This is a genomic window from Fervidobacterium sp., assembly GCF_059913585.1.
This window is the reverse complement of sequence record NZ_DBOLZL010000023.1, coordinates 173,014-288,356: the sequence shown is the minus strand read 5'-3', so window position 1 is coordinate 288,356 and position 115,343 is coordinate 173,014. Positions and strand designations below refer to the sequence as shown.

The window sequence follows — 115,343 nt, the reverse complement described above, 5'->3', positions numbered from 1 at the left end:
TTCAGTTCGACTATACGGTTCTTTGTCTTTTTGCAATATTCAACAATATTTGTTTCTCCAACTACGTGTGTTCCATCTTCGAAGACAGCCAACAATCTCGCCATTTGCAGAGATACAGGAAGAACCCGCCCTTTTATTGCAAGAATATCAGAAGCCCTTGCTACGGCTTCTGCAAAACTTCCCGTAATTTTTGTTAATGCCGCCAGAATGATATTACCAACACTGTGCCCTTTCAAAGAACCATTTTGAAATCTATAGTTAAACAGTGCACTCAAAATGCTTTCAGAATTTGCAAGTGCTACTAAGTTGTTCCTTATATCGCCTGGAGGTGGAACGTTCAATTCTTCCCTGAGTATACCAGAACTTCCACCTTCATCGGTTATTGTAACCACAGCGGTTATCTCATATGGATAATTTTTTAATCCTCTTAGTAGCGTTGAGAGACCTGTGCCACCACCAACAGCAACAACTTTCATCCAAGAGCCACATCCCTGTGCTCAATTGTTGTTTTGAAGTTTTCTTTTTCAAGTTGGGAAGCTAATTCCTCAGCAAAATAAACAGACCGGTGTTTGCCACCGGTGCATCCTATTGCAACCACCAACTCTCGTCTACCTTCTGAACAGTATCGGCTAATAGCAAAGGAAACAACGGATTTAATTTGGCATAGATAATCGTTTACTCCATCGACATTTTTCAAAAATTCTTTTACTTCTTTGTCTCGTCCATCTTTTTGGCGAAGTTCAGGGATGTAGAAAGGATTAGGGAAGAAGCGAACATCAAAAACGAAATCTGCATCAAGTGGTATCCCATACTTAAATCCAAAGCTGATGATGTGTACGGTAAAATCTTTGCTTTCGCTACTTCCAAGAAGCTTAGTTAGTTTTTCTCTCAATTGATGAGGGTTTAGTTGAGAGGTGTCAATGACAATATCTGCCATTTCAAGAACATCTTTCATCATTTCTATTTCCAGGTCTATGGCTTCCGTCACGGATGTCGTTTGTTTTGAAAGTGGGTGAGCTCTTCTAGTGTGTGCAAATCGCTGGACCAAAGTTTGCTTTGTAGCTGTTAAAAAGACCACCTTTGTGAAAGGAAATCTCTCTTTGACGTCTGCAATTGTCTTTTTAACATTGCCAAACATATAGCCTCGAATGTCTATGACTATTGCTAACTTATCAACGCTCGGTAATACAAGACTTGCTACCTGATATGTAACTTCCGGTGGAAGGTTATCTATGCAAAAGAAACCCAAATCCTCGAGCAAGCCAGCTGCTGTAGACTTACCCGCTCCCGAGTACCCTGTCAATATCACAAGCTCTTTCAAAGTATACCACCTTCTGTTCTAACTCTGTGACTTCAAGATGTTTCACTTGATAAGGATGTCTAAACCCAATCTTTTTAATCTTTTTCTCAAACTCTTCTGGATTGCCAGTTACATAAAACTCAACAAACGGCTTTCCACTACCAACAAGGTGCGATATTTCCCTAACCATTTCATCAGCAGGGTCGATGATTCTAACGTTTTCCATAACTCGTGCTATTATGTCCTTAAGGAATGGGAAATGTGTACATCCAAGAATCAGTTCGTCGGGTTTAAACTTTCTAAACGGTTCAAGGTAGAATTTAACAACAGCCTCAACCATGTTGCCATAGAATATGCCTTCTTCAACCAATGAAACGAAAAGTTGAGCGGGCCTTTGAGCAACTTTTTTCCCTCTTTCTTCAAGAGCATGTTTATAGATACCGCTCTGAACGGTTGTATGAGTGCCTATAACCGCAACTCTCTCATATTTCGAGGCGTTAACACCTGCTTGTATGATGCTGTGATATGGAATTTTGAAAGCATGGCGATATTTCGCTATTGTTGAATCTGAAGTGTTACATGCTGCAAATATTCGCTCAACTTTTCGTTCCATCAGAAAACCAATGATTTCCCTACTGAAAGTTTCTATTGTATCACGTGGTTTCGTGCCGTATGGAGCACGCATAGTGTCTGCAACATAAATATAATGAGCTGGTAGGGTTTCAATCAATTTTTTTAGGACCGAAAGTCCCCCTATTCCTGAATCGAATAGTCCAATTCTCATTTGCTCTTATACCCCTCCATGGTAAGATTTTTTTAGTTATGAGTTTTTAACCCAACGTTCTAATCTTCTCTTTCACTCGGTTATAAAGTTGGTCAATTTCTTTTTGAGTATTGTACTCATTTTCGAGTAAGTCACAAAGCATGAGAACTAAGAGCTCATCAAATGGAATTTCGTCGTAGAGGCTTCTGTAAGATATTTGAAGTTCTTTAAGCCTTCTGAGTACGTAATCTATGAGTTCGTCAGAGCCATCAGTAGCAAATTCGTAATCTTTACCAAAAACAGATATTTTAACCTTCCTCATGTTCGCTCACTTCCAATATGCGCATTAAGTCTTTGACTCTGACAACAAGCTTGTTTATGATTTCTTCGTTGTTTCTAAGCAGGTTCTCTAAATGGTTCTTTTCTCTTTCCAATTGACTAATTCTCTCAATTGCTTGATTGAGCTCATTCCATAGTTTTTCGTTTTCTTTTTTCAGTTCCACGTAACTTGTTACTATACCCTCTACCAAACGTTCCAATTCCTGCACCTTTTCATTCATTATACCACGCTCCCCTGCGTTTTACCAGTTTCCGAAAGCGATAAAGTTTGTTACGTTTGTAATAAAAATAACTAACGGGTGCATTATCATTGGTAAAATCCATAAGACAAGAAGTCCCAGCATGAATAGGATACCATAAAAATTAAATTTTATGTACCATTCGTATGACTTGTCTGGCAAAAACGCCAAGACTATCCTTGAACCGTCAAGTGGGGGGAGAGGTATCAAAGAAACTATGGATAAAGTAAAGCTCCATTTTGAAGCAGTGTAGAAAAGGTTAAAGAGTATTGGGGAGTTTGAAAATCTACTCAATATCCCGTAGATTACTCCTATCAAAGAGCTAGCAACAATACCATAAATTGAGAAAAGCAACAACCTTCTTTTTCTGATTTTGAGGTAATCAATCAAAGGAGCTCTAGTCCAACCAAAGTCGAAGAACAGAAAAGTTATTAATCCAACGGGGTCGACATATCCGATGGGTGATTTTTTCAGAAGTGGGAAAAATCCACTCGGTGGGTCATACAACCCCACACTTATTCTATAAAATAGGCATCTGAAAAACTCACGTGGCCAGCTAATTAAAACGTAAGCAGCAAAACCATATAACACATTTTTCAAAGCAGAGATAACAAGCTGGTTCAAACAAGTCCCCCTCCCCTGCGCTTAGAACAAGATGAACGCAGTAACTTTTTACTTTTGTGGAGTCAAACTTCTGTCTTACTCCACCCAAGTTCGAGTTTCTTTTGTTTGGCGTATTCTTTCACTTCATGTATCTGTTCGTAAGTCATATTGTTCCACCAATACGGTAACACAGTATTGTTAAGCAATAATGGATCTTCAAGACCTGTAAGCTTTCCTTTGTTTACCAAGTCTATCCATATGTCCGTTCCTACAATAGGAGTAAATTCGTTAATGGAAAAGTCTATATCTATAGCTGCACAAACATCTACTGCGTTTTTGACATCTTCAACGCTTTGCTCAGGCAGATTAACCATAATATATGCACTAACTTCTTTATGTGTAAAACCTGCGTTGTGTAGGATTTCAGATGCACGAACAATGTCTTCGTCTCTAACTTTACCACCTGTTTTAATTTGAAGCTCACCGGATGTTTCGTATCCAAGTTTGATTGTTTTGAAATTGGCTTCGAAAAGTAAATCCGCAGTTTCTTGGTCTAACAACCGTGCATGTATGCCATTTGGTAAGTGAAACCTGATTCTTTTATGGAGATTTTTTTCTAAGATTTTTCTTAAAATGCGTTTAAAGTGTTTTTCTTTATTGATAAGTATCGCATCGTCGAAAAAGACTATATCTTTGATATTCAGTATCTCAGAGAACTTTTCTATTTCCTCTATTACTTTCTCAGGACTTTTGAATTTCATAGTTTCCCAATTTCTATGGGCGATACAATATGTGCATCGATAAGGACAACCAAGTGTTGTTAACAAAACAACGTATCCTACACTATTATACAACTCATAAGCAGGTGATAGGTCTGTGAACCAATCAATATCTGTGCTAGGAATGTCCCATCCAAGTAAATCGTTAAGAAAGTGAGGTAAGTACCTCAAGTCTGTTTTTGTAAAAACATAAGCACCAGATTTCTTGGCTACGTGAGGCTGGTTTCTTGCAAAGAACCCCCCAATCACAACAGGAACGGAAAGTTCCTCTTTCAAAACACGTATAGTATCAAAATAACCAGGATACCAATAAGTCAGGGTAGACGTTACGAAAACTACACTTATATCATTTTTAACTTCTTTCAATCTTTTCCTAAAAAGTTCTTCAGGCATTCCGTATCTTTTGTATTTTCTTGGCATGAAATGTAGTATTTCTGGTTTTTTTATCTCGATGTGTGGGAACTTCCCTGTGCCGTAAAATTTGTCTTTTGGAACTTTTGTATACAGTGGCAATTCGGGGTCGTATCTATTCATCAAATCGATTAGTTCGACTTCTATGCCAAGACTTTTCAAAAAGCTCCCCACATATAGCAAGCCAACAGGTTTCAACCAAAAGTCGTAAGCAGCGAAATCTTCAATCCAAGGATTTACGAGTAATATTTTTCTTTTCTTCATAGAAATAGTACATCCCTCGCAGTGTCAAATCTTTGTCGATTATTCCATCAACTATATCCTTTACAAAAACAGATTGACCACCGGTATGTATTATCTTTGGAGTTTCTTTGAATTCTTTGATTATATTCTCCACAACATATTTTACTGCACCGACTGTTGCATTAATAGCACCAATTTGTATATTCGATTCAGTGTCTTTGCCTATGAACGTTGGGTGTGGTTTAAGCTCAACTAATGGTAACTTCGCGGTGCCTTTGAACAGCGCGTTTACCATCATTGCAAAACCAGGCATTATAGCTCCGCCTTCGTAGACACCGTCTCGAAGCACCTCAATTGTTATCGCCGTTCCGTAATCTACAACAATACAGTTATTCCCGTAATCCTTTTTGGCAGCTATAACATCGCAAACTCTATCTGCACCGATTTCTTTAGGATAATGCACGTTCCATATTATTTTATCATAATCCTGTGCTCTGACAAAATATACTTCTCCATTTCCATATTTTTGAGCAAAATATTCAAAGACAACATTTACTGAAGGAACAACAGAAGAAACAACTATCGGCAAATTTTCAACGTAGTCTTTGAAAAAGCTCTTCAAAAATGCATATAGTTCATCCTCGGTTTCATACTTTGAGGTTGAAATTCGATATTTTTCGAATTCTTTACCTTCTCTTGTTAGAGCGACTGTTGTATGTGTATTTCCAACATCGAACAACAAAACCATAATTTAGAAGACCTCCTCGCGTGTTACCGAGTTACAATCTTTACCATCGCGTGGTTACTTCCACAGCAGTTTCAGGAAGTATCTTGTATTTCTCCAGAATCTCGCGTATATCTTTTGTGACGTATATCCTTACGATTTGTATCAGATTGCTTTTCATGAAGTTATAAGCCGGGTATTGCCTAACGTATTCTTCAAATGTCATCAGGCTGTGCTTTTTAAGTATGTATATATTACTTCTCAGAAACTCTTCAGGATGAACGATTGTAAGCTTGTAAGGAGTATCTATTTTGAAAATTTCGTCAAAGTTGCTGAGAATGTGCTTGATTGTTTTCATGTCTTCTTCATCGGCGATTTCCAAGCATCTTTCAAGTCTCAGACGAATTTTTTGTAGCAAGTCTCCGGCGATGCCTTGGCTCACAAGTGTTGGGTCGACTCCTTCAATAGAGAATGGAGTTTCCAGAACTACTTTCCACAGATTTCTTGACTTTAATCTCTCGACAATTTCGTAAGCCATTACTATGTCAAGCTCGAGCGGTTGAAGGTCTATTTCGTATTTCAAAAGCGCTTGCTTTGTATCTTCTCCACCACCGTATTGTTCAACAAGGTTGTAAAAATTGAATATAACTTCGTTAATGATTGTTTGGTCAGTAAGGTCCAAGAACTTTTCAATATCCAAAACGCGTTCGTCTAATTTAAGTGCCTTGTACGAAAGGTCCAAGAGCTCTTGTATCATCATGTCTGCTGCCCTTGAAGTTTTGTGGAAATAGACGTTCTTGTACATCATAAACCTACCAAACAATATTGTGTAAATCTCATCGACGACTTTTGAATCGTAAGCAAGTATGGCTTTCCCATCTTTTTCAACTATTTTCGAGTTCCTTATCAATCTGTCTATAGAACCTGTACCGAACCCTCTTGTTCCTGCATAGTATGAATCTCTCAGAACAAAGTCGAGACGGTCCGCACCAAGTGGACCTTGGACAACCGCAAATTCAATCGTTCCTTTTTCTTCACCTTCGTAAACCTTTATCACTTCTTCCATCAACTGTGCAAAGTTCTCTTCCATATTAGTTGAGAGTTCACCAAGTGTTATCTCCAAATCTTCTAACACAGCCTTTTTTAGAGCTGATGGAGCTTCTTCATACTTCTTTTTTAATTCTTTTGGAAAGTATTCTCTCAACAATCTAGTTCGATATTCATCGTGTCCATCATTAAACCCAAGCCTTTTGTAAACAACATCGTCAAATTGATGACTAAATGGTCCATGACCGATATCGTGGAGGAGTCCTGCGAGGCGTAAAATACGGACTTTATCTGGAGTATCGTAAAGATGTTCAGCGTAGATTCCGGAAAGATGCATCACGCCAAGCGAATGTGCAAAACGTGTATGAGTTGCCCCTGGATATACGTATTCAGCACCTACCAATTGGCTAAGGTATCTAAGCCTTTGCATTGCTTTGGTATCGATAATTAATATCTCGATTGGATAAAGCATAATTTCAGAATAAATTGGGTCTCTTGAAACCTTGTGATACACAATTATCGCCTCCTGTTAAAATCTGGTTGTACTGTTATTTTACCATATAACAACGAAAATTGCATATATTATTGCAGCAATTGCAAAAAATGTTTTTGTTTGTTTGGTATTTGTCGTTTTCACCTACTTGCAATGAATGGCAAAAATGTTGTATAATTAATACGAAAATTGTAAGACGTTCGGCTTTTGTGTTTTAACTTTACTTATTCAACTGTGTCAATTCATTCAAAAATGGGGGGATTTCCCACACCACAATAAAAGGAGGGGTTGGCTGTGAAAAAGGTTCTTGTGGGACTTTTGGTGCTTGTTGCACTGTCCATTTTCGCTGTACAGGTTAACTACGGTATCTTCTCTGATATTACGACAACGAACATCTGGAACTTGCTGGGCTCAGGTTCGTCTACTTGGAACTTCGTCGTTCAAATTTGGAAATATCCTTCTCTGCTTGGTATGAACAAAGATGGTGCTCTCATACCATCCGCGGCTGTTGAAATTCCCAAACTTGTCAAAGAAGGAAACATGTATACAGTTACGGTTAAACTCAGAAAAGACATGCGCTGGTCAAACGGTGCTCCATTCACAGCAGATGACGTTGTTTTCACTTACACAACAGTAAAAGAGATGGAAATTCCAGGCGGTAACTGGGGTGGAGCTTACGAACCAGAAAAAGTCGAAAAGATAGATACTTGGACAGTGAAATTCTACTTCAAAGAAAAGAAAACGATGACGATTTACTACGACACACTTATGACAGCTATTGTTTGCAGCAACTACTGGAAACCGATAGTAGAAAAAGCAAAGAAACAAAAAGACCCAGTAAAATGGCTACTTTCACAAGAAGTTATTGACCCAGGTATAACTGCATTGAACCTTGGAAAGATTGAAAAAGGTGCGTTTGTGCAAGTTGTAAAACAAGTTCCAAATGACAAATACTGGGCATACGGTGAAAAGAACATTTACTACAAAGGTGGCGGATTCTCAATCGTTAACCCAAAAACAGGGTTCAAATGGTCAACAGGCGATACGAAGCAACCTGTTACACTTGAAGTTGTTAACGGACCGTTCGTAGATACCATTGTTTACAAAATCTTCGGTAACAAACAAGTTGCTATCCAAGCTCTCATTGCTGGCGACATTGACTACATTTACAACCCAGTCGGACTTACAGCAGGTGAAGCTGAACAACTCAGAGGTCAAAAGGATATAAAGATTGTTTCCAACCCACAACTTGGATTCAGGTACCTTGCATTCAATATGAGAAAGTTCCCAATGAATGTAAAAGAGTTCAGACAAGCTCTTGCAGCACTTATCGACCGCGATTTCATTTGTAACCAAGTGCTCCAGGGTAGGGCAATCCCACTTGCAACACCAGTACCACCAGCAAACAGCTTCTGGTATAACTCTGCTGTCAAGACCATCGGAGAAGGACTCAGCATGGGTGAGAGATATCAACTTGCAGTCAGTCTGCTCAAGAAAGCAGGATTCAAATGGGATACAGAGCCAGTTATCGATCCAAAAGACGCAAAGAACCCAGTTAAGACACCTGGTAAAGGTTTGAAAGGTCCAGACGGAAAACCAGTACCAACACTCACACTCCTTTCACCGGGTATGGACTACGACCCAATGAGAGCACAGACAGCTATGTACATCGAACAGTGGGCAAAGAACATAGGCATACCTCTCAACTTGAAGCTCACAGACTTCAATGAAATCGTTACGAAAGCATTTGATGATGTCGACTTCGATATGTACATACTTGGTTGGGGTATTGGAAGAGTTCCAACATACTTCAAGTCATTCTGGCACAGCTCTGAAATGGCACCAGACGGATTCAACACACCAGGTTACGCTAACCCAGAATTCGATGCACTTGTTGAAGAATTCGAATACGCAGATACGTTCGAACAAGCAAGAAAAGCTATTTTCGAAGCGCAGAAGATACTTGCAGAAGATTTGCCATATATAATCCTCTTCACAAACCCATTGATTGAAGCTTACAGAACATCCATCCAATTCCCGTTTGATCAGGTGCTCGATGGTATCCAGGGTTACTCTGGATTCCCAGAAGGTGTGAGAAGAGTTCAATAAAACAAAATAAGTAGCACTTAACTCCGAAAACTCATTTTTGAGGTCCCCCCGCAAGGGGGGACTATTAAATGAGGTGCTTGAGAGATTCCGAATTAGAAATACAAAAAACTTCCCAAAGCATATAAACGTGTCCAAACTGATTAAAGGGAGAGGTGAAGATGAGAGGCTGGGAGCTGATAGTGTTTGCAGTCGTTATACCTTTGATAGGAGTATATTACTCTCTGAAAAAAGGGAAAAAACCTATGAATTACATATTCCTTGCAATCTCACTTGCACTATACTACGGAGCTCTTTTTAATGTTAAGTATCTTTATCTATTTAGTCCAAGATTCAACTTCATCATTGCTCCGATAATATACTTTTATGGCTTCGACCTTCCTGGACTTGCTAAGTTTATCAGAAACAGGACTGCACAGATTGTTCTGTTACTTGTTATATATGTCACCGTTGTATTCTTCATCTTCTTAGCGATGCCGGGTGATTACACTACGAAATTTTTGGATCCAAAGTTGATGAGAAATCCTGAAATGTATGAAAAAATAAGAAAAATGTTTGGTGTAGACGACCCGTGGTATGTTAAGTATTACAAACACATGAGGAATTTCTTTAACTTGGAGATGGGTATATCGTTCAGTGAATATCCTAGGAGAGTTGAAGAAATCATCGCCGAAAGGTTACCGAGGACTCTGTTTCTGTTCCTTGCAAGTTCTGTTCTTTCGTTCCTGCTTGGTTTTGACCTTGGGAAGAGAATTGCATGGAGAAGAGGAGGGTTAATAGATAAGGCAGCCACGTTCGTGGGAATTGTCTTTTGGACGATTTTCACTCCATTCTACATGCTTATCCTTATATGGTTCTTCGCGGTTACACTGAAATGGTTCCCACTTTCTGGATTTATTACCCCTGCAAAGTGGTTTGATGCCCCGTTTGGTGCACAAGATGTGTTTATAAGGTTACTGTGGACTGAATTCTTTTTGCTCGTTATGTGGATAGCTGGTGTGATTGTTGCTTCGAAGTTGAAAACAATCAAATCAAAACGAATTGCTGTATGGTCCTTTATAGTTGTTGGTATAATACTGGCAGTGATTTACTGGACTACGAATAAAATGGGAACGTATGCGCTCGATATAATCTACCACCTTGCACTCCCTGTAATTGCACTTGTGACATTGCACTTTGCAGGAGATATGCTTGTTATGCGTGATACTATGCTTGAAGTCATTAAAGAAGACTATATTACAACCGCCCGAGCAAAGGGACTTCCAGATAAGGTTATACGAGATAAACATGCCGCAAGAACTGCTTTGCTACCTTTAATGACAAGTTTTGTTATAGGTCTTGCTTCTACAGTGAGTGGAGGAGTTATCACAGAAACGATGTTCTCGTGGAAAGGTATGGGACTAACCCTTCTTGAGGCAACAACTTCTCAAGATACACCGTTAGCTATTGGGTGTCTTGTCTTTACAGGTGTTTTGGTACTTATCGCCCACCTGGTTGCTGATATACTTTACGCATTCTTAGACCCAAGAATCAGATACTAAGTGAGGTGATAGCAGATGGCACAAACTAAAAACGCTGAACTTAAAGAATCAATACTGAAGATAAAATTCAAGCTTTTTATTAAAAATTTCAAAAAGAACTGGGCACTCTTCAAAGAGAGCAAAATGGGAATGTTTGGGCTTTGGGTTATCATAGCCTTTGGTATATTTGGGGCACTATCTCCCATTGCCCTTAACATACTTGACCCGAATATCTATGACCCTGTCACGGGTCTCGATCCAAGGATACTTTCCAGCAAGTACATCACCGATTATCTATCAACTCAAAACTTAGTCAAAGGAATCGAAATTCCAACAGCTCAAATATGGGTTTATTCGTTTATGGATAAAGGCGAAGCCTTTAAAGAGACTATGGAGAACCTTGTGAGAAACTCCCAATACGAAATTATGACCACTTACGCTCCAGACGCTCTAAGGCATTTGCTTGATACGATATCCGACAGTTACATCCCTGCCAAAGAGAGAATGTACTTCCAAAATAGCATTTCAGAGCTTGTTGAAAAAGGTATAATTAGGTTCTCGGCGTTAGTTAGTGTTAAAGATATAGGAAACAGGGATAAATTCTCTTTCCAGAATTTTTCCGAGTTGCTCCAAAAAGTTGATTACACAACTTTGGCGATTGCTTTATCGCCTTACAAAGATTCAGATGAAGTCTCAAGAGTAATGCTTTGGTTCAGAAGTTTGAACAGAGATAAGCCGGAAGTTGTTGATGATTTCAATACAAAATTATCCGCCGAGTATCCTCAAGAGCAAGTTGAGGAAGCCGAAGATAAAGTGTTAGAAGTTGCAAGGTCTTTGGTTTCTGAAAGTGCTGGGCAACAGCTATTTGTAAGTTCGGATTCACAATTTTCAGAAGTAGTAAATAACGATATTGTTAGTGTTTCCGATTTGGTTAATGCAGCCGTGTTTCCGTTGATTCAGGAACTATTAGTAATAGGATACAAGGATGAAGAAATAACTGAAAAACTAAACGCATCCAGATTCAATCATCTTGTAGAGATTGCAAAGAGTAAGCTTTCTGATCTTTCAAAGAAGGAAATCCTCGAACCTGCTTTGAAAAAAGCCAAAGCAACGCTTACAACAATTGAAGAAGAAATGAAAGAAGCTGGCGTTGAAGTTTCTTACAAGGATGTAGAAAAATTCCTGCAAGCATACGCAGGTTTTGAACTGGCAAAGGTTTCTATTGATATTGGTCCAGAAACAAGAGCTAAACTTGAGAATGAGATAAGAAAATACTCGGAAGAAACCTATAAATCATATGTGTATGAGATGAACAAGATATTCAAAGATATAGCTATGGCACGGTCAATGATGGCAATGCTTTTGAATGATACTAATGTTCCTGACAGTTACGAGATACTTGGTAGTCAGGTCGTAAAAGTGTTATCTGACCCCGTAACATCTCTTATGGCTTATGCTTTTGGAGGAACAAATAAACTACAAAAAGTTATTTCCAACATAGAAGATTCACAGTTGGATGATTTCAAACGACTAGATATCGTTGAAAAACTGAAATCGCATGAAAATAAGGAACCAATCGAAGCGGTGAACTTCTTGATTGGTCAAGGAGATATCAACGAGGAAATATACCAAAAAATGATAGATGAACACAAGACCTATTTGGAAGACACTGGAATCTGGAAGAAGATCTCTTCGGAAACTATTGCGCAAATGAATCCAAAAACCGTAGAGTGGAACAAAAAGTTTGCCGAGGAAAAACTTGTTGAGTTATTCAATAGCCTATCTCTTACCAATAAAATCGGAGTTGCTCATCCGCTTCCACCAAGTAGATGGCATTGGCTTGGAACAGATCCTATTGGAAGGGATATATTAGTACAACTAATGGTTAGTACACCAAGTGAGTTCGTATTGGGTGTACTTGCCGCACTCATTACGGTTGTTATAGGTACGATAATTGGGACTGCATCGGCATATTACGGCGGAGTAGTTGATGTTATATTCATGCGTATAGCTGACTTAATGATGCTCTTCCCATCTATAGCATTCTTGATAGTCCTCTCAGGCTTCATGACGATGAATTTGTTCAAACTCGCCGTTATTCTTGGTTTACTTGGTGGTTTTGGCGGTATCACGCTTGTTTTGAAAGCCCAAGCACTTACAATTAAGGTAAAACCCTACATCGATGCTGCAAGAGTGTCTGGCGGTAGCCATGGGTACATAATCTTTAACCACATAATTCCAAACGTCATGCCACTCTCATTCCTTTACATGATGTTTAACGTAACTGGTGCTATCTTTTCTGAGGCCGTTCTTAGCTTCTTCGGACTTATGAAAGTTAGAATGTCTTGGGGATTGATGATAAATACCGTTTGGAGTTCAGGATACCTTGGTTCTGGTAATATTGGTGCTTACTGGTGGATGTGGGTCCCAGCTGGTGGAGCTATCACACTCCTTTGTTCTGCGTTCTACTTCCTCGGTAGGGGACTTGAAGAAATAGTCAACCCAAGACTTAGAAAGAGGTGATTGTTGTGGCAGTGTTGAAAGTTGAAGACTTAAAGATGCACTACAAAACAAAAATGGGCTATGTAAAAGCCGTTGATGGGATATCGTTTGAATTGGAAGCTGGGGAAAGTCTTGGTATAGTCGGAGAATCTGGTTGTGGTAAAACATCTGTCTCTATGACGTTACTAAGAATACTGCCCGAAAACGCAGAATTCAAAGGTGGGCATGTATGGTTTAACGATAATGGTAAGATGGTCGACCTCGTTAGTTTGTCGGAAGAAGAAATGCGTCACTATAGATGGAAAGGTATTTCAATGGTCTTCCAAGCTGCAATGAATTCGCTAAACCCAGTGTACAGAGTCGGTGACCAAATCGTCGAAGCTATACTCAACCACTATCCAGATACACCTATCGACGAAGCAAGGGCAAAGGTTGCGAAACTTTTTGAATTAGTTACACTTGACCCAAAACGTATGGACCAATACCCTCACCAATACAGTGGCGGTATGAAACAAAGAGCAGTGATTGCACTTTCACTTTCTTGTGACCCAAGAGTTATAATTGCGGACGAGCCTACAACTGCATTGGATGTTATTGTGCAAGACAAGATATTGAGAGAATTAAAGAAAATACAAAAAGAACTCAACATGGCGATGATTTACATCTCTCATGATATTGCTGTTATTGCAGAAGTAAGTGATAAAATAGCTGTAATGTACGCAGGGAAGTTTGTTGAACAAGCGGATGCAACAACTGTCTTCAAACGTCCGATGCATCCGTACACGTTCTTGCTCATGAATGCATTCCCGAGCCACGTTGGTGAGAAGAAAAAGCTGTTTACAATACCTGGAGAGCCACCAAACTTGCTTAATCCGCCTACAGGATGTCGATTTGCACCAAGATGTCCATGGGCAACAGATAAGTGCCGTACCGAAGAGCCGGAATACAAAGAGGTTGAAAAGGGACATTACGTAGCCTGCTGGCACCCACTGACGGAAGAGGTGAGAAGAGATGCGTTCAGAAAATAAGAATGTACTACTTGAAATAAAGAATTTGAAAAAATACTTTCCGGCTGAAAGAGCACTCTTTTCCAGGGCAAAACACTTTGTACACGCAGTAGATGACGTATCGTTCGAAATTTTGGAAGGCGAGTCGCTGGGACTTGTTGGTGAATCTGGTTGTGGAAAAACAACGACGGGTAGGATGGTAGTAAGATTGGAAACACCAACGGATGGAACGATAAAAGTGCTTGGAAAAAATATCGATGAATATGAACGGATGGAATATCATGCGATGGTTCAAATGATATTCCAAGATCCATACGAATCACTGAACCCAAGGATGACGATATTTGATATAATCGCAGAGCCACTAAATATACACAACATCGGAACACTTGAGGATAGAGAAGAGAAAGTTTCACAACTACTCCAGGAAGTTGGTCTTACGCCACCTGACAGCTTTTTGTGGAGATATCCTCATGAACTTTCCGGAGGACAAAGACAAAGAGTTGCCATAGCAAGGGCACTCGTTTTGAATCCAAAGCTCATTGTTGCAGACGAACCGACATCGATGTTGGACGTTTCTGTGAGAACGGCAGTTATGGAACTGATGATGGAATTACAACAAATCCATGGGATGAGTTATCTATACATAACGCACGACCTTGCTGTTGCAAGGTATATGGTTAACAGGATAGCAGTTATGTATCTTGGAAAGATTGTAGAACTTGCCGAGACAGAAGAATTGTTACACCATCCAATGCACCCATACACAAGAGCACTCATGGATGCTGTCCCTGTGCCAGACCCAGAATACAAAAGAAACGAACCAAACATCATCGGTAACATCAGTGCACCAATCGACCCACCACCGATATGTAGATTCTACGACAGATGTCCATTTAAAGTGGACAGGTGTAAAACAGACCCGCATCCAGAACTAAAGGAAGTTGCACCAGGTCACTATGTTGCCTGTTATTTGGTGCATGAAGGTAAGATAAAGTAAATCAAGATTAGATAATAAGATAATATTCCCCTTGTTGTCAGAAATGGCAACAAGGGGTTTTTCTTTTTTGGAAAAAGTTCCAAGACCGTGAAATAATTGGTTCTCAGAATGATAAAATAATAAGATAGTAAAACCAATAAACTGTCAAGGAGGTAGAGCTAGCGTGCACAAAATCAACAAGCTCTCCTTTTTATCTCTTGCACTGTTAGTTCTCTTACTTATCTTTCTGACTCTTTCCGCATGTTATCCTTTGAAAACAGTATCTGCTGGCAAGATACAAGTTTCGATAAACGTTAATACCCCCAAACCAGTAGAAACAAAGGACACGAAACATAAGATTAATGCATACATCGATGAAGTATCGAGTGTCGAGTTGGTTGTTTACAATTCAGCGAACGCAGAAGTCCTTAGGCAAAGTGTGAACAAAAACAACGATATATCTTTTTCATTTGAATTACCAAGCGGTGGTACCTACAAGTTCGTTGTAAATGGGAAACGAGAGGACAACAGCTTAGTCTTCACTGGTGAGAAGGTTCAAACACTCCAATCAGGACAAAGTTACACAATTACCATCGATACAAAATTTGTAAATGGTTATCTCACAGTCTTTGTAGACTTAGATGATGAGTTGTTGGTTATGTATGATGTTCAGGAATTAAGAGCTCTTCTAAAAGACAGTTCGGGTACCGTTATCAAAGATGAGAGCTTCCAGATAACACCACAAGCTACGAGGTTAAGCCTCTCTATCGAATGCTATCCGAAGGTATATTCTGTTGGTATTTCTGCAAGGCTGAAGAATAAGGCAACTTCAGAAGAATGGAGTAACAATTTTGACGAAACAGCTGTAAGTGTTGAAATAAAACCAGGGCTTCCAAGTGTTTTAGATGGCTTTAGGATTTTCTTTGACCCAGCAGAGGGTTATCCACAGGTTACGTTCAAATTCGGAGCACTTTCCCCAACAATTACTGGTGCTATTTACAATGTTGATACGAACGAATTAACGATAAATTGGTCTTATCCTTCGACAATAGCTAACGCGAAATTTTACGTTTATCTTTTGGATAAAAACAACACCCTTTCTATTTTTGACATAACGACCGCACAATCAATTACAAAAGAGTTCTATGGCGTGGATTTTTGGGATTTGCAAAAAATTGGTGTTCGTGCAGTTGTCAATGGAAAGGAAAGTAGGATAGAGTATATCGATAAATCAAACATCAATATCACATCAATTAATGTACCACTAACATCTTCAACGATGTACACGCTCTTTTTACGTTCGTTCTACGATTCAAATGGTGATGGAATAGGTGATTTTTGGGGCGTCTCTCAAAAGACAGGATATCTGAAATCGCTTGGAGTTGACACAGTCTGGTTCCTTCCTTTCAACAAAGCCAAATCATACCATGGCTACGATGTTGAGGACTATTACGATGTGGAACCGGATTACGGTAGTTTCCTGGACCTTGAAAATATGATAAAAGAGCTCAACCAAAACGGCATCAGGGTGGTCATGGACTTGGTTGTAAATCATACTTCCGATACGCATCCTTGGTTCCTCGATGCAGTCGAAAATACGACGAATTCAAAGTATTGGAATTATTACATCATGACATTAGAAAATAGAGATGGGTGGAACCATTGGCACTGGAAGATAAACTCTAAAGGTCAAAAAGTTTATTACTTTGGTTTATTTGACTCATCGATGCCGGATTTGAATTTTGATAACCCAGCGGTGATGGAGGAGATAAAAAGAATTATCGATTTCTGGATTATCGTTGGTGTTGATGGATTTAGACTCGATGCACCGAAACACTACAAAGGTTGGGACTGGAATGATGATATAGCAGGTTCAGCATACTATGCAGGGCAGATAGAAAATTATATCAGAAGCAAGCTTGGGAACGACGCGATAGTGGTTGGTGAGGTATACGATGGAAATCCGTCAGTGCTCTCTCAGTTTGCTCCGATGCCAGCATTCAATTTCACGTTCATGTATGGAATCACAGGAAATCACGAAGGGAAAGACAATTTGCTCGGAGAGACAATCTCTTGGGTTGACGGACCAGCGTATTATCTCAATGTAAAACACTTTCCGTTTATTGATAACCATGATTTAGACAGATGGATTTCCGTATTGATTGACCGAAAATACGAAGGTAACACGCAAGCAGGTATAAGGCAATATTTGTTGACAAATGCGTTACTACTCTCACTTAATGGAATGCCAGTGATTTACTATGGTAACGAGATAGGCTTGAGGGGATGGAAATGGAATAGTGACCCTTGGGATTTACCAGTGAGGGAGCCGATGCAATGGTATGCAAGTCAGCAAGGTGCAGGACAAACGTGGTGGACTAAGCCAATATATCAACAGAAAAACATAACCTTTGGTAATGCGAATGAAGATGGTGCGATGTATGATGACCCAAACGATGGAGTATCGGTGGAAGAACAACAAGCAGGCTACAGTATATTCAATTTCTTCAAACAATACATTTCCTTGAGAGCGAATTATCCGGCACTGTCGAAAGGTTCATTGACAATAGAAAGAGATTGGAAGAACCTATATGTGATAAAACGGGTGTATGGAACCCAAGAAGTGCTTGTTCTTATCAATCTTGACCCAACATGGTCCAACAACTACACCGTGCCAGCAGGTTACAGATGGGTGTGGTATGCATTCTTTAATAACGAACTTTTTGAATTCGGACCAAAGAACGAAAGTCCATTAGCCAACGATGCGAATTGGACAATTAACCCAAGACAAGTATATGTGTTTGTGAAAAACTAATGAAAGGTTGTGCAATATTCCTTGGAAATGTTCCAAATTGGAACTTTTTTCATAGGAAAGGTGTATAATACAATTTTGGGAGAGATTTGTGGTGTTCGATTCATTCAAAAGTAACATCTTTGGTAACTTTAAGGGTTTTTAAAACCACTTTTGAAAAGGGAGGTATGGAGTATGAGAAAGGTTCTTTGGGTATTTATGGCGGTTTTAGTTGGATTACTTATCACAAGCTGTGCACTCTTTGAAAAACCACCATTGCTAAAAACAGTAACAGTTGACGGCAACCTTTCTGACTGGGGAGAGTATGTCTACGCAGATGGCAACGCAACAGATTCCCAATGGGGAGATAGCAACGAGATTTACAAAGCAGGTATACTATTCGATGCAACAAACCTCTACATTGCCGGTGAGTTTACAAAGGCTGATATGAACAACTTCGCAGTTATAGTTGACCTTTCCGGAGTAAATGGTGCTGCTGATACTTCAAAACATCCATGGGGTAGGAAATACAAATTCGAAAAAGGCGACGTAGACTTCATGCTTGAAACGTGGGGCGATGGTTATGGTGCTTGGAGATTCCCATCCACTGGAGCAACTCCAACCGATGTAGAAGTAACGCTTGCTGCAACAACGACAGAAAGTGGACGAAAAGTAGTTGAAATCGCTGTGCCACTTGCAACACTTGGTGTTACCGATGCTAACAAACTTTCAGTGAAAGCGGTCTTTGTTCTCACAGGTGGAACAGGCGGTGGAAAACAATGGGCTGGAGACTTCTACCCGAACCAAGGATTTGAAACAGGAGATGGCGGTTATCCAGAACCTCTCGTAATCAAAAAGACAATTTCTAATCCGACAAAATAATCCTTCCTGTTTTTAAGACTCAGAAGGGGCACAAGCCCCTTCTTTTATGAAATTTCAATTTTTTTGGAGGTGATTTTTTTGAAAAATCTATCAAAATTCAAAACAACGCTTTCGATTACTGTCCCATTTTTAGTTTTATTTATCATTGGAACCGTTTCAAGTTGTATGAAAGTCTTAAATTTGCAAATTCCCGATGGTGTTTACGTTGTCGGCGATTGGAACGAGTGGGTTCCAACGGAGAATGACAAAATGACATTCAGCACTTCAGAGGATGCATATGTATTTGAATTGCCAGTTGCTTCAATCACGTTTAATCCAAGTAGGAGTGGCAATGATTTTTCGATTGGTTACTATAAAGTAATCTACAAACAAGGAGGAGTTACAAAGGTTTCTTCCGCAATACCTGTTTGGAAAGAAAACCTTGACAGTGATACAAAGTTAACCATTTACGCAACACCAACAATCATGACAAATGGATTAGCCGTCGGGGTTGGTGATAGTGAGAAGATGAAAACGGCTCAGAAGAGTTGGTCAATTGGTAGTGAAATCAACAATTGGAATTTGGCTCAAGGAGTAATGACTTGGGATGATACGAACAAGGTCTTTGTTTACGAAAAAACAAACTTCACGGGTCAAAAAAAAGAGTACAAATACAAGCTTTCAAGAACAGACAATGATTGGAAACCTTGGGAAATGAATTTCGATGGCAAGAAATACGATGCAGGTCCGGAACAAGATGCTTCCTTTTCGTTGCCAGAGGCTGGAACATACGATTTGAAGTTTACGTATAATCCTAAATTTTCCATCCTTACGGTAACTTACACGAAAAAGTAACTGTAAATGATTAAACGAATTACCTTTGTGAGGTGATGATAGCGTGAGAAATCAAAGATGTCAGTTACTCCTTATCTTGATTATACTAACGTTTGTTTTATCAAGTCTCTTTGCTCTTCAGACAAATTTTTCCGTGAATTTCTCACTCCAGTACGACCTCTCGGATGAGAAACCTAAAGGGTCAATTTCCACTGAATTCAGGATGAATCCGTCTGCGTTGGGTAGGGAATATGACCTGTCGGTTAGTTTGAAAGACGCAGACCTTGAATCCGCTAGGTTGTCTCTAAAAATGGAAGGTTTCAAGGTTGAGCTGTATAAAAACATTTCGTTCGTGAAGACCTCTGACCCTGTGATTTTATACAAGATTGACAGCGGCAGGGATGGGCTAAATATAATGACTTCCGATGCAAAGTTTGTCCTCTCTGGTGATGTAATGTATGCAGAGGTAAAAATTCCCTACATACAGGGACTGAACTTGATAGTTGGAAAAAGGAACGATAAATTTGACGTTGCATTACACGGATTTCAGAAGCTTGTAGGACTGAACGTTAACTACGAACTCATTCAGCAAGATTTGAAAGATTTCAACACTAAAAACGCTGTTGCGTTGCTTTCTGTTGCTGAAAGTAATTACAACTGGGGGATAAGGTATTTGTTAGCAGGTGCTACCAACACAAGTCTCGCACTAAGCTCCCAATACATTGGCAATCAAAATACATTCAGCGCATGGTATAAATTCGGTTCACAACCAGCGTTCAACACATACATGAATACGAATTTCAGCTTTGAGAAGTTTTCCGATGACGTGTTAAAAAACACTGAAGTTTGTATGGATGTAAATTACGGTGGTGCATTCGTTAGCCTTAAAAAGACAGGTTTTGCAGATGTTACAGGAGCAATGCCAACGGAGTGGGGGAAATTCAATATAAGCCTTGGAACTACGTTCAGCTTCATGAACTTCTCAGGGAAATTTGCCTATTCTTTCGGAAAACCTGCACATAATGTAGTTAATACAATCGGAGAAGTTTACTACGTAGAACTTGGCCGTTCGTTTGGAAATATAAACTTATTTGCCAAGTATCAAAAAATAATTGGCTACTACGAAGAAAAGGACTTTTTCTTTGGAGAACTTAAGTTCACTGGTTTCCAAAACGCAGATTTTGCAATTCAACTTGGGAATGGAGATTTTGCAGGGGATAATCCATTCAAACCCATAGTTGCGTTTAAAATCAACGCTTGGTGGTAATTTTGGAAAGAAATAAAAAGTGAGGATTAGGAGGTGCGGTTGATGAAGCTTTCGATATTTTCAAACTTGAAAAAGGCATTTTTTGTTGTTACTTTAATTGTTTTAATTTCAACATTGACATTTGCAGGTGTTACCTACAAAGACGGAAAGGTTATATTCACATTCAAAGCACAAGCTAACGTTGTTTACCTGGCAGGTACATTTAACAACTGGAGTCCAACAGCATGGGCGATGAAGTTAGTTGATGGGGTTTGGGTATATGAGGTTGAACTGAAACCAGGAACATATCAATACAAGTTTGTTATAGATGGCAAGACCTGGAAAGAAGACCCGGAAGCCCCCGCATATGTGGATGATGGGTTTGGTGGCAAAAACGGAATCTTTACACTCACGGATGATGGCAAGATAACAGCTCCGGAAGGAACGACTCAAGCACAAACTCAGCAAGGCGGAAAAAAGTATATACTTAATGAAAAAAGAGAGAACACGATATTCGTCGACGCAGATGGTTACGTAATTATCCGTTACTACAACAAAGATGCAAAACAACCTTACATTGCCGGTTCTTTCAACAATTGGAAAGCAGATGATACTCCACTGTATTTTATTGAAGATGGATGGTGGGAGGCTGTATTGGAGCTTCAACCTGGTGTATACGAATACAAGTTCGTTGTCGATGGTAATTGGATACCAGACCCAAATGCGTTCGCATATACCGATGATGGCTTTGGTGGGTTGAATGCAGTTATCGAAGTTGCACGAGAAGGTGGAAAGCTTGTTGTGAGGGCACCAGCAACAGCTGTTAAGGAAGGAAAGCAAGAGGAGACTAAAGTGGAAGAAAAGAAGGCAGTTGTAGAGACAGGAAAAATTACGCCTGGATTGTCTGTCGTTGATGGTAAGGTTATGTTCGCAGTTAAGAAGGAAAACGCTCAGGAAGCGTACTTGGCGGGCTCGTTCAATGGATGGAATCCAAGGGCACAAAAGATGCAACTTGTCGACGGCTATTGGGTTGCAACACTCGCTCTCCAGCCAGGTGTGCATAAGTATAAATTCGTTTTTGTGATTGGTGGGAACGATGTTTGGGAGGAAGACCCACTTGCCCCAGCGTATGAACCTGATGGATTTGGAGGCAAGAACGGTGTATTCAAACTCGTTGAAAAAGATGGCAAGCTTGCTATTGAGGGAGTAGAATCGCAAGCAGGGGGACTACCGGTAAAAGGTATATACGAGTTCACGTATTCGTTCAGCACGGACGAAAATAAAATTCTGGTATTTAGCGGTGCGACAAACAAACTGACACTGACATTCAACCCTAATCCAGACCTTACTTTGACAATTGCTTATGGTGGAGCAAGTATAGACAGTGCACTCTTTAAATTGGCAAATGACAAACTCACCGTCGGTTTCCATTACAAAACTGCGTGGAACTTCCCAGTGATAGGTAAGGATACCGGAATTGTCTTTTCCTACGACATCTCAAAGGACACGAAATTGGTCTTCGGTTTGGGATATGAAAATTCTGAACTTCCATTAATCGCAGGTGTCCAGTTCGGTGGAATAAGTGTATACGGTGCTAAGGGATATTTCACAAACAATTACTCTGTCCTTGCCCAATATTCACTCGAAGTGCCATTTACACTCACGCTTACTGGAATGTACAGCCTTGATAATACATACTACTTCGGATTTGATTTTGGAACAGAACAATTCGCACTCGGAGCAGGATTTGATGGCACACTCATGAATTTCTATGCATCTTCCAAAATTTCATCTTACGATGTTCTTTTACAAGGAGAGCTGGACATTTCCACGCCTGATTTGGTTTTTGAAATTGTTGCAAAAGATAATGTTTACAAACTTGGTCTAAGTTACACACTTTCAACACAAGCAATTTCGCTCTTAGCTGGGACATTTGATAAAGAGAAGGAGCTTAATTTGAAGATTTCCTTTAACGATTTGTCTAATGTCCTTGCCTCAACGACATTGACGCTTAGCGGGGCTGTCAAATTCTAAGAGAATTGAATATTTTTAGGAACAACAACCCCGGGCTGGAATCTTGGAAATCGCCCGGGGTTTTTGTTTTGCTTTCAAACTTTTGTGGTAAAATATCGGTAAGTGTATTCAATGAATAAGGAATAAGCAAGGATTGGAGGGGTAGCTTATGAAGGCACTTTACGCACAGTCCGGAGGTGTTACAAGCGTTATTAACGCAAGTGCTTATGGTGTTATCGATGAAGCAAGAAAGAACGGGCTGGAAGTATACGTTGGAATCAACGGTGTTACGGGTATTTTGAGGGAGAAGTTTTTGGATGCAACGGAGCTTGATATAGAATTTTTGAAGTACACACCGGCCGGCGCATTTGGTTCTTGTAGAAAGAAGTTGAAAAGCGATGCTGATATAGAGAAGCTTTTTGAGATTTTTAGGAAAAATGATATTAGATACTTCTTCTACAACGGTGGCAACGATTCTATGGACACCGCTTGGAGATTGCAGGTCGAAGCACAAAAAAGAGGTTACGAACTGAAAGTTGTTGGAGTTCCCAAGACTATTGATAACGACCTTCCACATACAGACCATTGTCCCGGCTATGGTTCCGCTGCGAAATACATCGCAACAGCTATGATGGAAGCTGCACTTGATTTAAGAAGCATGTATGTTGACTCCACTCAGGTCTTCGTCATGGAAATCATGGGAAGACACGCGGGTTGGTTAGCAGCTGCCGCTGCGTTGGGTTGGGTAAACGGTATCGGAGCAGATATTGTGTTGTTACCAGAAGAGCCGTTTAATAAAGATGAATTTATTTCTGCTGTTGATAATATCGTTTCCAAGAAAGGTTACTGTGCTATCGCTGTTGCCGAGGGTTTGAAATATCCGGACGGGTTCTTTGTCTCCGATATGGGATACACCGATAGTTTTGGTAATCGCCAACTTGGAGGTGTCGGATTCACGATTGCTGGTATGGTTAGGTCTGAGTTAGGACTAAAAACCCACGTTGCAATCCCTGATTATCTACAAAGAAGTGGAAGACATATTGCAAGTGCGACAGATGTCCAAGAAGCTGAGATGTGTGGAAGAATGGCAGTTAAGTATGCACTGGAAGATAACTACGGTGTTATGGTTACTATGGAGCGCGTTTCAGATGAACCGTATGAAATTAGATACTCTTCCGTTCCACTAAATTTGGTTGCGGAACAGACGAGGATGCTTCCCAAAGACTATTTCGACAAGTTCATGGTGACAGAAAAGTTCTTCAAATACGCACTACCATTGATACAAGGAGAGCCATATCCACCGTTCAGAAACGGACTGCCGGATTACAAGCTGTTGGATTTAAAATAATTCCCCAAGAAGAGAGGGAAAACAAATGTGGATATTCACACTCATAGGTATTTTGGTTGTTGCGCTATTAGTGATTTCGTTACTTCCATTTTTGACACCGTTGCTGGTTTGGATAATAGGTATCATTATTTTTCTAATAATGCTTGTTCTCGCATCCCTTTTCTTGGCTGCACTTGTGCCTATCATAGCCATAGGTTTTTTGGTTTGGATAATCTACAGTGCAGTTAAAGGATGGAAGAAAAAATAAATAAACAGAGTATATGCAAAAGCCCAGGGATTAACAAACCTGGGCTTTTTGTTTGTAAATTTCATGTTAACAGCCCATCTGGCGTAGATACATCTCATTGCCTGCGCAGGCAAGAACGTTGATGCAACTTTTAGTAAGCGGAGGTGTATTTATGAAGAGGTTGGTTTTGAGATGGGTAGTAGGGTTTGATGAAAACAACGAACCTATCTATAGAAGGCAAAACATAACAGTTTCGGATGCTTTTAGTCCAGAAAATGCGCAAACGGTTGTTTCGATACTTGACAAATATTCAAAATACATGTGCGAAAGCGCTCAAATTGTCACGACCGAAAGTGTGGGTGATGAGTTATGAAAAGACTCACGTTAATGTTTAGGAAAAGTGAAGGAACTCGTACGAGAACTTACAGGCTGAATATCCCAGAACCTATTGACAATATTAATCCTGCAGAACTTGAACAAGACATGCAACAACTTAAGCAACTCGGCGTGATACCTGAGGGATTTGAACCAGACGAAGCAAGACTAACGGAAACCAATGTGCAGATTTTGGTTAATTTGATTCTCTAAGAGTTTGAAAATAGTGGGTGAGCGGGATGAAGTGGATATGGGATATTCTCAAACTCTTCATGTATCTTGTTGAAAGACCTGGTGAAGGAGATAAGAAGAAAGCTGAAGTCATGGAACTTATGGATGAGCTTTACGATGAACTGAACATCCAAATTCCAAGGGAAGTCTACCACTTAATCGTTTCTTCTGCAATAGATTACTTGGCGTTGGTGTTATTCTGATTGATTTATAGTGTTTGTATTTGTTTGAATTAAACCAAATATTGGTTAAAAAAGCCCTGAGGGTGATGAATCCTCAGGGCTTTTTTCATTGGATTATTAAAATGTCTGTTTCCATTTTTCTGTTTCGTTGATGTGTATAAATTTGATTCCTACCTTTTCGCAAGCCATGTCAAATTCTGTATCACCTATCATCACACATTCGTCTGGTGAGAGACTTAGCTTTGCCATTATCTCTTTGAAAAACATGGGATTTGGTTTAGCATACGTACTATTTTCCATATGAGCGACATATAAAAACATTTCTGGTTCTAAACCTGCAAATTTTATACGTTTGTAAGTTGCAGTCTTTGGAAAGAGTGGGTTAGATGCAAATATCAACTTTTTGTCGGTCTTTCTCATCAGTTCAATTAGTTCTTTCTTAGGTTTAACAATTTTTGAGAGCTGGTCGAATTCAGTTTCATAGAAATCGTAGAAGAGTTTTACCCAATACTCTCGAGGTTTTCCTGAATTTTGAGAAATCGCTATGCTGAACTTTTCAAAAAGCTTCTTATCATTTGCGGTATTTTTAATAGTTTCTTCAACAGAGAACATGACCAGTTGCAAGAGTTGGTTAAATTCAGTGCCTGATTTTTTCGAAAGCAAAGTGAAATATTCTTTCAAAAACTCAGATTCCGCGTTTTCTATGATAGTTCCGTCGTAGTCCAAGAATATGTATTTTATGTAATCGATAGATTTATTCTCCATTCTTTTACCTCCTTAATTAAACAACAGCTTTCTTCCAATTTGAGAACCTGAAAAAGGCGTAAGTTACGAAAAAGACTATCAAATTGCTTATTATCATACCAACAAAAATCCCCTTGAATCCCATGGTTGTTGCAAGCAAAGCAATTATTGGAATTCTAATACCCCACAGCCTTAGTATATCACCTATCATTGTTAACACGGTCTTGCCAGCACCTACAAGTGCGTTGTTGTATATCATGTAGGATGTGAATATCGGCATTGAGAATGAGATGTATTTAAAAAATATGTCTCCCATCTTTATAACTTCAGGGTCGTTGATAAAGAACTTCGTGACTTGCTTTGCGTAAGCAAATGTGAGGACAGAAAGGAAACCTATAATGATAACATTCCAAAAGAAGGCAGTCCTGACCGTTCTTTCAGCATCTTCAAATCTTCTTGCTCCTATGAATTGTCCAACCATGGTTGATACCGCACCAGCTAAACCAAAGGAAATCATTGATACAAGGTTAATAACCCTGTTCCCTATGCCGTATGCACTTATCACTGCAGGTCCAAACATCGCTACGTATTTCATGATAACCGCAAAACCGGCAGATGTAACTGACATGCCTATTGCACTGGGAAGCCCAAGTTTCAAAATTAGGGATATCATCCTCCAGTCGGGTTTGAAATCCTTCCTCTCGATTCTTACAACAGCCCTTTCTGAAAAAACGTGATTAATGCTAATTATTGCTGCCACGAGTCTGCCTATATTCGATGCCCATGCTGCTCCAACAACACCAAGCCTTGGGAATGGACCTATTCCGAAAATCAAAAGAGGGTCGAAAATCATATTGATAACGTTCATGTAGAGTATCATACGCATTCCGAATTGTGAGTCTCCTATTGCACGCATAACGGAAGTAGTCGTGTTGAGTATGAATACAAGGGGCAGACCTATCATATCAACAACATAATAGCTAATCGCATACGGGATAACTTGCGGGTTTTTAGAACCAACAATGCCGTAAATAATGGGTTTTGTGAAGGAAAGTCCTAAGATTGTAGAAAGAAGGCCTGTTATAAGCGTTACTAAATACAATTGACCGGATGATTTCCTTACACCTAAGGTATCTTTTTTTCCAGCATATTGGGACACAATCGCTACGCCTGCATGTGAAAAACCCATCGCAAGGGAAATGAATGTGAAAATAACGGGCCAAGTGACGGTTGATGCGGAGAACTGGATTGGTCCAAGTTTTCCAAGAAAGTAAGAATCTACAATGTTGTAGATAGTTTGAAGTGAATTTGAGATTATCAATGGCCAAGCTAAATGAAAGATGGAGTATTCTATTCGTTGGTTTAGCACATCAACACGAGCCACTTAAAGAACACGCCCCTTTTATTAAAAATTTTAGATAATTCGTATTACGAACAATACGTTTTTATTCTAACATAAGTTATGGGGGATGGTAAAGTCCATTTGATATAGAGAAGCCAACAATCACGAAAAATATACGCAAAAAAATACTATTAAAGCATTCTAAGAAGCGTTTTTCTTGAATTATTGATGAGGACGATATATAATTATTCGGGTTTGAAGAAATGGGTATAATAAAAAGTGCCGAGGGGAGCGGACAGGCGCGGGCAGCCGCACAAGGCTGACCTGAGGAAAGTCCGGACTCCGTGGGCAGGATGCTGGCTAACGGCCAGGTGGCGCGAGCCACGGATAGGGCCATAGAAACGGAAACCGCCCTCTTGTAGGGCAAGGGTGGAAAGGTGAGGTAAGAGCTCACCAGCGGTGCAGTGATGCACCGGCTTGGCAACCCCCATCCGGAGCAAGGCCAAGCAGGGGGTCGGGTGGCTCCGCCCATATTCCCCCGGGTAGGCCGCATAGACAGATGCCTGTCGAAACAGAATCCGGCTTACAGCTCCCCTCGGTTAGGTTGATAATTGTTGGGTATATAAAATAAAAAAGGGTGCCGCACACCCCGCTTCGACTTGTCCAGACCCGGCCGTACACACCCTGCATGGCTCCAGCCGGGCACCCCCACGGCACACACTTACCTACTTAGGGCTGCTTCCTTCCGGACCTGACCCGGTTCGTAGGCAGTTGTTGCGTGGGACCCAACCTTCGTTGCCACCGGGTGTGCCGGAACCGAACCCGGACAGCCTCAGTCGGGGAATTCGGCCCCGCTAAGGTGGGTTTCGGGTTACAGGGGACCACCAACCCCCCGCCTAGTACGGCACCCTAATGAATTGTATCACGTTTTTTAGATTTTTCAATTGTACTTTTTGTGGTATAATGTTTTTGTATGAAGGTAGAGTTTTTACATTCACTATCAAAAAGGAGGGGGCAAGCCTATGGATATTGATATCAGAAAATTAACAGTTGAGGAACTTTGTAATAAAGTAAAGGAAAAAACCCCTGTTCCTGGTGGCGGAGCAGTTGGTGCTGTTGTTGCTGCACTCGGAGCCGCACTTAATTCAATGGTTGCTAATCTTACACTCGGAAAGAAAAAATACGAAAATTATGAGGGACTTATGCAAGAAGTATTGGAGAATATGGAACTCGTTCTTGAAAGAGCCCTCAGATTAGCTTCTGAGGATGTTAAAGCTTTTGATAAAGTTATGGAAGCTTACAAGTTACCGAAAGAAGACCCAGAAAGAGAGACAAAACTTCAAGAAGCACTAAAGAAAGCTGTTGAAACACCTTTTGAACTTGTTGAGTGTGCAAGGGATATTCTAAAATACAGTGAAATTGTTGCAAAATGGGGTAACCAAAATGCTGTATCCGATGCGTACAGTGCTGCGGAATTAGCAAGGGCTGCTTGTAAAATCGGTGAGTACAATGTAATGATAAATCTCAAGTCAATAACAGATGAAGAATTTAAAAACAAAGTCCTCGATGAAATGTACGAGGTTATGGGAGAGGCAAAAGTTTACTACGAAAGAATACAGGAGTTGATAAAAGAAAATGGGTTCACTAAGATTTGAAGTTTTGAAAACTGTTGGTAATGCGAGACGTGGGAGGATGTACCTCCCACATGGTATTGTTGAAACACCTACATTCATGCCGGTTGGTACGAACGCAAATGTTAAGTTGGTAACCCCGCACATTCTAAAGGAAAATAACGTTCAAATAATTCTTTCAAACGCATTTCACCTGTATTTGAAACCGGGATTAGATGTTATCCGAGAATTTGGCGGGCTTCACAACTTCATGAACTGGGACAGACCGATTTTAACCGATAGTGGTGGTTTTCAAGTGTTTAGTCTCAAGAAGGGTCAGAAGATTACTGACGATGGTGTATGGATTATGTCTCCAATAGACGGTTCAAAGCATTACATAACCCCGGAGTTGTCGATGGAGATACAAGCAACCCTTGGTTCAGATATCGTTATGGCATTTGATTATTGTGCCGACCCAAAAGATGGATACGATGAGGCGAAAAGGTCTGTTAAGCTTACAACGAAGTGGGCTAAACGGAGTTTAGAACATTTGAGAAGGATTTCTCATCAAGCGATTTTTGGGATAATCCAAGGCGCTATTTACGAAGACCTCAGAGAGATAAGTTTGAAAGAGATTACTGAATTTGATTTTGATGGATTTGCTATAGGTGGGTTAAGTGTTGGTGAACCTCGCGAAGTAACGTTAAAGATGGTTGAGTTTATAGGTCCAAAAATGCCTCCAGATAAGCCCAGGTATTTCATGGGTGGTGGTTCACCAGATTTGTTAGTTGACTTAGTAGCGAGTGGTGTTGATATCTTCGACAGTGTCTTCCCAACACGAGTTGCTCGGCATGGACTAGCAGTTACCTGGAATGGAAAGTTCAATATCCGCTCAGCTAGATACAAATACGACAAAACACCCATAGATGAAAACTGCACATGTTACACATGTCGTAATTTTTCAAAAGGATACATAAGGCATCTCTTTGACAGAGAAGAAGTATTGGGCCAGATACTTTTAACAATTCACGATATACATTTCATGATGGAATTTGGAGAAAAGATGCGTGAAAGCATAGAAAATGAAACGTTTTACGAATTTCGAGAGAAGGTGAAGAAGACGTATGAAAAGCCAGCTTCGGAGGGGTAAGTTTTACCAAAATGTGATTATTTTGTTCTTACTAATTTTAGCCTCTACTGGATACTCGTTCTTTAACGAAAACCCGGTTTATTTCTTATCTGGCAATAATTCGTTTGCGTTTTCACTCACAGCCCAAGAACGTACGGGTTGGAATTTAGGAATATACTGGAGACAAATAGAAGAGAAACTCTTTGGAGAACTTGGCTATACTACAGATTCAACCTATGCGACTGGTGTTGTCAATTACAGACTGGTGGACATATCAAAATTCTATGCACTTAATATTAAGTTCAAAATACTTCCACTCGATTCTAAAATGTTGAGTTTGGACGCAGGTGGATTAATAAAGGTGTCGGATTCTTCAATTCTAAGTTTTGCACTATACAACCTAGTCCTTTATTCTGAAAAACAAGAGAACTCTTTGCCTAGTTTAGAGGCGATTTTCAACTGGTCTGTGACAAACCAAGCTGGTGTAAAGATTGGTGTCAGGAACATCGGAATTGATTATCTGAGATTCACATTGGGCATAGCCATATCTAAAATAGCACCTTTCAACGAGATAGTTTTTTCATATGTGCCAGTGTATTCATTGTCAGGTGGTATGTTATACCACAGTATCTATGGTAAGACCAATTTGATAGTTGACAGCTATATATTCGAAATAAGTGGTTTTTACAACCTCAGCGAGAGTGTTTCGAGTTACGAAGAGCTGAAATCAAAATATGGACTGAAAATGACCTTTGCGTTCAACATGTAAGACATGTTCATACTAAATATGGGAAGTGAGAAAGCATGGTGAAGATACTCGGCGAAGATGATATAAGAAGGTCGTTGATGCGTATATCACACGAGATTTTAGAAAAGAACAAAGGTGCCGAAGATTTGGTTATTATAGGTATCATTACACGTGGATGGTATCTTGCTAAGAGGATAGCTAGAAATATATCGATGATAGAAGGTGTGGAATTACCTGTTGGAGCATTAGACGTGGCACCTTTTAGGGACGACGAAAAAAGAACTTCAAAGGAAGAAGATAAGAGTATTATAGATTTCAGTTTGCAAGGCAAAAAGGTGGTTCTTGTTGACGATGTTCTCTTCACAGGTAGAACGGTTAGGGCGGCAATGGATGCCATTATCTCACGTGGTAGACCAAAATCCATTCAACTTGCTGTGCTTATCGATAGGGGGCATAGGGAGTTTCCAATACGACCAGACTACGTAGGTAAGAATATCCCGAGTTCAAAAGAACTGGAAATTGTCAAGGTCAGATTGAAAGAGGTTGACGGTGAGGACGGTGTTTACATATTGAAAGTGGGGGAAGATTTATGAGAGGGGAGATAGAATTTAGAGGAAGTTATGCACTTTTGAAAGTATATCTTGGAGCTGGTGAACGAGTAAAGGTAGAACCCGGTGCCATGGTTTATATGAAGGGTCCTGTTAATGTCGAAACGTCGACAGGTGGTGTTTGGAAAGCATTGAAACGAGCAGTGCTTGGGGGGGAAAGCTTTTTCATGAACACATATTATTCCTCCGGTAACGGAGAAATCGGTATAGCTCCAGAACTGCCCGGTGATATAGAGATTGTTCAAGTGAACGGAACGCTATTTGTTCAGTCAACATCATTTTTGGCATGTGATGCTCAAGTGGATTTAGATGTTTCATTCGGAGGTTTTAAATCCTTCTTTGCTGGTGAGGGAATATTCTTGCTTAAACTTCAAGGATACGGTGATGCTGCCATTTCTTCCTTTGGGGCTATTAAGATGATAGAATTACAAGTTGGAGAAAGGATAACAATTGACACAGGACATGTCGTGGCTTTTGACGGGAGTGTTAATTACAACGTTAGGACTTTTGGTGGGATAAAGTCTACACTTTTTGGTGGAGAAGGTCTTGTTTGCGATTTCACAGGACCAGGAAGGGTATATGTTCAAACGAGAAATTATCCGGCGTTTGTAGAATGGATAAAGTCATTAGTTCCTCGTGAGACTGGAAGTAGGTAATGCTGTCAATGAAAGTATAAAAGAAGTGAAAACGAACCAAAGGAGGATTTTTTATGAAGCTGTTTGGGACTGATGGTATAAGGGGTGTTGTTAACGAGGAACTAACTCCCGAAATAGCGTTTAGGTTGGGCAATGCTCTTGGAAAATACGTTAGCAACAGAATATTTATAGCCAAAGATACAAGAGCAAGCGGGGATATGTTGGAGGCCGCTATCATAGCCGGTGCAACGGCTGCAGGAGCAACAGTCTATCGATGTGGTGTGCTTCCAACTCCTGCACTGGCGATTATAACCAAACTTGAGGATGCAGTTGGAGTAATGATTTCCGCTTCACACAATCCTCCTGAATTCAACGGGTTAAAGGTTATCTCGAAAGGTTTTAAGTTGCCAGATGAGATAGAGGACAATCTGGAAAAACGGATGAAAGAGCTCCATTATGTCCCTTACAATGAGATAGGCTGTGTCGTTGATTACAAGCTTGCTTTTGAGGAATATACAAACTACGTTATTCAACAATTCCCAGATTTAGATTTGTCGGGTTTAAAGATATTGGTTGACGCTGGAAATGGAGCAGCGTATGAAACCACACCTTATGTTTTAAAACAACTCGGAGCAAAAGTAGAAGTGATTAATAATAACCCGGATGGCTATAATATAAACGTAAATTGCGGTTCTACAAACCCAGAACATGCCATGGAAAAGATGACTAGTCACAATCTCGCGATACTTCACGATGGGGATGCTGACAGGTGTATCTTGTTAGATGAGAGAAAACGAGAAGTCCATGGCGATAAGATAATGGGAATGTGCGCAGTTCAAATGAAGAATGAAGGACGATTGAAAAACGACATCGTTGTAGGGACTGTACTCTCCAATATGGGACTTGAGGTCTTCCTTAGGAAACATGGTATCAAGCTTTTGAGAGCAAAAGTTGGGGACAGATACGTTCTTGAGCAAATGCTTGAGCACGGAGCAAATCTTGGTGGTGAAAGGAGCGGGCATATTATCTTCTTGGATAAATCTACAACCGGTGATGGATTAATAACTGCGCTGGAGACAATAAGAACGATGGTTTTAAGTGGCAAAAAACTTTCTGAATTGGCTGATGCAGTACCAGACTACCCACAAGTTATGCTTAATATCAAATGCAAAAACAAACTCATCGTGGAACACAAGGATGTAAAAGAACTTATTGAAAAATACAAGCGGGAGGATACTGATATAGTTGTCAGACCTTCCGGAACTGAACCACTTGTAAGGGTCTTTGTCCAAGGACCAGACGAAGAATATATCAACAATGTTGCATATGAGATAGCTGGAAAGATAGAAGAACTTGTGAAAGGAGAGGAAAACGCATGACAAAAGAAGAATTGAAAACAGCAGTGTGGAACAAGCTTAAAGAGGTCATCGATTGGGAAATAGGACTTGACGTAGTAACACTTGGCCTTATTTACGATATCCAGGTCGATGACCAAAACAACGTCAAAGTACTTATGACAATGACCACCCCCATGTGTCCACTTGCTGGTGGAATTATGAGCGATGCTGAGATGAAAATAAGGTCAATCGAAGGTGTGAACAATGTCGAAGTAGAATTAACATTTGACCCACCATGGACACCAGATAGGATAGACCCTATCATACGAAAACAACTCGGGATTTAGTAAAAGTACCGTAAACCTGTATTCGAATTCATAAGTTTGGGTGACGTGAATGCTCTATGAAGTTTTCTGAAATTGTGCAGGCTTACAAAAATAAAGGGCTTCCCGAGCGGGAGGCTCTTCTTTTGATTGGGAAAGTGATAGGAAAGAAAAAAGAATACGTAATTGCACATTTATATGACGAATGTCCTGAGAAATTCCTTGACTCTATAATAACACTATTTGAGAAGCGACTTACAGGATACCCACTCCAATATATAATAGGAGAAGTAGAGTTTTACGGTAGGATGTTCTACATAGAAGAAGGCGTGCTTATTCCCAGGTGGGAAACCGAAGGGCTCGTTGATTTGAGCTTGGAATACATAAGAAAATACAAGTTGAGAAGGGTTCTGGATATCGGAGTTGGCAGTGGAGTTATTGCTATATCAATTGCATTAGAATGTGCCAACGACAAAGAACTTTCCACATTAGGGGTGGAAGTTTTTGGAACAGATGTAAGTGAAAAGGCAATAACGTTGGCAAGAAAGAACGCAAGGCGATACTCAGTAAATTGCGATTTCAGGTTAGGAGAATTTGCAGAACCTTTTAAAAATGAGTGGGACAGTATAGATATCATAGTTTCAAATCCGCCATATGTGAGAAAAGATGTAACACTTCAAAAAGAACTTGAATTTGAGCCACAGGAAGCACTTTTTGGTGGTGAGGATGGATTGGAGTTTTACAAAGAATTCTTCAAACGTTACGATACCTCAGGTAAAATTGTTATAATGGAAATAGGGGAAGACCAAGGCGAGAAGTTAAAAGCGCTGACAGATGGCGAAGTGTTAAAAGACCTCGCAGGGAAAGATAGGTATTTGATTGTGAACAAGAGGGGTTAAACAAGGTAAGTGACAAGATTGGAAAAAAGGAGGTAAATCGTGTATGAAAATTGTCCTGATGCAAGATGTTCCCAAACTTGGCAAGAAAGGGCAAATTGTCAACGTCTCTGATGGATATGCAAGAAACTTCCTTATCCCAAAAGGTTTAGCCAAAGAAGCTACACCAGAAGTTATTAAAGAGTTGGAAAGGCAAAAGGAAGAGGAAAGAAAAAGACAAGAAGAACAAAGAAAGGCAAGTGAAGAACTCCTTTCCGAACTTCAGAAACATGTTTTCAAAATCAAAGCAAAAGCTGGAGAAGGTGGTAAATTATTCGGCTCACTGACCAATTCAAACATTGCAGAAGAGATAGAAAGGGTGTTAGGGAAGGAATTTGATAAAAGATGGATATCTCTTGATTCTCACATAAAAAGTGTGGGGCTTTATGACGTGGTTGTTAAACTACCAGGTGGTGTTTCTGGAAAGATAAAGGTGGAGGTAGTAAAGAGCGAAGATTAAAAAATAAAAAATAAAATAGCTCATGCAAAAAGGAGTTGAAGAGTCTAAATATGAATATAATAGCGTTTTCCAAGGCACTCTATTCCACATGGATTTATTATTCGCCGGAACGCATTCTTTTCGATGCTGGTGAAGGCGTTGCGACAATGCTAACAAACAAAATTTACGCGGTTCGACACGTGTTTTTAACACATGGACATGTTGACCATATAGCAGGTTTATGGTCAATAATCAATACTAGAAATAACGCAATGGGAGATAGAGAAAAACCTCTGACTGTTTATTATCCTTCGGGTAACAGGGGAATTGAATTATATGCTGACTTCCTTAGGAGAGCAAATAGCGAGCTACGGTTCAAACTTGATTTTGTCCCATTGAAAGATGGAGAAAGGGTCCTTTTGAGAAATTCGACAACAACGAATCGTTACATAAAACCATTCAGTGTCGTTCATACCTACAGCGAAACGGCTTTTGGATATCACCTAATCGAAGTTCGCAGGAGATTGAAGGAAGAATACAGAAACCTTCCGAAAGAAGAGATAACAAGGCTCGTGAAATCATATGGGAGCGAGAGTGTAACGGAAACGTACGAAAAGAAGATTCTCACCGTATCTGGCGACACCATTTTACTAAAAAAGGAAGATGTAGCAGATACGGAGATTCTCTTTCATGAGTGTACGTTTTTGAAAAAAGAAGATAGAAAATTCAACAACCACGCTTCTTTGGACGAAGTGATAGAACTTGTTAAGGATGCAAACGTTCAAACACTTATTTTGTATCATATATCATCAAGGTACATAAGGAGCATAGAAAAGGTCATCAGGAAAATGCAGATTCCTGGCACAAAGATTTTGTATGTTCATCCCGAAAGGGTGTTCGAGTTTTGAAAAATTCACGTGGTGAGTCTTCAAGTGCAAAAGGAGTTGAGGCTGAGCGTTGAGAAATATAATATTCATAAGTGACCTACACATCGGTGATGGGAATAGCAAAGATGATTTCAGCCAAGATGAACTTTTCAACAATTTCATAAACGAGTGGAATAATTTGGAAAACCCAGAGCTTGTAATCGTAGGTGACGGATTTGAAATACTCGAATCCGAAATAGTTCGCCATACGGGTTTAAAACCGTTCTGGGAGACTGTTCATTCACTCGATGGGAAGCTTATAAGACTTATAGAACGTGCTCATCCAAAGGTATTCGAAGCTCTTTCAAAATTCAAGGGGAAAATTAAATACGTGATTGGCAATCATGATTACTATATTTTGAAAAATAAAAAATTGCAAGAAAGCTTGAAAGAACGAATAGAGAATTTGGAAATCGTTCCGTATTACTACGACGAACAAACGCACATCCTCGCAGTTCACGGTAACCAATTCGATGCTATCAACAGGTTTTTGGAAGTGAACGGCGAGATAATTCCACCGCTTGGAGATTTTATATCAAGGTATATGATGGTAAACTTCGACGATGTCTTGAAAGAATACTTACCTGACGAAGTGGTTAGTGATTACGATAATGTTAGACCTACCCTTGACGTCTTTCAATGGCTCGAACAAATCTCCAAGGTGTATGAGACGAGTGTCGATTTGCTTAAATTGTGGATAGACAATTTTATAACAATGATGCGTGAGGAAGAAGCTAAATACTGGATGAAAAAGAATTATCCATTATTGAGTAAATTATCGATACTCTTTTTGAACAAAATTGGTGGTATAAAACTGGGAGAACTATTAGTACGTGTTGTTATGAAAACCAGAAACTTAAAGAAAACCGATTACCTAAAAAAAGCGGCAATTAAGATATTTGAAGAGCCGGGATGGCTTTTCAAGAATATGGATGGGTATTTGGATAAAGTTGACACGACTGAAATTCAACACTTCAAAGAGATACAAGGAATTGTGATGGGGCATAATCATAAGCCGGGTTTTGAACTGATTAAGATAAGAAACGACGTGAAATTCTATGTTAACTGTGGTTCTTGGAAGCCAGTTGTTGAGAGAAAATCAAGGAATATCTTTCAAAGATACTTTGAAATATTTTACGCCATAGCGCGCGTAGAAAATTCCGGGGAAATAGAGATTATTACAGGCTCTGTTAATAAACTCAGAAAAAGGGAAGTGATTAGTTGAAGGTTATAACCACCCACAATAATCCCGATTTCGATGGTTTTGCTTCTTGTGTAGGAATGAAAAAACTTCACCCAGATTTTGAAATTGTCATTTCAGGGGTTCCAATGCAAAACCTCAAAGAATACCTCCGATTATACGAGGATGCGTTCCCTTATTTAACAAGCGAACAAATTGCAAAAGTTGAAGAGGGGATAGAAGAGTTAATTATCGTTGATACTCCAGGTCTAGAGAGGATTGGCGATGAGATTAAAAGAAAACTAAAGCCTGATGCCAAGATAACAGTGGTTGACCATCACCCTGATATTAGAAATGATGAAGATTCGAAAATCCCAGTCAGTAACACTACTTATAGTTTCACTAAAATTATCCGGCAAACCGGTGCGGCTGCAAGTATAGTTACAAAAATGATGAAGGAACATGGAATCAAACCAAATAAACTGGAGGCAACGTTACTTGGAATCGGTATATACGAAGACACTGGTAGCTTGTTATTTTCAAGCACTACTTTGGATGATATTGATGCAATAAGGTATTTATTCGAACATGGGTTGGAAGTAGAGATAGTAGCCGAATACATAAAATTCGACCTGACAATTGACCAGAAGTTACTACTCCAAAATCTTCTTCAAAACACTCATACTTATACAATTGACAATCATGTGATCACAGTTACCTATGCTGAAACAGAAAAATTCATTGGCGGACTTTCGGCAGTGGTTGCGAAATACTGGTATGCACAAGAACCAGAAACGCTTATCGCTGTGGTGAGGATGGGTAAGAAAGTCTTTATTGTAGGAAGGACGAAATCACCCGACGTGGACATAAGAGGATTGGTAAGTGAGTTTGGAGGCGGTGGGCACAGGCAAGCAGCTTCCGCTACCCTTTCGATGGTAGCCGTTGAAGAGGTTATACACAAAGTGTTGAGTTTACTTCCAAAGTATATTTCCTCGGGTCTCAAGGCAAAAGACATAATGTCTTCACCTGTTAGAACAGCTTTGGCTTTTGAGACTATAGAACAGGTAAACAAAATAATGGAAGTAACCGGCCATAACGGTATACCTATTGTTGAAGGAGACCGACTTGTTGGAATCGTAACTAAAAAAACAATAGAAAAGGCAATTAACCATGGTTTAGGTAAAAGACCCGTAAAATCGGTGATGACATCGAAACTCATCACAGCAAAAACAGATACACCCGTGAGCACTCTAAAAAAACTCATGATTGAACACGATGTTGGAAGGATTCCGATTTTGGATGAAAACAATATACTCGTTGGAATAGTTACAAGGTCCGATATCATAAGGGCAAGTCAAAAACAGCTCGTGCAAACGTCTCAAGAGCATGAACCTAGCTTTAATTTCAAAAACATTACCGAGATTATCTATGAAAGACTCGATAGAAGAATTATCAACTTATTAAGACTCATCGGCGTGTACGGAAATGAAATGAAAATGCCTGTTTACGTAGTTGGAGGATTTGTTAGGGATTTGCTTTTGAATATCCCAAACTACGACGTCGACGTAGTGGTGGAAGGGAACGGAATAGAATTTGCAAAATACGTTGCAAAACAGCTCGATGCAATTGTAGTTCCGTATGAAAAATTCTATACGGCAACGCTTGTCTTTAAAGATGGGTTTAAAATAGACGTAGCTACAGCTCGAACAGAATATTACGAAAAACCAGGAGAACTTCCCCAAGTTGATGTGAGTACGATAAAGAAAGACCTTTACAGAAGAGATTTCACGATAAATGCAATGGCTATAAAATTAAACCCTAATGAGTTTGGAGTTCTTTATGACTTCTTCAATTGTCAGAAGGATTTAGAAGAGGGTATCATAAGAATTTTGCACAACCTTAGCTTTATCGAAGACCCAACGCGAATGATTCGAGCGGTTAGATTTGAAACAAGGTACAACTTCAAAATAGAAGAGCATACGCTCGAGATTCTGAAAAGAAACTTAGAAGCGAATTACTTAGAAAGAGTATCCGGTGCGAGGATAAGACAGGAGATAGAGAAAATATTGGAAGAAAAACAACCTTTGATTGCAATAAGGCGCTTAGCAGAACTTGGCATTTTGAAACATATTTTTCCAAAAACTTATTACACACCAACGATGGACGAGAAGTTGGAAAGAGTTTTCAGATTTTTGCCGTTGATTAAGCAAAGGTATCAGAATATAAGCGATTTCTATGCTATATCAACGGTGATTTTGGAGTTTTACGACAAGGAAACGTTAGAGTTTATGAGAAATCGTTATGGATATCCTAAGAAGTTCATCGAGAGTTTGAAATTTACTGAGAATATGATGTTACCACTGAAATCGATGGTTGAATCACAACTGGCTTTTTCAGATATTTACAAAGTGCTTGGCAAGGGAAATCCGTATATATTTATACATCTTTCCGCATACTTAGACGACGAGGGGCAGCAGTATCTTCTTAGATACATCGATGCTATTCTTAGTACAAAACTCGAAAAAGTCACTGGAAAATACATTATGGAGAAATTCAACCTTAAATCAGGTCCGTTGATAAACGAAATTCTTGAAAAGTTATATGCAATGAAATTGGACAACCCAAGTCTTGATGAAATTTCGACTGCTGAGAAGATATTCGAAGAAACTCAAAATAAAATAAAACAAGCGGAAGTTTCTGAAAATACGAATCGATAAGGGTTACCTTAACTGATGTGGGTGATTGCCAGTGGCTGAGAGTTCGATGAGGAGATACATGCCATTCTTCATGTTCTTTGGCATGTTTTTCTATTTAATTTTTGGACTAGTAAAAGTTCAGATAATAGACCGACCGAAACACGTAGCACTATTGAACTCCCTACTTGCCCGAAGCTTTTACAACAGAGGACTTCGCGGGACGATATATTCATCAGATGGAGTCAAACTTGCTTGGAGTGAAAGGATACCAACACTCGTTTTGAGGAAATACACAGCAGAAGATGAGAAACAACTGAGAAAGTACATCGACGACTCTCAAATTGCTGTTTTGAAAAACAGCGGTAGTGTAGAAGTTACATGGGAACAGGCGTTTGTTTTGCAAAGCAAGGGCTATCAAATAATTCCCATTGAAAAGCGCAAATCGTATGGTTTTCTTTATCACATTGTTGGTAGTGTGAATAAAGATGGCGAAGGTATTGCAGGACTTGAGTATGTTTATAATGAGGTGCTCAAGGGCAAATTGTCAGTGTCATACGGTATTAGGTCGCCGGGTGGAAAATATAGTCAAGACATCTTAGAGAATCTTGGAGAAAATGGTATGGACCTCCAGACTACAATCAATTTTAAGCTCCAGAAGTTTGCATACGATTTACTTACAGAACTTGCTACACCTTCTGTTATCATAGTAAGTGATGTCCGAACAGGCGATATCCTTGCAATGGCTTCTTATCCTACACCGGATGTGGACTTAAACGAAATTGATACGCTTACATGGGAGAAGTTGGTTAATGACCCGCTCAAACCATTGCTTAACAGAGCCATATCAAACGTTTATCCACCTGGTTCTACTTTTAAGGTAATTACGGCTATCGCTCAGATGCTCTACGGTCATCCATCTACACTTTCTTGCAGTGGAGTGTTTCACTACAGAGATTCAAAAGGAAGGATTACAGCAACTTACAAAGATTGGCTTATTACTGGACATGGAGTTGTAGATTTAAAAAAAGCGATACGTGTATCATGTAATGTATATTTCTACAACGCGGCTTTGGATGTTGGAATCGATAAGCTTGTGAGTGTTTCAAAGGCATTTTACCTTGACCAGAAAACTGGTATCAGTTTACCAGGGGAAGTTGCCGGGACTCTACCATCACCAGAGTGGAAATTAAAAAGATTCGGCGAAAAGTGGTACCCTGGTGACACAGTTCTTTTTGGGATTGGCCAAGGCTTTCTTGATTTTACACCCATTCAAATTCTCAGCCTTTATAACACGATAGCTAACAAAGGCATATTTGTCAAACCAAGACTTGTTTTGAACGAGGAAGTTTTAACCAAAAAAGTAGCGCTAAACATTCCTGAACCCGTATGGGATACCATAATAGACGGACTGGAACAAGTGACAACTGTCCAAGGACCCGCTTCCAGTGGTGGAACGGCTGCGAAAAGTTTCAAAGGTTTCAAAATCACCGTTGCAGGTAAAACAGGTACAGCTCAAACGCACAGTGGTCCTCCCCATGCATGGTTTGTTGGGTTTGCACCTTCCAAGAATCCAAAGTATTCTGTTGCTGTGTTGATAGAAAACGGAGAAAGCGGTGGACATAACGCTGCACCGGTTGCTCGTAAGGTATTCGATTTTATGCTGGAAAATGGTTTCTTTAGTGAAAAAGAAAACGAAAAATAGGAAAATAGGAGGGAAATCGAGAGGTTATGGAAATAAAAGCACTGTATTTCAAAAACGATAATTGTGGTGTATGTGTTGCATTTCTACCAAAAATGAAGCGAATAGCCGAGGACTACAATCTTAACCTGGAAGTTGTGGATGTGATTGAAAAACCTGAGATAGCTGGTCAGAACATGGTTTTCACAGTGCCAACAATAATATTCGTGGACAGTGAGGGAAATGAACTAAAAAGATTTGCAAGAAACTTTTCTGAATTTGAAATAAGAGAATACATTCAAAGAATGTATGATATACTTGGTATAGAATAGACAGAAAGTAAAACTCGCTTTTTCACTTTTCACAAGGGGGTGTGGTTTATGGAGAAAGTGATAGGTATCTTAAGATTTGCATTGATGCGAGAAATTGAAGGAAGGGAATTTTACAAAGAGAAGGCAAAGAAGGTATCAAGTAAAGAAATCAAAGACCTTCTGGAAGGGCTTGCATACATGGAGGAGGACCACATCAAGTTTATCGAGAATTTGATGAAAAAAGTAGAAAACAACGTAGAAGTGACGCTTGACGATGCGCAACAAGCAATAGTTCGAACAGATTTCTTTGAAGGAAGAGAGAAATCGGAGATGGTGAATGGTTCGTTAGACCAGATGGCAAACGACCTTGCCATATTGAGAATGGCCTACCTTATCGAAGAAGACTTTGAAAAATTTTACAAAGAGAGTGCAGAGAAGGTATCGGATCCTGAAATGAAAAAGATTTTGAATTTACTTGGAACTTGGGAAAACGGTCACAAGAAAGCTTTAGAAGAGGCTTACGAGGAAGCAAAAAGAAGTTATTGGAATCAGCAAGGTTTTGAACCTCTCTTCTAATTTAAAAAAACTTGATAAAGGGGCTCAGGATAACCTGAGCCTCTTGTTTTTAAACGATGTCTCCAGGTGTTTGAAGGTTTTGAATTTCTTCTTATGGAATTAGATGTTCTTTTGATTTTTGAAATTCGGGTTATGATATAATACTATCGAATCCCTTCTGGGCTTATTTTGTACTCTTCAGAAGCTGATATAAAATAACAATACATGGGGGGAAGTTTATGGAGGAGGTTGTGAAAGACAGGAAAAAAGTAGTGTTTTTTCTTTTTTTATTGCTTGTAATACTGAATGCCGACCAGATGGTCATGAGTCCTGTAATTGATATGATAGAAAAAGAATTCAATATCACAGATTCCCACATAGGTCTTATCGGTGGGGTTTTCAGCATAGTCGGTGCTTTGATTAGTCTTATATGGGGTTATCTTACAGACAAATACAGCAGGAAATGGCTTTTGGTTTCATCCATACTTGTAGGAGAGATTCCCTGTCTCTTGACTGCTATTTCAGGTTCTTACGGTGAATTTTTCTTTTGGAGAGTGCTAACTGGAATCGGAGTTGGGGCTTCGTTTCCTATATCTTACTCACTTGTTGGAGACCTCTTTGGCCATAAAGAAAGAGGTAAAGTGGTATCTATATTGGGCCTTGCTTCAACCGTTGGTAGCATAATTGGAATGCTTGTAGCAGGTTACACGGCTAATATCTTTGGTTGGAGGATACCTTTCATTCTTGTCTCAGCTCCAAACATTCTCTTAATACCTTTGATAATCAACCTCCTTGAAGAACCAAGACGTGGAGCAAGTGAAGAAGGTTTTTCTGAATCTGGTGTGGAGTATTCATATGTGACAAAACTCTCAGATTACGCACAACTGGTCAGGGTTAAAACTAACTTGCTTCTTTTTCTTCAAGGTATTGCTGGGACAGTGCCATGGGGGGCAATCCCATATTTCATGATAGAGTTCTTTAGACGAGAAAAATCTATGGATTTGAATCAAGCGACGACGATGTTTTTACTTTTTGCATTAGGAAGTATAGTTGGAAATATTGTAGGTGGCTTTACCGGTGAAAAAATATACAGACGTTCAAAAAAAATGGTTCCATTCGTGTCTGCAATTACAACCATATTAGGAGTTTTCCTAACCGTGAGTGTCTTCAGATATCCTTACGCATCCGGTGTATCTAGTGGAGCGTTAGGATTCTTAACGTTCGGGATGCTAGGGTTTATCGCAGCTGCTATGGATTCATACACGGGACCTAATGTGAAAATGATGTTACTAAACGTAAATGAACCAAAGGACAGAGGACGTATCTTCTCAATCTTTAACCTTACTGACTCGGTGGGAACTGGAATTGGCAGGTTTGTTGGAGGTTCCTTGTCTGTAGCTTTAGAAACGCTTGGAGCAGCTTTGGAAGTTACCGCGTATTTTTGGCTTGCTTGTGGATTTTTGCTCATGCTCTCAGCATGGTATTTTGAAATAGAAGTTGAGGCTCTTAACAAAAAGATGAGGACACTTGCTATGGAAATAGCTAACCAGGTAGTTAATGTGGAGACGGGTGATGAACAAAGAGAGTAATGGACAATAAAAAATGGCGGAGGCGGTGGGACTCGAACCCACACGGTGGTTTGACCACCACCGATTTTCAAGACCGGCTCCTTAGCCAGTTCGGACACGCCTCCGTCCAGCATGAAAGATTATACAACAAGTCTTCGGTATCGTCAATAGCTGTGCTATATAAACAGAAACTGCTTGTGGATAAAGGAGGTATGAAAATGAAAGAACTTAGGGAACTAAGTAAGTATCTCAAAAGGAAAATCACCGGGAAGACCTTGTATGCCTTACCACGTCAGTGGATTATTCCCAATTATTCTGGAAAGCTTTCCATGAAGGATGGAAGGTACTTTGTTGACCCTTATGAATATTACTCGATAATTATTGACACAATATTAGAAAACGACAAAGGTTTAGATTATTCAAAATCACTTGCGACGCTGAATGGAGAAAAGGATGCGACCTGGCTCAGAAAGGCGAAGATGTACGGTGCGTTGCCAAGAGCGACAACAGCTTATAACCACAAAGGATTTGGTGCCTTTGAGCCTGAAGACATCTTCGGTTACAAAGAATCTGGAACGTTCCTTAAAATGATAGGACTTTTACCCTATCTAAAAGAAATGGGAATAAACGTACTTTACATGCTTCCTATCTCCAAGATGAGCGATGTTTTCAAAAAAGGAGAGGTTGGTTCGCCATACGCTGTAAAGAACCCGATAGAATTAGATGAAAGTTACGCGGATCCACTCCTTGAAGGGGTTAAGTTGGAAGAACAATTCAAAGCATTGGTGCAGGCTGCGCATATGCTTGGGATTAGAGTCGTGCTGGATTTCATTCCACGCACTGCCGCAAGGGACAGCGATTTAATAAAGTCGCATCCTGATTGGTTCTACTGGATTAAAATTGAAGAAGCGGCAAGCTACAAACCACCACATATACCACAACTCCCGTTTAAAATACCAGAGCTTGAAGACTTAGAGGTTATATATTCATCGGATGAAGTTAAAACACACCTATCCAAATTCACGTTGTCGCCCGACAAAATTGACAAGCAGAAATGGGAAAAAGTTAAGAAGATGGAAGGGGATATACTTTCAAATATAGCCAGAGAATTTGGAATTATAACGCCTCCAGGCTTCTCAGATTGGGTGAATGACCCACAACCGACTTGGGACGATGTAACATTTCTTAGGCTATATCTTGACCATCCAGAGGCGAGTGCAAAGTATGTAAGCAAAGACCAGCCACCATACGTATTATTTGATGTTATAAAATCAAGTAAGTTCCCTGGTAATAAGCCAAACAAAAAACTTTGGGAATACATAGCAAACATTATACCAACTTATCAGAAAAAATATGGCATCGACGGTGCGAGAATCGACATGGGACATGCGCTACCCCCACAGCTTCAAGATATGATAATCTCAGCAGCCAGAGAAATAGACCCGGCTTTTGGATTTATTGCAGAAGAACTGGAAATGAAAAACGACAAGAAAGCAAAAGCTGAAGGTTATGACTGTATTCTTGGAAACAGTTGGTATGCAGTCGCAAGACCTTCGGAATTTTACAGATTCATTGAAGAAATAACACCTAATCTTGAGGTTCCTTACATAGCCTCATGCGAAACACCCGATACTCCGAGAGTCGTTGCACGAGAAAATGGGAACAAGCTTAAATACCTTGCACCGGCTTTGCTGTATTTGTCACCGAATTCAATAGCTTACATCAACAGCGGTCAGGAAATAGAGGAAATTCAGCCCATGAATCTCGGGCTCGACAACACAATTTATGGGAAAACACTCTTACCACCTGATGACCAATTTTATGGGAAACTTGCCTTTTTTGATTATTACGCTCTACACTGGGATAAAGCTAAAGATGATATGTACAACTTCTTAAAATGGGTGTTGAAGGTAAGGGATGAGATTTCTGAATTCATGGATTCGGAGTTTAGATACGTCTACTTAAATTACCAAGATGGAACAACTGCCAATTACAGTTATTGGAAAGGAGACAAGGGAGTTATAGTACTTGGAAACCTGGATTTCGTACACGAAAAGTACATAGAGATTCTTGTGAACGAAACAGTTGGTAGGAACATAGAAGTAAAAAGTGTAACTGTAGTAACAAGGCATGGGAAAAGGAAAATGGGATTCTCATTTGGCAACAACATTCCTGTGAACCTGATGCCTGGCGATTTTGTGATTCTTCTTGTTAATTGGGAGTAATTAAATACCACAAATAAAAACTACAGGCGCGCTCACTTGAGCGCGCTTTTTTACTGCTCCAGGCATAAAAGATAGCTTGTCAGTGGAAGTCTGCCTTAGTGATGAGTAGCTGAACCGTAGAGGAATAGTTTGGAGAAAGAAGGGTGAAACCCGAGGAAAACCAAGGAGTGTTAGTTCCATCAACGACGGTTCGAGAAACACAATCCAGTGCGCAGTCGCGCATGACAACCAAGGAAACCCAGTATACCGATCGGTATGTACAGTGTTGTAAAAGAACTTTGAGTAAATACCTAATTGACCAGCTCCTATTCGATTGTTTCTATGACTCTTAAAATTCTTTGGAATTAGATAGCACTAATTAAAATAGTATGATATAATTAAAAAGAACAAATTTGTAAAGTCATATGAATTTCGATGCGCGTGTCTTGGAGGTGATAAGCATGAAAGTTAGCATATATGGAGCTGGGCGTGTAGGAATTAGTGTAGCGTTTTCGTTACTTCATTATGGCATTGCAGATGAATTAGTTATCGTTGATATTGACAAAGCCAGAGCTGAAGGAGAGGCTTTAGATTTACTTCACGCATCCGCCGTTTTCAAATATTGCAATATCTATGCCGGCAAGCCAGAAGATACAAAAGATAGTGACTTTATTATCATCACCGCTGGTAGAGCGCAAAGACCGGGTGAAACAAGACTTGAGCTTCTTGTTGATAACGTTAGGATAATAAAAGAAATATCGGAAAATATTGCACGGTATTCGAAAGATAGCATAGTTATAAACATAACAAATCCTGTCGATGTTTTAACCTACTTCATATGGAAATTTTCTGGATTACACACTTCCAAAGTATTTGGCACTGGCACAACACTTGATACGGCGAGATTGAGAGCTTTGTTGGCAAAAAACTTAGACATTTCCCCAGCAAGTATTCATGCATACGTTATTGGAGAACATGGAGATAGTGAATTTATTCCGCTTTCGAATGCCATGGTTGGTGGGGTGCCACTCACAGACTTTTGTAAAAAGTGTGAGAGAAGAGAAAGCGAAACGGTTCCATGCATTTCTTTCGAAAAAATAGCACATGAGGTAAGGACGGCTGCCTACAAAATAATTGAGAAAAAGGGTGCAACAAATCTTGCTATAGGTGCTGTTACCGCAAAACTAATAGATAGTATTTGGAAAAACGAACATCGAGTCTGGACACCTTCAGTGTATGTTGATGATGTGTATATCGGATATCCTGCGGTTTTAGGTAGGAAAGGCGTTGAAAGGATAATGTATCTAAAGTTAGCAAAAGACGAACAGGAAAAATTTGAATATTCAAAAGAAGTTATAAAAAAAGCCATAAAAGAAATAGAAGCCGCGATGTTAATTTAATTTTCTGATTATCAAAAAATCCCCTTGACAGATTTAGAGTATCATAGTAAAATGTGTATCGCTTGACGAAGTGTGGGTGCGTAGCTCAGTGGGAGAGCGCTTCCTTGACGCGGAAGAGGTCGTAGGTTCAATCCCTGCCGCACCCACCAGTTTTTTATGAGCGTTTAAAAACAAAGCGCTGGGGCGTCGTCTAATTGGCAGGACCCTGGACTTTGGCTCCAGTTGTGTAGGTTCGAGTCCTACCGCCCCAGCCAACCTTCCAAATGAAGCTTAGAAAAATGTTGGGCGCATTCGCGCCCTTTATTTTGGATTTTCTTTTATGGTTGTATTTATATTTTATACCCTTATCAAAAACGCCCGACTGAGTGTTCGAAACAAAAAATTCACACGGGCTTTATTGTATTTTTGAAAATGCGTGGTTATAATATCTCACGAATGTAGAGTTTGAAGGGAGGGTTAAGATGCCAACGATTAATCAGTTAGTGAGACATGGTAGGAAGAAAGTTAAGGAGAAATCTAAGTCACCAGCGCTTCAAGGACACCCACAGAAAAGAGGAGTTTGTGTTAGGGTTTCCACAATGACCCCAAAGAAACCAAACTCCGCTTTGAGAAAGATTGCAAAGGTTAGACTTTCAAACGGTATAGAAGTTACCGCATACATTCCTGGTATAGGACACAACCTACAAGAGCACTCTATCGTGCTTGTTAGAGGTGGAAGGGTTAAGGACTTGCCAGGTGTTAGATACAAGATAATCCGTGGAACCCTCGACGCAGCTGGTGTTGAGAACAGACGCCAGAGCAGAAGTAAGTATGGTGCCAAGAGACCAAAAGCGGGTGCAGCTGCGGCAGCTAAGGGTAAGAAATAAGGAGGGAATTAGATGAGGCGAAGAAGAGCCGAGGTTAGGGTAGTCCCACCAGACCCAGTTTATGGTGAAGTCCTTGTAACTAAAATGATTAATAAAGTTATGTGGGACGGAAAGAAGTCAATCGCTCAGAAAATAGTGTACGGCGCAATCGAAATTCTTGAGCAAAAAACAGGAAAGAGTGGTATCGAAGTTTTCAAGCAAGCAGTAGAAAACGTCAAACCTGTCGTTGAAGTTAGACCAAGAAGGGTTGGCGGTGCAACATATCAAGTCCCTGTTGAAGTCCAGGAACCAAGAAAAACAGCGCTTGCAATTAGATGGATAGTTGAGGCTGCAAGGTCGAAGAAGGGTAAACCAATGAAGGAGAAGCTTGCAGAAGAGCTTTTGAACGCTTACAACAATACAGGTGCTGCTATTAAGAAGAGAGACGACGTTCACAAAATGGCGGAAGCTAACAGAGCATTTGCACACTTTAGATGGTAATTTAAAAAGACAAAAGAGAAAGTGCCTTCGAGGAGGAAACTATGGAAGAGATAAAGGCTTTATACGTTGACTTGGATAAGCTTAGAAATATCGGAATAATGGCTCACATTGACGCCGGTAAAACAACAACGACCGAGCGTATTCTCTTTTTCACTGGAAGAAAGCATACCATCGGAAGCGTTGATGATGGAACAGCTACGATGGACTGGATGATACAGGAAAAGGAAAGAGGTATAACCATAACATCAGCAGCAACAACGTGTTTCTGGAAAGGTCACAGAATAAACATAATCGATACACCAGGACACGTGGATTTCACAATCGAAGTGGAAAGGTCGCTAAGGGTTCTGGACGGAGCTATAGCTGTTTTTGACGCGACTGCTGGTGTTGAACCACAGTCTGAAACAGTCTGGAGACAAGCTGATAAATACAACGTTCCAAGAATCGCATTCATGAACAAAATGGATAAGACCGGTGCGGATTTCGAAATGGCTGTTCAGACTATGGTTGAAAGGCTTGGCGCCCATCCTATTCCAGTCCAGATTCCGATGGGGGCTGAAAGCGACTTCAAGGGTATCATTGACCTGATTCAAATGAAAGCCATCAGGTGGCTGAATCCAGAAGGTACGGAATATGTTTACGAAGAGATACCTGAAGAATGGCGCGAAAAAGCAGAAGAAGCCAGGGAAGACATGATTGAAAAAATAGCCGAAGTAGACGATGAAATAATGATGCTCTATCTTGAAGGAGAAGAGCCTACAGAAGAACAGCTTCACGACGCTCTAAGAAGAATCACGATAGGGAACCTTGGAACACCAGTGTTCTGTGGTTCTGCCAAGATGAATGTAGGCATTCAACCACTTTTGGATGGAGTTATCAGGTATCTCCCATCTCCACTTGATTTGCCACCTGTCAGAGGATACGACAAAAACGGTAACGAAGTTCAGGTATTTCCAAAAGAAGATGCACCTTTTGTGGCTTACGCATTCAAGATACAAACTGATCCATATGTTGGTAAACTTACATTCTTACGTGTTTACAGTGGACGTTTGGAAAAAGGAAGTTACGTTATTAACACTACTAAAGGTGTGAAAGAACGCGTTTCAAGGTTGATATTCTTACACGCAGATAAGAGAGAAGACGTTGAATATGTAAGGGCTGGAGACATTGTTGGTGTTATAGGAATGAAGAGCACAATTACAGGCGATACTGTGTGTGAAGAAGGAACGCACGTAATTCTTGAAAAGATGGAATTTCCTGAACCTGTTATATCTATCGCTATCGAGCCGGAAACTAAAGACGACGAAACAAAGCTATCAAAAGCATTGCAAGCACTTCTCGAAGAAGACCCGTCACTTAGAGCATATGTTGACCAAGAGACTGGAGAAACAATTCTTGCAGGTATGGGTGAACTCCATTTAGAAATCATTGTGGATAGGCTAAAAAGAGAGTTCAACGTAAACGTTAGGGTTGGTAAACCACAGGTTGCCTACAGAGAAACGATAACCAGACCTGTGAAAGCGGAAGGTAAGTACATTAGACAGAGCGGTGGTAGAGGTCAATACGGACACGTTGTTGTTGAATTCGAACCTCTAAGCCTTGACAAGACATTTGAATTCGAAGACAGAACTGTTGGTGGTGTGATACCAAAACAATACATCCCAGCAATCGAGGAAGGTATCAAAGAGGCAATGCAAGTTGGTGTTCTCGCAGGCTATCCGGTAGTAGGAGTCAAAGCTACACTTGTTGATGGTTCTTACCACGAAGTTGACTCATCAGAAATGGCGTTTAAGATAGCGGCAAGCATGGCGTTTAAAGAAGCGATGGAAAAAGGTGCACCAGTTCTTCTGGAACCGATAATGAAAGTTGAAGTCACTACACCAGAAGAATACATGGGTAACATCATTGCAGATTTGAATTCCAGAAGAGCGCATATCGATGCACTCGAGAACAGGGGACACTTGAGAGTTATAAGGGCGCTCGTGCCACTAAGTGAAATGTTTGGTTACGCAACAACACTCAGGTCGCTATCTCAAGGAAGAGCAAACTACGTAATGGTTCTTTCACACTACGACAAAGTGCCTGACAAAGTTGCGGAAAAGATACTGAAAGGTGCTTAATTTAAGAACAATTAATAAGAACACAAAACTATACTCCACCATAGGTGAAGAAGGAGGGTCAAAGGTATGGCAAAGGAAAAATTTGTAAGAACCAAGCCTCACATGAACGTCGGTACGATCGGACACATTGACCACGGAAAGACAACACTTACAGCAGCTATCACAAAGTACTGTTCATTCTTTGGATGGGCAGAGTACACACCATACGAAATGATTGACAAGGCACCAGAAGAAAGAGCAAGAGGTATTACCATCAACATAACACACGTTGAATATCAAACAGAAAAGAGACACTACGCACACATCGACTGTCCAGGACACGCTGACTACATCAAGAACATGATTACAGGTGCAGCTCAGATGGACGGTGCAATCCTTGTTGTTGCAGCAACAGACGGTCCAATGCCACAAACAAGAGAACACGTCCTTCTTGCAAGGCAAGTTAACGTTCCAGCAATGATAGTTTTCATCAACAAAGTTGATATGGTCGACGACCCAGAACTTGTTGACCTTGTTGAAATGGAAGTCAGAGACCTTCTCAGCAAATACGAATTCCCTGGTGACGAAGTTCCAGTAATCAGAGGTTCCGCTCTCAAGGCAGTAGAAGCACCAAACGATCCCAACGACCCAGCATACAAACCAATCAAGGAACTTCTTGATGCAATGGATAACTACTTCCCAGAACCAGTTCGTGAAGTTGACAAACCATTCCTCATGCCAGTTGAAGACGTGTTCTCAATCACAGGTAGGGGTACAGTTGTTACAGGAAGAATCGAACGTGGTGTAATTAAACCAGGTGTTGAAGCTGAAATTATCGGTATGAGCTACGAAATTAAGAAGACAGTTATCACAAGCGTTGAAATGTTCAGAAAAGAACTCGATGAAGCAATTGCTGGTGACAACGTTGGATGTCTGCTCAGAGGTATTGACAAAGACGAGGTAGAAAGAGGACAAGTTCTTGCAAAACCAGGTTCCATTACACCACACAAAAAGTTCAAAGCGAACATTTACGTTTTGAAGAAAGAAGAAGGTGGACGCCACACGCCATTTACAAAAGGTTACAAACCACAATTCTACATCAGAACAGCGGATGTTACAGGTGAAATTGTTGACCTCCCAGCTGGTGTAGAAATGGTTATGCCTGGTGACAACGTCGAAATGACAATTGAACTCATCTACCCAGTTGCTATCGAAAAAGGTATGAGGTTCGCAGTTCGTGAAGGTGGAAGAACGGTTGGAGCAGGCGTTGTTTCTGAAATAATTGAGTAATCTGATTTTTCAGGACTTGATTATGTAAATAGAGTAAATGGCTCTTTGACAAAACGGTAATCGGGGGGGTTCCCCCCCTTTTCTAAGAAGGAGGGTAAGACATGCCAGGACAGAAAATTAGAATCAGACTCAGGGCATATGACCATAGATTGCTAGACGAATCTGCTAAGAAGATAGTGGAAGTAGCTAAACAGACAAATGCGAAGGTTTCTGGACCAATTCCACTACCAACGGAAAGAACGCTTTACGTTGTTCTAAGATCCCCATTGAAACATAAAGACTCACGTGAGCAATTTGAAAAGAAAATCCACAAGAGACTTATAGATATCATTGAACCCAACTCAAAAACGATTGACGCTCTGATGAAGATAAACCTTCCAGCAGGTGTCGACGTTGAAATCAATCTGTGAGTCCTCGGAGGTGTTTTATGATGAAATTTATAATTGCTAGAAAAATTGGAATGACCCGTTTGTGGAAAGATGACAAGGTTGTTCCTGTGACGGTCTTGAAGGCTGGTCCATGTGTTGTTGTTCAGAAAAAAACCGTTGATAAAGACGGATACAATGCAGTCCAGCTTGGATTTGAAGAAGTGAGTGAAAAGAAACTCACAAAACCACTTCTTGGAGTTTTCAAGAAGGCAAACGTGAAACCTATGAGAGTATTAAAAGAATTTAGAGTAGACAACGTAGACGAATACTCTGTCGGACAAGAAATCACAGTTGCAATTTTCCAAGAAGGCGATAAAATTGACATTACGGGTTGGACAAAAGGTAGAGGCTTCGCAGGTGCAATGAAGAGATGGAACTTCCAGGGTGGTCCAAAATCACACGGTGCGAAATTCCACAGAGAACTTGGTTCTGTCGGTCAGCACACCGAACCAGCAAGGATTTTCAAAGGTAAGAAGATGCCTGGAAGGTATGGAAACGAAAGGGTTACAATACTCAATTCGGAAGTTGTGAAAGTTGACCTCGAAAATAACCTTATAGCGGTTAAAGGTGGAGTGCCAGGAGCGAGGGGCAGCCTTGTTCTCATCAGAAGCGCTGTAAAAGTGGATAAGTGATTGTTCTAAATACTATTTGAAGCATGGCGCTTTCTGATGTGGTTCAGGGACGTGCTCCGAAAACGGAGTAAGGGAGGAAGAAGAACATGGCACATGTGGCACTTTGGAATGTGAAAGGTGAGAAGATTGGAACAATCGAAGTTAGTGACGAAGTTTTTAACATCGAACCAAACCTTGATGTTATGTGGCGTTACATCGACATGCAACTTACAAACGCGAGAGCGGGAACTGCATCGACAAAGACCAGAGGAGAAGTGTCCGGTGGTGGAAGGAAACCGTGGCCACAAAAGCACACCGGTAGGGCAAGGCAAGGCTCGATAAGGGCTATTCACTGGAGACACGGTGGTGTTGCTCACGGTCCGAAACCAAGGAAATTCTTGAAGAGATTGAACAAGAAGATGAAAAGACTTGCATTGAAGTCTGCACTTTCAGTAAGATTCAGAGAAGGGAACCTCATTGTTTTGAGTGACATACGATTTGATAAACCTCAAACAAAACAGATGAGAGAAGTTTTGAAAGCTCTCGGAATCGCTGACGAAAAGGTTCTTTTCGTTCTTCCAAAGAAAGAGGATTCTTACGTGAATGTAAAACTTTCCGGAAGGAACATTCCTGGTGTGAAGGTTATCATCGCAGATAACCCGAACAACAACGAAGGAAATAACATCGACGGATTGAACGTTTACGATATTATCAACGCCTCAAAGGTTGTCCTTACTGAGGGCACCGTTCGTAAAATTGAGGAGGTGCTCGGAAAATGAGAAAAGATTATTCTGACATCATCATTAGACCAATTATCAGTGAAAAGTCAATGAACCTGAGAGCAGAAAGAGAATACGTGTTCGAAGTAGACAAAAATGCAAATAAGAAAGAGATAAAAGAAGCAGTTGAAAAACTTTTCAACGTTAAAGTAGAACGTGTAAATACACTCATCGTGAAGCCAAAGCCCAAAAGAGACCTCAGAAGAGGTTATATGGCAAGAGAAGGACATACAAAAGAATGGAAAAAAGCCATAGTCAAATTAGCAGAAGGCTACACGATTAAAGAACTCCAAGCGTAAGGGGTGAATAACAATGGGTCTTAAAAGATTCAAGCCAACAACTCCAGGTAGAAGATTCATGGTCATACCAGACTTTTCGGAAATTACAAAAACAGAACCCGAAAAGTCGTTGGTAGTTCCTCTTAAGAAGACAGGAGGAAGGAACCACCACGGAAGAATTACGGTGAGGTTCAGGGGTGGTGGCCACAAGAGGCTTTACAGGATAGTTGACTTCAGAAGATGGGAAAAAGAAAATATTCCCGCGAAAGTTGTTTCGATAGAGTACGATCCTAACAGAACAGCAAGAATTGCTCTGCTTGTTTACGCCGATGGTGAAAAGAGATACATACTTGCTCCAAACGGTTTAAACGTTGGAGACACAGTGATGGCTGGACCAAACGCTGAAATAAAGCCAGGTAACGCACTTCCACTTGAAAACATACCAGTTGGTACAATTGTTCACAACATAGAGTTCTACCCACGTGGTGGTGCTAAAATAGCAAGAAGTGCAGGTGTTTCTTGTCAATTAATGGCAAAAGAAGGCGACTATGCACTTCTTAGAATGCCTTCCGGAGAGCTTCGCAAAGTTCATGTGAGATGCTATGCAACGGTTGGCGTTGTAGGAAACGAAGACCACAAAAACGAAGTTTCCGGTAAAGCAGGTAGGGAAAGATGGAAAGGTAGAAGACCACACGTCCGTGGTGTTGTAATGAACCCAGTTGATCACCCACACGGTGGTGGAGAAGGTAGAGGTAAAGGTCACCATCCACAGAGTCCATGGGGCGTTCCAGCGAAGGGTTACAAGACAAGAAGAGGTAAGAGACCAAGCGATAAATTCATTGTAAGAAGAAGGAACGCTTAATAAGCTGATAAGTGTTGAGCAATCAGGAGGTGTAATAAATGAGCCGTTCCAGTAAAAAGGGACCTTACGTAGATCCGAAACTGTTAAAGAAAATAAGAATGCTTAACGAAACTGGTGAAAAGAAGATTATAAAAACATGGAGTAGGGCAAGTACAATTGTTCCCGAAATGGTTGGCCACACAATTGCTGTCTACAACGGTATGAAACACATTCCGGTCTACATAACAGAAAACATGGTCGGGCACAAGCTTGGCGAATTCTCGTTCACCAGGAGATTTGGAGGTCACACGAACAAATCAGCTAAAAAAGGTGAGGTCAAGAAATAAGGAGGGAGTATATAATGCAACCCATCGTCAAAAGAGAAGGACTCAAAAGGTCCAAGTTCCATGCGAAACGTAAAGAGGTTCTTGCAACGTTACCAAAGTATGAAGCACGTGCTGTTGCAAGGTTTGTCCGCATATCTCCAAGGAAGGCAAGAGCTGTTGTTAACTCCATAAGGGGTAAAAATGTTTCAGAAGCGTATACAATTCTTGAATTTTCGCCTAAAAAGGCTGCACGAATCGTGTATAATGTGCTAAAATCTGCAGTAGCGAATGCAACGAATAATTTCGGACTTTCCGAAGATAACCTTTATGTTGCAGAATGTTATGTAAACGACGGACCAAGAATGAAGAGAGTTTGGCCACGTGGTAGAGGTAGAGCGGACATCATTCAAAAAAGGATGTCCCATATAACTGTTGTTGTTAGGGACAGAGAAAAAGAAAAAGAATACAAAGAAAATGCAAAATAATACAAAAACATGCTTGCGAGGTGATATAGGTGGGTCAAAAAGTTCATCCAAAGGGTTTTAGGCTCGGATTAACGGCAGATTGGGACGCACAGTGGTTCAATGAGAAAAAATACAGCGAATACTTACTCGAAGATGAAGCCATCAGGAACTTTATAAAGAAGACGTACAACCAAGCAGGTATTGCAAGAGTATTTATCCAAAGGCCAGATGCAGAAAGAGTATTGGTCACTATCCACGCAGCAAGACCTGGAATTCTTATCGGAAGAAAAGGCGCTGGCATAACAGAACTCAGACAATCACTCGAGAGCAAATTCAACAGGAAGTTCGGTGTTGATATAGTTGAAGTCAAAACGCCAGAGACCGAGGCAAGTCTTGTAGCAGAATCGATTGCACAAAAGATTGAGAAGAGGGCTTCTTACAAGATTGTTATGAAAAGAGCAATTGCTGCTGCGATGAGAAGGGGAGCAAAGGGAATAAAGATAATGGTCTCTGGTAGGTTGGCAGGTGCTGAAATCGCAAGAACCGAGTGGTATTTAAAGGGAAGACTCCCACTCCAGACACTTAGAGCTATCATTGATTACTCCACAGCCAGAGCAGAAACAAAATACGGAACCATAGGTGTGAAAGTTTGGATATACAAAGGCGATGCAAACATATAACTAACGTCTACTGACGTAATTTTAGTTTGAAACTGTCGACTCGAGAACGTGACACGATGGTGTAAAAGGAGGTTAGCAAAACCATGTTGATGCCGAAAAGAGTAAAATACAGAAAACAGCAAAGAGGCCGAACAAAAGGCGATGCAAAAGGTGGAGCATTAGTTGCCTTTGGTGAATACGGCCTTAAAGCATTAGAACCGGCTTGGATTACAGCACAACAGATAGAAGCTTGCAGGTTGGCGATAACAAGGACTCTCAAAAAGGAAGGAAAACTTTGGATAAAGATATTCCCAGATAAGTCATATACAAAACATCCACCTGAAACAAAACTTGGAAAGGGTAAGGGTAATGTTGAAGGTTGGGTTGCTGTAGTAAAGCCTGGAAAGGTAATGTTTGAAATCGGTGGTGTGGACGAAGAAACAGCCATTAGAGCGCTCGAATACGCGGCAACAAAGCTCCCGATAAAGACAAAGATAGTTACAAGACATCACATAGGTGGTGAAGCAGTATGAAGCCTGTGGAAATCAGAAATATGAGCAATGAAGAATTGTTAAAGCTTTTAGAAGAAAAGAAAAGAACACTAATGAACTTGAGATTCCAAAACGCGATGGGAGAACTCAGAGATTCCAGCTTGATTCAAAAAACTAAAAGGGACATCGCACGAATCAAAACAATCCTTCGCGAACGTGAACTTGGTATAAGGAGGTAATCCACATGCCTAAGAAAAGATTCATCGGAGTTGTTGTAAGCGATAAAATGGATAAGACTGTAACTGTTAAAGTGGAAAGACTTGTTAAGCATCCAAAGTTTGGAAAATACGTTAAAAGATCCAGGAAATTCTATGCTCACGACGAGAATAATGCTTGCAGAGTAGGAGACATAGTTGAAATTGAAGAATCAAGACCCCTCAGCAAACTGAAAAGATGGGTTGTCGTAAGAATCGTTGAACGTTCAAAACTTGGAGAAACGCCTGAGACAGAGGTATTAGACACGGAACTACTTGAAGGGGGTAGTGAACAATGATACAGAACGAAAGCTACCTCGTAGCGGCGGATAATTCTGGTGCTAAGGTTTTAAGGGTTATCAGAGTGCTTGGAGGTTCTCACAAGAAGTACGGAACAGTTGGTGATATTGTAGTTTGTAGTGTTAGGGAAGCTGTACCAAACACAGATATTAAGAAGGGCGATGTTGTCAAAGCAGTTATCGTGAGGACAAGAAAAGAGATTAGAAGACCAGACGGAAGTTACATAAGATTTGATGACAATGCAGCCGTAGTGCTTGATAAGTTTAATCAGCCAAAGGGAACACGTGTTTTTGGACCAGTGGCAAGGGAACTCAGAGAAAAAGGATTCATGAAAATTGTATCTCTTGCTCCAGAAGTATGGTAAGGGGTGGTAATCGATGGCACAGAAGATTAAAAAAGGTGATACAGTTCAAGTTATTTCTGGAAGAGACAAAGGTAAGAGAGGAGAAGTTATACAAGTTCTCCCAAAGGAACAGAAGATTCTTGTCAGAGGAGTAAACGTCGTAAAGAGACACCAAAGACCTACCGGACAGCTGAGGCAGGGAGGAATTATCGAGAAAGAGTCACCACTTTACTGGTCAAAAGTCATGCTCGTGTGCCCAAGCTGTGATAAACCAACAAGAGTAGGGTTTAAAGTGCTTGAAGACGGTTCAAAAGTGAGATTTTGCAAGAAATGCGGAGAAATCATAGATAAGAAGTAAGGAGGAGTAAAAAATGGCCTACGAATACGTACCGCTGAAAGATAAATACCTTAAAGAAGTGGTACCGACGTTAATGAAAGAATTTGGTTACAAAAATATCCACGAAGTTCCAAAGCTAGTTAAGGTTGTTATTAACATGGGTGTTGGAGAAGGTGCGAGAAATAAAGAAATCATTGAAGCGCACGCAAGAGAACTTGCATTAATTACTGGTCAAAAGCCTCTCATTACGAGAGCGAAGAAGAGTATATCCAACTTCAAAATCAGAAAAGGCATGACAATTGGTGTTAAGGTCACGCTCAGGGGACCAAGGATGTACAACTTTGTTTACAAACTTGTCAATCTTGTTCTTCCAAAAGTTAGGGACTTCAGAGGACTTAATCCAAACTCATTCGATGGAAAAGGAAATTACAGCTTTGGTTTAACAGAACAACTCGTCTTTCCAGAGATTTCACCAGACCAAATTAAAAGAATCCAGGGTATGGATATAATAATTGTGACAACAGCGAAGAGGGACGAGGAAGCAAGAAGACTTTTGGAATTGCTTGGCTTCCCATTCAGAAAGCAGTAAGATGATAATCGTGAGGAGGGAATATTAAATGGCAAAAAAATCAATGGTTGAAAGATGGAAGAAGCCAAAAAAGTACAAAGTTAGAGAATACACAAGATGCCATATTTGTGGAAGGGTTCACTCAGTTTACAGAGAGTTCGGAATATGCAGAGTTTGTTTCAGAAGACTCGCTAACGAGGGAAAACTCCCGGGCGTTAGGAAAGCAAGTTGGTAATCATGGAGGTGTTAACCGTGTGGAGCGACCCAATAGCTGACATGCTTACAAGAATAAGAAACGCAAACCTTGTTTTCAAAGACCAAGTAGATGTTCCTGCTTCTAACCTCAAAAAGGCGATAGCTGATATTCTTGTAAGAGAAGGATTCATAAAAGGATACACATATATTGAAGACGGTAAACAGGGCATACTCAGAATTCAGATGAAATACAAAGGTTCAAGAAAGAACAGAGAAAGAGTAATTCACGGGATTGTGCGTGTTTCTAAACCTGGGAGAAGGATTTATGTTGGTAAAGCAAACCTCCCAAGAGTTAAGAATGGACTAGGAATAGCTATTCTCTCAACATCCAAAGGTGTGCTCACCGACAAAGAAGCAGCTGAACTTGGAGTCGGTGGAGAAGTTATCGCCTACATCTGGTAAGGAGGTGCAGCTACATGTCTCGTATTGCGAAAAAACCCGTCGTACTTCCATCGAATGTCCAGTTAACAATCACCGACTCTGAAATAAAAGTAAAGGGTCCAAAGGGCGAGTTGAAACTCGCTACCCACCCATATGTGAACATCAAGGTAGAAGGTAACGAAGTTTGGTTCTCACCAAACCTCGAAGTTGCAAAGAGAAAAGCGGATGAAAAGAAATTTAAAGCTATGGTTGGAACATACTGGAGACTTGTAAGAAACATGGTAATCGGTGTTACAGAAGGGTTCAAGAAAGAACTGGAAATCGTAGGTGTTGGTTACAGGGCACAACTCCAAGGTAACAAGCTTATCATGAACCTTGGATATGCTCACCCTGTTGAAATGGATATACCATCTGATGTGAAAGTTGAAGTCCCTGCACCAAACAAAATCATTGTTAGTGGTATTGACAAGCAAAGAGTAGGCCAAGTTGCAGCTGATATCAGAAAATGGAGAGAACCTAACCCATACAGTGGAAAAGGTATTAAATACGTAGACGAAGTTATCAGACTCAAAGAAGGAAAGAAAGCATAAGGGGGTATAAAACGTGATTAAGAGAGAAGACCGCAAGAAATTGAGGCTTGTCAGGCATAGAAGAATAAGGAAAAAAATATTTGGAACACCCGAAAGGCCAAGACTCGCTGTTTACAGAAGCGAAAAGCACATCTATGCACAGATAATAGATGACACCGTCGGAAGAACACTTGTTGCAGCATCCACGGTTGAGAAAGACATAAAGGAAAGGGTTAAAAAGACTTGGAATGTAGCAGCAGCTAAAGAGGTAGGAAAAATCATTGCAGAAAGGGCATTGGCAAAGGGTATCACTACCGTTGTTTTTGACCGTGGCGGATTCAAATACCATGGAAGAGTTAAGGCTCTTGCGGATGCTGCAAGAGAAGCTGGATTGAAATTCTAATTGTGTAGGTTAGGAGGTGCTCACAGTGTCAGAAATTACAGAAAAGATAAAACAGTCTGCCGAGACATTTGAGGAAAGGATAATAGAAATCAGAAGAACAACAAAGGTTACAAAAGGTGGTAAGAACCTTTCGTTCAGAGTACTTGCCGTTGTTGGCAATAGGGATGGTAAAGTCGGCATTGGTGTTGGAAAAGCAAGAGAAGTGCCCGATGCTATTAGAAAAGCGCTTGTAAGTGCAAGGAGAAACATGATAGAGGTACCTGTTGTGAAAGGAACAATACCACACGAAGTCGTTGGTAAGCAGGACGCTGCAAAGATACTCATGAAGCCCGCTGCCCCTGGTACCGGTATCATCGCAAACGGTACAGTTCGTGCTATTCTTGAATTAGCGGGTATTCAAAATGTTCTAACCAAAGCAATGGGTTCAACAAACCCGGTTGTAATGGCTCAAGCAACAATAAATGGGATAAAGAATCTCTATCCAATTGAAAAGATAGCAGCACTAAGAGATATAACCCCTGCTCAAGTAGTTCGTGGAGTCAAAAAGGAGGGCTAAGATATGAAGAAATTGAAAATTACGCTTGTAAGAAGTCCTATTGGATACAAATACGACCAAAAAGATACAGTCAGAAGACTTGGACTTAGAAAGATGCACCAGACTGTAATTAAGGACGACACACCACAGATTAGAGGTATGGTGGAAAAGGTAAAGCACCTTCTTAAGGTTGAAGAGATAGAAGAATAATGATAAGGAGGGAATAAGAAATGCCTGAAATTCTTACTATAGACCAGCTTAGACCGACTCCCGGTTCAAACAAAAAGTTCAAACGTCTTGGAAGAGGTCAAGGCTCCGGAAAAGGAAAGACAGCAGGTAAGGGACACAAGGGACAAAAAGCAAGAGGTAAAGGTAAGGTCAGTCCATGGATGGAAGGTGGACAGACACCACTGCACAGAAGACTTCCAAAGTTCGGATTTAAGAACTTCACTAAGAAAGTCTATGCTGTTGTTAACCTTGACACACTTGAGGAAAAATTCGAGAGCAACGACGTAGTAACACCTGAAGTTCTTTTGGAGAAAGGGATAATTAACAAGATTTATGATGGTGTTAAGATACTTGCCAGAGGAGAAATAACAAAGCCACTCGTAGTGAAGGCACACAAATTTAGTGAAAAGGCGAAGGAAAAGATAGAAAAAGTCGGCGGTAAAATAGAGGTGATCTAATAATGTGGAAAGCGCTGCGCAATGCGATGAAGATTCCAGAGGTGCGGGATAGGGTTATCTTTACATTTTTAATGTTGCTTGTCTTCAGGTTGGGGATTTACGTCCCAGTTCCTGGTATAAACATCAAAGCTTGGGGGGAAGCGCTTTCCAAGCAGGGCACCGGCCTTGCCGGTGGCGTTCTTAGTTTTTATGACGTTTTTACCGGTGGTGCCTTTAGCAGATTCTCCGTATTCTCAATGAGCGTTACACCATACATTAACGCATCAATTATTATGCAACTTCTTGCTTCCATTATTCCTTCTCTCAAAGAACTTCTCAAAGAAGGAGAAGAAGGTAGGAAAAAATTCCAGCATTATACGAAGAATCTAACAATCGGTCTTGCAGCGCTCCAATCATTTGTTGTTTCGTTTGGCTTAGCTAACAGTTATCAAGGAATAATTGCAGTCAACAAGTGGTTGTTCTCATTTGTCTCAACGGTATCCCTTGTTGCTGGAACTATGTTCTTGCTCTGGATAGGTGATAGAATTACTGAGAAAGGTATTGGGAATGGCGTGAGTATCCTCATTTTTGCTGGTATTGTTTCGAGATATCCTGCATACTTCAGGAATGCGGTTCTTGGAAATCTCAACATATTTGGTTGGATTTTCCTTATCGCAATTGCAGTATTCATGGTTGTTGCTATAATTTATGTCCAACAAGCTGAAAGAAGAATCAAAATCGAATATGCTACAAGAATGGTTGGAAGAAGGATATACGGTGGAACGAGCACGTATCTGCCGATAAAAGTCAATCACTCTGGAGTTATCCCAATAATCTTCGCATGGGCGATAGTTAGCATCCCGGAAGCAATTGCGCAAATCACAGGTGCACAGTGGGCAATTAAAGTTTTTAGTATGCAGAGTCCACTTATGATAATAATTTACGCGTTGTTGATATTCTTCTTCACATACTTCTACAGCGTTGTAGTCATCGACCCAAAGGACATTTCAGAAAATATCAAACGTTACGGTGGATTTATCCCTGGTATCAGAGCCGGAAAACCAACGGAAGAATACATTACTTACGTGCTTAACAGAGTGACGTTTATAGGTGCCATCTTCTTGGTCGGTATTTCCTTGCTTCCATATCTTGTTGAGGGCATAACAAGAGTTAACATCTGGCTTGGTGGAACGAGCGCTCTTATCGCTGTTGGTGTTGCACTTGATATAGCTCAGCAGATAGAAGCACACCTCATAATGAGAAATTACGAAGGTTTTGTTAAGAAGGGAAAAATTGCCGGTAGAAGATAAGAAGAGTAAGAAGGTGAAGATATGAACCTGGTTTTCTTGGGACCTCCGGGTGCTGGAAAAGGAACTTATGCAAAAAGGTTAGTCGAGAAATACAATATACCACACATCTCAACAGGCGATATATTTAGAGAAGCGATTGCAAAAGGAACGGAACTCGGAAAGAAAGTGCAGGACATAGTGAATTCTGGAAATCTCGTTCCAGACGAACTAACGAATGCCTTGGTTGAGGAGAGATTAAAGCAACCAGACTGCGCAAATGGTTTTATTTTGGATGGATATCCAAGGACGCTAAACCAAGCTCAAGCATTAGACAGTATGCTTTCTGCTATGGGTAGAACATTGGATGGAGCTATATACTTCGAAGTCGATGAAGAAACCGTTGTCCAAAGGATTTCAACCAGAAGAGTGTGCTCTAAATGTGGTAAGGTTTACAACTTAATCACACTCCCACCAAAACAAGATGGAATTTGTGACGATTGTGGTGGACAACTAATTCAAAGAGAAGATGACAAGGAAGAAGTTGTTAGAAGCCGATACAGAGTCTATATCGAAAAAACGTCGCCGTTAATCGAATATTATAGAAATCAAAACAAACTTTTTACTTTAGATGGCAGAAAAAGTGTAGAAGAAGTAATGAAAATGTTGTTTAATATATTGGGTGGTATCGAAAAGAAATGATACGAATTAAGACCAAACAAGAAATCGAGAAAATGAGAATCGCAGGACGTGCAGTTGCGGCTGTTCTTGAGGAAGCAAAGAAGGTAGTAGTTGAGGGTGCAACTGCACACGATATAGAAATAATAGCAGAAAAAGTTATCAAAGAACATCGTTGTAAACCAGCTTTTAAAGGTTACGGAGGATATCCTTATGTCACTACCGTCTCAGTAAATGAAGAGGTTATACACGGTTTTCCTTTAAAAAGTAAAGTTTTCAAAAAAGGTGACATTGTTTCAGTAGACGTTGGAGCAATATACGAAGGATACTATGGAGACGGTGCCGCCACGTTTATTGTAGGGTCAACAGATGAAACTGGGCAAAAGCTTGTTGAAGTTACCAAACAATCTCTGATGCGTGCAATAGAATTAATAAGACCAGGCGTACGGTTGGGAGATGTATCTTACGAAATACAAAGCTATGTAGAAAGCCATGGATTCAACGTTGTTAGGGATTTTGTCGGTCATGGTGTAGGAAAACAACTTCACGAAGACCCACAAGTTCCAAACTATGGCAAACCAGGAACGGGTTTAGTTTTAAAGGCGGGAATGACACTTGCTATAGAACCTATGGTTACTGAAGGCGGCTGGCACGTAGTTGTTTTGGAAGATGGTTGGACGGTAGTTACCGTTGATGGTAAACGCGCGGCACATTTTGAACACACTATTGTGATTACGGAGAACGGTTGTGAGGTATTGACAACTATGTAAGTTGTTAACAAACGTGGGAAGTTTTGGAAGGCTGAGAGGTGATTTTTCTGAAAAACAAGGAAGACGTCATACGAATGGAAGGAACAATAGTTGAAGCACTACCTAACGCTATGTTCAGAGTACAACTCGACAACGGGTTCAAAGTGTTAGCACACGTTTCCGGAAAAATGCGAAAGAACTTCATCAGACTTGTACCGGGAGACCGTGTAGTTGTCGAACTAACAGTTTACGACCTTACACGTGGTCGGATAGTCTATCGAAAGAAGATAGACGCTAAAGGCGAAGAAGAGATACTTGACGACGAAGAATGAATAACAATAAAACAGAAAAATTTTTCCGAAAGGAGAGGTAACTATGAAGGTGAAAGCATCCGTTGGAAAAAGATGCGAGTACTGTAAGATTATTAGAAGAAAAGGAAGAGTTTACGTTATTTGTAAGGTAAACCCCAAACACAACCAAAGACAGGGATAAGATTGTGGAAAATTTTCTGAGGAGGGAGATTAATGGCTCGTATCGTTGGTGTTGAAATACCGAGCAACAAAAAGGTTCACATCGCACTTAGATACATATACGGGATAGGACCGACCAGGGCACTTGAAATCTGCAAAAACACGGGTGTGGATCCAGAAAAAAGAGTTAAAGACCTTACTGAAGACGAAATCAGCAAGATTTCATCTTTCATTCAGCAGAACTACAAGGTCGAAGGTGAGTTAAGAACAGAAGTTATGAGAAATATCAAGAGGCTTATAGATATCGGATGTTACCGCGGCTTAAGGCACAAACTGGGGCTTCCAGTAAGAGGTCAAAGGACCAGGTCGAACGCAAGGACACGAAAAGGTCCAAGACCAAGCAGGATTAAGAAAAAAGGTAAATAAATTTGACGACCTAAAAGGTTAAGAAGGATAGTTATATTTCTTAGGACCGAAAGAACCGAAGGAGGGAAAGCTAAATGGCGAAAGGTCGAACAAGAGCAAAAGCTAAGAAAAAGGTAACCGTTGACCATGGTGTAGTGCATATCAAGTCTACCTACAATAACACAATAGTCACATTAACAGACCCAAACGGAAACGTTTTAACATGGGGAAGCGGTGGTACAGCAGGTTTTGAGGGCACGAGAAAAGGAACCCCCTATGCAGCTCAACTTGCAGCTGATAAGGTAGCAAAAGAAGCTCTCAAGATGGGAATTAAGAGGGTCGATGTAATCGTCAAAGGACCTGGTGCAGGTAGAGAAACAGCTATCAGAACACTCCAAGCAGCAGGACTGGAAATTGAAAACATAAGAGATGCCACACCAATCCCATTCAACGGATGCAGACCGCCGAAAAGAAGAAGAGTCTAATTTACGAATTTTGCGTCTGAGTGATAAGGAGGGAAAATAATGGCACGATATACAGGTGCTCTTTGCAGGCTTTGCAGAAGAGAAGGAATGAAGCTTTATTTGAAAGGCGAAAGGTGTTTCAGCGAAAAATGTCCTTTTGACAAAAGACCTTTTGCACCCGGGCAACATGGTAGGGAAAAGAAGAAATTGACACAATACGGTTTGCAATTAAGGGCGAAGCAAACAATGAAGAGGATATACGGTGTGCTTGAAAAACAGTTCAGAATTTACTATGAACGAGCTGCAAAACAAGCAGGCGATACCCGTGAAAACTTGGTTGCGCAGGTTGAAAGAAGACTTGATAACGTGGTATATAGACTTGGATTTGCCATCAACAGAAGAACTGCAAGGCAACTTGTCTCACACGGCCATATACTTGTAAACGGCAAAAAGGTTGACATACCATCATACCAAGTAAGACCTGGCGACGTTATTTCCATAAAAGAAAGCAGCAGAGGAATTCAACCGATAAAACAAGCGCTCGAACTTAACAAAGGTAGAGCAGTTGCTCCATGGCTTGAAGTGGATTACGACCAATTCACAGGAAAATACGTCAGGAATCCAAAACTCGAAGAAGTTACAGACCTTCCAGTCAATGTTCAGGCTATCGTTGAATTCTACTCGAGGTGATGTTAATGCTTCAAACCTTTGGAAGAAAGTTCAGACTCGAAGAACAAGCCGAATACGAAGACCATTACTATGCGAAATACTCTATCTCGCCGCTTGAAAAAGGTTACGCAGTTACAATAGGAAATACGTTGAGAAGAGTTTTGCTCTCTTCGATTCCCAGTTTTGCAATCACGGATGTCAGGTTCATAAAACCTGAGAAGTACCACGAGTTTGATACAATAGAAGGTGTTAAAGAAGACATAATGGATATCTTGTTGAATTTGAAAAAGGTCCAGCTGCGCGTAGAAGCATACGTCGAATCCCCCGTTAAGCTTATTATTGAAAAGAAAGGACCAGCCGTATTGACAGCAAAAGATATCCAATGCCCAGCTGGAGTCGTGGTGGTAAATCCAAATCATTACATAGCCACGCTTAATGAAGATGCGGATATTGAGGTTGAGCTTTACGCAACATTTGGAAAGGGTTTTGTCCCTGCAAGTGAAAGAAATGAGAGACCAGAAATTGGTTGGATTGTCATGGATGGTGTTTACAGCCCTGTTTTGAAAGTGAACTGGCTCGTTGAAAACGTGCGTGTTGACAAGAGAACTGACTTTGAAAAATTGATACTCGAAATATGGACGAAAAAGAGTATAAAACCCGCTGAGGCTTTGAAACATTCACTGAAAATCATACTGGACCACTTCAGCTTCATTGAACAAAGCCTGAGCGATGTTGAAGAACTACCTATCCCAGCGTATCAAGAAACTTATTCTGTAGTTGAAGAAAGCGTATCTACAGAAGATGTTGCATCAAAGAAAATAGAGGAACTTGAACTTTCTGCAAGGTCACTAAACTGCTTGAAGAGGGACAAAATAGAAACGATAGGTGACCTGCTCGAGAGAACAGAGGAAGATTTGCTCAAAATCAAGAATTTTGGAGTTAAATCACTTGAAGAAGTGAAGGAAAAGCTCAAAGAAAAATTCGGTCTTTCGCTAAGAAAGGGGGACAAATGAGATGAGACATCGAATGAAGAGAAACAAAATCAATAGATACGGTTCTCACAGAACATCTCTCATGAGAAACCTTGCAAAAGAAATAATTGAGCACGGAACGATTATGACAACAACGGTGAAAGCAAAAGTTGGAAAGACATACATAGAAAAACTTATAACAAAGGCAGTAAAGGCTTACAAAATTAAGGATGAAAACAGAGCAGAAAGCGTTGCTCTCAGAAGACAAATATTTGCAGAACTTGGTGACAGAAGACTTGTAAATAAACTCGTCGATGAAATAGCTCCAAAATACGCTTCCAGAAATGGAGGTTACACAAGAGTTATTAAAGTTGGTCAAAGAAGAGGCGACGGAGCAGAACTTTCAGTGCTCCAGCTTGTTGAAGAGTAATTCTTGAGCAAACAATGGAGAACTGATTATTCACAGCAAAAGAGGGGGCGTAATGCCCCTTTTTAAAGTGATAAAGGCTTCAAATAAACTAGGAGGTGCAAAGATGGAAGTCAAAGAAGTTTCAAAAGATAAGAACATGATAGTACGTGAATACCTTTTCGACAAAAATGACATAGCAAGATTGGAAGACAAAGCTGTTGCTGAACTGAATAGAAAAAGGTACCACATAGAAGGGTTCAGACCCGGAAGAGTTCCAAAGGAAGTTTACAAGCTAAGATTGAAAGAGGCATTCTATGAAATCTACGTTGCAGACGAGGCAATTAAAGAAGTGGAGAATGAACTTGATAAAGAAGAACTTCAACTGCTTCTCCCACCAGTAATTGCAGATGCCGAGTTCTCTGCTGAAACTGGAAAAGTTGTCGTTGAACTCCATACAGAACCAGAAGTTAAGTTTGAGCCCGCGAAACTCAAATTGAGAAAGGCAAAAGAAGAAGAAGTCCTCGATGGTTACGTGGACATGAGGGTGAACTATGTCATAGAGGAAAATGCTGTACTTGAGCCAAAAGATGAGCAGGCTGAGGAAGGCGACCTGGTCAAAGTAAAAGAAACGGTTATGCTCGGAGAAAAGAAACTCAGAGATGCGGAAGAGAGAGAATACGTCCTTTTGAAGGACGATGAAAGAGAAGTTGTAAAACAACTTTTTGGTAGGAAAAAAGGCGATGTTGTGGAATTTGAAAAAACCTTTGAAAAAGGCGATGACAAAATTGTCTATAAATACATCCTTGAGGTAGAGGAAGTTTACAACAGAATTCTTCCAGAGTTTACAGATGAGTTTGTAAAATCTTTGTCAATCGAGAACGTAGAAACAACTGAACAGCTCAAAGAAAAGTTCAGAACAGAAGGCAAGGAGATATACGATAGAGAATTAGCGGAATCCTACCGTGCACAAATAATGGATCAAATTCCGGAGATTGCTGAGATAGAAATCAGCGAAAAGACAATAGAAAGAGCTGTTGAGAACATCATAGATAATCTAAAAGAAGGCGGGAAATACGAGTCTTACGTTCAAAACTACGGAAGCGAAGAGAAACTTATCGAAGAGCTTAGAAACTACTATTTGAATATGATAAAGAAAGATTTAGTTGTAAAGAAAATTGCGGAAGAGAATAACATCAAAGTCGATGCGGAAGACATAAAGGCGTATGCAGAAAGAGTTTCGGTTGAATGGGGAGTAAGTCCTGACAGGGCGGAAGCGATAATTAAAAGCAGGCAAGATGTAAGGAACGAAGTAGTCATGGAAATAGTAGAGTCAAAGGTTGCAAAAATTCTTGCAGAAAAAGCGCAGATAGAGGAAGTATCATTTAAGGAGCAAGAAAATAAGCAAGAGGTTGAAGAGGAGAAAAAATCTGAATAATTAAGTAAAACCTCTAAGATATTTGGGGAGATGAGAAACTATGGAAATAGATAAAGAAATGAAGAAAATACTCGACCAATATGTTCCTATAGTTATCGAAACAACTGGTAGATATGAACGTGCTTACGACATCTATTCGAGATTATTAAAAGATAGAATCATATTCCTCGGTAGTGCTATTGATGACCATGTGGCGAATTTGGTAGTAGCGCAGTTGTTGTTCTTGGAAGCAGAGAATCCAGACAAGGATATACAACTTTACATCAACTCACCTGGAGGTTTAGTAACAGCTGGGCTTGCGATATACGATACGATGCAATACGTAAAATGCGATGTTGCAACTATCTGTATCGGTCAAGCAGCATCGATGGCGGCGGTGCTTTTGGCGGCTGGTACAAAAGGAAAGAGATTTGCACTTCCAAATAGCCGTATAATGATTCACCAGCCACTCGGCGGTGCCGAGGGAACTGCCAAGGATGTGGAGATACTTACAAAAGAACTCCTAAGAATTAAACATCTCATAAATGAAATTCTCAGTAAACACACGGGCCAACCTATAGAAAAGATAGAAAGAGATACCGACAGAGATTTCTTCATGAGTGCACAAGAAGCACAAGAATATGGTATAATAGATAGGGTGATTATGCCTGGAGAAAGATAATGAACGAAAGTCAATTGTTTGGAATTTAAAAAAACGAGAAATTTAAGTGGGGAGGAAGAGAGTATGTCAGGTCACAATAAGTGGGCAAACATTAAGCACAGGAAGGCCGCCCAGGATGCGAAGAGGTCTAAGATATTTACGAAGATTATTAGGGAAATCATCGTTGCTGCGAGAGAAGGTGGCGGAAATCCGGAAACAAACCCAAGACTAAGAGCAGTTCTTGAAAAGGCAAAAGAAGCGAATATGCCAAAAGACACGATTGAAAGGTCCATAAAGAAAGGTACTGGAGAGTTAGAAGGCGAAAAGTACGAAGAAGTTATCTATGAAGCATATGCACCAGGTGGGGTTGCACTTTACATATTAGCTTTGACTGATAACAAAAATAGAACCGCTCAAGAATTGAGACATATACTCAGCAAAAATGGTGGTTCACTTGCAGAAAGCGGTTCCGTTGCTTGGATATTTGAAAGAAAAGGTGTTGTAGAAATCCCAAGAGAAAAAATAGCTGACATGGACGAATTTACACTTTTGGCAATCGATGCTGGTGCGGAAGACATCGAAGAGGGCGACCCAGTCCTTGTTTACACCGCTCCTGAAAGCTTGACAACGTTGAGAGAAAATCTAGCAAAGAATGGTTTTGAAGGAACTGCGAAAATCACCTACAAACCAAAGAACTATGTCAAAGTCAGTGGTTCTGATGCAGAAAAAGTTTTGAAACTTGTCGATGCACTTGAAGATAACGATGATGTTCAAGAAGTATTCGGCAACTTCGACATCGACGATGCAGAACTTGAAGCCATAATGGCGAAGTTGGAAGGTTAAGTAGTTGAGAAGCTCAGTATTTATAATGGAGCTGAAAACTTTGAAGAAAAAAGCTCCTATGGTTAGGTTAAATCTACTATTTGTAATTGTTTTTATTCTCACCATCAATACAATTTTAATAGGAGAGACGCTCTTTTTTGGCGTCTCTCCATTTGATATTTCATACAAACTATCGGCTCGATACGATTTTTCATTTTGGAAATTCAAAACCAAGTTCAAATTTGATATTGAACTCAGTGAAAAAGGAGGTTTTCTAAAAATCACTCCTAATTTCGCCAATGTATTTGAGTATTTTGAGTTTATAAATGAACCGTACAAAGCAACCTACTCTGACCTGAACACTGAGATTCCATTTACAACATTTGCCAATCCAGCTAAAAAGAGTTGGTATGTAACCTGGGTTAACACTGGTTATTTTTCGGATGGATACGTACACAAGAACGACTATTTTTCAATCCTCAGTGATTTATCTCATGTCAACCTAACGTTTAAAATATATGGTGTGGATATCTTTTTTGAAAATTCATCAAACGGAATTACTGTAGGAGCTGGTAACAAGACATACTTGTTTATTGGTGAAAAGACAGGACTTGGATTTTTACTGAGTGAGAACTCGTTCATTATATACACACTCGTTTTTTATGAAAATGGTAGCCTTTCATCAAAGATTGGTTTCACCCTCAAGGATGATAATTTAGAAATCAATTTGATAAACGATGAGATAGATGGTCAGAAGACTGTTGCAGGCAAAATTACCTTGAAAGTGGGTGATTTATATGTCGTTGGACGACTTCAAGGAAAAGAAGTTCGCTTGGATTTCGAATTTCCAATCTGGTGAAATTCAAGAACTTCCTTGGGACCAATTCGAATGGTTTGTTGAAAAAATAAAAGAGACTATGGGATTAGACCTTTCCGGATACAAACCGGAAAGGATGAAAAGGCGCATCGAGATGCTTATAAGAAAATACAATTGCAAGAGCTATAAAGAATACTTTGACCTCATTTCAAAAGACAACAAAAAACGTGATGAGTTCTTGGATAAGCTCACTATAAATGTCACAGAGTTCTTCAGAAACCCAGAAAAATGGGAAGAGCTGAAAAAGGTATTTCTCCCACAACTACTTCAAGAAAGTGGAACAAGGTTTAAAGCTTGGAGCGCTGGGTGTTCTTCGGGAGAAGAACCATACTCATTAGCGATACTACTTGAAGAGCTCAAAGCACCTCCAACAGCTAAAATCTTAGCTACCGATATCGATATTGGAGTACTCACAAGAGCACAGATAGGTGAGTATGAAGAACGCTCAATGGTTAGCACACCTCCAGAATACATCCAAAAATACTTCATAGTTCGAGATGGAAAATACATAGTAAAGCCAAATGTTAAAGCCCGTGTGCAATTTAAAAGGCACAACCTACTGCAAGACCCGTTTGAAAAGGATTTTGACTTAATAATGTGCCGAAATGTTGTTATATACTTTGAGATGGAGGCAAAAGAACAACTTTACAAAAAGTTCGCTGAAAGTCTTCGCGTTGGTGGATTACTCTTTGTAGGAAACACGGAAAGAATATTCAATTACAGAAACCTAGGACTAGAAGTTGCTTCGCCGTTTATCTACAAGAAGGTCAAGTAAAAACTGATAAGGACTGATAAGATGTTCTGGATAGTTCTTTCACTCACGTTGGACCAGATTACCAAACATTTAGCAACGTTGTACCTTCGTTTTGGAGAGATAAAAACACTATTTGGATTTTTTCATTTTATGTATGCAACCAACAGAGGAATTGCTTTTGGACTATTTCCAGGAGTCAAGGAAGCGGTTATTTACCTTACCTTGTTGATTATCGTTATCACTTCCCTGATACCTTTGCTGTTCAAAGTTAGCAAGTTGACGGAAATGTTTATCGGTTTCATCGTGGGTGGTGCCTTAGGAAACTTGGTTGACCGTATAAGATACGGTTATGTTGTTGACTTCTTTACGTTCAACTACTGGCCAACGATAATAAACGTGGCGGACATCTTTATATTCATCGGTAGTGTAGGAATTATGATTCAAATGCTTAGCGCCGAGTCGAAAGCCAAGAAACAAATGGGAAATGCTAAAGATATAGCCAACCGGAGGGAAAAGAAAGGGATATATGAGAGAATTTATGAAAGGTTTCGAGAATATGGAAGAGATAGAAGAGATGGAGGAATTGGAACCAACAACTCCTCAACTGGAAAAAATGGATATACAAGTAACGAACAGGGAAGATGGCTGGCGTCTGGACAAATTTGTCATGGAGAAGACTCCAGATTGGATTTCAAGAACATTCATCCAGAAAGCGATAAAGAATGGCGAGGTTCTGGTGAATGGAGCTTTGAAGAAGCCGAGTTACAAGGTGAAGTCTGGGGATATAATTACCTTGATGGTTCCTCAGAAGCCCCAGATTCCGGAAATCCTGCCTGAGAATATACCACTGGACATAATATACGAAGACCGTGATATATTGGTAATCAACAAGCAACCTGGTATAATAACTCATCCCATTCCATCCCACACTTCTGGAACCATCGTCAATGCGGTCTTGTATCATTGTAAAGATTTACAAGGTGTTGGTGGAGTGCTAAGACCTGGCATTGTCCATAGGCTTGATAAAGATACAAGTGGTGTGATGGTAATTGCGAAAAATGACTTAGCACACCAATCACTTACCAAACAGTTCAAAGATAGGGTCACGGAAAAACTATATGTGTGCTTAGTCAAGGGTGTTCCTGAAAAAAACGAAGGAGATATCGATGTAAGTATTGCCAGAAATCCTGTGCTCAGGGTTAAAATGACTGTGACTCAGAGTGCATATGGCAAACCAGCACTCACACACTACAAAGTCATAAGAAAGTTTGGGAATTTAGCTTCCCTAGTTTTTGCTTGGCCCAAAACAGGAAGGACACACCAGATTAGGGTTCACATGAAATACATAGGTCACCCACTGATGGGTGATGAGGTTTACGGTAAAGCAAAAGAAGATGAAAAATTCGACATCCACAGACAGATGCTCCATGCACTTAGCCTTTCATTTTTCCATCCAAGAACTGGTAAACGTGTAAAATTCATAGCAAGACTGCCGGAAGATTTTGCAAGAGCAATAAAAAACATCCAGAAGCTCTTAGAGACAAAACCGTAAGATTTGAAAATCTTCAAACTTCTTCGATGTAGTGGGATTTCGCTATAGCAATCATGTCTTTCAAGTGTTTGTTGAACGCATCAATCACCATTGGGTCAAATTGCCGTCCTTTCATATCGTTCATGTATTCTACAGCCTTTTCAGTGGGCCAAGCGGGACGATAGCACCTATCGTGTGTTAAAGCTTCAAAAACATCGGCAACTTGAACTATTCTTGCTTCTATCGCTATCTCTTCACCTTGAAGCCCATATGGGTAACCATTTCCGTCCCACCTTTCGTGATGTTCCAAGGCAACAACCGCACCTATCTCAAAGATGTTTAACGTAGAATCTCTAAGAATTTCGAAACCGATTAGGCTATGTTCTTTTATAATTGAGAATTCCTTTTCATCGAGTTTTCCAGGTTTATTCAATATGTAATCAGGCACTCCAACTTTTCCAATATCGTGCAGAGCAGAGGCTTTCTTGATTAGCTTTGCATCGTTGGAACTAAAACCGAGGTATTCTGCCAAATAATAAGAAAGTTCGGCAACCCGATTCACGTGGTCCCCGGTCTCTTCCGATTTTGCCTCAACAACTTTAGAAAGCATAATAACAAATTCTTCCTCAACGTCTGGATATTTTGTTGAAACAAGGGACCTTTGAAGGTTTTTCAAAAGGCTTCTTACGTATGATGTTTCAAGTGCGTTCAGTTCTTTTGATGAATAGAGCACAAAAAGAATAGTGTTCTCCTTAACCTTTGTGTGAAAATCATACCTGTATTCCAAACGTTCGCTGTTCATGAACTTTGGCGGAAAAATTCTTTCGTTGTTCACAAAAATTTCGCCGTTGAGTTTGATATCCGGCCTTTTTAAGGACAGAAACGTGCGCACTTGAAAAAAGGTATTTATAAGCAATTCTGCAAGGCTCATCTCTGAAGCGTTCGCTGCAACATTTTCTAAGGTGATGATTGCTCGCTCAAGTGACGTTATATCTTGGTAGGTTTTGAGCATTGATAAAACTGTGAGTTTTATTGAGAACGGTGAAAGATTTTTCTTCTCTATATAGGCATTTATATCATAGTCTCTTGTAAGCAAATCAGTGGGAACTTTCTCAGGATTCGCGGTCATCAGGATTATCCTTGTTTTTTTTGTCATTACACGTGTGCCTGATGTGGTTTATAACTTTAATTCCCGCATCGTCGCTTTCCATAACTAAATCAGTTATCACAAGCGCATATTTTTCGGGGACAAAGATTTTCTTGAACTCCTCGTATCCGTAAGTGTGTTCAATATCCAAATTTTTCTCGTTCCAACTAATTTCGCTCAAAATCGATGAGAGTTCTGAATGAACTGTTTTGGAATCGTCAACAATCATAACTTTTGCTTTTTCCATACCCAGACCCCCAAAAGTGATAGTTGGCAACAGCTAACAAAAAAGTCTTGTCGTTTTTCAAAAGATTTCACAAGAAATAAATGTTAGCTTTACAAACATATTATATCATAAAAAATGTTTGAACAGAAATATTCGAACAGAAATCATCAAACATTCATTTATAACATTTCCGAGGATAGGAAAAGTGCTATAATTATAAACGAACACTTAAAAACATTTAAAACACGGGGAGGAAGGCAATTGAAATTAAGTGAGCTCATAAGCAAAAAAGTAACAAAACTTTTTATTGTAACAATGATATTGTTAGCGATAGTTGTAATGGCGTCGGGGATTTACATAATATACGTCTCTGTATTGAATATCCGCAATATCCAGCGAAATATTTATGAGAACAGAGTTGAAGAAACATTGTCGGAACTTAAGAAAGACGATGAGATTATATCTCAGATTCTTGAAATGTATTTAGATGGTTTAAAAGGTTTGCCTTATTCGCTTCTTTCACGAGCACTAGAAAACGATATTTACAATGGGGAATTAGGAGTATTGAGATTTTCAAAGGTAGACAATATTCCGAGGTTTTTAACCTTGGAGGACGTTAAAAAATCCAACTACAATTACTACATATATAACGAATTAAAGTCGTATGGAATAATAAAGAGTATTTATCTGATTATCAACGGTGATGTATTAAAGGCAAGAGTTTCAAAACTCTACGCTCAAGGGGTTTTAGACAAAATGGCAAAAATGTTAGCAAGCCTTGGAGCTACTAAGTTCATCGTGCTTGATTCGAAAGGTGAAGCCATATATGGTGTCGACAAAGACTTGAAACCGATACCAGACAATAAAATACAAGAGTATATTACACAACTAAAGACTCTCATTAAAAAGTTGCCGTTAGAGAGTAACCATTTGGAAAAAATGAGTCTACGCAGGGTTTACGTATTCGGGAGACTCACTTTAGATAGTGGAAAAAATAGTATATTTACCCCTGTATACTTTTATGTTGAATACGCAATTAATCGTTATCTGACACCTATTTTGGTGGCGCTCATATTCATATTTGTTGTCAATTTTGTTGCCATACTCTTTGTTGCAGAGGGCAGCAGAAAGATATCTGAAGCAGTTACTTCCCCGTTTGGACCATTGATATCCTCCATGAAAGAGTTCCTCATAAATAAAACCTATAACCCCCATCCAGTAAAAACTGATATCCAAGAGATAGAAGAAATTGCAAATGAATATAACAAGCTCGCCCAGGAAATATCTGCCTCATTTGAAGAAATGCTTGCGATGAACGAAGCGTTGGAAAATTCCTTCAGCAAATTGTTAGAGCTCGAAAGAGAAATAGAGGAGGCTTATTTGTCGTTTGCGCGCCAACTTTCGGTCATTGCAGAAAGCTACGATGAGACGACAGGTAACCATATTGAGCGGGTTGGTGAATTGTCGGCGTGGTTTGCGGAAAAGTTAGGTCTTGAGCCAGAAAAAGTAGATAAGATACGGGCTTTTGCGCCGCTCCATGACATTGGAAAGATACTTATTCCAAATGATATACTCAACAAACGTGGTAAATTGACCGATGAAGAATTTGAGATTATGAAAAAACATGTTGAGTATGGTGGTAAACTCCTTGGTGAATCCGAGTACTTTGAAATAGCCAGGAATATAGCGCTTTATCACCATGAAAAATACGATGGTAGCGGTTACTTGAAAGGACTGAAGGGAGAAGAGATACCAATAGAAGCAAGGATTGTGGCACTTGTTGATGTGTATGATGCGTTAAGGTCTGAAAGACCGTATAAAAGAGCTTTATCCCACGAGGAAGCTTTAAAGATTATTCTTGAGGGCGATGGTAGAACAAAACCTGAACATTTTGACCCGAAATTGTTGGAAATACTTAAAGAAAACAGCGAAGAGATAAAGCACGTCTGGGAGGAGATTAACAACAGAAGGTAGATATATTTTGAGGCGTAATCGTGAAAACAAACTTGATAAATCCTACTATATGTGATAAAATAAAGTTTGGGTTTGGGAATTCTTGGTGATTTTATAATCTGGGCGTAGTTCAGATGGCTAGAACGCCAGAATCGGGATCTGGTGGTCGTGGGTTCAAGTCCCACCGCCCAGACCAGTTGTCATAAATACCTTTAATTTAAACTAAAAAGCCCGGGAAATCCCGGGCTTTTGTTGATTCTTTGATTGTTAATTTATTTCTCTGATTTCTGATACAATTCCCGAACCATAGTTTCTATTAGTGACAACCTACCAGCCAGTCTTTGCAGTTCTTCTGTGAGTTGAACGATAGAATTGTACAGTTTGATGATATCTATATCATGTGAGTTGACTTTAGTTGTAATGGATTGTAAAGCTGATGAAATATTGTTCATTTCTTCTTTGACAGGAACTATCATTTGCTCAATATCTTCGAGTGATGCCTTGGTGTTGAGAGTATCGTATATCATGTTTGCATACTCTTCAAGAAGTGATATCCTATCGGATATGTCTGAATTTTGATAAACGTTAACAACTTCTTCGAGATTTTGGATCCTTGAAGAAAGTTCCTCGATATCAGATAGGTTGGCTTTTGTTGAGAGAGTATCGAAGATATTTACAATGTCCTGGTCGTGCATGTCTACTCTCAAAGAGATTGCTTCTATGGATTCTTGGAGTGGAGAAACGTCGGGTATGGACGCCTCTATTTTTTCTATCTCGTTTGTTAACGTAGAAGTTATATCGTAAAGTTTTAAGATATCTGAGTCGTGGATATCCAAAGTTACTTCAATGTCTGCGATTTTTTGGTTGATTTCTTCGAAGACGCTTGATTTTACTTCTTCACTCGCTTGAGCTACAGCCAGATTGATGTATTCTGTTAGTCTGTTCTCCAATGAAGCCAAGTTTGAAGAGAGTTCGTAAATCATATCACGCACAGCTGGAAGCCCTGTTTCTACGGTTGCCTTTAAATTCAGAAGTTCCTGTTCAATATTAGCCAGCCTGTTTTCCAATTCGTAAGAAAAGACCTCGAAATCTTCACTGCTAAGTTTACTACCAATCAATTCGTACAGCATGTTTGTTATTTCTTCAAGATTTGAAAGCCGTTCTCTGAGTTCCTCATCAGTGGGTTGCAATTCTTCTACAGATACGGTTATATCCTTTGCTTCAGCAATTTCGCAAGCACACTCTTCGCCTTCTTCGTGTTGGTGTCCAGAACCGGTTTCTGCAAATATCGAAACTTGTAGGAATGCTATTAGTGCGAAAACCGCAAAAATAGTAACTAACTTTCTCATCAAAATCCCCCCTTTTCAAAGATTGAAAAAATTGGAATGCACAACTTAAGACTATTATACAACGAATTTTTAAAAAAAGTTCCAATGAATTTGGGTCTGACATAAATAAAAAAATAAAAAATGGCGCTTTCGCGCCGGAAACTTGAAATGATTTATGAAAAATTATTAGTAGCAAAATCCTATCTTTCGAGCAGGTAAATTTGTTTTTGGTTCGCCAAACACAATAATCATTTGGTGCACAGGTTCCGTTCTTGGGATTTGAATTCTCAAATTCAGTTCAAGTTTTGACAAAGCGGTTTTAAATGTCGAAATTCTGGAATAGTCGTGCACTGAAAGAACAAAATGACCGTTTCTTACCAATCTTACTATCTCTTCTTGTAACTTCCTTTCTCTTTCAATTGAAAAATCAGGGTATCCAATGGCGTAAACAGGTCCTTTAGCTGGTTTGGGGATATTTAAGTTCTCTACTCTTCCAACCATGCCAACGACAAGTGTTGGTGGGATTCCTTTCCTTTTGTAGGTATTGTAAAGAGAGGCGTTACCTGAAGCGACAGGCACGTTAAATTGTTCGCACGCATCTTTTAAACCTTTCATTTGACCTGCGAGTCCGAGAGGTTCGATGTCGGGATCCGCGTAGTTTATACCATCGGTTATGGCGACCGGTTTTGCACCAACAGAAAGGGTCTTTCTAATAGCTTCCAAAACGGTTATGTAAGCTCCCCAGTATGGGTCCTGAGCTCCTATATCAGCACGACTGTGTATTACCAATGAATATCCAATGGAACCCTTTACCCTCATCACTGCTGGACCGAAACCAGGTGGTAATATTGTGTCTGTTCCCACCATGTAGTCGTATCTTTCAAACACATTGTGTGCATCCACGTCTTTGAACCTAATCCATCGGAACTTTTTGAACGGTGATGGTGTGTAATCGTGGATGGGTTCTTCGGGAGAATCTTCGAGTAGTTTAGCTGGCACATCCATGATAATTTGGTCGTGGTATTTTGCCACGTACCTACCACTATCTGTAACTTCAGCAACGACCGCTCCAAAGAGCAAGTGTCTTTTCGCTATTTTGAGAACTTCTTCAGCTTTTTCCGGTGATGTAACGACAGCCATTCGTTCCTGACTTTCGCTTATCAAAATCTCTATTGGTATCATATCTGACTCACGGAGTGGGACCCTTTCAAGGTGCACAATGGCACCTAATCCACTACGGGCAACAAGCTCGCTTGTAGCGGAGAGAACTCCACCTGCGCCAAGGTCTTGAGCACCTTCAACCAACCCTCTTTCTACCATCTCAAGGAAAGCCTCGATAAGCAACTTTTCAGCAAATGGGTCTCCCACTTGGATGGAAAGTTTCGTAGCTTTTTCGCCTGTTAAATCTTCGGAAGCAAACGAAGCTCCGTGAATACCGTCTCTTCCAGTTGCACCACCAAAGATAACGATAACTTGACCAGGTTTTGTAGCTTTTGAAGGTATGAGATGTTCATTTTTACCAACACCAACTGCCATCACGTTAACAAGGGGGTTGTGTTTGTAAAAATCAGAAATCCTTAACTCTCCACCTACGGTAGGCACCCCTATGGAATTACCGTAGTCGGAAATTCCTTCGATAATCCCATCGATTACTCTATCCATGTGCAGTGAATCAAGTATTGCTGTAGGTCTGGCGCCCATAGCGAGCACATCTCGTATGATTCCGCCCACACCTGTTGCTGCTCCATTAAAAGGTTCAATAGCACTTGGATGATTGTGACTCTCAACTTTGAACGCTAAGAAATGATAATCATCAAGTGGAACAACTCCTGCGTTACCACCAGTCCCCACTTTTGGCAACTGCCTTATGTAACCTTTTGTATGAGAATAACCGCAATGCTCGCTCCACATCACTGTGAACGCTTCTATTTCCTCTCTTGTGGCTTTTCTGCCCAACCTCTCCTCAAGAATGTTTAAATACTTCATCCCCTAACACCACCGTTATTCTTGATATAGTTGAACGCAGATAAAAATACTCTTAATCCATCATCCGAGCCAAGTATCTTCTCCATTGCACGTTCAGGATGTGGCATCAAACCAAAAACGTTCTTATTCATGTTAGTTATTCCGGCTATTGACTCATCGCTACCGTTAACGTCTTCCACATATTTAAGTGTTACATTGACATCGTTAATTTTTACATATCTGCCAAACCCATGAGCAATGGGCAATCTGATACGTTCGCCTTTTAAATAGTAGCTGGTGAAAGGTGTGGAATTGTCGACAACTTCCAAATCCACAATCTTGCAGATGAACTTTCCATTAGAATTTTGAAGAAGAGCTCCCTCTAAGAGTCCCATTTCGACAAGTATCTGAAAGCCGTTGCAAATACCAATAACAAGCCCCCCACGGTTAACAAATTCTTTTATCTTTTGAGCAATTGGTTCTCGAGCAGCAACTGCTCCAACACGAAGGTAGTCCCCATACGAAAATCCACCAGGTAGAACCAACAAGTCAGCATCTATATCGGAATGGATATCTATGAATTCTGCATCAAATCCTACGTATTTGCATGCCCAAAGAGCATCCCTGTCACAGTTACTCCCAGGGTACACGACTACCTGGGCTTTTGGGAGAGTCATAGCTTTCTCACCTCATATGTTTCGGTGACGGGGTTTACTAAAAGTTCACTGCAGGCCTTTTGAACAAGTTGTCTTGCTTGTTCTTCGTTTTCAGCTTCCACCTCAAGGTGTATGGATTTGCCTAACCTCAGCGAACTTACTGGAATGGAATACTCTTCATTGAGCACCCTTTTTATCGTCTCTCCCCTTGGGTCTCGCACATTGCTTTTGTATTGGATATCGATTACAAAAGTATACTTTTGCATAAGTTCAACACCACCTCGTATTTTTCTATTGGATTCCCGAGATTTCGTCTGTAGATGTCCTTATCGAATATTTCTCCAGCTTTCCTTAAACGCATTGTATCAGGCGAAATCTCATCGCCAAGACAAATGTTAGCTGATTCGTCAAATCCGTATTCAAACTTTATATCCCAGAGTTCGAACCCGTGCAAGGCGAAAAATTCTTTCAAGAGCATTGCGGCTTTTTTTGCTTCGTCTATGATTGTTGTAGCGTGCTGCCTGCTTAAAATGCCGAGCACTTCAAGATGCTCGATGCACATTAAAGGGTCATGCATAACATCACTTTTGTATGTGAATTCAACAAGAGGAGTTGGTAAATCTTCCCCTTCATTCCCACCGTAACGTCGCACGAACGAACCAGCCTTTTTAAACCTTACGATAACTTCAAGTGGTATCATTTTAAGCTTGCGGGCTCGGATTTTGTTGGGGGGTATGTAGTTGAGAAACATCGTGTAGATGCCTTTTGTATTTAGATAATGCATCAGTCTTGCAGTAATCTCTGAGCAATATTGCCCTTTTAAAGCCAGTACATCGTGCTTTGCGCCGTCTCCTGCGGTGATATCATCTTTAAATGTTAGTATGACACTTTGACCATCTTCGGCGAGTTCAACAATTTTTGTTTTGCCCTCGTATAAAAACGTTCCAGACATCTTTTTTCACCTCTGTCACCTCTGGAAATGGAATTTTAGATAATCAGAATATCCCATATTTTCTAACTCGTTAGCCTTTGTTAAAACTTCCTGCCTCATGCGTTCTCTATACGTCTTTAGTTTTTCTCTTAGCTCTGGATACTTTATCCCAAGGATTGCAACTGCGAGCAAACCGGCATTTTTGGCGTTGTTAATTGCAACCGTGGCTACGGGTATACCTTTGGGCATTTGAACAATCGAAAGGAGTGAGTCAAGCCCTTCCAAATTTGAGCCTTTTACCGGCACACCTATGACGGGCAAAGTTGTTATCGATGCGGTCATTCCAGGCAGATGTGCCGCACCGCCAGCACCTGCTATTATTACTTCTATTCCTCTTTCTTCAGCCTTCTTTGCATATTCAAACATCCTTTCAGGAGTTCTATGCGCGGAGACTATTGTGATTTCGTATGGGACACCAAATTCTTCGAGAACTTGTGCAGCGTCTTTCATAACAGTGAGGTCTGAATCGCTACCCATTATTATCCCAACTAAAGGATTTGCATTTCCCATAATCTTTCACCTCATAAGGTAAATTCAGGCGTTTTCAGAAATAATTTTAACTCTCTCCTTAATTATTTTAGCCTTTTCAATTGCTGAATTCAAATTTTCATCTATTATTGTAATGTGTCCCATTTTTCTGAATGGAGCAGTTGTTGATTTACCATACCAATGTAGATGAGCTCCTTCAGTTTTCAAAACTTCTTCAAGACCGATTATGGCAGGATTACCTATATACCCAGGTTCACCGAGGAGGTTAATCATAACAGCTGGGGTGTGCTGTTTAGTGGAACCTAACGGAAGACCAGCTACGGCACGAAGGTGCTGTTCGAACTGGCTTGTGAGACACGACTCAATTGTATGATGACCAGAATTGTGAACGCGAGGAGCTATTTCGTTGACAAGTATATCACCACTCTTGGTAAGGAACATTTCAACAGCAAAAACCCCAACGGCTTTCAAATTAGAAGAAACGAAAGAGTTGATAACATCATAAGCTATACTAATTGCTTTCTGTGATATCTCTTCTGATATCCTTGCTGGAGAGATAAGCATATCAAGGATATTTGACCTCTCATCGAAAACCATTTCAACAACCGGATATGAAACCATATTTCCGTTAATATCCCTTGCAACCAAAACGGCAATTTCTTTTTCTATTTCCACGAATTCTTCGAAAAATGAATCGGTCTCCAAAATTTTATCTATGTCTTTTTCGCTTTTTATTACTGCAACACCCCTTCCATCGTAACCACCTTTCCGTGCCTTTTGAACAAACGGAAATGGCGGGAGTTCTTTCGTCCGTGACTTGTACTCAATTGAGTCACTCTTTGTCACTTCGCGTATTAATTTTGATGTTGGTATGCCGTGCTTTATTAGGTGAGATTTTTGCTGTAGTTTGTCATTTAATAGTTCCAAGAGTGCTGGTGAGGGAAGAATTTTGGTGCCGATTTTCTCGAGTTGTTTAAGAGCTTCCGTGTTTGTGTGCTCTATCTCATATGTAACCACGTCAGATTTTTTCGCAAGTTCGTATAGTTTTTCTGTATCATACAATGAACCGATTATTAACTCATCACAGATTGAAGAAACAGGACAGCTTGGGTCCTTATCAAGGGCGATAACCTTGAATCCCATTTCTTTAGCTTTCAGTGTTAACATCTTTCCAAGCTGTCCTCCTCCAATAACCCCCACGGCTTTGATAGGAAAGATATATATGTCTTTCTTTGTTGAGCTTATCATCTCTTAATCCCCCACGGCTTTATGCGGTTTTCTTTCTTCATTATTTTTCCAACTTTTCTGGAATTACAAGGTTAGCGATGATACCTACGAGTGCAGCAAGCGCCATACCTTTGAGTTCCACTACGCCAATTTTGATACTTGCTCCTCCTATACCGAGTGTGAGGATTAATGCGGCAATGATAAGGTTTCTGGATTTTGAGAAGTCTACTTTTGCTTCTACCAACGTTCTTACACCTACCGAAGCTATCATACCGAATAGTATTAAACTCACCCCACCGATTACAGGTGTAGGTATTGTTTGGAGAACGGCACCAAACTTTGAGAAGAAAGCAACCAGCATTGCAAGAAGGGCAGCACCACGCAGGATTGATGGGTCGTAAACTTTCGTTATTGCGAGCACACCGGTGTTCTCACTGTAAGTTGTATTTGCAGGTCCTCCAAGTAAACCCGCAACCATTGTTGCAATACCATCCCCAAGAAGCGTTCTGTGGATACCGGGCTTTTCAAAGAAATTCTTTCCGACCACAGCTCCGTTGGTTGTTATATCACCTATATGTTCCATGACGGTAACGAACGCAACAGGTGCTATCAAGCTGATAGCCCCAACATCGAACTTTGGGAATGTGAAGTTTGGAGTTGAGAACCAGGCAGCATTTGTTATAGGTGTGAAATCAACTATCCCAGAGAGGATGGAAGTAATATACCCAACAAAAACACCGGTAAGAACTGGTATGAGAGAGAAGAAACCTTTGAATATCGTTGCGGATGCGATAACAGTGATAATCACTACGAGTGCAATAGGCCAGTTTGAGGAAGCCATATTTACTGCAACCGGGCTTAAACCAAGACCTATAACCATTATCATAGGACCGGTCACAACAGGTGGGAAGAGCTTTTTGATAACGTTTGTCCCCAAAACTTTCACAATTAACGAGAAGGCTAAGTATACTGCACCAGCAATTACGATACCTCCGAGAGAATAACGTATGTCTCCGTATTTTTCTTTAACAAGTATAACAGGTGCTATAAAGGCAAAGCTGGAACCCAAAAAGACAGGGACGAGACCACCTGTGATAAAGTGGAAAATCAAAGTTCCGAGTCCTGCACTAAACAGAGCAACGAGAGGGTCTAATCCTGTCAGGAGAGGTACTAAAACGGTCGCACCAAACATCGCTACAAAGTGCTGGAGAGATAGGAGGAACCTTTTCGAGGCAGGTAGATCCAAACGGGAACTGGAAATAACAGTGCTCTCTGGTTCAGAATTACCAAAAATAACGTCCTTTTCCATCTTTTCTCCTCCTTTCTCGCCTCACTGGGCGAGTTTAAAGGTTTTTGAAGCTTTACAACCTTATATTACCACAACCAATTTCAAAAAGTCAACGTTAAGAAAAAAAGACAAATGTAACAAAACGCATCAGATGTTGCGAAACCAATAGTAATTCAATGGATTATAGCCGATGTCGTCTACTCTAAATGAGAATTACGGGATAACCGTTCTCAGGATGTGTAATTACTTTCAATGAGACTCCGTAAACACTGCTTAGAATATCTTTATTTAAGACTTCCACCGGTTTACCAATAGCGAGTATCTTTCCATCTTTCATTACAGCGATTTCATCACAGTACTTTGCAGCTAACGTTATATCATGAAAAGTTCCAACTATCGTCTTTCCACTTTCGGTAAGCTGTTTCAAATAATCTAACACTCTTACTGCCTGTCCCAAATCTAAGTGATTAACCAATTCATCAGCAATGATGATAGGTGTGTTTTGATAGATAGCACGTGCAATCAAAACTCTGCGCTGTTGTCCGCCACTGAGAGTGGAGAATAGCCTTTTTCTGTATTCAAGCAAATCGACGGTTTTAAGAGCGTTTTCTAAATCTTCTTCGTAAACAGGTGTTTCAAAGAAATGTGGTGAGCGGGGTATTCCTCCCATTTCAACCAATTCTTCGACTGTGAAGTCATATGCAGGGTTAAAGTCTTGGGCGATATATGCTATCAATTGCGCAAGCTTCTTGTGAGATAGCTTGAGTACATCTTTTCCATCGATTATGATTTTCCCACTTTTAGGCTTTTGAAATTTCATAATGAGTGAGAGTAACGTAGTCTTTCCAGAACCATTTGGTCCAATGATACCAAAGAAAGCTCCTTTCTTAACCTCAAAACTTATGTCTTGGAGACTAAAACTTGGGTAAGAAAAACATAGGTGTTCAATTTTTAGTATCGTTTCAATTTTCGTTTTTTCTTCTTTCAAATCATACACCTCACATTCTTATCACATTCTGAAACCTCTTTTGAACAAAAGTCCTAATTGCCTGCTACTCCAAAAAGTGGTGGAACTTTGATTTCTGATGTGTTAGTTGATGTATCTGACGCATTTGACGTTTGTTGTGAATTTGTTGAATCTGATGTATTCAGAGTACCTGTTGCTTCAGAAGATGTTGCAGAATTATTTATATCCAACTGCTGTTTATTTCTCATTTCGGCGGAATGGAGGCTCTCGTAGAAGTCGTATTGTTGTAGTATCAGCTGAGCGTATTTAGTTTTATTCTTTCCGTTGTTGTATTCTTCGAGGGCTTTTTGAAAAGTTCCGTGCTTTTTGTAAAGATAAGCAATATATGCAGTGCCGTAAGTTATATTCAACCAATAATTTGTTAGGAGTTCATTCCAACCGTTTTTTGGCTGTTCAAGTCCAAGGAGTTTCGATATACCTTTGGCTGTTGAGATGGAAATTTGCATCATCCCTACTACATCGCCAGCACCTTTCACATTGGCGAAATTGCTTTCAACAGAAATCACAGCAGCTATGAGTGTTGGTGGAACATTGTATTTTGTGCTTATAGTGTATATCGCATTCCATAGGTCATCTACAAACTCTGGAGCGGTCTTTAAATTCATACCGGCTCTTTTTTTAACTACAGCCCTCCTAAACCACTCTGGTGCTTTTGCTTGCTCACCATCTTGTCCAAAACCAACAACGCTTGTTAACAAGACAGCAAGCAACAAAACCACAAAACCAACAATTTTAAACGGCAATCTAAAAAGCATTGTAAGTTTCCCCCCCTGGTATTATGTTTTTACGAAAAAAAGACATGGGTTATTTCACCACAAGTCATCCAAATCGTTTACAATCGTTCATCATTAGCGATACAACTTAACTGTAAGCAGAGCAACTATCCAACCCAATAAAAAACCATAAATAGCTTCCATCAGTGTATGCCCTTTATTCGGATCGACATTTCTTCGCAAACCAACAGCATCGGCTGTTGTAATGGCAAGGAAAATTGCAGCAATTGCTGTGAGTGGTGAGTCAAAACCTGTAATGTAACCAACAGCCCAGGCTAATGCTGAGGTTGTGGCAACGTGGGCACTAGGCATACCACCGTATCTGCCGAACACACGAAAATCTTTGTATATAACAACTTTCAAAAATTGGGCTGCCAAAAAGCCAAAAAACGCAGACATGAAAGATGGATTTTTTGTTAAACCTACAAGCCAACTCATTTATATCCTTTCCTCCATTTGGAAGTTTAGCAAAATTTGGCGATTGAAAGGCTTCAATATTCTCTGTATGGCTCGTTATTCAAATTCCCATCTTCCTGCTTCTTAGGAGGTATTAAGAACGAGCGTTTTAGGTAAAGTAAATTCCCATGGCTTACGTTCCGAAATTCCATAACTTCGAAGATACGTTGGATTATATAAACCCCAAGTCCGCCGGGTCTGATATCATCTAAATCTCGTGGTCTGATTTTCGTTGGGTCCACTTTCGGACCAAAATCGCGGAGTAACACTTCAAGTGTATCGGGTTCTATCCAGTTCAGGGTCATCACCACGTAATTTGGTTCACCTTTGTATGTGTGCTGGATTATATTTGCTATAGCTTCATTTACAGCTAACTCTGTGTCAAATATATCTTTATCGAATACACCCCGGAATGTTAGAAAAGTATGTATCACAGCCCTTGCTAATTTTATATTCTCAGTGAGTGCTCTAAACGATATCGTAACTGTCTGGTTCAAAGTTACCTCCTCCCTCTGACCTGGCGAGTATTATGCCAAGTGATATCATTTCAAGCTTTGCAAATGGGTCAAAGTATGTCTCGCTTCTAAATTCGTTTAGCTTTTTTATTATACCAGAAAAATACCTCTCTTCAAAATCTGACAGAACAATGTATTTGACTAGATTTGTCCACTTCCCAAGGTCAATGTTAGTATTTTCAAGCGCCAACTTGGGAAGTTGGTCGTAGCTGCCACCTCCAAACCACCGGGCTATCAAGAATGCTTGCCTGATACCTTCTTCGGGCTTTTGGACAACATGCGAAAGACAGTATCCAGGCTTTGGTCTGACTTTTACGTTGCTTGGTAGTAAATGGACATCAAAGTTATTATAGGACACCACACCGAATGTTATATTGGACAGTGAATACCTTGAGAATTCCTTTTCTTCGACACTATTGTATTTCACAACCAAAATTCTGAAATTCTTCAATTCTGTGCGAAAATGTTTGGCTAACTCTCTAATCTCTTCCGGATATGGAAACTGTTTCAGGATAGAGTTTTTGATGTGCTCGTTCAACAAAGTATTGAATACTTCTCTATCATCGTCAATTTCAATAAGCACCGTAAAGTCTCCAATAGTTACGGGGATGAGGGCATGTTTTTCGCCAGCATGTTCATATTCAACCCTGACTTTAGATGCAAAAGCAATCGATGCGTAGGACCTTTTATGTTCCTCAACTTCTTCTAAGTTGTAGTATATCTTCATACCTCGACCCCACTTTTTACAGTTTTGGTTTCTTGAGCAGCTGTCGTAACGGAAGTTCTTATTGAGAAAATACAACCACAGTAGTTTTGTCTGTAAATACCTATTTTCCTTATAAGCTTTTGCGCATCGTTATAGAGTGGACTTTTTCGGTATACATTAGGTAAGAATTCAACCCCGTACTTATTTTCCAGCTCTTTTCCTATCTTCACAATCATTTCTACATTTTTCTTTGGAGAAGCTGTTAGTGTTGTGGAAACGCTCTTGTATCCATTTTCTTTTGCGTATTTCATTGTTTTTTCGAGTCGTAGCTTTATACAAATCTCGCACCTTGTCCCGCCTTCTGGTTCATTTTCTAATCCTTTAGTGAGTATGAAGAACTGCTCAGGATTATAAGGAACTTTCAGAACATTCATTTTAAAGAGTGCAGCAGTTTTAAAGACTTCAGCGTATCGTTTCTCATATTCAGCTTTTGGATGTATGTTAGGATTGTAGAAGAAAATATCACCACGTGCACCGGATAAATAAGAAATTATCAAATCAGGTGCACAACATACGTGGAGCAAATGACAGCTCTTTACGTCATTTTCGATAAAAAAGTTGTCCTTGTTGCTGTACAGATGCTTAGACATGTCTGCCTCCTAAAGACATTAAGAAAGGTTTCAAAACACCTTTTTTGAATCAAGTAACAAAGTCACCGGACCATCGTTATGTATTTCCACAAGCATATGTGCAGCAAATATTCCAGTTTCCGCATGAACACCGTAGTTTTTCACCAATTCGATGAACTTTTCGTACAAAGCCTTTGCTAAATCTGGTGGAGCACTGTCGGAATACGAAGGTCTGCGACCTTTGCGACAGTCGCCGTAAAGTGTGAATTGAGAAATAATAAGTGCCTGCCCTTTGACATCTAACAGTGAAAGATTCATTTTACCGTTTTCGTCGTCGAAAATCCTGAGGTTCACGATTTTTTCTGCCAAGTATTTGGCATCTTCCTCGGTGTCGTCTTTTCCTACACCAAGCAGAATAACTATACCGTTTGAAATTTTTCCAATAACTTCGTTGTCTACTGTGACGCTCGCTTTTGTAACTCTCTGAACAACAGCACGCATATCTATCCTCGAACCACCTTTCTAACGCCTGGTGATGATTTGAAGTAGTCCATTATTTGTTCGAGTTCGTCAAGTGATTTGACGATAACATTAAGTGATATTATCACAAAATCGTCTTCTATAGCTTCAAACTTAAAGTTTTTTACTTCGATTTTTCTTTCCATAGTCTTTGAAAGCAACTCTGGAACTCTTTCTTTTTTATCAAGTTCCATCTTTACTAAGACACCGAACTGAGCTGTTACATCCGAGCGCCAAAGAGCTGGGAATTTTCTATCTGGTCCGAGTCCTACAACATTTTGACAATTGGACCTATGTATTACAATGCCCCTTTTACTTGCAACTCCGACTATTTTATCACCTGGGATTGGGTTACAACATTTTGCAAATAGTGTTTCAAGACTTTCAAGTCCATCGACAATCACAAGTGATGCAGGTGATTTTTTCTTTGCTTTTGTTACCTTCTTTTTGGGCTGTTCTTTAAAACCTACTATCAACATCAGTTCATCTTGGGTGATTGTTTTATCTCCAAGCCTGGTGATGAATTCTTCCTCGTCGATTTGATGTGCAGTCAAGTATTTTTTTATCTCTGGTTTTTGTAAAAGTTCTTCGATGGAGATGTTTAACTTCTTAGCTACTCTTCGAAGAACGTCTTTTCCTCGTTCTATAAGTTGTTCTCTTTCTTTTTCTTTAAAGAACCTCTTAATTTTTGCCTTTGTTCGCGGACTTTTTGCATATCTTAGCCAGTCAAGGCTCGGACCAGGTGATGATTTGTTGACAATGATTTCCACAACATCCCCGTTGTTTAATTGATAATCGATAGGCACTATTTTCCCGTTGACCTTTGCGCCTGCAAAATGGTGACCTATCTCTGTGTGGATTGCGTAAGCAAAATCTATAGGGGTTGCACCGTAAGGTAAGTGGATGATTTCGCCTTTTGGTGTTAGAACAAAAACTTCTGACATTTGCAATTCCTTTTTCAAATCTTCCAGGCTGGCGTATCCCTGTGAAAGTTCTTTACGCCATTCGGCAAGCCTCAAAATCCATTTTTGTTTTACATCTACAATCCCTTCACCGCTTTTGTATGCCCAATGTGCGATAAGACCGTATTCGGCTTCTTCGTGCATTTGCTTATCACGAATCTGGATTTCCAATGGTTCTCCAAATTGGGTAATGACAGTTGTATGGATAGACCTATAGCCATTTGATTTTGGTGCGGCAATGTAGTCTTTGAACCTTCCCGGTAGTGGGACCCAAAGGTTGTGAACAACACCAACAGCCGTGTAGCAGGTTGTAACATCTGAAACGATAGCGCGCAATCCCATTAAATCGTAAAGTTCGTTGAAATCTTTGCCTTTCTGAATCATCTTTTTCCAAATGCTGTAGTAGTGTTTATACCTTCCTTCGACTAACGCATCGATATTATGCTCCTGGAAAGCGGTCTGAAGTTGCTGGATATAACTCTTTAACCTTTCTTCCCTTTCTACTTTCTTTTGCGCTACTAATTGTTTTATCTTTTGATATTCATCGTAATACAGAACCTTAAAACTCAAGTCTTCCAGCTCAGACTTAATAACGTTTATACCAAGCTTATGAGCGATAGGTGCATATACTTCCAGTGTTTCCATTGCTTTGTATCGCTTTTTCTCTTCGTCTTCGACGAAATCTATTGTTCGCATATTATGGAGTCTGTCTGCAAGCTTGACAAATATCACCCTTATATCCTCTGCCATTGCGAAAAGCATTTTTTGAATAGTTTCAAGCTTTTTCTTTTGCTCGACATTTCCAACAGGAGCGTTTATTCTACTAACTTTTGTAACCCCATCAACTATCTGAGCAATTTCTTTTCCGAACTTCTTTTCTATCATCTCGTAAGTTACTCGACCTTCACTATCCTCAATAGCATCATGCAATAGTGCGGCCACTATGCTATCCACGTCGAGTTTTAATGAAGCTATTATTTTTGCCACCTCTATTGGATGGGTTATGAAAGGCTCACCTGACTTTCTGTAAAGACCTTGGTAAGCGATTTCTGCCGTATCGAAAGCAAGGCAAAGCACATCTTTCTCCTTATCTGTAAGTTGTCTTCCAAGGAGCGTTTCTATTTCCGATATGAACTTTTTGCAATCGTATTTTCCAGGTTCTTTGAATGATTCGGTTTTTTGGGTAACTCGTGAGCTTACGTTGTCAATAGTCCTAATCTCATAGGAGTTTTCCCCAGGTTCCCACTTGCCCAAAAAAATACCCTCTTTCTTTATTTCTCATATAACCAACTTTCTTTATTTCTCATATAACCAACTTTTTCACTGCATCGAATTTCTCTTTATCTGCAACGTGCAGATAAATACTTGTAGTGCTCAGATTTGCATGTCCGAGTAATTCTTGAACGATTTTTACGTTAACATTATTCATAACCAAATGTGTAGCAAATGTATGTCTCAGTGTGTGTGGATGTATGTGTTTTGTTATCCCTGCTTTTTGTGCAGCTCGTTTGACGACTCTGAAAACTGTTGATGGATGCAGTGGTTGACCTTTGTTTTCAAAGAAATAAATCTTTGGTTTATACCTTTCCACGTATTTTTCTAGAAGCGGAACGATATTTTCGCTTATTGGCACGAGTCTATCTTTATTTCCCTTACCCATTACGACCTTGACATACGGTGGATAAAACGAAATATCTTCAACACGTAAGTTGCAAAGCTCACTTACCCTAAGTCCGCAGAAATACAAAAGTGAAAGTATGGCTTTGTATTTTAGCTTTTTTTCCTCATCGTAGACGGAAAGAAGCGCCTTGACTTCCTCAAGTGTTAAGAAGCTCGGTATCTTTTTCCTTAATCGAGGATGACGGACTCTTTCCATTGGATTCTCCTCAACAACACCAATGAGTTCAAGGTAATCGAAAAAGGACCTAAGCGATGAGATATACCTTGAGACGGTTGATTCAGTAACTACCTCTCCTGTGATTTCCCCTTTGGAGAGTGCTTTTATGAACCGTTCGACATCGGCACGTTCTATTTGTTTGGGAGATTTCCCCAAGTAATCAAAAAACCTTTTTATGTCTTTCATATATGCTTTAACCGTATTTTCGGAACTTCTCCTAACATGCGTCAGGTAATCTTCGAAAGTTCTCAACAACGCTCCGATGTCGATTTCCATCCCTCCAGTTGTTATCAAATTAGTTGGAGTTAGAAGCACTTTGATCGATAGCTGTCAGTATTTCGTAAGCTTTTTTCGCAGCATCTTTTTCTGCATCTTTTTTCGATGCTCCAGTGCCTGTTGAAACTTTTTGACCTTGGAGATACAACTCAACAACGAACCTACCGTTTTCATCTTGCTTAACCGTTCTATACTCGGGCAACTCTCTATACCTTTCCTGGGTTATCTCTTGCAAAGCCGTTTTGTAATCAAAGATGCGTTGACCGGTTAGGAAGACTTCTATAGCTTTTTCGAACTTTTCGCCGAATACTTCCATCACTTTTGTTAATCCACCGTCAAGGTAAATTGCTGCGCAAACTGCTTCGAACGTGTCTGCTATTATACTACTTCGTGTTCGACCACCAGTCTTTTCTTCACCTTTGCCAAGGAAGATGTACTTACCGAGTTCATACTGGCTTGCAATCTCGGTAAGAACTTCTTCGCTGGCAACGGCTCCCTTGGTCTTTGCCATTTCACCTTCTGTTGCATCTGGATATTTGTTATATAGTATATCACAGACCACAAGTTCAACTACCGCATCGCCCAAAAACTCCAGCCTTTCGTTATTTTTTACGTCCCTTCCAAGTTGATTTACTTCGTAGGCGTAGCTGGAGTGACAGAGGGCATTGAACAAGAGCATTGGATTTTTGAAATGATATCCAAGTTTCTCCTGTAATTCTCCCAGTACTCTTCTTTCTCGTTCTCGTAAGTCGTCCATTCACGCACCTCCACAACGTGAAAAGTCCTGAGCTTGTTGTTTTTTGATTCATGCCATTCTATTTTGATAGGCACCGCAAATTCGGGCTTAAGTTTACCTTCCGCTATCCAAAATTTTGATTCCTCGACCCTATAAATCGAAGGATTTGCAACTACTACTAAAACTAATGGTTTGTCGGCGACAATCACTTCGTCGATAACTTCTACCTTTCTCAATTCATCAGCAAGGGCGTAGACCTCATTTCTAAAAGGTTTAACATTAATGACTGCGATGTTTTTTGACAAAGGCCCCACTATCTTGACATTTGCAATCTCGTTTCCCTCTGGAAAGTATTTCAAAACCAACTCATTTGCAATAGCAGTTGCCTGCCCATGGTAAGAAGGATTAGTCATGGGTTTCAACAGATGTTTCAATTTACATCCTTCTCTTGTCGAATGTTCCCCTATTCTTCTTATGGTAACCCCATAGCTTCTAAGAATTTCTCGTATTTCGTCTTTGCTTAAATCACCAAGTGGAGCGTACATCCCATTGAATACCCTCAGCCCGGTTTTACCCCAGGTATCTGACGAGTTCGAGCCAGTTACCACTATACGACCGTTTGCATAATTCAGGACAGTCCCCATTTTAACTGTTTTCGTGCACATATTGCACGATGGTCCCGTTTTCCAAATCTTCTCTTGTCCCAGATTTTCTACGAAAGTAAGTTTAAAGCCGTGCTTTTGTGCAAAGTCAGAAACAATCTTTAAAGCGTTTGAATACGTATAAGGACCATATACAACGTGAACAAGTTCAACATGTTCTTTTCCCAACGCCTCGGCACAAAGTAATGCTGCAGCTGTGCTGTCCATCCCTCCAGAAAACGCTATAACAAAGTCTTTGCCGTATTCATTTGAAACTTGCTTTATTTCATTTAAGATTTCTTCTTTTGTTTTTACAGCCACGAATCAAGCCTCCTTTTTCTTGTTTTTCTTCTTTGTTTTTCAATATTTTACCATATCTGAAAGCAAAATTGAATAGGACATACACATTGTGAAAAATATACGAAAATAATCATGAAAAAACACTTTTGCTGGGACTTTCGGTGCTTTTAATAACAATAAAGGTGTGGTAAACTTGGAAATGGAGGTGATAGTATGCTGTCGGATATTGAAATTGCAAAGAGTGCGAAGTTGAAAGATATAAGGCAAATTGCTTTTAGTTTGGGTATTCCTGAGGAGAAATTGAAACTTTACGGAAATTACATTGCTAAGGTTGACCATAGGTATTTAAAAGAACTCGAGCAGCAAGGAAAGAAAAAAGGAAAACTAATCCTCGTTACCGCAATCACACCAACTCCGGCTGGAGAAGGAAAGACGACAACGAGTATAGGCTTATCAATGGCTCTCAACAAAATCGGTAAAAAATCAATAGTTACGTTGAGGGAACCTTCGTTAGGTCCTGTCTTCGGGGTCAAAGGTGGGGCAGCTGGTGGAGGATACTCGCAGGTTTTACCGATGGAGGACATAAACCTGCATTTTACCGGAGACATACACGCAGTTACTGCAGCACATAATCTAATCTCGGCGATGATAGATGCACATGTAAACCACGGTAATGAATTGGGAATAGATATAAGAAAGGTTTACTGGAAACGCGCTATGGATATGAATGACAGAGCACTTAGGCAAATTGTCGTTGGGTTAGGTGGAAGTGCGAATGGATATCCAAGAGAAGATGGATTTTTAATCACCGCCGCTTCTGAGATAATGGCAACTTTGTGCCTTTCTTCTGACATTGCTGATTTGAAAAGAAGAATTGGAGAGATAGTTATTGCCCAAAGTGAAAAGAAAGGTCTTATCAAGGTAAAAGACCTTGGTGTGCAAGGTGCGGTAGCTGCTTTGTTGAAAGATGCCATTAATCCAAACCTTGTTCAGACTATCGAAAACACACCGGCATTTGTTCACGGTGGACCTTTTGCTAATATAGCCCATGGAACAAACACACTTATAGCAACCAAACTTGCACTTTTGCTTGCCGATTACGTTGTGACTGAGGCAGGGTTTGCAGCAGACCTTGGCGCTGAGAAGTTCTTGGATTTTGTGGCACCAACCGGTGGATTATTTGTTGACGCCGTTGTATTGGTTGCGTCTATTAGAGCTCTAAAATACCACGGTGGAGTTGCTAAAGAAGAGCTCTCTAAAGAAAATGTGGAAGCAGTGATAAAAGGTATGGAAAATTTAAAGGTTCACGTTGAGAATTTGCAGAAATACGGAGTTCCTATCGTTGTTGCACTTAATAGATTTGAATCCGATACACCCGCAGAAATCGATGCCGTGATGGAAAACAGCCCGGTTAAATGTGTGGTTAACGAAGCGTTTGCGAAAGGTTCAGAAGGAGCTATCGAACTTGCAAGAGCTGTTGTAGAGACAGTAGAAAGTACACCAAGCAACTACAAACCTCTTATTCCTATGGATTTACCAGTTGAGCAGAAGATAGAGCTAATAGCGAAAGAAATATATCGTGCAGGAAAGGTTACATACACAGAAACAGCGAAAGCAAAGTTGAGTATGCTTAAGAAGAACGGGTTTGGAAATTACCCAGTTATAATAGCAAAGACACAAAATAGCATTTCCGATGACCCAAAGAAGATAAACGCGCCAAAAGGATACGAATTTACAATTAGGGACTTCCAAATCAGCGCTGGTGCAGGGTTTGTGGTTGCTTTAGCGGGAGAAATTATGCTTATGCCAGGTCTTCCAAAAGTACCAGCCGCTGTAAATATCGATATAGACGAAAATGGAGAAATCACAGGTCTGTTCTAAATTATTTTAGTCTATTCTAAAACAACAGTAGTATATGGATGCATAACCAAAGATAAATAAACATCTGTGAGAAAAAAGAAGATTTTCAGACTTTTTTCAATCTAAATGTGATACCCTTCACAAAATGAAAGTTGATAGTTTCATCAGGCTAAAAGATAATAGACTTGGAAATGATAAACATGTCAAGGCATTCAAAAACGCTGGTGGATTGGCATGCCAGCATTAAAAACCAGGGAGGTTGTGAAAAGATGAAGTTGAGCACGATGGGAAACCTCAAACCATTCGGACCACTCTATGAAAATGCACAGAAACAGTTCTTAAAGGCGGCAGACCTCATGGAACTTGACCCAAACATCGGTAACTTCCTGCTTTGGCCACAGAGGATTTTGGAAGTTCACTTCCCAGTAGTAATGGACGATGGAAGAGTGGAAATATTCGAAGGTTACAGGGTCCAGCACAACACAGCCAGAGGACCAGCAAAAGGTGGTATCAGGTATCACCCAGATACGAACCTCGATGAAGTTGCATCTCTTGCCTTCTGGATGACATGGAAGTGTGCGGTTATGAACCTCCCATACGGCGGTGGAAAAGGTGGCGTTAGGGTAGATGTTACAAAGTTGTCCGAAAAAGAACTCGAAAGACTCAGCAGAAGGTTCTTCTCAGAAATTCAGATGATGGTTGGTCCTCACAAGGACATTCCCGCCCCAGATGTAAACACAAACGCGAAGATAATGGCTTGGTATATGGATACTTACAGTATGAACGTTGGTTACACAGCTCTCGGTGTTGTGACAGGAAAACCACTTGACCTCGGTGGTTCAGAAGGAAGACCGGAAGCAACAGGTCGCGGTGTTGCGATTACAGCTAACGAAGCTTGCAAAGTTCTTGGAAAAGATATATCCAAAGCTACGGTAGCAATCCAAGGTTTCGGTAATGTTGGTTCATATTCAGCAAAGATTTTGAGTGAAGAATTTGGTGCAAAGATTGTTGCTGTCAGTGACGTTAGCGGTGGACTATACAACGAAAACGGTCTTGATATCGATGACCTCATCGCTTACCGAGATGCAAACAATGGGCTCATAAAGGGTTATCCAAAAGCGAAGCCAATTACAAACGAAGAACTTCTTGAACTTGATGTTGATATCCTCGTCCCGGCAGCACTTGAAAACGCAATTACAGAAAAGAATGCAAATAACATCAGAGCAAAAATCATCGTCGAAGGTGCAAACGGTCCAACGACACCAGAGGCAGAAGAGGTCCTCATAAAGAAAGGAGTTCTTATCGTTCCAGACATCCTTGCAAATGCTGGTGGTGTTACAGTTTCTTACTTCGAATGGGTCCAAGACTTGCAAACGTTCTTCTGGGACATTGACGACATCAGAAAGAAACTCACAAAGATGATGGTCAACGCATTCGCAGAAGTTTACAAGACGAAAGAAAAATACAATACAGACATGAGAACAGCAGCCTACATCGTTGCAATTAGCAGGGTTGCTAACGCAGTCAAAGAAAGAGGATACTACCCAATGTAATTAAACTTGACAAAAAATCGATGGAGCCCCATTTTTTTGGGGCTCCATTTTTTTACAACATGTGCTATAATATTGTTCGTAAAACAAACTTTCTCAGTTCTTTTGAGTGGGAGTGGTATGCGCGTGTTTAGAGAATTTCTAAGGAAAAGGTGGCATTTTTACATTTTTGGCATCATATCGCTTATCGTAATAGATATGCTCCAACTCTTTGTTCCTAAAGTTATAGCGAAGGCTATTAATGCACTTCAGACAATAAAAGATGTTTCTGAAGTGCGTTTATTTGTTTTTACCATTCTGGCACTTGCGTTTGGAATGCTACTTGGAAGGTTTTGGTGGCGCTATTTCATAATGGGAAGTGCTCGTTATTTTGACTATTACGCAAAGAGAACCCTTTTTGATAAGATACTGAGTTTGGACATGCACTTTTTTGACAAACACCGCTCGGGAGATATAATGGCATATTTTACAAACGATGTGAGCACAGTTGAAAGAATGCTGGGAATAGGAGTTGTGCAATTAACAGACGCCCTTTTTATGAGCTCAATGACGATATTTTTCATGGCGACATCTACCAATTGGAGATTAACATTGACAGCGTTAATCCCTCTACCAGGAATAATCTTAGTGTCATTGCTTTTTGGAAGGCTTATTTTTAGAAGGTCAAGATACACGCAAGATGTTTACATGGAACTGAGTGGTTATACAGAAGAGACTATGGATGGTATAAGGATAATAAAGAGCTTTTCAATTTTGCCAAAGATAGAGGAGCTTTTCGACAAAAAGGCAAAAGAACATTTCAGAGCGACGATGTCGTTGATACGTATATGGGGTATCATGTGGCCTCTTGTGCATTTTATAGGAACACTCGCATTTTTCTTGGCACTTATCGTTGGCGGACCCATGGTTATAAAAGGTACGGTGACCTTAGGCGATTACGTTGCTTTCAACAGTTACATAGGGATGCTAATATGGCCTCTTACCGCTTACGGCATGGTTATGAATGTCATCCAACAAGGGCGTGCTTCTCTGCAAAGGTTAAAAGAGATAAGCAATGCGCAACCAGTAGTTATTGAACCAGAAGAGCCTGTCAAAATACATCGAATAGATGAGATATCTGTCAAAGACCTTTGGTTCAAATACCCTGGAACGGAGAGATATGTATTAAGGGGTATTAATTTCGAAATGAAGCGCGGTCAGTTCGTTGGTATCGTTGGGACAGTAGGAAGTGGGAAATCAACTTTGGTAAAAATCATCAGCAAACTTTATCCTGTCGACAGAGGGAAAGTCTTCATCAATGGAATAGATATCAACGACATTCACTCTCACGATATCCGCGAACTTGTTTCTTATGTCCCGCAGGAGAGTTTTCTTTTCTCCGACTCTGTAGCAAAGAACGTAGCTTTTGCTATGGAGAAATTTGACTTAGAAGAGGTGAAAGAATACATAAAATTATCAGCCGTTGAAGAAGATGTTGAAAAATTCCCTGACAAATACGATACAATTGTCGGACAGCGCGGCGTGATGCTCTCTGGTGGTCAAAGGCAGAGGTTGACGATAGCAAGGGCATTGATGAAAAAGGCAGATGTTTATATATTCGACGATTGTTTATCAGCAGTCGACCCGGAGACTGAGGAAGAGATTATTCAAACTCTAAGAAGCAAAATGAGAGGGTCGACGATGATAATAATAACCCATAGGCTCAAAGTACTCCGAAATGCTGACGTTATTTACGTGCTTGACCAGGGCGTGGTATTAGAAAAGGGAACCCACTACGAACTTTTGCAAAATGATGGATTGTATGCAAGGATGTATAAAAAACAGTTGGTTATAGACGAATAAATAATAAAAAGACAAATGTCAATGTGTTCACAAAATTTGAAATATTTGTGATAAAATAATGCCGAGGGATTTTTTAACCTTGGCATTGTTTTTTCGAGGGAGTGAGTAAAGTGCTGCTGAAGGTTATTCTTGCTTTTTGTTTCTTGCTTATCGCTATCTTGTTTGTTCTTTTTGTGATAAATAGACGAAAACTGAAAGAGAAAACAGAGAGCGAAAAGTCACTGAACGAATTTGTCAGCGGACTGGGAATAGTTTTAGAAGGTGAAAAATTGGGAATTGCAATCTGGATTAATGATGAGTTGGTGTATATCAATAGCATTCTACTTGAGCATGCAAGTCTTGCAGGGATTGATATAAGAAATAAAAAGGACTTAGATGAATTGTTTTCTCACCCAGAGAGGTATTTAGTCTTTTACGATATGCTAACCGAGATTAAAAAACAACGCGAGGCAAAAGCATCGGAGTATTCTGGAGTGTGGAGGAAAGAAATTGGTCAGAAGTATTTTGAAATAAAATACTACAGAAAACACCTCAACGGTAAGAAGCACGTTGTCTTAACAACCAAAGATGTCTCCAACGAGCTATCGAACTTAGAAGTAACTATATTAGCTGAGCTCAGCGAGATTTTCGATGAACATTTTTCAAAAGAAACTATAAATTTGTATGAACTTGGTGAAGCTATCAAAAGAATACTTGCTAATTACGGACTTGTTGATATCTTTGGAATAGGTATACTAAAACCGACGGGTGAACTTTACTACCCGTATTTCAAGTTTACAGACGAAGATGATAGAAGCGGTTTCGTTGTTAAACCTGATGAAAAAATACTCTCGAGGTATATAGTTGACAAGGGTCTGAAGGTTCACATCAAGAATTCTGAAAAAGATACCTCTTTAAGTGATGGTTACAACTTTTACTATATAAGGCGATTCACAACCAAGGTATTCACAATTTATGGTGTTCCAGTATCATTTCGTGGATTAACCAAAGGAGTTATTTTGTTTGAAAAGCAGGGCGAAGACCAATTTTCAAAGTCGACACTTGCTATTTTTGACAAGATAGCTCATTTTATATCCCTCGCACTAAGGTTTATCGAAATACTGGATGAATTGAACACGGAAAGAACGAAACTTTTCGAACTATCGATAAAGGACTACCTTACAGGAGCGTATAGCAGGAGGTTTTTAGAACAATTTTTAGAAAAGGAATTGAGCAAATGTAAACGGACAAACTCAAAGACAACGGTTGCCTTCCTTGATGTTAACGAATTTAAGAAAATTAACGACACATACGGGCATGTGTATGGGGATGAAGTGTTAAAAAACTTAGTTGAAACGATATATAAGAACATAAGAATGATGGATTTGGTAGCAAGATATGGTGGTGATGAATTTGTCCTGGTTTTTCCAGAAACAACTGTTGAAAACGCTGAACTGGTAATGAAAAGAATAGTGGAATCGTTGAAAGATAAGAATATTTCTATATCGTATGGTATGTTAGAAATCTCGGAATTTGAGACGATAGACGATATTTACAAAGAAGTCGATAAAAGGATGTACGAAATGAAGAATAAAACAAAAAGCAATAATACCTAATGGGTGTGTAGTAATACATGGCAAAAGCTGTGCAAAGGTGATAGGAAAGGAGAAGGCTTGGAAATGAAAAGATTACAGAAGTTTAAAGTGTTCACTACTCTAAACAAATCAAGCACGTCTTTTGCAAGCTCAATTTTTTCTTTCTCATTCTTTTTCTTAGTCGCTTTTGCCCTACTGTTACTTTCCTTAACTTCCTGCCTGCACAAAGAAACCTTTGCCAAGGAAAATCTGCCTTCAGAATTGCCAATTTCTTTTGAACAAAACGGTAACGAATATTACGCTGACCGTATTCTCATTGGTTATTCTAATGAGGGAAAAATCAACAGTATTTTGAACTTACTTAACGGAGAGCTGGTTGTTCATATTCCAGAGATTAAAGTAATCTCTGTAAAGGTTGAAAACGTGGATAAAACACTCCAACTTTTGGAAAACGAACTGATAAGAGGAAAATACGGAATAAGATACGCTGAATATGTTTATGTTAGAAAGCTGGTTCCATTTGAGATAAATACTCGAGCAGAAGGCTATAAAGCAGAAAGGTTTGCTTCCAAGCTATCTGAATACACCAATTACTCAGGTGAGTCTCTTGACCTGTATCTGTGGGGGCTCAGGGCTATTAAGATTAAAGATGCATGGAGCAATGGATACAGAGGCGAAGGAGTTATTGTTGCCGTTCTTGATACCGGGGTTGATGGAACCCATCCGGATTTGAAAGGTCAAGTGGTAGAAGGCTACAGACCATCTACAGGTGAAATTCTTCCAGAGGGCACTGACTCCTCCTTTGGGGGTTCACATGGAACACACGTGGCAGGGACAATAGTTGCAAAAGAGGATGGAAAAGGAATTGTAGGCGTGGCACCAGGTGCAAAAGTGATGCCTGTGGTATTGTTCGATAACGGAGGTTGGTATGTAGGAGACGATTACGCAGCGAAAGGGATAATTTGGGCAGTTAATCATGGAGCGAAGGTATTGAGCAATTCATGGGGTGGAGCTGGGTATTCGCAGACACTTAAAGATGCATTTGACTATGCACTTGAAAGAGGGATAGTTGTAGTCGCAGCGGCGGGTAATTCGAAATCAATACAATCTTACCAATATCCGGCAAATTATCCTGGTGTTATACAAGTAGGTGCCATGGAATTCAACGGGGGAGATTATATTGTGGCGGACTTTTCCAGCGGTAGTCCGATGATAAGTGTATGTGCACCCGGAGTGTCGATTATTTCAACAATGCCGCAGGAAGGTTCACAAGGATACGACAGAAGGAGCTTTGTTTTGGTTGAAAACAACGGTTATTACGGTTACATGACTGGCACATCAATGGCAACACCACATGTATCTGGATTAGTGGCGTTGTTATTGCAAAAATATCCAAACGCAAAGCCTTGGCAAATAAGAAAGATACTTGAAGAAAGTGCTGTTGATATAGGGGAAAAAGGTTACGATGAAAGGGCTGGTTATGGGTTGATAAATACCAGCGCAGTCAATCGGGACTTACCGGTAGACGGGGGATTAGACTACCGCTTAACTGTTACAGATGCGTATGGAAGGTGGAACATACCTTCAGTTAGTGTTTCACTTATAGGCGTTGCGAGGAATGGACGAAATGTTCGGTATTTTGCCAAAACGAATGCAGAAGGAATTGCGAAATTTATAAGTATAGATGCAGGTGATTATGACGTGATAGTTAGCGGTCCGGATTCGAAGGAAAATTCTGAGGGATTGATGCGAATAGCTCACAGAAAGGCAGAGGAACGGACGTTGACTTTCCATCAAACTTTGAACGAAATTAAGTCTGATATCGTAAGGTTCTCCTCTCAAGCTTCCCTTGAAATAGATATATCAGAAGGTGCGGCTAATCCACAAATCGTTTTTCTTGATGTGACAAAGCTACCAACGGAAACTGGATACGAGATAACAAAGGATTTGACAAGCAACACTGTTGATTTTTCAGAGCTAAGTGGACGTTATTTAATAAAGCTAAGACTTTCTCAAAAAGCGGACGTAAATATATCCGTTTCTGGAACTCTAACAATCAACGGTGTGAACATACCAGTTAGCGGAATGATACTCAAAGACGCAACAGAAACTTACATTTACGATAACAAAGGTACGTATGCGTGGTGGACGCTTTTTGGTAAGTCGGAATAAAAGAGTTCAAAATAGAGACGAATTAATTGGGGAGCGTGAATTTGTGGAACGAATGACTAAAGCGTGGATGTATAAGTTCTTCGTATCCGTAATTATACTTTTCTTAATGTTACTTAGCTCATGTATTATCCTAAAACCAGCTACAGAAAATGTTGAGATATCGCTTTATGTTTCTGAGTATAACAGTGGTCCAGCTGTTGATAATGCGAACGTAGAGCTTATCAAAGATGGGCGTATCATTGACACAAAGAAAACAAGTGATGGAAAAGTGCGTTTTAGTGTCAAGTTGTATTCAGGACCATACTTGCTAAGAATCTCGAAAAGCGGACACGCAAAGACGACTATAAAGATTCTAAACATCCATTCACCACTTGTGCTTAATACAACATTGAGAAGGACAAAGTTACTACCATCAGAAAAAAATCAAAACGAAATGGACTTATCCTTTGATATCTATACTTCAAAAAACAAGATTTCTAAGTTACTCTCCGATGACAACTCTGTATACAACATTTTTGGACTGTACTATATTTATATCTCAGCGAAAAGCACAACTTCAAATTTCCCAGTATCTTTCATGTATGCGAAACTTGGCACCCCGCCAGGTGCCGAATATCTTACCTCCCCAAGGGTGTTCGCTGAATCTAATATTCTTGAGGGAGAGTTAGATTTAAGACCTTTTTCAGGAAAGGTATATCTCTTTATAGATGCTTACGATGTGAACGACAATAGATATGAGATTGTTGTGCCTCTTACAGTAACCAAATTAACGAATTTGAAAATAAATCCTTATGTGGTAGAAGCCAATCAACCTGCGATTTTTGCCTACAATCTGAACACAACTATAAAATATTACTCAACACAGGATAGTAGTATGCCAAACCAAAGCAAAAGTTCTACAAACCTATACATAAAACTTTCCTGGAAAAGATGGTCTGAAAGCACGCAGAGAAATAAAACAGATGAACCCGATGGATACGTTATCTATAAATCATACGATGGCATAAGGTATGAAAAGCTTACAATTGTTGGTTCAAGACAAAATACTTACTATGACACAATCGGTATTAAACCTGGAAATAGAGTTTGGTATGCTATAGCTTCGAAATACGGTGGGATAGAGGGACCAAGAGTATTCCTTGGCAGTGTTGAGCCATTGCCCATGATTGTGATAACAGATGTTTCGCCTTCGGATGGAGCAACTGATGTCTCCTTATCTCCTACATTTAGCTGGAAAATAGCTGGCGTAGAGAAATACGAAGGGAAAATCAAATATCTTTACGACATATGGATATACGATTTAACCGTTAATAGTGGAGTTTTTCATTACCCACTTGTTGATGTTCAGTATTTTACAAGTGATTCATCAGTTGTGACAATTAACATGAGCAGCTATAGTTGGAAAGACTTGCCTGATGGAAAACTTCAACCGGGGAAACCATACGAATGGGCACCTGAGCTGATAGCGGTAATGTGGAACGATGATGAGAATAATTCCTTATCGCTCAGCGTCAATTGTGATTACAACTTCAAAATTTCACCTGTGGTTATTGAACCTGAGAAGTACTACCTTTTTGTAACAGGCAGTGAATAAAAATAGCTCCCCATCTGGGGAGCTTATTTTGATATTTCGAATCTTTTCACAGCTTGAACTTGTTGAGCTCGGAAACTAAACTATCAACAACGTTCCTAAGTTGCTCGATTTGTCTTCGGATATTTCCAATTTCTTCCACACTTGCTTTCGTGCTTTCAAGTATACGTGAACCACTTTCTTCGATTGCCTGAATGCTATGGACTATCTCTGTGGATGCTGAACTCATCTCTTCCGCGCTTGCTGTCTGTTCTTGTGAATGTGCCGCTACGCTGTCTATTACATTCGTTAGTTCTAATATAGACCTGGTTATCTGTTCAAAACTTTCTGAAACTCTTTTGTAACCATGCTCGGTTTGTTCAACTTCCGTGTAAAGTTTTTCTATCTGACTTTCCAGAGCTTTGGAATACGTATCCACTGCCGATATTGTTGAGTTTATTGTATCAGTCGAAGCCTTTGTTTGTTCTGCCAATTTTCTTATCTCATCGGCAACAACCGCAAATCCTCTTCCGGCTTCACCCGCTCTTGCCGCCTCAATAGCTGCGTTCAGAGCGAGTAAATTAGTCTGTTCTGCTATTTGCCTTACGGTTTCGATAATACTGCCTATGTTCTTTGTTGCAGAACTCAGGTCTCTAATTCCATTTCTCAGTTCTTCATATTCTCTCACAAATCCACTGGTGATGTTCCTGACGTTTTCAAGTTCCTTACTTCCGAATGTTGCTCTTTCTTCAAGCGTCTTTGCTAATTCTGCTGCTTGGGCCGCGAGGTTGCTCAAACCTTGTGATTGACTTGAAAGTTCTTCGATAGTTGCATTTATCTCTTCAACTGATGTGGAGATACGAGAAATATCTTCTTGCTGTTTCTCGATTTCTTTAGAGAAAGAAATGGACAGATTTTCGAAGTTATCAAAAGTTCTTTCAAATGTTTCCAGTGAGTCTTCGGTCTTTTCGGAAGCGTTCTTTGACTCAGAGATAAGCCTTGAAATACTTTCCATCGCATGATTAAGGAGCGAATTGATTTGCCAGAATTCGTCTATAGAGTTAACCTCTACCCTGTATGTCAAATCTCCAGATGCGACTTTTTCAAATGCCTGCTTGAGCGACGGTAAACCTTTTAGAACACTTCTTGCAAGAACGATAGTAACTACTGCGATTACAATATTCAGCGCAATGCTTATTAATACAAGTTTGAATTGCACAGAGTTTTCAATTTCAAAGGCGAGCGTCGCATACTTTAGAAGTGCGGGACCAATCCAAAGTGATACAGCCATAACGCCCACACTCAACTTTGTGGTAGTTGGAATCATGAACTTATGAAATATCTTGCTATCAACTACTTGAGCAATGTTCATCTTCGAATAAATATACAACACAAGTGCAATTATATCCATATTTATCGCAAGTGCACCGGACAACCTGAGCATAAGTGCGCTTTCGGGAAGCGGAGCCAATTTACTTGCAAAAAGTCCGACGATAGTTGCTGCCACTATATTGGCTGTGAACACCACCACGGACATGTACATTGGGACGTTAAACCCTTTGCCCTCAAACGCTTTCTTTACGTTAGTCCTAATCAAAAATATTACAACCGGAAATATCACAACTAAAGCGATTAGATATCCAAGAAGTATATTCACAATTGGGTAATTACCAATACCTGCAAAAACATAGTAACTAAACAAGAGTGCAGGTAAATCGATAACCGTGACCGTAATAACAGGTAGGATGGAGAGTTTTTTGAGTATGGTGTTCTTTTCGCTTTCTGCCAGATTCATACACATACCACCTACTTAATAGTTCTATCTATCGTTATACAATACCAATTCTACCACGAATACTTTATAAGTATCGATTTTTATCAAAATTTTATTATTTTATTTTGCCAGTCCAACAACTTTAACAGAAACCGTCTGAGAACGTGCGGGAGTTCCGTAGGGTTGATGTGCCCCCGTCAGTATCCTTGGGTCGTATGCATATGTTTTGTAATATCCAGTAACTATTCCACCAGTGCTTGGATTGAACGTGCCAACGGGTCCTCTGTAGTTTTGCATAATGCTTCCAAAGACAAAGAGTTGCCCAGCGGGCCATCCAATATCGTAGCCATCAACCATGAAAGAACCATTAAATGCAAACAAACTTGCGAAGATCTTCATATTTATTAGTTTTTCACCAACCCTCACATTGTTGATGGCAACCAAGTTTAATGAAGATGTTTCTTGTGTGTTTACAAAATCCTTTATACTTGCAAGTTTACTTTTACTAACCGTATTGCCGTTTATACCGTGTTCATTATTGGTGAACTGACTTGCGAATGTATCGTAGGGAATAAGACGGTCCTTAATGATGATATCTTTTTCAGAAAAAAGTGTGTAATTGCCTTTGTAAGTTGATAGTTGTGTTGGTCCGTCGATAGTTATATTTCCAGTTGCGTAAACGACACCGTTAAATTTTATATTAAATTCCTCTACTGGACCGCCACCTTGTTTTCTTATCCTGGCATTCGGAGGAGCTGGGTTCCATTTGATGATGTAATCGGTGTTACCTTGGGAAATTTTTATATCGTAGTTGCTCCCAGATTGCCCATGAGCAAAACTGATAGTGATGTTACCGTAGAATTTTATTCCGCTAAGTACCAAAGGTTCTGAACGGATGTCAGTGTAATTTCTCACAAGTGTGTCTATGGAATTTTTATACTCGTTTTTTATCGCATTAAAATCGAGTGCGGCTATATCTGTTGCTCTTAATAACCTGTATGGTGGATTTCCTAACAAGTTTGCAAAGTTGCTATAATTATTTGGGTCTACTATGTACCCATTTCTGTCTTTTATTCCAACGATTTCTATTGGTGATGTAAACGTTGGCTTTCCACCTGCGTTGTTTATGTGTATATAATCATGTGATCTAAGAGGTCCGTCAATCAGTTCGTTTGCGATAAAGTAGATTGTAGTTCCATCGGGACGCCTTTCACGATTTGTGAAATAAACGTATTGGTTTAGGAGCTTTGAGGTGACTATACCATAACTGTATACAAGTTTCCCTTCTTTTTCAGCCCTTGCAACAAGTAAAACTGAAAACGGTTTTTTTGACTTGATGGCATATATGGAGATATTAGAAAGCTTCCTATTTGACAAGTATTCAACCAACTCGTCACGTATTTGATTATCGGTAGCGAAGCTACCACTAGGTGTTATTTCAGCAATCAAGAAAGATTTGTTATCTGCATAGACCTCTAAAAAATCTTTCCATTCACTGCTGAGTTTTGATTTGAAATCGTTATACCAAGAAGGTAAACCTGTTTGATACGGGATGTTGAATCCTAAAACCCCAGTAGAACGACTTCGCATGAATCCAGCCCCAACATTCAAGAAGTTGAGAGCATCTATCTCAAGTTGTGATGAAATTTGCATTCTAATAGCATTTGTTCTGTAGTTACCAACGAGTTGATACAGAGTCAAAAGCATGATACTGGCCACCATCAAGAAAATCAGCACTAAAGCGGTCATAAAACCTTTTCGTGTTCGCATGTATGAATCCCTCCTCAAATTTTCTTGCCATAGTTTAAGAAGAACTGCTTAGAGCAGTAAGCAATGGAACAGAATAGTTTATTTTTCCGTTATTGTGAGTGAATGTGATTATAAGAAATTTTGGGTCTTTTATCTCACCTGAGGTTTCATCTTTAGTCTCGAGTGAGACTGAAATATCTTTTATCTTCGATGTTTTTACCAAATCTTTGCTGTCAAACCGTATTATCACACTGTCGCCTACCGACACAAATTCGAGTTTCTTCTTGATAGTAACGACATTCATACCAACTGGTGAAAAGAATTTCAGATACACAAACTTACCGTTTGGGTCAATCTCCGTGGCTCTTGTCTTACCTTGTTCATCAATCAGTTCATCGTTCCATACACTTTGCGTTAAAATGTTGTCTAATATGTCTGTTATACTTTGGACTTCCGCATAGAAGGCGGCGTATTCTTGCTGTTGGTTGAGCACGTTAAGTGTTAAATTGAAGAGCAATCCCAACATAGCTATAACAAACACCATTACAACCATACTTGCAATTAAACCTGAAAGTGTTAGTTCCATACTTTACACCTACCTTCTTTGTTAGTAGGTCAATATGATTTGTACTGATAAACGACAAATTCTTCAGTCTTTCCTGGGACACGCTCGATTGTAAAAACAAATTTAACAAAAAAAGGTGTTGTTGTCGATGAGAAGTTTACAACCTTCGGATAAGAGACTTGACTTCCATTTGATTTGTGAAACCCTCTGTTAATAGCGTTTAAGTCGATTGTAGTTTGTCCAACAGCCCCTTGGATGTAGACATATCGCGCAATGAAATTTTGTAATTCCACCACCTTTTGTTGATTTTGGATAGATGAAAGTGATTGGAGAACGCTTGAAATACCGGTTGTGATAATCATAAAGACAATACTTATCAACAAAAGTGCTACGATTGTTTCAGTCAACGAATAGCCAGCCCTCATCCCCAAACCTCCTTTTTTATCTACTCGTTTGAAGTATTTTAAAACAATTATACACCCCCTTCTAAAATTTTAGACTCGTTTTTCCGATAAATCGTTTGAAAAGGATGAAAAGAGGTGAACGCAGTGGAAAAACTTGACACATTTTTCATTCAAGAAATGCCATCTTTACCAATAAATTTAATCGTCAATCTTGTGAATTTTTTGAGTGAATTAGATGAGTGGGATTTTGTGGATAAACTTGCAAAATCTATTTACATGCACACAAATGCCAACGGCGTTAGGGTTATGACCCCTAACTTCGTTAAAATACTGGGCACCAAAACAGGAACTTTGTATAACTTCTCTTTTGAACATGTGAGAATGAACGTTTATTTTTCGGTCTTCAACAATGAAGAGCTTGCATTATTAAACGCAGTTTCGCACATTGCTGAAACGCACTACAAAAATATCCTAAAATACCAAGAAATGTCCGAAATGGCACTTTACGATTCACTTACGGGAGCATATTCAAGAACAGTGGGTTTAAAATTGTTGGAAAGTGCCGTAGAAAGTGTTAAGCGGACTGGCAGGGGTGCGTTTATCATTTTTATAGATATCGACAATCTAAAGAAAATCAACGATGAATATGGCCATTTAAAAGGTGATGAAATGCTCAGGTTATTCGCTCAAGCGTGCATAAAGAGTATGAGAAAAACAGACATGCTTATCAGATACGGTGGAGACGAGTTCATCCTCTTCGTTGATTCCGAAAATCCAGAAATACTTCTTGAAAGGATTAAAAACTTGTCTGCTATCAGCTTTTCTTATGGAATAGTTCCCATCGAAAGTGAGCAAAGTTTATTTGAAATCCTCAAGCTTGCTGATGAACGTATGTACAAAGCAAAGAAGAAAGAGAAAAACATTCGTTCGGTGGCGAGTAACACTTTGATGCTTATATAGACAAATTCTTAAGAGATTTCAAAAAATAAAGCACGATTCTGGGTAAACACGCAACGTTGGGTTTATATTGTTGAATACTTACTGTTCCACTTTCCCACCACCCTGTGGTATAATCTAAATTAAGAAAGCTGAGGGGTGGTTTATCTGGGGAAGGGAACGTTTTTATTTTCTTTAACCAATCTGTTCACCATTCAACGTTGGAATAACCGTCCTGCCTTGCTGAGATTCACGGAGGCAGACAATTCTTTTAACACACTCTTCCTTTCGTTTGTTTTTCACGCTGTTCAAAACTTAGACAACCTGAGAAAAAGCCAAGCGCTTGAAAACAGTTTGCGCTGGCGATTATCCCGTGAACTACCAAAAATCGTTCTTTCCGATGTCTCTTTGCAATTGAAAGAACGTATAGAACGGTTTGCACCACATGTGTGGAACGAAGTTAGGAAAAAGGCACTCGATGATTTAAAAACCATCGCAGATGAAGAGACTGTAAAACTTCTTGTGTCTGAAACACAAGAGTGTAACTCTTTAGATAAACTTGCCGACCTCTACATTAGTTACCTTGAAGCGCAAGAAAATGGCAAACTATACGATTACAGCCAACCGTTGAAAGAACTTAAAGAGAAGATAAACAACATATCTCGAACAATTCCACAAACGGAAATGGAAAAATACTGGGGAATTGCTCAGTACGTGTGGACACCTCTTTTGAACCTCACATCGATGGTTCGTTGGAACCGAACGCACAGGAATGTGCGCACAAGTGTCAGCGGACATTCTTTCATCGTGGTCACAATAGCTTACCTGATTGCCAAGCTTTTAAATTTTGAGCTTGTTGAAGAAACAATCATTAAAGGCATACTCCATGACCTTCCTGAGGCGTTCACAGGTGATGTCATAACCCCCACGAAGAAAAAGGTGCCAGGTCTTGATGAACTTGTGGCAAATGTTGAAAGAGAAATGACAATCGAATGGATTAGTGGTTGTGAAGCCTTATCACCACTTAAAGAATACGTTGAATATGCCGTTGAACCATTTTCTGGTGAGGCAGGCATAGTTGTGCGCACAGCGGATTACCTTGCTGCACTTTTGGAATGCGCCGTTGAAATCAATTCGGGTAACAAGATAGATATCTTCAGAGAAAATTTCTTTAATTTCAAACGGTTGGTAAAAGAAATTTCTCCGATAGATGTCTCTGAGTGGATTGACGAGATAGAAACGATAATATTCTAAAATAAAACAGAGGGGTATGGCGATGGTAGATTTCAAGATGACAAAGGACGGATTGGTGTTATATATAAGAGATTACACAGATGTTGTTGATGTCCTTCAAAAGATAGAGGACAAAGTCAAAGCTATGGGTAATTTCTTTGCCAAAGGTGACAAAATTATGTTACTGGTGGAAGAGCACGAAAAACATATCTCAGATATCCCGAAAATCGTTGCAAGGGTCCAGGAACTCGGGCTCAGTATTTCTCATGTTTTAATGGGCTCCGAAGGAAAGAATGATGTGATAATCAGAAAGAAAGTTGATATGGTCAATCAAGGTGATACACGTTCTGGAACTAAGCTGGTGAAGAAAAATTTGAGAAGTGGGCAGAGTATAATTCATTCCGGTGATGTTATCTTAGTAGGTAACCTACATGCGGGAGCAGAAATTGTTGCTGGTGGCAGTGTCGTCATCTTTGGGCGTTGCCAAGGAACGGTCAGAGCGGGGATAAACGAAGGCAGGGAATCGGTTATTATTGCTCTGAGCTTCGAGGCGCCTTTTGTCCAAATCTCAGATTTGAAAGGGACGTTCACTGAAAAATTCAACCACCCAGTTGTTCTCCATGTAAAGGCAGGACGAATAGAGGTTGGAAAATACGATAGTAAGATTGGAGGGATAGAACTTGGCTAATAAACAAGTGGAGCTGAAAACAAATGAACTTCTTTTGAGATTAACTTCGATTCCAGGACCTTCTGGATACGAAGACGAGGTATTAAAAGAAATCGAGCAAATAATGTCACCTTTTGTTGATGAATGTTTCAGAACACCAATGGGAAGTTTGGTCTGTGTGAAAAAAGGGGAAGGACCAAAGATAGGCTTTTTTGCGCATGCAGACCAGATTGCATTTGTCGTCACAAAAATCTACGAGGATGGTTTTCTGAGACTTTCTGGAGTTGGTGGCTGGGACCCAAAGACAGTAATTAGCCAGAAGGTTTGGGTCCATACTAAAAATGGAAAGCTCAGAGGCGTTGTTGGATTCATGCCTCCACATCTTCAGACAACGGAAGAATCAAAAAAAGTGCCAGATTACGACCATCTTTTTGTTGATGTGACTATGAACCCGAACTGGAAAGACATATCTATCGGTGATTTGGTTATACTTGATGTTGAAGGTTTTGAAAAGAACGGAACGATCTTTGCACCAGCGCTCGATAACAGGGCAAGTTGTGTTGCGATAATAAAAGCAGCGGAATTACTTAGCAAGATAAAGACAGATGCTGAAGTCTACTGTGTATTCTCAACGCAAGAAGAAATCGGTGGACCGGGTGCGAGAAGTGGGGCATACATATCGGAAATCGAATATGGGATAGTTATCGACGTGACGCACGGAGATGAAGATGTTCCAGGTTATCCAAAAATCAAAATGGGCGAAGGACCAGCTGTTGCGGTTGGACCGGTGACAAATAGAAAGTTTGTGGAGCATATAAACAAGGTGGCTGGAAGGTATAACATAAAGACCCAGATAGAACCGATTGCGGGAAGGTCAGGAACTGATACCGACGATGTTCAGCTTACAAGAATAGGTGTGAAGACAGCATTGATTTCTATCCCATTAAAATACATGCATAACCCTTATGAAAAAATTATCGTTAAAGACGTCGAGGATACGGCAAAACTGCTTGCATTTTCCGCAGCGCACTTGCCAGAAATCGAATATGAAGAATTGCAAAGCACAGGCTCAGTTAAGGAGGGAGAATGATGCTCAAATACCTAAAAGAGCTCACAGAAATAAGCGGACCTTCGGGAAACGAAGACGCGGTGAGGGAATATATAAAAGAAAAAATCTCTGGGAAAGTTGATGAGATATTTATAGACAGAATGGGGAATTTAATTGCTCTTAAAAAAGGGAAAGGCAATGGAAAGAAGATCTTACTCGATGCACATATGGATGAAGTAGGATTCATGGTCACCAATATCAACGAAGATGGAACACTTTCCTTTGCACCAGTTGGTGGAGTGGATACAAGGGTAATCATTGGAAAAAAGGTAAAGATTGGAAAAGATATTGTTGGTGTAATTGGTTACAAGGCGATACACTTGCAGAAAGACGGATACACGAACACGCAGAAATACAGTGAACTTAAAATAGATATCGGAGCAAAATCAAAAGCGGAAGCTGAAAAGCAAGTCAAAATAGGAGACTATGTTTCATTTATCACATCTTACGAAGAACAAGGAGACTTTATCATCGCAAAGGCGTTGGATGATAGGTGTGGATGCAGTGTGTTGATGGATTTAATAGATGAAAACATCGAAACAGAAAACGATATATACTTTGCCTTCACAGTCCAGGAAGAGACAGGGCTTAGAGGACCAGCTATTATTGCCGAGCAACTCAAAGCAGACATTGCGATAGCTGTTGAAACAACAACAAGTGGAGATGACCCAGAACTTGAAAAACAACTTTGGTCAACACACCTTGGTGATGGACCTGCTATCACATTCATGCACAGTGGATACGTGGTTCATCAGGCAATATTTGAAAAACTCGTTGAAACGGCAAAACAATTAAACATACCATTCCAATACAAAATGCGAACAGTTGGTGGCACGAATGCAAGAAGATACGCGCTCACAGGCATTCCAGCAGGTGTTGTTTCCGTCCCAGCAAGGTATATACACTCGCCTGTTTCTGTAATTAACAAGAAAGATTATGAACATACCATTGCTTTGTTGAAAGAATTTCTTAAAAGGAATGATTTTTAAAACATAATTTGGTTTCGGGCGATGTTGACATTGCCTTACAAAAAATTGTATAATTTAATATGAGACCACATACCACCTTTTAGGGGGGTTAAAATCTTCAAGTTAGCCCGCAATACCACATCTCAAAAGAGGGGGGATTAAGGTGAAGAAGGCGGTATTTTTAAGCATCGGTTTAGTGCTTTTTCTCATCCTCACACTGAGTGGGTGTGAGCAGGTAGGTAACTTGTTCAACAAACCACCGGTGTGGCAAAACATTCCTGACCAAACTATCCTCAAAGGTCAAACAGTTACGGTTGATTTGAAAAACTATGTCAGTGACCCAGACAACAACCTGCAAGATATTGTTCTTAAAACAACAGGTAAAGGAACGATATCGAACGGTGTTTACACATGGACGCCAACCGAAGTAGCAGAGCACACAATAACTGTTGAAGCTATCGACAAAGCAGGTGCAAAGGCAGAAAAGACATTCAAGGTCATTGTTCAACACTCCGGAACACTTGTTGTAAACATTGCACAATACAGCTCAGGTCCAGTTGTGGAGGGTGCAAAGGTTGAAGTTAAAGATGCAGACGGGAATCTGAGAGGCGTTGGATACAGCGATAGTAAAGGTATCGCAACTGTGCTCTTTAGGTCGGATGCTGAGAAAGAATTTTTGAACGTCTTTATTTCAAAAGAAGGACATGCACGAACAAGCATACTTGGAATGAAGTGTTTGAGAGACCAAACAA

Annotated in this window: 123 protein-coding genes, 4 tRNA genes, 2 other RNA genes and 1 pseudogene (2 of these 130 only partly in view); 92 read left to right on the top strand and 38 right to left on the bottom strand. The window is 40.0% G+C overall.

Annotated elements, in window-relative coordinates; all coding sequences use genetic code 11:
- The 9 genes from AC3M61_RS10030 to AC3M61_RS09990 all read right to left on the bottom strand — a co-directional run.
- A protein-coding gene (locus AC3M61_RS10030) for a gluconeogenesis factor YvcK family protein (protein ID WP_500780673.1) crosses the window boundary here: on the bottom strand, positions 1-476 show its 5' end (the start). It extends 514 nt beyond the left edge of the window; only the first 476 of its 990 coding nucleotides appear in the window; the start codon lies at positions 474-476; the stop codon falls past the left edge of the window.
- Positions 473-1,321, bottom strand: a complete 849-nt coding sequence (rapZ, locus tag AC3M61_RS10025) for an RNase adapter RapZ (protein WP_500780672.1) — start codon at positions 1,319-1,321, stop codon at positions 473-475. Before rapZ ends, AC3M61_RS10030 begins: the two co-directional genes overlap by 4 nt.
- Positions 1,278-2,084 (bottom strand): glutamate racemase, encoded by an 807-nt coding sequence (gene murI / locus AC3M61_RS10020; protein ID WP_500780671.1) that lies wholly within the window; start codon positions 2,082-2,084, stop codon positions 1,278-1,280. The genes rapZ and murI overlap by 44 nt, the downstream gene beginning before the upstream one ends.
- Positions 2,085-2,130: 46 nt before the next feature.
- Positions 2,131-2,385 (bottom strand): cell division protein ZapA, encoded by a 255-nt coding sequence (locus tag AC3M61_RS10015; protein ID WP_500780670.1) that lies wholly within the window; start codon positions 2,383-2,385, stop codon positions 2,131-2,133.
- Complete coding sequence (locus AC3M61_RS10010; protein ID WP_014451973.1) at positions 2,372-2,623, bottom strand: hypothetical protein; 252 nt, start codon at positions 2,621-2,623, stop codon at positions 2,372-2,374. The genes AC3M61_RS10015 and AC3M61_RS10010 overlap by 14 nt, the downstream gene beginning before the upstream one ends.
- 21 nt (positions 2,624-2,644) lie before the next feature.
- On the bottom strand, positions 2,645-3,265 hold the full coding sequence (locus tag AC3M61_RS10005) for a zinc metalloprotease (RefSeq protein ID WP_500780669.1): 621 nt from the start codon (positions 3,263-3,265) through the stop codon (positions 2,645-2,647).
- A gap of 62 nt (positions 3,266-3,327) precedes the next feature.
- Entirely contained in the window at positions 3,328-4,698 is a 1,371-nt protein-coding gene (locus AC3M61_RS10000; protein WP_500780668.1) for a B12-binding domain-containing radical SAM protein, read from the bottom strand.
- The gene (locus tag AC3M61_RS09995) at positions 4,658-5,425 is read right to left on the bottom strand and encodes a type III pantothenate kinase (RefSeq protein WP_500780667.1); all 768 of its coding nucleotides are present in this window, start codon (positions 5,423-5,425) and stop codon (positions 4,658-4,660) included. Before AC3M61_RS09995 ends, AC3M61_RS10000 begins: the two co-directional genes overlap by 41 nt.
- A gap of 40 nt (positions 5,426-5,465) precedes the next feature.
- Entirely contained in the window at positions 5,466-6,962 is a 1,497-nt protein-coding gene (locus tag AC3M61_RS09990; RefSeq protein WP_500780666.1) for an HD domain-containing protein, read from the bottom strand.
- Between the two features lie 273 nt (positions 6,963-7,235).
- On the opposite strand from AC3M61_RS09990, the gene AC3M61_RS09985 reads away from it, so the two are divergent.
- The 15 genes from AC3M61_RS09985 to AC3M61_RS09915 all read left to right on the top strand — a co-directional run bounded on the left by AC3M61_RS09985 (position 7,236) and on the right by AC3M61_RS09915 (position 25,183).
- The gene (locus tag AC3M61_RS09985; RefSeq protein ID WP_500780665.1) at positions 7,236-9,050 is read left to right on the top strand and encodes an ABC transporter substrate-binding protein; all 1,815 of its coding nucleotides are present in this window, start codon (positions 7,236-7,238) and stop codon (positions 9,048-9,050) included.
- A 158-nt stretch (positions 9,051-9,208) separates the two neighbouring features.
- Entirely contained in the window at positions 9,209-10,588 is a 1,380-nt protein-coding gene (locus AC3M61_RS09980; protein ID WP_500780664.1) for an ABC transporter permease, read from the top strand.
- Between the two features lie 15 nt (positions 10,589-10,603).
- Positions 10,604-13,090, top strand: coding sequence for an ABC transporter permease (locus AC3M61_RS09975; RefSeq protein WP_500780663.1), 2,487 nt, complete (start codon positions 10,604-10,606; stop codon positions 13,088-13,090).
- 5 nt (positions 13,091-13,095) lie between these two features.
- Positions 13,096-14,097 carry an ABC transporter ATP-binding protein gene (locus AC3M61_RS09970; protein ID WP_500780662.1) on the top strand — a complete coding sequence of 334 codons (1,002 nt, stop codon included), beginning with the start codon at positions 13,096-13,098 and terminating at the stop codon, positions 14,095-14,097.
- Positions 14,081-15,076 carry an ABC transporter ATP-binding protein gene (locus AC3M61_RS09965; RefSeq protein ID WP_500780661.1) on the top strand — a complete coding sequence of 332 codons (996 nt, stop codon included), beginning with the start codon at positions 14,081-14,083 and terminating at the stop codon, positions 15,074-15,076. The genes AC3M61_RS09970 and AC3M61_RS09965 overlap by 17 nt, the downstream gene beginning before the upstream one ends.
- Before the next feature lie 163 nt (positions 15,077-15,239).
- Complete coding sequence (locus tag AC3M61_RS09960; protein ID WP_500780660.1) at positions 15,240-17,870, top strand: alpha-amylase family glycosyl hydrolase; 2,631 nt, start codon at positions 15,240-15,242, stop codon at positions 17,868-17,870.
- A gap of 171 nt (positions 17,871-18,041) precedes the next feature.
- Entirely contained in the window at positions 18,042-18,728 is a 687-nt protein-coding gene (locus tag AC3M61_RS09955) for a hypothetical protein (protein ID WP_500780659.1), read from the top strand.
- A 78-nt stretch (positions 18,729-18,806) separates the two neighbouring features.
- The gene (locus AC3M61_RS09950; RefSeq protein WP_500780658.1) at positions 18,807-19,562 is read left to right on the top strand and encodes a hypothetical protein; all 756 of its coding nucleotides are present in this window, start codon (positions 18,807-18,809) and stop codon (positions 19,560-19,562) included.
- 43 nt (positions 19,563-19,605) lie between these two features.
- Entirely contained in the window at positions 19,606-20,808 is a 1,203-nt protein-coding gene (locus tag AC3M61_RS09945; RefSeq protein ID WP_500780657.1) for a hypothetical protein, read from the top strand.
- Between the two features lie 42 nt (positions 20,809-20,850).
- A complete protein-coding gene (locus AC3M61_RS09940; protein WP_500780656.1) occupies positions 20,851-22,821 on the top strand; it encodes a glycoside hydrolase family 13 in 1,971 nt (656 codons plus the stop codon).
- 148 nt (positions 22,822-22,969) lie between these two features.
- On the top strand, positions 22,970-24,148 hold the full coding sequence (locus tag AC3M61_RS09935; protein WP_500780655.1) for a 6-phosphofructokinase: 1,179 nt from the start codon (positions 22,970-22,972) through the stop codon (positions 24,146-24,148).
- Between the two features lie 25 nt (positions 24,149-24,173).
- A complete protein-coding gene (locus AC3M61_RS09930) occupies positions 24,174-24,395 on the top strand; it encodes a hypothetical protein (RefSeq protein ID WP_500780654.1) in 222 nt (73 codons plus the stop codon).
- Between the two features lie 151 nt (positions 24,396-24,546).
- Positions 24,547-24,747: a hypothetical protein gene (locus AC3M61_RS09925; RefSeq protein ID WP_500780653.1), complete on the top strand. Its 201-nt coding sequence runs from the start codon at positions 24,547-24,549 to the stop codon at positions 24,745-24,747.
- Entirely contained in the window at positions 24,744-24,962 is a 219-nt protein-coding gene (locus tag AC3M61_RS09920) for a DUF2922 domain-containing protein (RefSeq protein WP_014451955.1), read from the top strand. The genes AC3M61_RS09925 and AC3M61_RS09920 overlap by 4 nt, the downstream gene beginning before the upstream one ends.
- A gap of 26 nt (positions 24,963-24,988) precedes the next feature.
- Complete coding sequence (locus AC3M61_RS09915; protein WP_500780652.1) at positions 24,989-25,183, top strand: hypothetical protein; 195 nt, start codon at positions 24,989-24,991, stop codon at positions 25,181-25,183.
- Between the two features lie 96 nt (positions 25,184-25,279).
- Here the strand turns inward: AC3M61_RS09915 and AC3M61_RS09910 are convergent, their stop codons facing one another.
- Both AC3M61_RS09910 and AC3M61_RS09905 read right to left on the bottom strand, forming a co-directional pair.
- Entirely contained in the window at positions 25,280-25,927 is a 648-nt protein-coding gene (locus AC3M61_RS09910) for an HAD family hydrolase (protein WP_500780651.1), read from the bottom strand.
- Positions 25,928-25,943: 16 nt separating this feature from the next.
- Positions 25,944-27,290, bottom strand: a complete 1,347-nt coding sequence (locus tag AC3M61_RS09905; RefSeq protein ID WP_500780650.1) for an MATE family efflux transporter — start codon at positions 27,288-27,290, stop codon at positions 25,944-25,946.
- 241 nt (positions 27,291-27,531) lie between these two features.
- Here AC3M61_RS09905 and rnpB point away from each other — a divergent pair.
- Positions 27,532-27,850: RNase P RNA component class A (gene rnpB / locus AC3M61_RS09900), an RNA gene on the top strand.
- Between the two features lie 38 nt (positions 27,851-27,888).
- On the opposite strand, the gene ffs is transcribed toward rnpB, so the two are convergent.
- An RNA gene (gene ffs / locus AC3M61_RS09895) (signal recognition particle sRNA large type) lies at positions 27,889-28,153 on the bottom strand.
- Between the two features lie 117 nt (positions 28,154-28,270).
- On the opposite strand from ffs, the gene AC3M61_RS09890 reads away from it, so the two are divergent.
- The 16 genes from AC3M61_RS09890 to AC3M61_RS09815 all read left to right on the top strand — a co-directional run bounded on the left by AC3M61_RS09890 (position 28,271) and on the right by AC3M61_RS09815 (position 43,947).
- Positions 28,271-28,903 (top strand): cyclodeaminase/cyclohydrolase family protein, encoded by a 633-nt coding sequence (locus AC3M61_RS09890; protein WP_500780649.1) that lies wholly within the window; start codon positions 28,271-28,273, stop codon positions 28,901-28,903.
- Entirely contained in the window at positions 28,884-30,008 is a 1,125-nt protein-coding gene (gene tgt, locus AC3M61_RS09885) for a tRNA guanosine(34) transglycosylase Tgt (protein ID WP_500780648.1), read from the top strand. Before AC3M61_RS09890 ends, tgt begins: the two co-directional genes overlap by 20 nt.
- Entirely contained in the window at positions 29,983-30,756 is a 774-nt protein-coding gene (locus AC3M61_RS09880) for a hypothetical protein (protein WP_500780647.1), read from the top strand. Before tgt ends, AC3M61_RS09880 begins: the two co-directional genes overlap by 26 nt.
- A 35-nt stretch (positions 30,757-30,791) precedes the next feature.
- Complete coding sequence (gene pyrR / locus AC3M61_RS09875; RefSeq protein ID WP_500780646.1) at positions 30,792-31,328, top strand: bifunctional pyr operon transcriptional regulator/uracil phosphoribosyltransferase PyrR; 537 nt, start codon at positions 30,792-30,794, stop codon at positions 31,326-31,328.
- Positions 31,325-31,999, top strand: a complete 675-nt coding sequence (locus tag AC3M61_RS09870; RefSeq protein ID WP_500780645.1) for a TIGR00266 family protein — start codon at positions 31,325-31,327, stop codon at positions 31,997-31,999. Before pyrR ends, AC3M61_RS09870 begins: the two co-directional genes overlap by 4 nt.
- A gap of 53 nt (positions 32,000-32,052) precedes the next feature.
- Positions 32,053-33,357 carry a phosphoglucosamine mutase gene (gene glmM, locus AC3M61_RS09865; protein WP_500780644.1) on the top strand — a complete coding sequence of 435 codons (1,305 nt, stop codon included), beginning with the start codon at positions 32,053-32,055 and terminating at the stop codon, positions 33,355-33,357.
- On the top strand, positions 33,354-33,662 hold the full coding sequence (locus AC3M61_RS09860) for a metal-sulfur cluster assembly factor (protein WP_500780643.1): 309 nt from the start codon (positions 33,354-33,356) through the stop codon (positions 33,660-33,662). Before glmM ends, AC3M61_RS09860 begins: the two co-directional genes overlap by 4 nt.
- A gap of 56 nt (positions 33,663-33,718) precedes the next feature.
- Positions 33,719-34,537: a peptide chain release factor N(5)-glutamine methyltransferase gene (gene prmC / locus AC3M61_RS09855; RefSeq protein ID WP_500780642.1), complete on the top strand. Its 819-nt coding sequence runs from the start codon at positions 33,719-33,721 to the stop codon at positions 34,535-34,537.
- A 43-nt stretch (positions 34,538-34,580) separates the two neighbouring features.
- Positions 34,581-35,033 (top strand): 50S ribosomal protein L9, encoded by a 453-nt coding sequence (gene rplI / locus AC3M61_RS09850; RefSeq protein WP_500780641.1) that lies wholly within the window; start codon positions 34,581-34,583, stop codon positions 35,031-35,033.
- A 50-nt stretch (positions 35,034-35,083) separates the two neighbouring features.
- A complete protein-coding gene (locus AC3M61_RS09845; protein ID WP_500780640.1) occupies positions 35,084-35,920 on the top strand; it encodes an MBL fold metallo-hydrolase in 837 nt (278 codons plus the stop codon).
- 49 nt (positions 35,921-35,969) lie between these two features.
- Positions 35,970-37,163: a metallophosphoesterase gene (locus tag AC3M61_RS09840; RefSeq protein ID WP_500780639.1), complete on the top strand. Its 1,194-nt coding sequence runs from the start codon at positions 35,970-35,972 to the stop codon at positions 37,161-37,163.
- Positions 37,160-39,835, top strand: a complete 2,676-nt coding sequence (locus AC3M61_RS09835; RefSeq protein ID WP_500780638.1) for a CBS domain-containing protein — start codon at positions 37,160-37,162, stop codon at positions 39,833-39,835. Before AC3M61_RS09840 ends, AC3M61_RS09835 begins: the two co-directional genes overlap by 4 nt.
- A gap of 31 nt (positions 39,836-39,866) precedes the next feature.
- On the top strand, positions 39,867-41,516 hold the full coding sequence (locus AC3M61_RS09830; protein ID WP_500780637.1) for a penicillin-binding transpeptidase domain-containing protein: 1,650 nt from the start codon (positions 39,867-39,869) through the stop codon (positions 41,514-41,516).
- A gap of 26 nt (positions 41,517-41,542) precedes the next feature.
- Entirely contained in the window at positions 41,543-41,824 is a 282-nt protein-coding gene (locus AC3M61_RS09825) for a thioredoxin family protein (RefSeq protein ID WP_500780636.1), read from the top strand.
- A gap of 48 nt (positions 41,825-41,872) precedes the next feature.
- A complete protein-coding gene (locus AC3M61_RS09820) occupies positions 41,873-42,379 on the top strand; it encodes a ferritin family protein (RefSeq protein ID WP_029683961.1) in 507 nt (168 codons plus the stop codon).
- Positions 42,380-42,597: 218 nt separating this feature from the next.
- Positions 42,598-43,947: an MFS transporter gene (locus AC3M61_RS09815; protein WP_029683960.1), complete on the top strand. Its 1,350-nt coding sequence runs from the start codon at positions 42,598-42,600 to the stop codon at positions 43,945-43,947.
- Between the two features lie 14 nt (positions 43,948-43,961).
- On the opposite strand, the gene AC3M61_RS09810 is transcribed toward AC3M61_RS09815, so the two are convergent.
- Positions 43,962-44,051 (bottom strand) — tRNA-Ser (locus AC3M61_RS09810).
- A 93-nt stretch (positions 44,052-44,144) separates the two neighbouring features.
- On the opposite strand from AC3M61_RS09810, the gene AC3M61_RS09805 reads away from it, so the two are divergent.
- From AC3M61_RS09805 to AC3M61_RS09580, 46 genes and pseudogenes are all read left to right on the top strand, one after another.
- The gene (locus AC3M61_RS09805; protein WP_029683959.1) at positions 44,145-46,151 is read left to right on the top strand and encodes an alpha-amylase family glycosyl hydrolase; all 2,007 of its coding nucleotides are present in this window, start codon (positions 44,145-44,147) and stop codon (positions 46,149-46,151) included.
- Between the two features lie 440 nt (positions 46,152-46,591).
- Positions 46,592-47,530: an L-lactate dehydrogenase gene (locus tag AC3M61_RS09800; protein ID WP_029683958.1), complete on the top strand. Its 939-nt coding sequence runs from the start codon at positions 46,592-46,594 to the stop codon at positions 47,528-47,530.
- Between the two features lie 74 nt (positions 47,531-47,604).
- Positions 47,605-47,679, top strand: a tRNA-Val gene (locus AC3M61_RS09795).
- 30 nt (positions 47,680-47,709) lie between these two features.
- Positions 47,710-47,784: transfer RNA gene (locus tag AC3M61_RS09790), tRNA-Gln, on the top strand.
- Positions 47,785-47,991: 207 nt separating this feature from the next.
- Positions 47,992-48,396, top strand: a complete 405-nt coding sequence (gene rpsL / locus AC3M61_RS09785; RefSeq protein WP_500780635.1) for a 30S ribosomal protein S12 — start codon at positions 47,992-47,994, stop codon at positions 48,394-48,396.
- Positions 48,397-48,408: 12 nt separating this feature from the next.
- Positions 48,409-48,876, top strand: a complete 468-nt coding sequence (rpsG, locus tag AC3M61_RS09780) for a 30S ribosomal protein S7 (protein ID WP_029683956.1) — start codon at positions 48,409-48,411, stop codon at positions 48,874-48,876.
- Positions 48,877-48,917: 41 nt separating this feature from the next.
- A complete protein-coding gene (gene fusA, locus AC3M61_RS09775; RefSeq protein WP_500780634.1) occupies positions 48,918-50,996 on the top strand; it encodes an elongation factor G in 2,079 nt (692 codons plus the stop codon).
- Positions 50,997-51,062: 66 nt separating this feature from the next.
- The gene (gene tuf / locus AC3M61_RS09770; RefSeq protein WP_029683954.1) at positions 51,063-52,265 is read left to right on the top strand and encodes an elongation factor Tu; all 1,203 of its coding nucleotides are present in this window, start codon (positions 51,063-51,065) and stop codon (positions 52,263-52,265) included.
- A 101-nt stretch (positions 52,266-52,366) separates the two neighbouring features.
- The gene (gene rpsJ / locus AC3M61_RS09765) at positions 52,367-52,675 is read left to right on the top strand and encodes a 30S ribosomal protein S10 (protein ID WP_014451929.1); all 309 of its coding nucleotides are present in this window, start codon (positions 52,367-52,369) and stop codon (positions 52,673-52,675) included.
- A gap of 20 nt (positions 52,676-52,695) precedes the next feature.
- Positions 52,696-53,325 (top strand): 50S ribosomal protein L3, encoded by a 630-nt coding sequence (rplC, locus tag AC3M61_RS09760; protein WP_029683953.1) that lies wholly within the window; start codon positions 52,696-52,698, stop codon positions 53,323-53,325.
- Positions 53,326-53,411: 86 nt separating this feature from the next.
- Positions 53,412-54,083, top strand: coding sequence for a 50S ribosomal protein L4 (rplD, locus tag AC3M61_RS09755; protein WP_029683952.1), 672 nt, complete (start codon positions 53,412-53,414; stop codon positions 54,081-54,083).
- Positions 54,080-54,382, top strand: coding sequence for a 50S ribosomal protein L23 (gene rplW, locus AC3M61_RS09750; RefSeq protein ID WP_014451926.1), 303 nt, complete (start codon positions 54,080-54,082; stop codon positions 54,380-54,382). Before rplD ends, rplW begins: the two co-directional genes overlap by 4 nt.
- Before the next feature lie 13 nt (positions 54,383-54,395).
- Complete coding sequence (gene rplB, locus AC3M61_RS09745; protein WP_029683950.1) at positions 54,396-55,223, top strand: 50S ribosomal protein L2; 828 nt, start codon at positions 54,396-54,398, stop codon at positions 55,221-55,223.
- A 38-nt stretch (positions 55,224-55,261) separates the two neighbouring features.
- A complete protein-coding gene (gene rpsS / locus AC3M61_RS09740) occupies positions 55,262-55,549 on the top strand; it encodes a 30S ribosomal protein S19 (RefSeq protein ID WP_014451924.1) in 288 nt (95 codons plus the stop codon).
- Positions 55,550-55,563: 14 nt separating this feature from the next.
- Positions 55,564-56,013, top strand: a complete 450-nt coding sequence (gene rplV / locus AC3M61_RS09735) for a 50S ribosomal protein L22 (protein ID WP_014451923.1) — start codon at positions 55,564-55,566, stop codon at positions 56,011-56,013.
- A gap of 29 nt (positions 56,014-56,042) precedes the next feature.
- Positions 56,043-56,672 carry a 30S ribosomal protein S3 gene (rpsC, locus tag AC3M61_RS09730; protein WP_500780633.1) on the top strand — a complete coding sequence of 210 codons (630 nt, stop codon included), beginning with the start codon at positions 56,043-56,045 and terminating at the stop codon, positions 56,670-56,672.
- An 83-nt stretch (positions 56,673-56,755) separates the two neighbouring features.
- The gene (rplP, locus tag AC3M61_RS09725; protein ID WP_029683948.1) at positions 56,756-57,184 is read left to right on the top strand and encodes a 50S ribosomal protein L16; all 429 of its coding nucleotides are present in this window, start codon (positions 56,756-56,758) and stop codon (positions 57,182-57,184) included.
- A complete protein-coding gene (gene rpmC, locus AC3M61_RS09720) occupies positions 57,181-57,381 on the top strand; it encodes a 50S ribosomal protein L29 (protein ID WP_029683947.1) in 201 nt (66 codons plus the stop codon). Before rplP ends, rpmC begins: the two co-directional genes overlap by 4 nt.
- 5 nt (positions 57,382-57,386) lie before the next feature.
- Positions 57,387-57,695: a 30S ribosomal protein S17 gene (gene rpsQ, locus AC3M61_RS09715; RefSeq protein WP_500780632.1), complete on the top strand. Its 309-nt coding sequence runs from the start codon at positions 57,387-57,389 to the stop codon at positions 57,693-57,695.
- A complete protein-coding gene (gene rplN, locus AC3M61_RS09710) occupies positions 57,692-58,060 on the top strand; it encodes a 50S ribosomal protein L14 (protein ID WP_014451918.1) in 369 nt (122 codons plus the stop codon). The genes rpsQ and rplN overlap by 4 nt, the downstream gene beginning before the upstream one ends.
- Positions 58,061-58,073: 13 nt before the next feature.
- Positions 58,074-58,397 carry a 50S ribosomal protein L24 gene (rplX, locus tag AC3M61_RS09705; protein ID WP_014451917.1) on the top strand — a complete coding sequence of 108 codons (324 nt, stop codon included), beginning with the start codon at positions 58,074-58,076 and terminating at the stop codon, positions 58,395-58,397.
- Positions 58,398-58,410: 13 nt separating this feature from the next.
- Positions 58,411-58,965, top strand: coding sequence for a 50S ribosomal protein L5 (rplE, locus tag AC3M61_RS09700; protein ID WP_500780631.1), 555 nt, complete (start codon positions 58,411-58,413; stop codon positions 58,963-58,965).
- A 28-nt stretch (positions 58,966-58,993) separates the two neighbouring features.
- A complete protein-coding gene (locus AC3M61_RS09695; protein ID WP_029683944.1) occupies positions 58,994-59,179 on the top strand; it encodes a type Z 30S ribosomal protein S14 in 186 nt (61 codons plus the stop codon).
- Positions 59,180-59,196: 17 nt separating this feature from the next.
- Positions 59,197-59,601 carry a 30S ribosomal protein S8 gene (gene rpsH / locus AC3M61_RS09690; RefSeq protein ID WP_014451914.1) on the top strand — a complete coding sequence of 135 codons (405 nt, stop codon included), beginning with the start codon at positions 59,197-59,199 and terminating at the stop codon, positions 59,599-59,601.
- 14 nt (positions 59,602-59,615) lie between these two features.
- Positions 59,616-60,170: a 50S ribosomal protein L6 gene (gene rplF / locus AC3M61_RS09685; RefSeq protein ID WP_029683943.1), complete on the top strand. Its 555-nt coding sequence runs from the start codon at positions 59,616-59,618 to the stop codon at positions 60,168-60,170.
- 13 nt (positions 60,171-60,183) lie between these two features.
- A complete protein-coding gene (gene rplR / locus AC3M61_RS09680) occupies positions 60,184-60,552 on the top strand; it encodes a 50S ribosomal protein L18 (protein ID WP_029683942.1) in 369 nt (122 codons plus the stop codon).
- Positions 60,553-60,577: 25 nt separating this feature from the next.
- Positions 60,578-61,108, top strand: a complete 531-nt coding sequence (rpsE, locus tag AC3M61_RS09675; protein WP_500780630.1) for a 30S ribosomal protein S5 — start codon at positions 60,578-60,580, stop codon at positions 61,106-61,108.
- Between the two features lie 3 nt (positions 61,109-61,111).
- Entirely contained in the window at positions 61,112-61,297 is a 186-nt protein-coding gene (rpmD, locus tag AC3M61_RS09670) for a 50S ribosomal protein L30 (RefSeq protein WP_014451910.1), read from the top strand.
- Between the two features lie 20 nt (positions 61,298-61,317).
- A complete protein-coding gene (gene rplO, locus AC3M61_RS09665) occupies positions 61,318-61,773 on the top strand; it encodes a 50S ribosomal protein L15 (protein ID WP_029683940.1) in 456 nt (151 codons plus the stop codon).
- A gap of 2 nt (positions 61,774-61,775) precedes the next feature.
- The gene (secY, locus tag AC3M61_RS09660) at positions 61,776-63,062 is read left to right on the top strand and encodes a preprotein translocase subunit SecY (protein ID WP_500780629.1); all 1,287 of its coding nucleotides are present in this window, start codon (positions 61,776-61,778) and stop codon (positions 63,060-63,062) included.
- Between the two features lie 21 nt (positions 63,063-63,083).
- A complete protein-coding gene (locus tag AC3M61_RS09655) occupies positions 63,084-63,740 on the top strand; it encodes an adenylate kinase (protein WP_500780628.1) in 657 nt (218 codons plus the stop codon).
- Positions 63,737-64,486, top strand: coding sequence for a type I methionyl aminopeptidase (map, locus tag AC3M61_RS09650; protein ID WP_500780627.1), 750 nt, complete (start codon positions 63,737-63,739; stop codon positions 64,484-64,486). Before AC3M61_RS09655 ends, map begins: the two co-directional genes overlap by 4 nt.
- Before the next feature lie 47 nt (positions 64,487-64,533).
- Positions 64,534-64,797: a translation initiation factor IF-1 gene (gene infA, locus AC3M61_RS09645; protein WP_082204773.1), complete on the top strand. Its 264-nt coding sequence runs from the start codon at positions 64,534-64,536 to the stop codon at positions 64,795-64,797.
- 43 nt (positions 64,798-64,840) lie between these two features.
- Complete coding sequence (rpmJ, locus tag AC3M61_RS09640) at positions 64,841-64,957, top strand: 50S ribosomal protein L36 (protein WP_064011003.1); 117 nt, start codon at positions 64,841-64,843, stop codon at positions 64,955-64,957.
- Between the two features lie 32 nt (positions 64,958-64,989).
- A complete protein-coding gene (gene rpsM, locus AC3M61_RS09635; RefSeq protein WP_014451903.1) occupies positions 64,990-65,361 on the top strand; it encodes a 30S ribosomal protein S13 in 372 nt (123 codons plus the stop codon).
- Positions 65,362-65,435: 74 nt separating this feature from the next.
- A complete protein-coding gene (gene rpsK / locus AC3M61_RS09630) occupies positions 65,436-65,825 on the top strand; it encodes a 30S ribosomal protein S11 (RefSeq protein WP_064011001.1) in 390 nt (129 codons plus the stop codon).
- 39 nt (positions 65,826-65,864) lie between these two features.
- Complete coding sequence (gene rpsD, locus AC3M61_RS09625; RefSeq protein ID WP_064011000.1) at positions 65,865-66,494, top strand: 30S ribosomal protein S4; 630 nt, start codon at positions 65,865-65,867, stop codon at positions 66,492-66,494.
- A 5-nt stretch (positions 66,495-66,499) separates the two neighbouring features.
- Positions 66,500-67,486, top strand: coding sequence for a DNA-directed RNA polymerase subunit alpha (locus tag AC3M61_RS09620; protein WP_500780626.1), 987 nt, complete (start codon positions 66,500-66,502; stop codon positions 67,484-67,486).
- Between the two features lies 1 nt (position 67,487).
- On the top strand, positions 67,488-67,874 hold the full coding sequence (rplQ, locus tag AC3M61_RS09615; RefSeq protein WP_500780625.1) for a 50S ribosomal protein L17: 387 nt from the start codon (positions 67,488-67,490) through the stop codon (positions 67,872-67,874).
- A gap of 103 nt (positions 67,875-67,977) precedes the next feature.
- The gene (locus AC3M61_RS09610; RefSeq protein ID WP_500780624.1) at positions 67,978-69,288 is read left to right on the top strand and encodes a trigger factor; all 1,311 of its coding nucleotides are present in this window, start codon (positions 67,978-67,980) and stop codon (positions 69,286-69,288) included.
- A gap of 58 nt (positions 69,289-69,346) precedes the next feature.
- Positions 69,347-69,949 carry an ATP-dependent Clp endopeptidase proteolytic subunit ClpP gene (clpP, locus tag AC3M61_RS09605; RefSeq protein WP_500780697.1) on the top strand — a complete coding sequence of 201 codons (603 nt, stop codon included), beginning with the start codon at positions 69,347-69,349 and terminating at the stop codon, positions 69,947-69,949.
- Positions 69,950-70,012: 63 nt separating this feature from the next.
- Entirely contained in the window at positions 70,013-70,771 is a 759-nt protein-coding gene (locus AC3M61_RS09600) for a YebC/PmpR family DNA-binding transcriptional regulator (protein WP_500780623.1), read from the top strand.
- A 40-nt stretch (positions 70,772-70,811) separates the two neighbouring features.
- Entirely contained in the window at positions 70,812-71,609 is a 798-nt protein-coding gene (locus AC3M61_RS09595; RefSeq protein WP_500780622.1) for a hypothetical protein, read from the top strand.
- The gene (locus AC3M61_RS09590) at positions 71,548-72,402 is read left to right on the top strand and encodes a CheR family methyltransferase (RefSeq protein ID WP_500780621.1); all 855 of its coding nucleotides are present in this window, start codon (positions 71,548-71,550) and stop codon (positions 72,400-72,402) included. Before AC3M61_RS09595 ends, AC3M61_RS09590 begins: the two co-directional genes overlap by 62 nt.
- A 21-nt stretch (positions 72,403-72,423) precedes the next feature.
- Positions 72,424-72,846: pseudogene (lspA, locus tag AC3M61_RS09585) on the top strand (signal peptidase II); the annotation flags it as partial.
- A gap of 148 nt (positions 72,847-72,994) precedes the next feature.
- Positions 72,995-73,933: an RluA family pseudouridine synthase gene (locus AC3M61_RS09580; RefSeq protein ID WP_500780696.1), complete on the top strand. Its 939-nt coding sequence runs from the start codon at positions 72,995-72,997 to the stop codon at positions 73,931-73,933.
- Positions 73,934-73,946: 13 nt separating this feature from the next.
- Here AC3M61_RS09580 and AC3M61_RS09575 read toward each other — a convergent pair whose 3' ends face one another.
- Complete coding sequence (locus tag AC3M61_RS09575) at positions 73,947-75,041, bottom strand: HD-GYP domain-containing protein (protein WP_500780620.1); 1,095 nt, start codon at positions 75,039-75,041, stop codon at positions 73,947-73,949.
- Positions 75,025-75,306, bottom strand: coding sequence for a hypothetical protein (locus AC3M61_RS09570; protein WP_500780619.1), 282 nt, complete (start codon positions 75,304-75,306; stop codon positions 75,025-75,027). The genes AC3M61_RS09575 and AC3M61_RS09570 overlap by 17 nt, the downstream gene beginning before the upstream one ends.
- A gap of 240 nt (positions 75,307-75,546) precedes the next feature.
- Between AC3M61_RS09570 and AC3M61_RS09565 the strand changes: the two genes are divergently transcribed.
- A complete protein-coding gene (locus AC3M61_RS09565; protein WP_500780618.1) occupies positions 75,547-77,259 on the top strand; it encodes an HD-GYP domain-containing protein in 1,713 nt (570 codons plus the stop codon).
- Positions 77,260-77,357: 98 nt separating this feature from the next.
- Positions 77,358-77,434 (top strand) — tRNA-Pro (locus tag AC3M61_RS09560).
- A gap of 76 nt (positions 77,435-77,510) precedes the next feature.
- On the opposite strand, the gene AC3M61_RS09555 is transcribed toward AC3M61_RS09560, so the two are convergent.
- From AC3M61_RS09555 to AC3M61_RS09465, 19 genes are all read right to left on the bottom strand, one after another.
- A complete protein-coding gene (locus AC3M61_RS09555) occupies positions 77,511-78,587 on the bottom strand; it encodes a hypothetical protein (RefSeq protein ID WP_500780617.1) in 1,077 nt (358 codons plus the stop codon).
- Between the two features lie 165 nt (positions 78,588-78,752).
- On the bottom strand, positions 78,753-80,552 hold the full coding sequence (gene purL / locus AC3M61_RS09550; RefSeq protein WP_500780616.1) for a phosphoribosylformylglycinamidine synthase subunit PurL: 1,800 nt from the start codon (positions 80,550-80,552) through the stop codon (positions 78,753-78,755).
- Positions 80,549-81,208, bottom strand: coding sequence for a phosphoribosylformylglycinamidine synthase subunit PurQ (gene purQ / locus AC3M61_RS09545; RefSeq protein ID WP_500780615.1), 660 nt, complete (start codon positions 81,206-81,208; stop codon positions 80,549-80,551). The genes purL and purQ overlap by 4 nt, the downstream gene beginning before the upstream one ends.
- The gene (purS, locus tag AC3M61_RS09540) at positions 81,205-81,453 is read right to left on the bottom strand and encodes a phosphoribosylformylglycinamidine synthase subunit PurS (RefSeq protein ID WP_500780614.1); all 249 of its coding nucleotides are present in this window, start codon (positions 81,451-81,453) and stop codon (positions 81,205-81,207) included. Before purS ends, purQ begins: the two co-directional genes overlap by 4 nt.
- The gene (locus AC3M61_RS09535; protein WP_500780613.1) at positions 81,432-82,139 is read right to left on the bottom strand and encodes a phosphoribosylaminoimidazolesuccinocarboxamide synthase; all 708 of its coding nucleotides are present in this window, start codon (positions 82,137-82,139) and stop codon (positions 81,432-81,434) included. Before AC3M61_RS09535 ends, purS begins: the two co-directional genes overlap by 22 nt.
- Before the next feature lie 15 nt (positions 82,140-82,154).
- On the bottom strand, positions 82,155-82,688 hold the full coding sequence (purE, locus tag AC3M61_RS09530) for a 5-(carboxyamino)imidazole ribonucleotide mutase (protein ID WP_500780612.1): 534 nt from the start codon (positions 82,686-82,688) through the stop codon (positions 82,155-82,157).
- Between the two features lie 24 nt (positions 82,689-82,712).
- Positions 82,713-83,915 (bottom strand): 5-(carboxyamino)imidazole ribonucleotide synthase, encoded by a 1,203-nt coding sequence (locus tag AC3M61_RS09525; protein WP_500780611.1) that lies wholly within the window; start codon positions 83,913-83,915, stop codon positions 82,713-82,715.
- Positions 83,916-83,955: 40 nt separating this feature from the next.
- A complete protein-coding gene (locus AC3M61_RS09520) occupies positions 83,956-85,203 on the bottom strand; it encodes a uracil-xanthine permease family protein (protein ID WP_500780610.1) in 1,248 nt (415 codons plus the stop codon).
- Positions 85,204-85,384: 181 nt separating this feature from the next.
- On the bottom strand, positions 85,385-86,179 hold the full coding sequence (locus tag AC3M61_RS09515) for an ABC transporter ATP-binding protein (RefSeq protein WP_500780609.1): 795 nt from the start codon (positions 86,177-86,179) through the stop codon (positions 85,385-85,387).
- Positions 86,180-86,223: 44 nt separating this feature from the next.
- Entirely contained in the window at positions 86,224-86,964 is a 741-nt protein-coding gene (locus tag AC3M61_RS09510; RefSeq protein ID WP_500780608.1) for a transglycosylase SLT domain-containing protein, read from the bottom strand.
- A 93-nt stretch (positions 86,965-87,057) separates the two neighbouring features.
- Positions 87,058-87,420, bottom strand: a complete 363-nt coding sequence (locus tag AC3M61_RS09505) for a divergent PAP2 family protein (protein ID WP_500780607.1) — start codon at positions 87,418-87,420, stop codon at positions 87,058-87,060.
- Between the two features lie 53 nt (positions 87,421-87,473).
- On the bottom strand, positions 87,474-87,935 hold the full coding sequence (locus AC3M61_RS09500) for an ATP-binding protein (RefSeq protein ID WP_500780606.1): 462 nt from the start codon (positions 87,933-87,935) through the stop codon (positions 87,474-87,476).
- Positions 87,907-88,680, bottom strand: coding sequence for a DUF4940 domain-containing protein (locus AC3M61_RS09495; RefSeq protein ID WP_500780605.1), 774 nt, complete (start codon positions 88,678-88,680; stop codon positions 87,907-87,909). Before AC3M61_RS09495 ends, AC3M61_RS09500 begins: the two co-directional genes overlap by 29 nt.
- A complete protein-coding gene (locus AC3M61_RS09490; RefSeq protein WP_500780604.1) occupies positions 88,677-89,309 on the bottom strand; it encodes an epoxyqueuosine reductase QueH in 633 nt (210 codons plus the stop codon). The genes AC3M61_RS09495 and AC3M61_RS09490 overlap by 4 nt, the downstream gene beginning before the upstream one ends.
- 30 nt (positions 89,310-89,339) lie before the next feature.
- The gene (gene dtd, locus AC3M61_RS09485; RefSeq protein ID WP_500780603.1) at positions 89,340-89,789 is read right to left on the bottom strand and encodes a D-aminoacyl-tRNA deacylase; all 450 of its coding nucleotides are present in this window, start codon (positions 89,787-89,789) and stop codon (positions 89,340-89,342) included.
- Between the two features lie 2 nt (positions 89,790-89,791).
- Positions 89,792-91,900: a RelA/SpoT family protein gene (locus tag AC3M61_RS09480; RefSeq protein WP_500780695.1), complete on the bottom strand. Its 2,109-nt coding sequence runs from the start codon at positions 91,898-91,900 to the stop codon at positions 89,792-89,794.
- A gap of 172 nt (positions 91,901-92,072) precedes the next feature.
- Positions 92,073-92,942 (bottom strand): site-specific tyrosine recombinase/integron integrase, encoded by an 870-nt coding sequence (xerA, locus tag AC3M61_RS09475; protein ID WP_500780602.1) that lies wholly within the window; start codon positions 92,940-92,942, stop codon positions 92,073-92,075.
- A gap of 19 nt (positions 92,943-92,961) precedes the next feature.
- Positions 92,962-93,621: a ribonuclease III gene (gene rnc / locus AC3M61_RS09470; protein WP_500780694.1), complete on the bottom strand. Its 660-nt coding sequence runs from the start codon at positions 93,619-93,621 to the stop codon at positions 92,962-92,964.
- Positions 93,573-94,640 (bottom strand): adenine nucleotide alpha hydrolase family protein, encoded by a 1,068-nt coding sequence (locus AC3M61_RS09465; protein WP_500780601.1) that lies wholly within the window; start codon positions 94,638-94,640, stop codon positions 93,573-93,575. The genes rnc and AC3M61_RS09465 overlap by 49 nt, the downstream gene beginning before the upstream one ends.
- 192 nt (positions 94,641-94,832) lie before the next feature.
- On the opposite strand from AC3M61_RS09465, the gene AC3M61_RS09460 reads away from it, so the two are divergent.
- From AC3M61_RS09460 to AC3M61_RS09435, 6 genes are all read left to right on the top strand, one after another.
- Complete coding sequence (locus tag AC3M61_RS09460) at positions 94,833-96,500, top strand: formate--tetrahydrofolate ligase (protein WP_500780600.1); 1,668 nt, start codon at positions 94,833-94,835, stop codon at positions 96,498-96,500.
- A gap of 248 nt (positions 96,501-96,748) precedes the next feature.
- A complete protein-coding gene (locus AC3M61_RS09455) occupies positions 96,749-98,032 on the top strand; it encodes a Glu/Leu/Phe/Val family dehydrogenase (protein ID WP_500780599.1) in 1,284 nt (427 codons plus the stop codon).
- A 123-nt stretch (positions 98,033-98,155) separates the two neighbouring features.
- Positions 98,156-99,871, top strand: a complete 1,716-nt coding sequence (locus AC3M61_RS09450) for an ABC transporter ATP-binding protein (protein ID WP_500780693.1) — start codon at positions 98,156-98,158, stop codon at positions 99,869-99,871.
- Between the two features lie 110 nt (positions 99,872-99,981).
- Entirely contained in the window at positions 99,982-101,466 is a 1,485-nt protein-coding gene (locus AC3M61_RS09445; RefSeq protein ID WP_500780598.1) for a sensor domain-containing diguanylate cyclase, read from the top strand.
- Positions 101,467-101,529: 63 nt separating this feature from the next.
- The gene (locus tag AC3M61_RS09440; RefSeq protein ID WP_500780597.1) at positions 101,530-103,617 is read left to right on the top strand and encodes a S8 family peptidase; all 2,088 of its coding nucleotides are present in this window, start codon (positions 101,530-101,532) and stop codon (positions 103,615-103,617) included.
- Positions 103,618-103,660: 43 nt separating this feature from the next.
- Positions 103,661-105,211: a carboxypeptidase-like regulatory domain-containing protein gene (locus AC3M61_RS09435; protein WP_500780596.1), complete on the top strand. Its 1,551-nt coding sequence runs from the start codon at positions 103,661-103,663 to the stop codon at positions 105,209-105,211.
- A 46-nt stretch (positions 105,212-105,257) separates the two neighbouring features.
- Here the strand turns inward: AC3M61_RS09435 and AC3M61_RS09430 are convergent, their stop codons facing one another.
- The 4 genes from AC3M61_RS09430 to AC3M61_RS09415 form a co-directional block, all read right to left on the bottom strand.
- Positions 105,258-106,982, bottom strand: coding sequence for a methyl-accepting chemotaxis protein (locus AC3M61_RS09430; protein ID WP_500780595.1), 1,725 nt, complete (start codon positions 106,980-106,982; stop codon positions 105,258-105,260).
- A 99-nt stretch (positions 106,983-107,081) separates the two neighbouring features.
- On the bottom strand, positions 107,082-108,731 hold the full coding sequence (locus tag AC3M61_RS09425) for a hypothetical protein (RefSeq protein ID WP_500780594.1): 1,650 nt from the start codon (positions 108,729-108,731) through the stop codon (positions 107,082-107,084).
- Between the two features lie 34 nt (positions 108,732-108,765).
- Complete coding sequence (locus tag AC3M61_RS09420; RefSeq protein ID WP_500780593.1) at positions 108,766-109,296, bottom strand: hypothetical protein; 531 nt, start codon at positions 109,294-109,296, stop codon at positions 108,766-108,768.
- A 29-nt stretch (positions 109,297-109,325) separates the two neighbouring features.
- Positions 109,326-109,700 (bottom strand): PulJ/GspJ family protein, encoded by a 375-nt coding sequence (locus AC3M61_RS09415; protein WP_500780592.1) that lies wholly within the window; start codon positions 109,698-109,700, stop codon positions 109,326-109,328.
- A gap of 123 nt (positions 109,701-109,823) precedes the next feature.
- On the opposite strand from AC3M61_RS09415, the gene AC3M61_RS09410 reads away from it, so the two are divergent.
- The 6 genes from AC3M61_RS09410 to AC3M61_RS09385 all read left to right on the top strand — a co-directional run.
- Positions 109,824-110,639 carry a GGDEF domain-containing protein gene (locus AC3M61_RS09410; RefSeq protein ID WP_500780591.1) on the top strand — a complete coding sequence of 272 codons (816 nt, stop codon included), beginning with the start codon at positions 109,824-109,826 and terminating at the stop codon, positions 110,637-110,639.
- A 135-nt stretch (positions 110,640-110,774) separates the two neighbouring features.
- A complete protein-coding gene (locus AC3M61_RS09405; protein WP_500780590.1) occupies positions 110,775-111,869 on the top strand; it encodes an HD domain-containing protein in 1,095 nt (364 codons plus the stop codon).
- Positions 111,870-111,891: 22 nt separating this feature from the next.
- Positions 111,892-112,536 (top strand): septum site-determining protein MinC, encoded by a 645-nt coding sequence (gene minC, locus AC3M61_RS09400; RefSeq protein WP_500780589.1) that lies wholly within the window; start codon positions 111,892-111,894, stop codon positions 112,534-112,536.
- Positions 112,529-113,605, top strand: coding sequence for a M42 family metallopeptidase (locus AC3M61_RS09395; protein ID WP_500780588.1), 1,077 nt, complete (start codon positions 112,529-112,531; stop codon positions 113,603-113,605). Before minC ends, AC3M61_RS09395 begins: the two co-directional genes overlap by 8 nt.
- A complete protein-coding gene (locus tag AC3M61_RS09390; RefSeq protein WP_500780587.1) occupies positions 113,605-114,612 on the top strand; it encodes a M42 family metallopeptidase in 1,008 nt (335 codons plus the stop codon). The genes AC3M61_RS09395 and AC3M61_RS09390 overlap by 1 nt, the downstream gene beginning before the upstream one ends.
- Before the next feature lie 142 nt (positions 114,613-114,754).
- Positions 114,755-115,343, top strand: the start of a protein-coding gene (locus AC3M61_RS09385; RefSeq protein ID WP_500780586.1) for an Ig-like domain-containing protein. It continues 1,391 nt past the right edge of the window; the window shows 589 of its 1,980 coding nt (coding positions 1-589); its start codon is at positions 114,755-114,757; the stop codon falls past the right edge of the window.

Bases quoted from the DNA above. Each gene is read 5' to 3' on its own strand.
- rpsK (WP_064011001.1), top strand. From the start codon at position 65,436: ATGGCGAAAGGTCGAACAAGAGCAAAAGCTAAGAAAAAGGTAACCGTT.
- rpsM (WP_014451903.1), top strand. From the start codon at position 64,990: ATGGCTCGTATCGTTGGTGTTGAAATACCGAGCAACAAAAAGGTTCAC.
- AC3M61_RS09995 (WP_500780667.1), bottom strand. From the start codon at position 5,425: ATGGTTTTGTTGTTCGATGTTGGAAATACACATACAACAGTCGCTCTA.
- glmM (WP_500780644.1), top strand. From the start codon at position 32,053: ATGAAGCTGTTTGGGACTGATGGTATAAGGGGTGTTGTTAACGAGGAA.
- AC3M61_RS09935 (WP_500780655.1), top strand. From the start codon at position 22,970: ATGAAGGCACTTTACGCACAGTCCGGAGGTGTTACAAGCGTTATTAAC.
- AC3M61_RS09490 (WP_500780604.1), bottom strand. From the start codon at position 89,309: ATGTCTAAGCATCTGTACAGCAACAAGGACAACTTTTTTATCGAAAAT.
- AC3M61_RS09420 (WP_500780593.1), bottom strand. From the start codon at position 109,296: ATGGAACTAACACTTTCAGGTTTAATTGCAAGTATGGTTGTAATGGTG.
- rpsJ (WP_014451929.1), top strand. From the start codon at position 52,367: ATGCCAGGACAGAAAATTAGAATCAGACTCAGGGCATATGACCATAGA.
- rplX (WP_014451917.1), top strand. From the start codon at position 58,074: ATGGCACAGAAGATTAAAAAAGGTGATACAGTTCAAGTTATTTCTGGA.
- AC3M61_RS09440 (WP_500780597.1), top strand. From the start codon at position 101,530: ATGAAAAGATTACAGAAGTTTAAAGTGTTCACTACTCTAAACAAATCA.
- purE (WP_500780612.1), bottom strand. From the start codon at position 82,688: ATGGGAAATGCAAATCCTTTAGTTGGGATAATAATGGGTAGCGATTCA.
- AC3M61_RS09940 (WP_500780656.1), top strand. From the start codon at position 20,851: ATGAAGCTTTCGATATTTTCAAACTTGAAAAAGGCATTTTTTGTTGTT.
- rpmC (WP_029683947.1), top strand. From the start codon at position 57,181: ATGAAGCCTGTGGAAATCAGAAATATGAGCAATGAAGAATTGTTAAAG.
- AC3M61_RS09610 (WP_500780624.1), top strand. From the start codon at position 67,978: ATGGAAGTCAAAGAAGTTTCAAAAGATAAGAACATGATAGTACGTGAA.
- murI (WP_500780671.1), bottom strand. From the start codon at position 2,084: ATGAGAATTGGACTATTCGATTCAGGAATAGGGGGACTTTCGGTCCTA.
- AC3M61_RS09805 (WP_029683959.1), top strand. From the start codon at position 44,145: ATGAAAGAACTTAGGGAACTAAGTAAGTATCTCAAAAGGAAAATCACC.
- AC3M61_RS09580 (WP_500780696.1), top strand. From the start codon at position 72,995: ATGGATATACAAGTAACGAACAGGGAAGATGGCTGGCGTCTGGACAAA.
- rplQ (WP_500780625.1), top strand. From the start codon at position 67,488: ATGAGACATCGAATGAAGAGAAACAAAATCAATAGATACGGTTCTCAC.
- AC3M61_RS09890 (WP_500780649.1), top strand. From the start codon at position 28,271: ATGGATATTGATATCAGAAAATTAACAGTTGAGGAACTTTGTAATAAA.
- purS (WP_500780614.1), bottom strand. From the start codon at position 81,453: ATGCAAAAGTATACTTTTGTAATCGATATCCAATACAAAAGCAATGTG.
- purL (WP_500780616.1), bottom strand. From the start codon at position 80,552: ATGAAGTATTTAAACATTCTTGAGGAGAGGTTGGGCAGAAAAGCCACA.
- AC3M61_RS09930 (WP_500780654.1), top strand. From the start codon at position 24,174: ATGTGGATATTCACACTCATAGGTATTTTGGTTGTTGCGCTATTAGTG.
- AC3M61_RS09600 (WP_500780623.1), top strand. From the start codon at position 70,013: ATGTCAGGTCACAATAAGTGGGCAAACATTAAGCACAGGAAGGCCGCC.
- rpsS (WP_014451924.1), top strand. From the start codon at position 55,262: ATGAGCCGTTCCAGTAAAAAGGGACCTTACGTAGATCCGAAACTGTTA.
- AC3M61_RS09820 (WP_029683961.1), top strand. From the start codon at position 41,873: ATGGAGAAAGTGATAGGTATCTTAAGATTTGCATTGATGCGAGAAATT.
- AC3M61_RS09525 (WP_500780611.1), bottom strand. From the start codon at position 83,915: ATGATAAGCTCAACAAAGAAAGACATATATATCTTTCCTATCAAAGCC.
- AC3M61_RS09570 (WP_500780619.1), bottom strand. From the start codon at position 75,306: ATGGAAAAAGCAAAAGTTATGATTGTTGACGATTCCAAAACAGTTCAT.
- AC3M61_RS09975 (WP_500780663.1), top strand. From the start codon at position 10,604: ATGGCACAAACTAAAAACGCTGAACTTAAAGAATCAATACTGAAGATA.
- AC3M61_RS10010 (WP_014451973.1), bottom strand. From the start codon at position 2,623: ATGAATGAAAAGGTGCAGGAATTGGAACGTTTGGTAGAGGGTATAGTA.
- rplE (WP_500780631.1), top strand. From the start codon at position 58,411: ATGGCCTACGAATACGTACCGCTGAAAGATAAATACCTTAAAGAAGTG.
- AC3M61_RS09800 (WP_029683958.1), top strand. From the start codon at position 46,592: ATGAAAGTTAGCATATATGGAGCTGGGCGTGTAGGAATTAGTGTAGCG.
- minC (WP_500780589.1), top strand. From the start codon at position 111,892: ATGGTAGATTTCAAGATGACAAAGGACGGATTGGTGTTATATATAAGA.
- rplW (WP_014451926.1), top strand. From the start codon at position 54,080: ATGAGAAAAGATTATTCTGACATCATCATTAGACCAATTATCAGTGAA.
- AC3M61_RS09880 (WP_500780647.1), top strand. From the start codon at position 29,983: ATGAAAAGCCAGCTTCGGAGGGGTAAGTTTTACCAAAATGTGATTATT.
- AC3M61_RS09695 (WP_029683944.1), top strand. From the start codon at position 58,994: ATGGCAAAAAAATCAATGGTTGAAAGATGGAAGAAGCCAAAAAAGTAC.
- AC3M61_RS09390 (WP_500780587.1), top strand. From the start codon at position 113,605: ATGCTCAAATACCTAAAAGAGCTCACAGAAATAAGCGGACCTTCGGGA.
- AC3M61_RS09415 (WP_500780592.1), bottom strand. From the start codon at position 109,700: ATGAGGGCTGGCTATTCGTTGACTGAAACAATCGTAGCACTTTTGTTG.
- AC3M61_RS09920 (WP_014451955.1), top strand. From the start codon at position 24,744: ATGAAAAGACTCACGTTAATGTTTAGGAAAAGTGAAGGAACTCGTACG.
- AC3M61_RS09955 (WP_500780659.1), top strand. From the start codon at position 18,042: ATGAGAAAGGTTCTTTGGGTATTTATGGCGGTTTTAGTTGGATTACTT.
- AC3M61_RS09915 (WP_500780652.1), top strand. From the start codon at position 24,989: ATGAAGTGGATATGGGATATTCTCAAACTCTTCATGTATCTTGTTGAA.
- pyrR (WP_500780646.1), top strand. From the start codon at position 30,792: ATGGTGAAGATACTCGGCGAAGATGATATAAGAAGGTCGTTGATGCGT.
- AC3M61_RS09510 (WP_500780608.1), bottom strand. From the start codon at position 86,964: ATGCTTTTTAGATTGCCGTTTAAAATTGTTGGTTTTGTGGTTTTGTTG.
- rplI (WP_500780641.1), top strand. From the start codon at position 34,581: ATGAAAATTGTCCTGATGCAAGATGTTCCCAAACTTGGCAAGAAAGGG.
- xerA (WP_500780602.1), bottom strand. From the start codon at position 92,942: ATGGAAATCGACATCGGAGCGTTGTTGAGAACTTTCGAAGATTACCTG.
- rplN (WP_014451918.1), top strand. From the start codon at position 57,692: ATGATACAGAACGAAAGCTACCTCGTAGCGGCGGATAATTCTGGTGCT.
- AC3M61_RS10015 (WP_500780670.1), bottom strand. From the start codon at position 2,385: ATGAGGAAGGTTAAAATATCTGTTTTTGGTAAAGATTACGAATTTGCT.
- rplD (WP_029683952.1), top strand. From the start codon at position 53,412: ATGGCACATGTGGCACTTTGGAATGTGAAAGGTGAGAAGATTGGAACA.
- dtd (WP_500780603.1), bottom strand. From the start codon at position 89,789: ATGCGTGCTGTTGTTCAGAGAGTTACAAAAGCGAGCGTCACAGTAGAC.
- fusA (WP_500780634.1), top strand. From the start codon at position 48,918: ATGGAAGAGATAAAGGCTTTATACGTTGACTTGGATAAGCTTAGAAAT.
- AC3M61_RS09460 (WP_500780600.1), top strand. From the start codon at position 94,833: ATGCTGTCGGATATTGAAATTGCAAAGAGTGCGAAGTTGAAAGATATA.
- rpmJ (WP_064011003.1), top strand. From the start codon at position 64,841: ATGAAGGTGAAAGCATCCGTTGGAAAAAGATGCGAGTACTGTAAGATT.
- rplP (WP_029683948.1), top strand. From the start codon at position 56,756: ATGTTGATGCCGAAAAGAGTAAAATACAGAAAACAGCAAAGAGGCCGA.
- AC3M61_RS09535 (WP_500780613.1), bottom strand. From the start codon at position 82,139: ATGTCTGGAACGTTTTTATACGAGGGCAAAACAAAAATTGTTGAACTC.
- AC3M61_RS09925 (WP_500780653.1), top strand. From the start codon at position 24,547: ATGAAGAGGTTGGTTTTGAGATGGGTAGTAGGGTTTGATGAAAACAAC.
- AC3M61_RS09520 (WP_500780610.1), bottom strand. From the start codon at position 85,203: ATGGAAAAGGACGTTATTTTTGGTAATTCTGAACCAGAGAGCACTGTT.
- prmC (WP_500780642.1), top strand. From the start codon at position 33,719: ATGAAGTTTTCTGAAATTGTGCAGGCTTACAAAAATAAAGGGCTTCCC.
- AC3M61_RS09860 (WP_500780643.1), top strand. From the start codon at position 33,354: ATGACAAAAGAAGAATTGAAAACAGCAGTGTGGAACAAGCTTAAAGAG.
- AC3M61_RS09655 (WP_500780628.1), top strand. From the start codon at position 63,084: ATGAACCTGGTTTTCTTGGGACCTCCGGGTGCTGGAAAAGGAACTTAT.
- AC3M61_RS09980 (WP_500780664.1), top strand. From the start codon at position 9,209: ATGAGAGGCTGGGAGCTGATAGTGTTTGCAGTCGTTATACCTTTGATA.
- AC3M61_RS09910 (WP_500780651.1), bottom strand. From the start codon at position 25,927: ATGGAGAATAAATCTATCGATTACATAAAATACATATTCTTGGACTAC.
- rpsQ (WP_500780632.1), top strand. From the start codon at position 57,387: ATGCCTAAGAAAAGATTCATCGGAGTTGTTGTAAGCGATAAAATGGAT.
- AC3M61_RS09825 (WP_500780636.1), top strand. From the start codon at position 41,543: ATGGAAATAAAAGCACTGTATTTCAAAAACGATAATTGTGGTGTATGT.
- map (WP_500780627.1), top strand. From the start codon at position 63,737: ATGATACGAATTAAGACCAAACAAGAAATCGAGAAAATGAGAATCGCA.
- AC3M61_RS10000 (WP_500780668.1), bottom strand. From the start codon at position 4,698: ATGAAGAAAAGAAAAATATTACTCGTAAATCCTTGGATTGAAGATTTC.
- rpsL (WP_500780635.1), top strand. From the start codon at position 47,992: ATGCCAACGATTAATCAGTTAGTGAGACATGGTAGGAAGAAAGTTAAG.
- tuf (WP_029683954.1), top strand. From the start codon at position 51,063: ATGGCAAAGGAAAAATTTGTAAGAACCAAGCCTCACATGAACGTCGGT.
- rnc (WP_500780694.1), bottom strand. From the start codon at position 93,621: ATGCTCTTGTTCAATGCCCTCTGTCACTCCAGCTACGCCTACGAAGTA.
- rpmD (WP_014451910.1), top strand. From the start codon at position 61,112: ATGAAGAAATTGAAAATTACGCTTGTAAGAAGTCCTATTGGATACAAA.
- AC3M61_RS09575 (WP_500780620.1), bottom strand. From the start codon at position 75,041: ATGACCGCGAATCCTGAGAAAGTTCCCACTGATTTGCTTACAAGAGAC.
- AC3M61_RS09965 (WP_500780661.1), top strand. From the start codon at position 14,081: ATGCGTTCAGAAAATAAGAATGTACTACTTGAAATAAAGAATTTGAAA.
- rplB (WP_029683950.1), top strand. From the start codon at position 54,396: ATGGGTCTTAAAAGATTCAAGCCAACAACTCCAGGTAGAAGATTCATG.
- AC3M61_RS09505 (WP_500780607.1), bottom strand. From the start codon at position 87,420: ATGAGTTGGCTTGTAGGTTTAACAAAAAATCCATCTTTCATGTCTGCG.
- AC3M61_RS09455 (WP_500780599.1), top strand. From the start codon at position 96,749: ATGAAGTTGAGCACGATGGGAAACCTCAAACCATTCGGACCACTCTAT.
- AC3M61_RS09425 (WP_500780594.1), bottom strand. From the start codon at position 108,731: ATGCGAACACGAAAAGGTTTTATGACCGCTTTAGTGCTGATTTTCTTG.
- purQ (WP_500780615.1), bottom strand. From the start codon at position 81,208: ATGACTCTCCCAAAAGCCCAGGTAGTCGTGTACCCTGGGAGTAACTGT.
- AC3M61_RS09590 (WP_500780621.1), top strand. From the start codon at position 71,548: ATGTCGTTGGACGACTTCAAGGAAAAGAAGTTCGCTTGGATTTCGAAT.
- AC3M61_RS09495 (WP_500780605.1), bottom strand. From the start codon at position 88,680: ATGAAGATATACTACAACTTAGAAGAAGTTGAGGAACATAAAAGGTCC.
- AC3M61_RS09555 (WP_500780617.1), bottom strand. From the start codon at position 78,587: ATGAGAAAGTTAGTTACTATTTTTGCGGTTTTCGCACTAATAGCATTC.
- secY (WP_500780629.1), top strand. From the start codon at position 61,776: ATGTGGAAAGCGCTGCGCAATGCGATGAAGATTCCAGAGGTGCGGGAT.
- rpsG (WP_029683956.1), top strand. From the start codon at position 48,409: ATGAGGCGAAGAAGAGCCGAGGTTAGGGTAGTCCCACCAGACCCAGTT.
- rplC (WP_029683953.1), top strand. From the start codon at position 52,696: ATGAAATTTATAATTGCTAGAAAAATTGGAATGACCCGTTTGTGGAAA.
- tgt (WP_500780648.1), top strand. From the start codon at position 28,884: ATGGGTTCACTAAGATTTGAAGTTTTGAAAACTGTTGGTAATGCGAGA.
- AC3M61_RS09430 (WP_500780595.1), bottom strand. From the start codon at position 106,982: ATGAATCTGGCAGAAAGCGAAAAGAACACCATACTCAAAAAACTCTCC.
- clpP (WP_500780697.1), top strand. From the start codon at position 69,347: ATGAAGAAAATACTCGACCAATATGTTCCTATAGTTATCGAAACAACT.
- rpsD (WP_064011000.1), top strand. From the start codon at position 65,865: ATGGCACGATATACAGGTGCTCTTTGCAGGCTTTGCAGAAGAGAAGGA.
- AC3M61_RS09870 (WP_500780645.1), top strand. From the start codon at position 31,325: ATGAGAGGGGAGATAGAATTTAGAGGAAGTTATGCACTTTTGAAAGTA.
- rplO (WP_029683940.1), top strand. From the start codon at position 61,318: ATGCCTGAAATTCTTACTATAGACCAGCTTAGACCGACTCCCGGTTCA.
- rplV (WP_014451923.1), top strand. From the start codon at position 55,564: ATGCAACCCATCGTCAAAAGAGAAGGACTCAAAAGGTCCAAGTTCCAT.
- AC3M61_RS09620 (WP_500780626.1), top strand. From the start codon at position 66,500: ATGCTTCAAACCTTTGGAAGAAAGTTCAGACTCGAAGAACAAGCCGAA.
- AC3M61_RS09815 (WP_029683960.1), top strand. From the start codon at position 42,598: ATGGAGGAGGTTGTGAAAGACAGGAAAAAAGTAGTGTTTTTTCTTTTT.
- rplF (WP_029683943.1), top strand. From the start codon at position 59,616: ATGTCTCGTATTGCGAAAAAACCCGTCGTACTTCCATCGAATGTCCAG.
- AC3M61_RS09845 (WP_500780640.1), top strand. From the start codon at position 35,084: ATGAATATAATAGCGTTTTCCAAGGCACTCTATTCCACATGGATTTAT.